The following is a 96333-nucleotide window of genomic DNA, read 5'->3' on the forward strand; positions in this document are numbered from 1 at the left end:
TCACTCGCTTTCAATTGGTTTTCGTCGACTTGATTGTAGCACAGGGCAGTATGCCCTTTTTAGTTTGTTTTACAAAAAAGGCGTCGATGGATTTTATCCATCAACACCAAATATCATAGAGCCGAAATAATGAACTGCTATCTTCGGGTAGCGGTTTTTTTGTACAATTTTTTATTTAAGTTTTGAAAAAAAGCAAAAAGGATTACCAAAAATGTAGCGATGTTAGGCAATATTAGAAACGTAACGGTGTGTTGGGTGAAGAGTCTGCGCCGCTTCGTGGCGATAATCAGTCGTTATTAATTAAGCAGAAGCAATTGAATTGAGTGTGGTTCCCTTTAAGCGTCCCATGCGGACTCAAGCTAAGTAGCTGGGTCCGTATTTTTGTGTCCAGATTTAAAAAAAGTTAACTGCTATAATGGTGAGCCATGATTGTCTTTTACCGCAGAACTTGCGATAATAGAAAGGAGTAAGGGGGAACCAATATGGGGCGAAAATTATGGGGACGGATTCAGAAACATTTGCCATTAATTAAAGCAATTTTTATCTTTTCAATTTTAATCTTTGTGATTCAGACGGTTGGTCGGATTGCCCACGAGGTGAACGGCCAACAGCTGCAATCGGAGTTGGCAACATTGGATACCGGCACGATCTTGCTGTTGATCGCTGGTGGTTTCTTGGCGGTGACACCGATGTTGATCTATGATTTCACGATTGTCGAATTTTTGCCAGGAAAATTTTCTTGGGGGTATATTGTTCGCAGTGGGTGGACCACCAATACATTTACTAATCTGGCTGGAATGGGGGGCTTGTTGGGTGCTAGTCTGCGGGCCAATTTTTACGCGCGGTCGGCAACTAAAAAGCAAGTGGTTTATGCGATCTCTAAGATTGCCTTGTTCCTGTTAGCGGGGCTATCATTGGCCTGTTGGGTGGCGTTAATCTTACTGTTTGGTTTTGACATTGGTCAGCCTTACCGGGGCTATTGGATTTGGTTATTAGGTGGCGGTCTGTATTTTCCGGGCATCTTTCTTTTTACACGCATTAGCGATAGTGAGTTTTTTGCGGATTTGACATTGAAGCGAGAATTAAAGCTGATTCTAGGGTCTAGTCTGGAGTGGGCCAGCTGTGCGGGCTTCTTCCTAGTCATTGGCTGGGCGTTGGGATTACCGATTTCCTTAGCGGCCGTTTTTCCGATGTTTGTGGTGGCGTCAGTCGCTGGGGTTGTCTCGATGATTCCTGGTGGACTGGGATCATTCGATGTTTTTATGATTATTGGTCTAGGATTTTTAGGGGTGAGTCGCGCCGATGCGACTGGCTGGTTACTCTTGTATCGGTTATTCTATTACTTATTGCCATTTTTAGTGGGGGTCGGTTTCTTCATTCATGATACCGGCCGCCGATTAAATCGGTTCTTAGATGGTCTCCCAGTGGCGGCCTTGCGTCGTGGTGCCCACTGGCTCGTGACAACCTTTATGTATTTTTCCGGGGTGATGATGTTATTATTTGCCACAATTCCGGATGTTGTCTTGGCCAATCGGTTTTATCTGCGATTTGTGCCGTACATGTTTTATTTTTTGAGTCAGGTGACTAATATTGTGATGGCCTTCTTACTAATTGGGCTAGCGCGAGGGGTCGGTGCTCACGTCAAACGCGCTTTCTGGCCGACACTGGTGGTCCTCGTTGTGGCGATTGGGATGACCTTATGGCGGGAGAACTTCCCAGTAGGACTAGCTCTTTTACTTGGCTTAGTTTTGATTTGCTTATTAGTTGCGCGACCGGAACTGTATCGAACTAGTTTTCATTATTCGTGGGGTGGGTTACTCATTGATGGCAGCATTTACGTGGGCACCTTTTTGATGTACACGCTGCTGGGTCTATCGACCTTGCAAGGTCCGCACCATCGGCCCTGGTTCCCCAGTGCCTGGCTGTTACCATCAACGCAGGTTTGGCTGAATGGTTTGGGTGGCTTGTTAGTGGCATTATTGATCATGGTAGGCGTTTACCGGTACTTAGCGTGGACGCAGCCACAGTGGTTACATCTAAAGTATGATGCGCCGCGGATGCGAGCAATTATTGCGCGCTTTGGTGGTAATGAGGTCAGTCACTTGGCCTTCCTACGGGACAAACAGGCCTATTTCTATCAAGAAGATGGCGCGGATCAGCTGTTTTTACTGTTCCGCCAAAAAGCTGATAAGCTACTGGTCATGGGTGAGCCAATCGGTAATCAAGCAAAACTAGAGCCAGCGTTACAGGCGTTTATGAGAGACGCTAATCTGGCTGGGCTACGGCCAGTCTTCTATGAAATTAGTGAAACATTAACGTTGCGATTGCATGAAATGGGTTTTGATTTCATTAAGATCGGGGAGGAAGGCCACGTTGCATTATCGACGTTTAGTTTAGCGGGTAAAGCTCATCGAGGCGAACGGGCCCTGATGAATAAGTTTGACCGGGAAGGCTATCAATTTGAATTATTGCAGCCACCGTTACGAGCGCATCAGGTTAATGAGCTCCGGCGAATTTCAGACGCCTGGTTACGGGGCGAAACGGAAAAGGGTTTTTCGATGGGGTTCTTCGATGCCGCTTATTTAGATGAAGCACCGGTAGCGGTAATGCGTAACAAGGCAGGCGACATAGTGGCCTTTGCCAACTTAATGCCTACGGGCGATCAACGGATGACCTCGATTGATTTAATGCGCGCTAGTCCGCAGGCACCGTCTGGCATCATGGATGGTCTGTTTATCTACCTATTCGATTACAGCCGGCAACAAGGCTATGAAAACTTCAATTTGGGAATGGCTCCCTTAGCCAATGTTGGGGTCTCGTCATTTAGCTTCATTGAGGAACGAGCGGCGCATTTAATTTATGAATATGGCTCTAATTTCTATAGTTTTCAGGGACTGCGAGCCTATAAAGCCAAATATGTGACAGATTGGCAACCGAAGTATTTAGCTTATCGGCGCCGCCAGTCGTTGATTTTTAGTATGCTACAGCTGATGCTTGTCATCAACCGACCAGGATCAACGGTAGCGGTTGGGCCTAAGTGGTTAAATGGCTGGTTTGCTAATGCGACTCGGTGGTCAAGTCGAGAAAATGAGTAAAGCGACTACAAAAGGATTCCCGTTCAGAGGTGCTGAACAGGAATTCTTTTGCGTAGCTTAATTCTTAATTCGTATATTTGTAAGGCAGTTGATGTTTAAAAGTGGCAAACCCGTTAAAGATACCGTCAATGGTTGTTGCGTTGATGAATAGATTCATATTTTCTTGTGGGGCAAAGCCAGCGTCGCAAGATTTTTGCATCATGGCAACTAGGTCATCAAAGTAGTGGTCAATATTGAATAAGGCAATTGGCTTTTGATGAACATTGATTTGACTCCACGAGAGCATGGTGGTGAATTCTTCAAATGTTCCAAAGCCACCCGGTAAGACGATGAAGGCATCGGATTGGCGAAGCATTTCATCCTTACGTTCATCCATTGTGGCCGTCTCGATAAACGTCGTGACATCGTCTTTAGCCAAGCCCAGTTCGCGTAAGAAGGTGGGAATAATACCGATGACCTGACCACCAGCGGCCATCGTTGATGTAGCAATCGCGCCCATCAGGCCCTCTTTACCACCACCATAAACGACGGGATGGTCATGATGAGCTAGATAAGTGCCTAAGGCATTGGTTTGTTCTAAAAATTGTGGGTCGTAACCGTGATTAGATCCACAGAAAACACAGACATTTTTAATGGTTGGCATACTGGATTCCTCCAAAATTTGATTAAGTTTAGTATACCGCAAAAAGGCATTGCTAGACTTGTCAATGGCGAGCAAGCAGACTCATTTTGCCCCCATTAGTTTGCTAAACTTAACTAGTGATACGCCTCAGTGGTTCTTTTAGACGGGTGGGCTTATGCTGAATTCGTAATCGTTAGAAATGACTTTTAAGGAGGACATGATGATGACTATGAAGAAGATTGTTGTCGCTGGCGGGGGAACTCTCGGGAGCCAAATTGCTTATCAAACGGCTTTCAGTGGCTTTGATGTGACGCTATATGATATTAACGATGGGGCAATTAGCGCTGCTAAGAGCCGAATGGCTACCTGGGATCAAGCATATGCGCATGAGGTACACGCTACGCCTGAACAGATTCAGGCGACTAATGCGCGGCTAACTTATGAAACAGACTTGGGTGTGGCCGTAACAGATGCTGATTTGGTAATTGAGGCTATTCCAGAAGTCGTTGATATTAAAAATAAATTTTATAGCCAGTTGGCGAAAGTTGCACCGACCAAAACTATTTTTGCAACAAATACATCAACTTTGTTACCAAGTCAGTTTGCAGCGATTACCCAACGTCCAGAGAAATTCTTAGCCCTACACTTTGCTAACCACATTTGGGCCAATAATACAGCTGAGATTATGGGGCACCCAACAACGGATCCGGTGGTTTATGACACAGTCGTAGATTTTGCGCATGCGATTGGCATGATTACAATTGAACTGCATAAGGAACAATCCGGATACGTGCTGAACAGTCTATTGATTCCGTGGGTTGATGCGGCATTGATTCTGTGGGTTAAAGGGATTGCCGATGTGGAAACCATTGATAAGACTTGGATGTTAGCCGGTGGTTCACCAATTGGGCCTTTCGGTATTTTGGATGAAGTTGGCTTACGCACGGCCTATAACATTATGTTAGCGGCTAGCCAGCAACCAGGAAAGGAAGACTTGGTTACAGTCGTACAAAAACTTAAGGTCGATATGTTGGACCAAAATAAATTGGGGCAAGAAAGTGGCCAAGGTTTCTATCATTATCCGGACCCGGCTTTCCGCCAGCCAGAATTTTTAACGAATAGCGTGACCTCAGTATAACGAGAGCACAGAGATACTACACGCACCGGTTAACGTGAAATAAGCGAATTTGTAATTAAAGATAAAATCCCCCGCCAATACAGCCATAATGGGTGTATCAGCGGGGGATTTTGTTAGCTTATTTACTTGGATCTTGCGGATCAGCTGGTTCACCAATCGTATAGTCATCACTGCTCATGGCTTCAACGTTACCCAGTAGGTAGCCATTCCCGACTTGAGAGAAGAAGTCGTGGTTGGCTGTGGATGTGGAGATCCCATTCATTACGACGGGATCGACATCTTCTGCGGTATCTGGGAAGAGGGGATCTTGGCCCAAGTTCATGAGGGCCTTATTCGCATTGTAGCGGATAAAGGTCAGAACCTTTTCCGTCCAGCCAATTTGATCGTAAAGTGTATGGGTGTATTTCTCTTCATTATCGTAAAGCTGATAAAGAAAATCATACATCCAGTCTTTCATTTGTTGTTGCTCAGCATCTGTTAATTCTTTCATTCCCAACTGGAATTTATAACCGATGTAGGTGCCATGGACGGATTCGTCCCGGAGAATTAACTTGATGATTTCAGCCACGTTGTTCAGTTTGTTGTGGCCAAGATAGTACAGAGGTGTGAAAAAGCCTGAGTAAAACAAGAAGGTTTCCAAGAAGACGCTGGAGATTTTTTTCTTTAGCGGGTGTTCGTCATCGTGATAAAGATCATAGATCCGCTTGGTTTTGTTTTGTAAAAATTCCTCAGAGTCACTCCATTGGAAGATCTCGTCGATTTCATCCGGCGTGTTGAGGGTGGAAAAGATCGTTGAATAACTTTTAGCATGAACGGATTCCATGAATTGAATGTTATTCAACACGGCAGTTTCATGAGGGGTCCGAATATCCCGTCGTAAGGCTGCCATACCGTCTTGGGACTGCAAGGTATCCAATAACGTGAGACCACCAAAGACATGGCCAACGACCCATTGGTGATCCGTATCTAGTGTGCGCCAATCATCTAAGTCGTTAGACACCGGAATTCGTGTATCTAGCCAAAACTGTTCTGTTAATTTTTCCCAAGTTGCTTTATCAATCTCGTCAGAAACTGCGTTCCAGTTAATGGCGTTATAATTTTCAATTCGTGCCATGGATGACCACTCCTTTTTAATCGTCTAATGGTGCTTAGATAACGCAGCTCTCACATTGGTTAGCGCCGACTTCACCGTTATTATCGGTAAAGGTCCGCACGTAGTAGAGTGACTTAATGCCCTTGCGAAAAGCATAGTTGCGCAGAATGCTAAGGTCACGGGTTGTCATCTTATCAGTCCGACCATCTTTCCATTCGTAGAGACCGACTGGAATGGTTGAACGCATGAACAGCGTCAAACTCATGCCTTGATCCACGTGCTTTTGCGCGGCCGCGTAAACATCAATTACTCGTCGCATATCGGTATCATAGGCTGATTTGTAATAAGGCATCGTGTCGTTGCTGAGATAAGGGGCTGGATAATAGATTTTACCAATCTTCTTTTCCTGGCGTTCTTCGATCCGATTGATGATCGGGTGTAAGCTAGCCGTGGTGTCATTGATGTAAGAGATAGACCCATTCGGGGCAACGGCCATCCGGTTCTGATGGTACAGACCATCTTGCATAACGGCTGTCTTCAGTTCGGCCCAATCCTCTGGTGCGGGTAACCAAACGTTGGCAAATAATTCTTGAACCTTGGCTGACGTTGGCCGCCAATCAGTTTCTGTGTAGCGGTCAAAGTAACGACCATCAGCGTAGGCACTCTTGTCAAAGTTATGGAAGGTTTCGTGTCGTTCTTTAGCAATTTCGTTAGACGCTTTTAACGTCCAGTAGTTCAATAACATGAAGTAGACACTGGTAAAGGCGATACTGTCTTTAGATCCATACATCATGTGATTTTTAGCAAAGTAACTGTGTAAGCCCATAGCACCTAACCCGATGGTATGACCTAACTGATTACCCTTTTGAATAGAAGGGACGACATCGATATCTGAATGATCGGTGACATAGGTTAAGGCCCGTACCATGGTTTCCACGGAGTGACCGAAGTCAGGAGAAGACATCAAGTTAACGATATTGGTTGAGCCCAAGTTGCAGGAAATATCGGTCCCTAGCTTGACGTATTCTTGTTTATTGTTGACGGTTGACGGCGTTTGAACCTGCATGATTTCGGAACAGAGATTGCTCATAACGATCCGACCATCAATTGGGTTTTCTCGGTTAGCCGTATCAATGTTAACAATGTACGGGTAGCCAGACTCTTGTTGTAGCTTACCAATGTCGGTCTCAAGGTCACGTGCTTTCATCTTCTTTTTATGGATATCGGGATTGGCAACCAGATTGTCATATTCGGCCGTGATGTCTACGTATGAGAAGGGCTTCCCGTAAATGCGTTCAACGTCGTATGGGCTAAATAAGTACATATCAGCATCAGCCGCACAGAGTTCGTAGAATTTATCGGGAACGGTGATACCGAGGGATAACGTTTTTAAGCGGATTTTTTCATCAGCGTTTTCTTTCTTCGCACTCAAAAAGGCCACAATATCTGGATGGAAGACGCTTAAGTAGACGACACCAGCCCCTTGCCGTTGACCTAATTGATTGGAGTAAGAGAAGCTGTCTTCTAGTAACTTCATTACCGGAACCACACCGGAGGCGGCGCCTTCAATGTGTTTGATGGGGTCGCCGGCACCACGTAAGTTGGACAGGCTAATCCCAACACCACCACCGATTCTGGATAGTTGTAGAGCGGAGTTGATGGTCCGCCCAATGGTGTTCATATCATCGGTTGACTGAATCAAAAAACAAGAGACCAACTCACCCCGGCGAGACCGACCGGCATTTAAGAAGCTGGGTGTTGCTGGTTGATAACGTTGATGGATGATTTCATCAGCTAAATCATGGGCTAACCGTTGATCACCGCCACCAAAATCTAAGGCGTTCATTGCTACGCGGTCAATGAAATTTTCTAGATAAAATTCATTATCGTCCGTCTTTAGGGCGTACTGGGCGTAAAATTTGTAAGCAGCCATGAAGGACTTAAAGTGGAAATCCTGGGCCTTGAGGTAATCATATAAGTCTTCAATAAAGCTGAAAGGATAAGCCGTTACGACGGCTTCTTCGATGTAGTTTTCGGCAATGAGAAAGTCAAAACGTTCCTTGAGGGAAGCAAAAGTTTTCGTATTGGGGATCACGTTTTCCTTCAAGAAGGCTTGGAGCGCTTCTTGATCCTTGTTTAGCGGAATCTGACCATCTACCGGGATGTTGATTTCATTATTCAGGTCATAGTAAGTGACATCGGGTAAGTGCTTTAAACTCATACAATCAACTCTTCCTTCTCTTAAAAATAGCGGTAAAAATCAAATAAAAATGACGCCACCGTGAACAAACACGACGTCGCCAAGACGGGTTTGTGCCGAGCTAATGTGTTAGCCCGCGATTTGCGTTAACTGGTCTGGGCGAAACCCATAAAAAGCTGGTACACCAGGTGCTTCGACCACTGGGACCGCTTGGAACCCTTTGTCTTTCAAATAAGAAACGTATTCGGGATGTTGATTAATATTCCGTTCTTCAAACTCCACATTGTGTTCGCTAAGGAAACGCTTTGTCATCTTACATTGCATACAATTGTTCTTTGAGTAAATTGTTACTTTCATGGTGAGCCACATCCTCTAAAAATTCATTTATTAATGAGTTCAGTGTACACCAGATATCAAAAAATTCAATCAAAAAAGACACCATATTTGGTAGTTGAAACATACAATAACTACCAAATATGGTGTCTGAACGACTAATCTTTTTTTATTGGCCTCTGCGCACTAACTACGGTAAAATAAAGAGTAAAAGGTGGCGGAGAAATTTGACTAATCACTATTATACACAAAATCCAGATGTTTTACACGAAGAACAGCATTGGCCGTTTACCCTCTTAGGTAACGAATTGTTGTTTACCACCGACAACGGGGTGTTTTCTAAAAATCGGGTGGATTATGGGTCACGGGTTTTATTAGAGGCGTTTAACGCGGCCAAAACACCAGCAGGGTCGTGGTTGGACTTGGGGACCGGGTATGGTCCAATTGGCTTGGCGTTAGCAAAGCGATGGCCAGATCGGCAGGTTACAATGGTGGATGTTAATGAATTGGCATTAGAGCTGGCCCGAAAAAACGCAACTGCGAATCAGATTGAAAACGTTGAAATTAAGACCTCAGATATTTATGACCAAGTCACACAACGTTATGCGGCTATCTTAACGAACCCACCGGTCCGGGCGGGTAAGCAAGTGGTAACGGCTATGCTAACCGGGGCTGCCGATCATCTGCTACCCGGTGGGACTTTGACGGTGGTCTTGCAGAAGAAGCAGGGGGCGCCATCGGCGGAAAAGACCATGCAATCTACTTTTGGCAATTGTACCATTATCAAAAAAGACAAGGGTTACTACATCTTGGAAAGTACGAAGGACGCGTTAGTTTAGAAAGAAGGATACCTGAGTGCGGGAACAAACTTATACGGTGCAGCAGCGTCACTACATGGAAGAAGCACTCTTTGAAGCTGAGCAGGCCGCAGTGATTGGAGAAGTGCCAATTGGGGCGGTTATTGTCCATAACGGTCAAATCATTGGGCGCGGTCATAATCTGCGCGAGCACGGGCATGATGCAACATTGCATGCCGAGATTCGGGCAATTGAAGAAGCATGTGCGACGTTGCAAAGCTGGCGTTTGAACGATTGTCAGCTATACGTTACGATTGAGCCGTGTTTGATGTGTAGTGGGGCCATCATTAATGCGCGAATACCCGAAGTGTTTTATGGCGCTCGTGATCCTAAGGCCGGCGCCGTTGATAGTCTGTATGCTACGCTGACAGACTCACGATTGAATCATACCGTGGCGGTTCATGAGGGACTGTTAGCTAAAGATGCTGGTGAGCGAATGGTGGCGTTCTTTAAAGCAGCCCGTCGCCGACAAAAGGCGGCTAAGAAGGCGAGAAAAGCCGCTCAAGTTAGCGCCCCTGATAAGCTGCTAGACAGCACTAAGAAATCATGATATAGTAGTACTTGCCGTTAAGGCCTTGGAGCAAGGGTGGGCTTACGAATCGTGTCAGGTCCGGAAGGAAGCAGCACTAAGTTTGTTTCGCTTTGTGCTTCAAGTTTATGAGCTAATTCCAACTCCTAGTCATTGACTGGGAGTTTTTTCATGTCTAAAATTATCGGATTAATTTCTACTAAATTCTGATGACTGAGTCGTGACAGCGACCGACTAAAAAGGCTATAATTGAACAGTAATTTTTAATCAGTAATTAATGAGAAGGGGACGACTGGCATGGCTTATCAAGCACTTTACCGGGTGTGGCGCCCGCAACAGTTTAAAGATATGATCGGGCAAGAAGTGGTCACACGTACGCTAAAAAATGCCATTACCACTAAACAAATTAGTCATGCCTACCTGTTTGCCGGCCCTCGAGGAACGGGGAAAACGTCGGCAGCGAAGATTTTTGCTAAGGCGATTAACTGTCATCATCAAACGGATGGTGAGCCGTGTAATGAATGTGACACCTGTCAGGCGATTACCAATGGCACCCTGAATGATGTGATTGAAATCGATGCGGCTTCCAATAATGGGGTCGAAGAAATTCGTGATATTCGCGATAAGGTTAAATACGCGCCAACCGTTGCGGATTATAAAGTCTATATCATCGATGAAGTGCATATGTTGTCAACTGGGGCCTTCAATGCGTTACTGAAAACATTAGAGGAACCACCGGCTAACGTGATTTTTATTTTAGCCACGACGGAACCGCATAAGATTCCCGCAACCATTATTTCGCGAACCCAACGCTTTGATTTTAAACGGATTGCGGCCAGCGATAGTTATAGTCGAATGACTTACATCTTGGATCAAAAGGGTGTGACGTATGACGAACAGGCGCTTAAGGTCATTGCTAAGGCGGCCGAAGGGGGCATGCGGGATGCATTGAGCATTTTGGATCAAGCCCTGTCGTTTGGTGATAATGAGATCACTTTGGATAATGCCTTGCTGGTGACGGGAAGTGTGACCCATGAATTGCTGGCGACTTACATGCAACAGGTCGTAGCGGGTGACACGAAAGCGGCCTTGGCGACTTTACAATCGGTCTTAGAGGCGGGCAAGGATGCAGAGCGCTTCAGCGAGGACGTGATTGGTTACGCGCGTGACCTGTTGCTGTATCAACAAGCGCCCCAGATGGTGGAAGAAGCCGAGATGGGGAGTGTCAGTGAAGACTTCCAGACATTGGCCCAGCAAACACCGGCTTCGGCGATGTATGCCATGATTAATGAATTGAATGCGATTCAACAACAGATGCGCTACACGACCCATCCGGATGTGTATTTGGAAATCTTGACTATCAAGTTGGCCGAAATTGGTCGACAAAAGACTGCGTCAACGACAGCACCAACCGGAACAGCTACGGCAACAGAGCAGCCAGCCGCTAACGCTAGCGAACTGGCCAACTTGCAACGTGAAGTTGAACAATTACGGACGACGGTTAAGCATCTGGAACAGACACCGGCAACGCCTAAGGCTACAGCAAAACCGCGGACAACCAAGCAGGTACCGGTTAAAGAGGTCAACTTAGCGAAGATTTATCCAGTTTTGGGGGCGGCTACCCGGGATAAGTTGAATCAATTGCAAGAGGTTTGGCCGGATATTCTAAATAGTCTATCAACCTCGCAACGGGCAGTGATGAAGGTCTCTCAACCGGTTGCGGCGGCGGATTCAGGTGTCATTGTGGCGTTTGATTATTCTTTCTTGTACCAACGAGCGACGTCAGATCAAGAACTGACAGACGCACTAGAAAATGGGATGGATCGGATGATTGGGACCGCTTTGCCTGTGGTGTTTGTTCCGAAAGAAGAATGGCCGACAATTCGGAAGAATTATTTGACGGCGCATAAGGATGAGTTGCAAAATACGAATCATGAACCGGCTGAAAGTCAGGCACCACAACCGAATCCGGTTGTGGCAAAAGCAGAAGAATTGTTTGGTAGCGTCGTTGACGTGAAAGCAGATTAATAAATGAAAGGATGATTAATGATGCGGAACATGGGAAATATGGGAAATATGATGAAACAAATGCGGCAAATGCAAAAGAAAATGGAAGAGGATCAAGCCAATTTAAATGCGCAGTCCTTTACCGGCGTATCACCAGATAGCATGGTACAAGCGACCTTTACGGGTGAACGGAAGATGACGGATTTAACGATCAAGCCAGAAGCGATTGATCCCGATGATCCTGATATGCTGGCCGATTTGGTCTTAGCGGCCGTTAATGATGCATTAGGGCAAGTTGACGATGCGACAAAACAATCATTAGGGAAGTACACACAAGGGATGAATATTCCAGGAATGTAAGCAAGAAAGGACGTTTGCGGCATGCAGTATCCAGAACCCATTGCCCAGTTGATTGATGGGTACATGAAATTGCCAGGAATTGGACAGAAGTCGGCGACACGCTTGGCTTTCTTTACGATTGATATGGCTGAAGATGATGTGACGGCTTTTTCTAAGGCGTTGATTGCCGCCAAACGGGATCTTCATTTTTGCTCAATCTGTGGCAACATCACGGAGGATGATCCGTGTTCAATTTGTGCAGATAAGACGCGCGACCAAACCCATGTACTGGTGGTTGAACAGCCTAAAGACATCATGGTGATGGAAAAGATGAAAGAATATCATGGCTTATACCATGTGCTACATGGGGTCATGTCGCCAATTGAAGGCAAGGGCCCTGAGGATTTGAATATTGCGAGCCTAATTAATCGACTCCAACAAAACCCTAATATTAAAGAAGTCATTATTGCGACGAACGCGACACCAGAAGGGGAAGCAACGGCAATGTACTTGTCTCGGCTGATTAAGCCGGCGGGGATTAAAGTGACGCGCTTAGCCCATGGCTTGTCAGTCGGCAGCGATATTGAATACGCCGATGAAATGACCTTATTTAAGGCCGTTGAAGGGCGGACAGAGATGTAGGTCAGGAGGCTAGGCAAATGTTTGGTAGAAAAAAACGACAGTTACCCCGTTTAAAGGCAGCATATGATGACCAGCTGTTGACGGCTATTGATCGCGCTAAAGATCGTTGGGACCACGCGAAGCAAACAGAAGAAGCCATTGCGGACGCGGATAATCAGGTAACCGCTAATACAGCCTTGACCCGGCAAACGTATCTCTTTTTATATCGAGAAGCCCGTCGGCGTCAGGTTAAAGGACGGCATATTTCGGCGGCTGTTTTTCGAGATTAATTGGTATTGAGACTTGAGAGGATTATTCTCAAGCCTTTTTTGCGTGTCAGTAACTGATGGTGCTAGTTAGGTTCCAGTAAGTAAATTTCGGTTAGGTTATCCTCAGCGGATTCTCTGAGAAATCCGGCAATGCAAATAGACATCATTTCTGAATTCAAGTACAATATACCTATCAATAAAAAATGGGGTCGAGTCGATTGTCAGGAACATTTATTAGTTTTGAAGGTCCAGATGGTGCTGGTAAAACCAGTGCATTACAAGCTATTACCACGCAAATCAAACCGGTATTAGGCGATCAACTGGTGATTACCAGAGAACCGGGTGGCAATCCGATTTCTGAAAGTATCCGGGCCATTATTTTGGATCGGGCCAATACGGCAATGGATTATCGAACAGAGGCGCTATTGTATGCGGCAGCTCGGCGGCAGCATTTGGCACAGACCATTTTACCGGCCTTGGCTGCGGATAAGTTGGTGCTGTGTGATCGGTATGTCGACAGCTCAGTCGCCTATCAAGGTGCTGGTCGACAAATCGGTGAGGACGCTGTTGCTCAAATGAATACTTTTGCAACAGATGGACTGCTGCCCGCCTTGACGGTGTATTTTGATGTTCCTGCTGAAATTGGGTTACGCCGGATTCAAGCTCACCGTGATCCCCAAAAGGTCGATCGCTTAGATGTTGAACAGGCGGCCTTCCATGACCGTGTGCGGGCTGCCTATTTACGGTTACAGGCCGCGCATCCCGACCGTATCAAGCTAATTGATGCCACACAGAAGCGTGAAGCGGTTGTGACCACGGCATTAACCTTAATTAAGCAGGCGGCACAAAATTATTTTGACTAAGTAGCGGTATGAGGGAGGAAACGAGTATGAAGTTATTAATTGCCATCGTCCAAGATAAGGACGCAAATCGCTTAAGTAATGAATTTATCGATCATGATATTCGGGCAACTCGGTTGTCAACGACGGGTGGGTTCTTAAAGTCGGGAAATACAACCTACATGATTGGATTGGAAGATGAACGGGTCGATGAAGTCTTAGAAATGATCAAGACAGCTAGTCACACGCGGCAACAGTTCATGACACCACCAGTTAATTTGGATGCGCAATTGGATAGCACATCGGCTTATCCCGTTGAAGTTCAGGTTGGTGGTGCAACGGTCTTTGTACTACCAGTCGATCAGTTTCACCAATTCTAGGAGGCTACGATGACTGAAGAATCTGTGGTAGCGGTGGCCCAACGATTGCAGCCACAGTTAGTCACCCATCTCATGACTTTGATTAAAACCAAACGTTTGGCGCACGCCTACCTATTTAATGGTGCTGATGGAACCGGACGCCAGCAGGTCGCACAGACGGTGGCGATGCGGTTATTCTGCCAAAATGTAACGGATAATCTGCCCTGTGGTCAGTGTTCGGAGTGTCGACGGATTTTAGCCGGTGATCATCCCGATGTGGTTAGTGTTGTTCCCGATGGGCAACGAATTAAGGTGGATCAAGTTCGCTATTTAAAAGCGGAGTTTACGAAAAGTGCGGTTGAGGGTAATCAAAAGATCTTTATCGTGGATCAAGTTGAACGGATGACGACGGGGGCTGCCAATAGTCTGCTCAAATTTATTGAGGAACCCGTTGGGAATACCGTGGCGTTACTGCTAACGGCTAATAAAAATTTGATTTTGCCAACGATTCTGTCGCGAACACAGATCGTTGATTTTTTGCGAGTAGCGCCGCAAGCGTTGTTAACGGCCTTAGCTGATGCAGGGATAACCCCTAGTCAACGTTACTTATTGACGACCCTGACTGAAAGTGTCACAGCGGCGCAAGACTTAGTGGTCGATGATTGGCTAAAGGATGCGCAGCAAGCGGTTGGTCAGTGGTTTAGCGCATGTTGTACGGGTGATGAACGGGCCTTTGTGCGGGTCCAAACGGAATTGGTGCCGCTAGCACTTAACCGCGATCGTCAAGGTGTGTTGTTAGATATGGTGGTTCAAGCTTGGCACGACGCACTTCGGCAGCAAAATGCAACGCTTGAGGCGGCGTCATTGGCGTTTCCTAAGGTGGCACAGGCCAGTCAACAGGTCGCCCAACGGCTTTCAATTGATCAATTGGTCCGCGTGATGACATTAACCTTAGCAACACGGGGCCAATTGGCCGGTAATTTGAATTTTCAAGCAATTTTAGAAGCCTTGACGCTGGAAATACTGACGATCACGGCACGTTAGGTTAGATATGAAGGGGTGGCAATGTTGGATAAACAGGAAATTTATGATCAATTTAAAAATCTGGAAGGCCAGCTACACGCCATGCTCGCCCAGTTCGCTGACCTCCAGGGTGAAATGACGCAGGCACTGGAGCAAAATGCCGAATTAGAAATTGAAAATCAGCATCTCCGAGAACTTGTGCGAGAACTTCAACGAACGTTGCCGGAGGACCCGGAAACGCCGCAGGGATTGTCTAAATCGCGGCAGATCTTAGAAAAACTGTATGAGGAAGGCTTTCACGTCTGCCGTGAGTTTTACGGAACTCGGCGTAAACAAGACGAAGAGTGCGCCTTTTGTTTAGAGGTTATTTATCGCGATCAATAGGAGGCGTCAACGTGGAACAGCAACGCAGTTTTCAAACTGAAACGGGGGGACACTTGTATCTGGTCCCCACGCCAATTGGTAATTTAGATGACATGACTTTTCGAGCGGTCAAAACGTTAACGGCGGTCGATTTAATCGCGGCAGAGGATACGCGTAACACGCAGAAATTATTAAATCATTTTGAAATTACCACTAAGCAAATCAGTTTTCATGAACATAATACACAAGAACGAATTCCGCAATTGATTGCGAAGTTAAAACAAGGCATGCAGATTGCTCAGGTGAGTGATGCGGGCATGCCGTCGATTTCAGATCCCGGCCATGAATTGGTTAATGCTTGTATTGACGCTCATATTCCAGTGGTGCCATTACCCGGAGCAAATGCTGGGTTAACAGCGTTAATCGCATCAGGATTAGCACCACAACCCTTTTACTTTTATGGTTTCTTAGATCGTAAGCCTAAGGATCAAAAAGCGGAGATCGCCGGCCTTGCCCAACGACCGGAAACGTTGATTTTTTATGAAGCGCCCCATCGCTTGAAAAAGACGCTTCAAAATTTGGCGGCTGGCTTTGGCGATGAGCGACCAGCCGTGCTTTGTCGGGAACTGACGAAGCGCTACGAAGAGTTTTTACGCGGCTCATTAGCTGAATTAGCAAACTGGGCGGCTACGGATACCGTTCGTGGTGAGTTTGTCGTATTGGTTGGTGGCAATCCGGCCCCAACGACGGCGGCCACGACGGCGGTTGATTTAAGCGAACCAATCGATGTACAAGTTGATCGATTAATTGCGGCGGGTGAGAAGCCCAATGATGCGATTAAAGAAGTCGCCAAATTACGTGGCGCGAAGAAACAAGAAATTTATCGACAATATCATCATTTAGACGAGGAGTGACCTAGGTGGCCGCAAATGAATTTTCCGAAACACACCGGGTCGTTTACTATGAAGCAGACGATACCGGCCAATTAACCTTAGCGATGCTAATCAATTTATTTGTGTTGGTATCAGAAGACCAAAATGATGCTTTAGGATTGAGTACGGCCTTTGTTCAAAGTCATGGTGTTGGTTGGGTCGTTACCCAATACCACCTCCACATTGATGAATTGCCACGAACGGGTGCCCAAGTAACGATTAAGACGCGGGCAACGGCCTATAACCGTTACTTTGCGTACCGGGAATACTGGTTATTAGATGACGCTGGTCAAGTGTTGGCCTATGGCGAAGGTATCTGGGTGACAATGAGTTATGCAACACGCAAGATTACCACCATCCCCGCCGAAGTCATGGCACCTTACCACAGTGAAGAGCAAACGCGTCTACCACGGTTGCCACGACCTGATCACTTTGACGAGGCCGTGAATCAAACGCTCAAACCTTATACCGTTCGTTACTTTGATATTGATGGTAACGGGCACGTGAATAATGCCCATTACTTTGACTGGATGTTAGATGTTTTGCCAGCAACTTTTTTGCGGGCGCATCATCCGACTGATGTAAAGATCCGATTTGAAAATGAGGTTCAGTATGGGCATCAAGTTACCAGCGAATTGTCTCAAGCAGCGGCCTTAACAACGCAGCATATGATCAAAGTGGGCGACCTTACAGCGGTTAAAGCGACGATTCAATGGGATAACCGCTAACTTTTGGTTAATTTCAGGCAGGGTTACTGTGGTTCTTAGCAGTTTGTGGTAGTATAGTAAACTGATAAAAGCAGTGAATGGACGTAATTGCCGCGGAAGTATCACTAGCGGTGGGCAATTGGGGACAGCTCGAGTGCCCCATTTTGGTAAAGCACAGTGAAGGGGAACACAAGATATTATGAAGATTTTAGCAATTGATACGTCGAATCGACCGCTGAGCGTTGCGGTATTGGACGATACGACCGTTCTTGCGGCTATTACGGTGACGGTTCATCAGAAACATGCAGAATATCTGTTGCCGGAAATTGAACGACTTTTAGCCATGGCGGCTCTAAAACCAGGTGATTTAGATCGGGTGGTAGTGGCTGCTGGTCCGGGGTCGTACACCGGCATTCGGATTGCGGTGACAACCGCCAAGACTTTGGCAGCAACTTTGGATCTAGACTTAGTGGCCGTATCCAGCTTAGCGACGTTAGCTGCTAATGTGCCGGTTGAGGGTGCGTTGGTGGCTCCCATTTTTGACGCGCGGAATCAAAACGTCTTTGCCGGGTTATACCGGATTAAAGCGGGCATGCCGGTACCAGTGATTGCCGATGCGCACGTCAATATCACAACATTTTTGACGGCAGTGACGGAGTATGCGGAACCCGTTTGGTTTTTGGGCGATGCGGCTCACTTTGACGACCTGATTAATACCACCGTCTCTGCGGCGACACCAGTCGTGAGTCCGTGGATGAATTTGCCACAAGCTGCCACGATCGGTCTGTTGGGCCAGCAGCTCAGTCCGGTGACTGACGTTGATCGGTTCGTGCCAAACTATTTACGTTTAACGCAAGCAGAAGCCGAATGGCGAGCTAAGAACCCTAATGAGGATACTGAATCGTATGTTGAAAAAATTTAAAGTCTGGTATAAAAATGTATTTGGGAGTCGTCGTGAACTCGTCCGTGAAGAAGCCATGGATGTGAAAAATCATCGGGTCGAAATACGCGATACCACGTATTTTGTTGCCAAGGCGTTGTTTACAGATATCCCAGAAATGATTGATATTGAACGCGCTGTTTATGCTGGGAAGGCGCCCTGGGATGCCACGGCGTTTGCCAACGAATTGCGGCGGGAAAAAGACCGATTGTATTTGGTTATTCGCAAGAATGATCGGTTATTAGCCTTCATTGGCAGCACGTTTGATGAACGGACGCGAGACGCGCATATTACGAATATTGCTGTCTTGCCTGATTATCAAAGTCGGGGACTGGGTCGCTTTTTAATGGGGATTATGATTAAAAAGGCTCGGCACTTAAATTACAAGACCGTTAGCTTGGAAGTTCGGGTATCCAATAAAAATGCGCAAAAATTTTATCGTGATTTGGACTTCGAACAAACCGGTATTAAACGGGGGTATTACTTCGGTGACCACGAAGATGCCGCCGATATGGTTTTGTATTTAAAAGATAACGAAGCTGATGCAACGGTAGCAACCGAAAAGGACGAGTAGGCACTTGGCCACTCGTCTTTTTGCGAGAAAATAAATGGGAGTGAGTCCAACGGAAAAGCGAAATTTGATTTTAGCATTCGAATCAAGTTGTGATGAAACAAGTGTGGCAGTGATTGAAGACGGTCATCGGATTTTATCCAATATTGTGGCTACGCAGATCAAGAGCCATCAGCGTTTTGGTGGTGTCGTGCCAGAAGTTGCCAGTCGTCACCATATTGAAGAAATTACCTTGTGCATTGAAGACGCGCTTGCCGAAGCTCAGGTTGGTTATGATGATCTGACTGCAGTGGCCGTTACTTATGGACCAGGATTGGTAGGGGCGTTATTGATTGGTGTAACAGCGGCTAAGACCGTTGCGTTTGCCCACAATCTACCGTTGATTCCGGTGAATCACATGGCGGGTCACATTTATGCTGCCCGCTACGTTGAACCAATTGAATTTCCAGCTATGGCGTTGTTGGTATCTGGCGGGCATACGGAATTGGTTTACATGCCGGCAGAAAATCAATTTGAAATTATTGGTGAAACGCGCGACGATGCCGCCGGGGAGGCTTATGATAAAGTGGGTCGAGTGATGGGCGTTAATTATCCGGCTGGTAAGACGGTGGATGACTGGGCGCACCAAGGCCACGATACCTTTAAATTTCCCCGAGCAATGGAAAAAGACGATAACTTCGATTTCAGTTTCAGCGGATTGAAGAGTGCTTTTATTAACACCACCCATCATGCCGACCAGATTGGCGAAACGCTTAATAAGCAAGACTTGGCGGCTAGTTTCCAGCAGGCTGTGGTCGACGTGTTAGCCGAGAAAACCCAACGGGCATTGGCCGATTATCCAGTTAAACAATTGATTCTGGCTGGTGGCGTTGCTGCCAACCGTGGGTTACGGGAACGACTAGCAGCTGATCTAGCCAGCAACCCCACAACGCATTTGGTCAAGGCACCCTTGAAGTTGTGTGGAGATAATGCAGCGATGATCGGTGCGTTTGCCTACGTAGCCTATCAACATGGCGTTTTGGCGGATACGAGCTTGAACGCCGATCCTAGCTTGGAGTTTGATTGGGTAGCTGATCCAGTTAAATAGTTGATGGTCATTTGATTGATTGAAAATAAATCGCGATAAATATAAAAGAGTGAGCCGGCCTAGCCAGTTCACTCTTTTTGTTAATCATAAATCGTGTCCCGCCGATAAACGAGAATACCGGCCAAAGTTAAGAGAATCGAAAACCCAATGGCGAGCCACAAAACCAGTGACCAACTGAGCTGGCCTAACCACCCGAATAAGACGGGACCCGCTGCAGCTAGGAGGTAGCCAGCAGACTGAGCCATACCGGAGAGGTCTGCTGTTTCAAAGCCATTAGTCGTTTGTTGCGTGAAGAAGATTACGGCGAGATTGAAAGCGGCGCCGGAGCCAAAGCCCAACAGTAAGCATAATAGCACGGCAACACTAAAGGAGAAATGGGGAAGCAAGATGCCTGCCGTTCCCCCAATGAAGCCAACGCCGACTGTCCCAATCATAGCGGCAGTTCCGCGATGAGAGTTTGACAGGGTGGGGACTAAGTAGGCGAGTGGCAAGCCGGCTAGTTGCATCACCGTGACCAAGTTTCCTGCCGCAATGGTTGAAAATCCCCGGGTACTAAGAATGGTGGGTAACCAAGTGAGCAAAGAGTAATAGACCAAAGCCTGTAACCCAAAGAAGGCGGTGACAATCCAGGCGCGAGGGGTGCGCCAAACGCTGGGATGGGTATCGGGGGTATGATGTGCCGTTATCACGGGTGCTGGGTGATTGAATTTTAGATTGGGTAACCAGACGACTAAGTTCACAAGACCGATTGCGGATAACACGGCAATGGTTAATGAAAGTGGCCAGTGTGCAGCCAGGACCCCGGAAAGTCCGGTGCCCAACGATCCAATCAATAACATCGATAGCGTGTATTCACTGGTTGCTACGTTAATTTTAGTGGGGAAATTATCCTTAATGACGGCTGGAATGAGGACGTTACCGCCATCAACACCGATCCCGACCAGAAAGGTTCCCAGTAATAGACTGGCTACGGTGGGGATGACCCGTAAGTAACTGCCCACCGCCAGTAAGATCAGCATGACATAAATGGTCCATTCATTACCAAAGCGGCGCCCCCAGCGCGCAATCAATGGTGACATGACAGCGAACGTTAGGAGGGGAATGGTGGTGATAAGCCCAGCTAATGAACTGGGCAGACCAATCGTTTGCTGGAGACTGTGCATGAGCCCAGGCATCATGGTGATGGGGAGCCGCATATTGGTCGCCACTAACATCATCCCTAAGGTGAGGTAGCGACTGTGTTCGTGTGGTGTGTTCATGATATCAACTTCACTTTCTCTCTTATTTCGATGATTATCGAACAATGAAGGCAAAAACTACAGGGTTGCAAGGAACCCTGGTAAGACGCGATCGAACGTTGATTGACGTAACGATAGATACTTGGTCTGTGCGACCTGACGGGTATTGGTTAAACCGACTAACCGCAATGCTTTGAAATGATAAGACACGGTTGACTTGCTAATATTCAACTGACCCCCAATCTCACTGCAAGTCAATTCACGTTGGGCCTGATAGAGCACCCGAATGATCCGTAAGCGGTTTGGTTCAGCCAATGCTTTAAAGATGGCGGCTCGTTCATCGTCAGTGACCAATGAGGCTGTTTCGATATTCATAGAACTAAGTATACCTATTTTAGTGAGATTCGCAAGATGAGCCAGCAAAGAAACGCAATTTAAAAAAGCCACCCCAGGGGAGTGGCTAGAGAGACTAAGTGATAGACATTAGTCAGCAAAATTTTCTAACGCGAGACTCTTTTCAGTCCAGTCGTCTTCAGTTTGAGCGAGCGTGGTGGTAACAGTCGTGAGTTGGGCCTGTAAATCAGCCAATTTAGCGACGTCGTTAAAGTTCTCGGGAGCGCTCATGGCAGTTTCGATTTGTGACTTTTCAGTTTCTAATTGCGCGAGTTGTTCTTCTAAGGCGTCAACTTGACGTGAGAGTTTGCGTTTGGCTTTTTGCTGTTCTTTTTGTTGTTGATAATCAACCTGCGTTTTCTTAGGGGCAATTGTTGTTGGGTGGGCGGCTTCCGCCTCAGCCGCTTCCTTCTCGGCATACGCTGTTTGCTCCGCCTTTTTAGAAACGTAGTAGTCATAGTTGCCCAGATAACGGGTCGTTCCCTTTGGACCGAGTTCAACGACTTGCGTGGCGACTTGATTGATGAAATAACGGTCATGGGAAACAAATAGAATCGTGCCATCAAATTCGTTCAGAGCGTTTTCTAAGACTTCGCGGCTGTCGATGTCCAAGTGGTTAGTCGGTTCGTCGAGCATTAGGAAATTATCGTGACGAAGTGCTAACTTGGTCAATAGCAGGCGTGCCCGTTCGCCCCCACTGAGACTATGAACGCTTTTATCAACATCACTACCGGTAAAGAGAAAGCTACCCAAAATTGAACGAATATCGCCTTCGCGGGTCGTGGGATGATCATCCCAAAGTTCGTGGAGCACCGTTTTTTTCTCGTGCAGGGTGGCTTGGTCCTGGTCATAGTAACCAGTGTCCACACCAGTCCCAAAGATAATCTGTCCTTGAATGGCGGGGAGACGTCCCAAAATGGTTTTGAGAAGCGTTGATTTTCCAATGCCGTTAGGCCCCACAATGGCGACCGCTTGGTGCTTTTTGATGTCTAAGTTAACGGGGGCACAGAGGATCTGTTGGTCGTAGCCCACTGCACCGTTCACAACATCTAAGACGACGTTACCACTCTGACGGTGTGGCTGAAATTGGAAACGGGCGACCTTTTCGTCACCCTCGGGCTTGTCAATTCGGTCCATCTTTTCCAATTGTTTCCGTCGCGCTTGAGCCCGCTTAGTCGTGGACGCTCGGACAATGTTTTTGTTAACAAAGTCCTCGAGTTTAGAAATTTCGGTCTGTTGTTTATCGTACTCTTTCCATTCCTGGCGTAAGCGCTCAGCTTTAGCAGTGATGTAATGGGAATAGTTGCCGGGGTAGTGAACCAAGCCACCATGGGCCATATCGTAGACGTCGTTGACAACGTGATCGAGAAAGTACCGGTCATGGGAGACAACCAAAATGGCACCTGAGTAGCCCTGAAGGTAACTTTCTAACCAAGTCAAGGTTTCTACGTCCAGGTGGTTGGTCGGTTCATCTAAAATGAGCAAGTCGGGTCGTTCAAGCAAGAGTTTGGCTAGGGCTAATTGGGTACGCTGCCCACCGGAGAGTTCATTAATGGGTTTGTCATAGTAAGCTTCACCAAACTCAAATCCATATAAAACGCCGCGAATCTCAGCTTGATAGCCGTAACCATTATGGTCACTGAAGTCCTGTTGTAATTGATCATAGGCCGCGCTGATTTGTTGGAACTGTTCCGTATCGGCGATCACCGTCGGATCACTCATTTGCTGTTCAAGGTCGTGAATGCGATTTTCCATGGCGCGAACTTCAGCGAAGACACTAAGCATCTCATTCCAAACAGTCTCACTGGAAGCCAGACCGGCATTTTGGGCTTGATAACCAATCGTCAATCCACGCTTAGTGGTAATTTGGCCTTCATCAGGCGTTGTTTCACCAGCAATCATTTTAAGCAGCGTTGATTTGCCGGCACCGTTACGGCCAACTAAGGCCACGCGCCCGTGTTCGGGGACATCTAAACTAACATTTTCAAAGAGGACACTGGCGCCAAAGCGGCGAGTGACCTGCTGTACTTGTAAGAGAATCACAGTGACTAAACCTCCTTTTTCCGTTTAAAAGTCATGGGTCTATTTTAGCATATTCTTAGAGCAGACCGAAATTCTGAAATAATTGTGAAAAATATTTGCAAATTCTTTCACAAAGCGGGCGGCTATGCTATAATTTATAAGAAAGCAATTTTCACAATCAGTAAACAATTTTAGAGAAAGCGTTGTTGCCAATTGGTGATGACGACTAGGGTTGATTAGGAGGTCTCGTTTTTTGACAGAACAAAAAATTCCTCGCGCCACAGCGAAACGGTTACCCATTTATTACCGTTATCTCAATATCCTGTTGGACGCGGATAAAACACGGGTTTCATCGACAGAGCTATCTGAAGCCGTTAAGGTGGATTCAGCGACTATTCGGCGTGATTTTTCGTATTTCGGTGCCTTAGGCAAACGGGGATATGGCTATGACGTTGAGAGTTTGATTAAGTTCTTTAAGAAAATCTTGAATCAGGATCGGCTAACTAATGTGGCCCTAATTGGGGTTGGGAATCTGGGACATGCCCTATTAAACTTTAATTTTCATCAGGATGGCAATGTGCGAATCAGTGCGGCCTTTGATGTTAATGAGACCATTGCCAACACCATTCAAAGTGGCGTCCCTATCTATCCGATGACGGATTTACGGACACAATTGGAAGAACAACAGATTCAAGTGGCTATTTTAACCGTTCCTTCCGATGTCGCCCAGTCTGTTACGGATGACGCCGTTGCCGGTGGCGTCAAAGGAATCTTGAACTTTACACCGCTACGAATCACGGTACCAAAAGATGTCCGCGTACAAAACGTTGATTTGACTAATGAGTTGCAAACACTCATTTACTTCTTGGAACATTATAATAGCAAAGAATAATTGGAAGTCGTAATCGATTGTGATTGCGACTTTTTGGTTGTCATGAAAAAGATGGGCGAATTACTTTGTCAAATTCCTTGATTTTTACTGGGAAAAACCATATATTAGATATTGTTGATTAGCACTTATGTTAGTCAAGTGCTAACAGTGCTAAAAAGTAAGTTTATTGGAGGGATTTAAGTGTTAAAACCATTAGGAGACCGCGTCATTTTAGATCAACCACAAGAAGAAGAAACCACGGTTGGCGGCATTGTTTTAGCAAGTAATGCGCAAGAAAAGCCATCAACGGCAAACGTCGTTGCTGTGAGCGATGGTCGTGTGTTAGACAATGGCGACAAGGTAGCCCCAACTGTTAAGGTTGGCGACAAGGTATTGTTCGATAAGTATGCTGGTACTGAAGTAAAGTATGACGGCCAGACTTACCTTGTTTTACACGAAAAGGATTTAGTTGCCGTTATCGACTAAGCCTTTCCCACTGATCTAAGAGACAATTAAAAATAATATGAGGTGAATTTGAATTATGGCTAAAGAATTGAAGTTCTCTGAAGACGCACGCAGCAAGATGCTTGCTGGTGTTGATAAATTAGCGAACACCGTTAAGACCACCTTAGGACCTAAGGGGCGTAACGTGGTTCTCGAACAAAGTTATGGCAACCCAACCATCACTAACGATGGGGTAACAATTGCTAAAGCAATTGAATTAGAAGATCACTTTGAAAATATGGGCGCAAAGCTCGTTTCCGAAGTTGCTTCCAAGACCAACGATATTGCTGGTGATGGGACCACTACGGCGACTGTATTGACGCAAGCTATCGTTAACGAAGGCATGAAGAACGTTACCGCTGGGGCTAACCCAGTCGGAATCCGTCGTGGGATTGAAAAGGCGACTGGTGCCGCTGTTGATGCTTTGCACAAGATGTCTCATGACGTTAAGACTAAAGATGACATCGCCCAGATTGCTTCCATTTCTTCTGCAAGTAAAGAAACTGGTAAGTTAATTGCGGACGCCATGGAAAAGGTTGGTAACGATGGTGTTATCACCATTGAAGAATCCCGTGGGGTTGATACGAGCTTAGACGTTGTTGAAGGGATGCAATTCGACCGTGGTTACATGTCACAATACATGGTCACGGATAATGATAAGATGGAAGCAAACCTTGACAACCCATACATCTTAATCACAGACAAGAAGATTGCCAACATCCAAGACATCTTGCCATTGTTGCAATCAGTTGTTGAACAAAGCCGTTCACTCTTAATCATCGCTGATGATATCACGGGTGAAGCTTTGCCAACCTTGGTCTTGAACAAGATGCGTGGAACGTTCAACGTTGTCGCAGTCAAGGCACCTGGCTTTGGTGATCGTCGTAAGGCACAATTGCAAGATATCGCCGTTTTGACTGGTGGGACTGTGATTACCGATGACTTAGGCTTGAACCTGAAGGACACGACGATTGATCAATTGGGTCAAGCCCAAAAGGTTAACGTGACTAAGGATGACACCACGGTGGTTGAAGGCGCTGGTTCTAAGGACCAAATCGCTGCTCGCGTGGCTGAAATCAAGGGCCAAATTGAAGACACCACGTCTGACTTTGACCGTGATAAGCTGAAGGAACGTTTAGCTAAGTTATCTGGTGGTGTTGCTGTGGTTCGGGTCGGTGCAGCTACTGAAACCGAATTGAAGGAACGCAAGTACCGGATTGAAGATGCCCTGAACGCGACTCGAGCTGCCGTTGAAGAAGGCTTCGTTGCTGGTGGTGGTACCGCATTGATCAATGTTATCGGTGACGTTGCTAAGCTTGAAGCTGAAGGCGACGAAAAGACCGGGATCAACATCGTTTTACGTGCTTTGGAAGAACCTGTTCGTCAAATCGCACAAAACGCCGGTGTTGAAGGCTCTGTTGTGGTTGAACACCTGAAGGGTGAAAAGCCAGGTGTTGGTTACAACGCTGCTGACAACAAGTACGAAGACATGGTTGCTGCGGGAATTACCGACCCAACTAAGGTAACCCGTTCTGCTCTGCAAAACGCTGCTTCTGTATCTGCTTTGTTGTTGACGACGGAAGCCGTTGTGGCTGAAAAGCCAGAAGACAATCCAGCACCAGCTGCACCAGCAGCTAATCCAGGTATGGGCGGCATGATGTAAGCGTCGACCATCAATGGATAAATTTTAAGCATTAAAGTGAAGGAAGAATCCACCAAAATTTGGTAGGATTCTTCTTTTTTTGTCATTAGCGATAAAAATCTAGAAAATAGCCAGTCGTTAAAACACAGTCAGACCGGTGCTTAACTCAGTCATGCCGTCAATAATAGGGGCGCAATAAATTAAAGTGAAAATCAACCCTTTATTTCTCAGGCCGTTTGCTGGATAATAGAAAAGTTCGCAAACACATTCGGGTGTTGCGAACTGCTTGAATTGTGGTAATGTGGAGCTAGTTGTAGTAGACTTACCACACATTCAAATGTGATGTAAATGTGCACTTATTGGCGGGTTACGGCCCGCTTTCATTTTTATTGGAGATAAGGAGTAAATAGTCATGTGGCGTTATTTAAAGCGGGTTTTAATTGGAAAACCCCTCAAGACCATGGACGAAGGCGGTCAGGCGCTAACGAAGTTTAAGGCGTTGGCCCTATTGTCGTCTGATGCGTTATCATCCGTGGCTTATGGTACTGAGCAAATCACAACCGTCCTCATCACGTTGTCGGCGGCAGCCCTTTATTATCAATTGTGGGTCGCTGCTTTGGTGTTGGTGCTGTTATTTGCGATCACGCTTTCTTACCAGCAAATCATTCACGCCTATCCTTCTGGGGGTGGCGCTTATGTGGTGGCTAGCACGAATTGGGGGCAATCAGCCGGACTAGTCGCTGGTGGGTCGCTGTTGGTTGATTATATGCTGACAGTGGCGGTATCAACGACTTCGGGGACTGAAGCGATTACGTCAGCGATTCCGGCCCTGTATCCGTATTCGGTGCTAGTATCGGTGCTGATTGTGATTGGGATTATGTTGCTGAACCTACGGGGGATGCGCGAATCGGCATCATTTCTAACCCTTCCGGTTTACCTATTTATCTTCATGATTATTGTGATGATTGGGGTCGGATTCTATAACATTGTTAGTGGTCATATTACCTACCATGCGGCCGCATCAGTGGGTCAACCGGTACAAGGGATGACACTGTTGCTGTTCCTTCGGGCCTTTTCTTCTGGGTCATCATCCTTAACTGGGGTGGAAGCGATTAGTAATGCCGTTCCTAACTTTAAGGAGCCTAAACGACACAATGCGGCGGCAACCTTAGCAATTATGGCCGGCATCTTGGCAATCTTCTTTGCTGGGATTACGTTCTTAAGTTATTACATGGGGATTCGTCCTCAAAGTAATCAAACGGTACTCTCCCAGATTGGGATTGGCGTTTTTGGTCACGGTGTCTTGTATTATCTGTTGCAATTATCAACGGCCCTGATTTTGGCGGTTGCCGCTAATACAGGGTTCTCAGCATTTCCAATCCTAGCGTATAATTTGGCCAAAGATAAGTTCTTGCCACACGCCTACCTAGACCGTGGCGATCGGTTAGGGTACTCTAACGGGATTATTTCATTGGCCGTTGGGGCAATTGTCCTAATCTTCATCTTCCATGGTCAAACGACACTACTGATTCCCTTATATGCATTAGGGGTTTTCGTGCCATTTGTGCTATCGCAGTCAGGGATGATTATTCACTGGTTTAGAGAGCGCGAGGGCTTCTGGTTAGGCAAAGCATTTATTAACTTAATCGGTGCTGGGATTTCACTGGGACTAGTCGTGTTATTACTCCTCTTACACTTTGGCAACGTGTGGCCATACGTCATCATCATGCCACTGGTTTTATTGCTGTTTTATCGAATCAACGGTCATTACCATAATGTCGCCAAACAATTGCGGGTGGCAGCGAAGGAAAAAGCAGATATTCATGAGTACGATGGGGCAACCGTCATTGTCTTGGTTAGCAACATCACTCGGGTGACAACTGGGGCCATTAATTATGCCCGCTCAATTGGTGATTATGTCATTGCCATGCATGTGTCCTTTGATGAGAACCCAGAGAAGGAACATAAGACGGCGCAAGAGTTTAAAGAAGAGTTTCCAGATATTCGTTTCGTGGATATTCACTCGTCGTACCGGTCAATTGCAACGCCAACCCTGCGTTTCTGTGATGTGATTGCGAAACGGGCTGCTGAGCGTAACTTTACAACGACTGTGTTGGTACCGCAATTTGTACCGCGGCATCCTTGGCAGAACGTTTTGCATAACCAAACGGCATTACGTTTACGGGCGATTTTAAACTCACGGGAAAACATCATTGTTTCAACTTATAATTATCACTTAAAAGAGTAGTTCAGTTACTCAGCAAAATAAAATGGGATCACCAGGCGTTAATGGCTGGTGGTCCCATTTTTTAATGCCGGAAAACATGCAGCGAAGAGACGGCCTAATTGGCTCAGCGTAAGTCCTTAACCGATTCTGGCATAAGCTATCAATTATCAGCTTAACCGGCTAATTAGGGGACGTCAGGCTGCTGAGAAGTGAGCTTTAAGTGTAAAGAAAAACACCGGCCTCAATTAGGTCGGTGTTTAGATTGAAATTAGTTTTAGTACAAGCCCATCATTGATGCAAATGGTGGTACCACGATGTCAACGACAATCGAGATGATAACCACAGCGATGGAAGCCATTGAACCTTGGATGGAACCAAGTTGTAAGGCCTTAGCAGAACCAACCGTGTGACCGGCAGTTCCTAAACCAAGTCCGGCACCGATAGGATCGCTGTTAACCCGGAATAACTTAACGAGCCAGTCACCCAAGGCGTAGATGATAACGGCGTTCAAGATGCAGACCATTGCAGTGATCGCCGTGTTCCCGCCGATTGCACCGGCAATTGGCATTGCGATCGCAGTCGTAGCAGCTTGTGGCAACATTGATGCAATTCCCATGTTGTCCAAACCAAACAACTTCGATACACCGTAAATGACGAACAGTGAAATAACCAATCCAACAATTAAGGAAAGAATAATTTCTAGCCAGAACTTCTTGACCACATCATTCCGCCGATACAAAGGAATGGCGAAGGCAATCGTTGCTGGGTTCAGGAACCAGAAGATAATGTTCCCACCAGGCAGGTAGGCTGACTTGTAGAACGTTGCAGTATCCGTCCCGAAGGCGTGAGCCATTAAGTAAAGCACGAAGATCCCTAAGACCATCCCAACAAATAGGGGTTGGAATAAGAAGAAACCCTTACCGATTTTGAATAACCATTGGCCAATTAAGTAGACCATTAATGATAGAAAAATACCAAATAAAGCATTACCGGCAGAAGCACCAGCGGCGTTAGTCCCTAAGGCGTCACCGAGCCATTTGCCCCAAACTGCCATGTGGGCGGTTGCTGTTAAAGTAATCATAAATTTTCATCCTTTTCTAGTGAAAGTAGGTAGAAGCGAACGGTTTATTCCTCGACGTTAACGTCACGATGGAAAACGTTCTTCCGAAGCCAGATAAAGCCAGCAGTCGTGTAAGCGACAACCACCAAAAGGACAATCGTAGAAATCAAGGCAACAATGACGATTTGAACCCCTTCAGCCTTCAAGATATCCAAGTTAGCAGCTAATTGGATACCAGATGGTACGAATAGAAAGGCAATCAAACTGATCATGAAGTCCCCAAATTTTTCGACGTTCCGTAACTTCACGATATGAGTGGCTAATAAGATGTAGAGAATAACTAAACCAATCACAGGAGTTGGTACGGGGAACGTTGCTGGGAACAGTGGGGAAATTAGGCTGGAAACAAACAGGATGGCAGCGAAGATCCCCATTTGAATTAAGATGGGTGAAGCTTGTTCTTCTTCAGCCGTTTCTGTCTTTGGTGTTTTATCATTAGCAGCCAATAGAAAAATCTCCTTTCGAAATACAAACCAATAGTGACGATCAACGAGGAAAGGTTTCACAAGGAAATAGGATAAATAGCATAGGTACAAATAAAATGTGAAACCTTTCTCAATAACACAATCTTATTATATGGCTTTTAGGCGATTTGCACAAGAGAAATCTGCGGATTAAGGGCATTTGACTGTACACTTGTGCACGAAATAGCCTGTATAGGCGTTAAGGAAACGCTTACACAAACTTTTGCAAATGAAGTATACTTCACAAGCGAAATGCGTAAACCCTTGTGAATTATTTAAAGTACCACTATCTGGTTAAATTTTTAAGTAGAACTCGCAAATGGCGGTTGTGTTTAAATTCTGAGATTTGTATAATTAGCAAAAGGAATGAAAAGAAAGAGGACACCTTATGAAATTTGAGATTATTGTTAGCTTGTTTGCTACCATGATTATCTCCGCGGTCCTAACCCCGTTTGTGCGCCGCTTTGCGTTTCAAATTGGTGCGGTGGATAAACCTAATCAGCGACGGGTCAACAAAGTACCGATGCCAACGTTAGGTGGCCTAGCCATCTTCATTGCGTTTACATTTTCAACGATGTTTTTGTTACGCGATCAGATGCCCACACAGCAACTGTGGGGGTTGTTTGGCGGTGAATGTATAATTGTGGCTGAAGGCATGATTGATGATGTCTTTGAACTGTCGCCAAAGCAAAAAATTTTGGGACAATTATTAGCCGCCTTAGAAGTCTATTTTGTTGCCGGCGTCAAGATGCGTTATTTAACGTTACCGTTCATCGGTGTTTGGCATTTTGGCTGGCTGGCGTTACCCATTACGTTGCTTTGGATCGTGGCGATTGTGAACGCGATTAACCTCATTGATGGACTGGACGGTTTAGCGACCGGGGTTTCCATCATTGCGTTGACAACCACTGGTATTACTGGATTATTTTTCTTGAACGTTGCCAATACATGGGTTGCCATTATGATCTTTGCTTTAGTGGCGGCAATGTTGGGCTTCTTACCTTATAACTTTTTCCCGGCACGCATTTATTTGGGTGATACGGGGGCACAGTTTATCGGTTTCATGATTGCCTGTTTTTCGTTGTATGGGCTCAAGAACGTCACCTTTATTTCCGTGGTGATCCCAGTGATTATTTTGGGTGTGCCAATTACTGACACAGTTTATGCGATGATCCGGCGAATTTTGAATCGCCAGCCGATCTCACACGCAGACAAGCACCATTTGCATCACCGGCTCATGCAACTAGGGCTTACCCATCGACAAACGGTTTTGGTGATTTATGGGATTGCCTTAATTTTCTCGTTTATTTCGTTGCTATATCCGTTGTCGACCATCTGGGGGTCAGTCTTACTGACCATTGCGATTTTAGTTGGCCTAGAGCTTTTTGTGGAGGCAATCGGATTGGTTGGGTCTAATCGACAACCGTTGTTGCATTGGATTAACCGCGTAGTACAGAAGTTAACCTCTAAAAATTCAGATTAAGCCAAAGAGGCGTCTCAGAAGTTACTTCTGGGGCGCCTCTTTATATCTGGATGTTAGTCTACATGGCGACTAGCATTAACCTCAACCGGAACTTCATGGTAATCAATGTCGCCGAGTCGACTCGTTAATCGGTCACTTAATAAATTCTGAATGGCGCCTTGAGTGGCACTGACGGCTGCCAAGTCGACGGCGATGGTCACGGTTACCGCAGCTGCATAATCGGTTCCTAAGACAGTAATGTTTTGCTCAGTGAGGTAGGGGCTCAGTCGATCATAATTCGCGTAGTCCACGGTTAAAATAAGGGCTTGCTGCCGGACCCGCTTAACCACACCGGTTGCTTCAATACCGGTTGAGGTGGCATTACTATAGGCCCGAATTAAACCACCGGCACCGAGCTTAATGCCACCAAAATAGCGGGTGACCACGGCAATCGTATTATGCAGGTGATTACGCTGCAGAACCGTTAAAATGGGAACACCAGCTGTTCCTGACGGTTCACCATTATCACTTTCCCGTTGAACATCATCGTGATCGCCTAGTAGGTAGGCCCAACAGTGGTGGGTTGCTTTAGGTTCCCGGGCGATGATTTGAGCGATGAATGCCTTTGCTTCTTCTTCGGTTGAAACCCGTCCTAGGTCAGCAATAAAGCGTGATTTTTTAATTTCTAACTCGTGCGTACCATTCGTCCGAATGGTTAGATAATCTGTTTCCATAATCAAAAACATCCTTAAAAATTATTGACGGGGCGCTGCGGAGTTAACCATAACGACTTAAAGGAGGCCCCGAAATGATAGAAGATGACGTGTTGTTTGGCCGGCAAGTGCCCTTGGAAGGGCCACCACAATTGCCGAACGTTGTTGCGCAACCGGCAATTAAAAGGGTGGGACAACGACAACAGTGTCAGCGGTGCTGGCAGTGGTTACGACCACAGGATCAATTACCTAATGGCACATGGTATTGCCGTCAATGCTTACAAATGGGCCGGTTGACGTCACAACATAAATTATACACTATTTCAGAGCCCAACCGGTTTTCAATGTTAGCAAAATCACCACTAACTTGGTCGGGGCAATTAAGTGCGCAACAACGGACCGCCGCCCAAGACGTGATGACCCAGATGCGAGCACAGCACAATCATTTATTATGGGCAGTGACTGGGGCAGGAAAGACGGAAATTGTTTATCCGGCGTTAGCATGGGCCTTGCAACGGGGATGGCGGGTGGCATGGGCATCGCCGCGGGTCGATGTCTGTTTGGAATTAGCACCACGGTTACGTCAGGCCTTCCAAGCAATCACACAGACCGTTCTTTATGGTGATCAATTAGAGCCGTACCGCTATTGTCAGCTAACTATCTGCACGACGCATCAGCTATTACGGTTTAAGGCTGCGTTTGACTGGGTGATTGTTGATGAAGTGGATGCGTTTCCTTTAGCGATGAGCCCGCTATTACAAGAAGCCATTCAGCACGCGCAAAAGGCTTCGGGGAGTCATTTATACTTAACAGCGACACCCGATGAACGCTTACAACGGCAAGTCGCGCGCCACCAATTGACAGTGACTTATGTACCTTTGCGGTATCACGGCCATTTGCTGCCCCAAATTCAGGTGCAAGTGACCTGGCAATGGCGTAGAAGACTGCAACGACGTGGCTTACCAGCAGTGGTTTTACGCCAGATTCAGCACTTCTTGACCGAACGACGGCCTTTTTTGATATTTGTGCCACATGTGGCAGATCTGGTGCTGGTCGAGCGGGCGTTAAAGTTGGCCGGAATTTCTGGTGGAGCTACCGTCCATGCTAGTGATCCTGAACGCCAGACCAAGGTGCAGGCAATGCGTGACCAACAGCTAACTTTTTTAGTGACTACCACTATTTTGGAACGGGGCGTGACTTTTCCCGGGATCGCGGTCCTGATTTTGGGCGGCGACGATCCAATCTTTTCCACTGCAGCGCTAGTGCAAATCGCCGGTCGTGTCGGGCGGAGCAGTCAGGACCCAACTGGTAGCGTTATTTGTTATTGTCAAACGCATACGCAAACTATCCGCGCGGCGCGGGGAATGATTGCGCGCCTCAACTGGCAAGGTAGACGTCAGGGAGGGCAGCCATGACGGTCTGTGTTTGGTGTCAGCGTCCCTTGAAGACGTCCCTGACGTTGGCTCAGTTTTGGCGCTGGGGCCCGGTAACCCCACCCGACATCTGTGTTCCTTGTCAGGGGCGGTTATCGCCAATTAGTGGTCAGCATTGTCCCCAGTGTGGGCGCCAACAGACGACTTGTCAGTTGTGTCAGGATTGCCAACGCTGGGATCAGCCGTTGGTCAATCGGGCACTATACTGTTATGATGCTGAGATGAAAGCCTACATGCAGCAGTATAAATTTCAAGGCGACTATGCACTGCAACGGGTGCTACAACGGGCGTTAGCGACGGCGTTAACCCAATTAACCTATGACATATTGGTACCTATTCCGATTGCTCAATCGACTTGGCAGTCGCGGGGATTCAATCAGGTGACGGGCTGGTTGACCGGTCAAGCCTACTACCAGGTCCTACAAGTGATTGACCAAGATAAAGCGACGCCACAGTCGGCCAAAAATCGAGCGCAACGCTTATTAACTCCCCAGCCCTTCACCTTAGCGCCACAGGCGAAAGACCTGTGTCACGGCCAGCGGGTTTTGTTGTTGGATGATGTGTATACCACAGGAAGAACGTTGCGGCATGCCGCAACGCAAATTAATTTGACCGGGGCGAAAGCGGTTACTAGCTTGACCTTAGCCCGTTAGAGCGGAAAAAATAATTAGATTAATTGTGTCTGGTCACGCTTTCTATTATAATAATAGTAAGCAAAGCATATTAGAAGAGTGGTCCTTCTAATGCTAAGCAAGCCGAGAGATCTCGGTTGAAGGGAGAGAAGTTTTATGCTCACATTTAATATTCGTGGAGAAAACATCGAAGTTACTGACGCAATCCGGGATTACGTTGAAAAACGGATCAGCAAGTTGGAGAAATATTTCGACAACAATGTTGAGGCAATTGCGCACATCAACCTGAAGGTTTACCAAAATAAGACGGCGAAGGTTGAAGTAACAATCCCACTCCCATACTTGACATTACGGGCAGAGGAGACCTCTCCTGACTTATATGCAAGTGTTGATTTGGTTACGGACAAGTTGGAACGTCAAATTCGCAAGTACAAGACCAAAGTCAACCGTAAGTCACGGGAGAAGGGTTACAAGAATCTTGACTTCTCAACAGAAACTTCCGAAAGTGATAAGCCGGCTGAAGGTAGCGAATTAGAAGTTGTCCGGACTAAGCGGGTTTCATTGAAGCCAATGGATACTGAAGAAGCTGTTTTACAAATGGACATGTTGGGTCACGACTTCTTCATCTATGAAGATGCCGAGTCTGACGGAATTAGTATCGTTTACCGTCGTAATGATGGTCGGTATGGCTTAATTGAAGCTGACGACGCTGAATAAGTAAAATCAGTTTACGAAGCATCGCGTTTACGCGGTGCTTTTTTGTCGATTTATGGCGGAAGAAAGCGGTTTAACGGGGGCGGTCGTGGGGGAATTGTTTCATCTTGGCCCGGATAGTGGTAGAATGTAGGTTGATTTATTGTAAATAAATGGGTAACTTTAAATAGACTTATTTTAAAAGTACTGAAGGGAATTCTCACATGCCAAATATTTTGAAACGATGGGTCGAAAGTGATCGCCGAACTTTACGACGCCTCAGTAATTTAGCGGATAAAGTCGGCGCCTATGCGGACGACTACGCACAACTTTCAGATGATGATCTGAAAGCGAAAACGCCTGAGTTTAAGCAGCGTTACCAAGACGGCGAAACGTTGGACGACCTGCTTCCTGAAGCCTTTGCGGCTATTCGTGAAGGTGCTAAGCGGGTGCTTGGCTTGTATCCTTTCCATGTGCAAATCATGGGGGGCATCGTGCTGCACGAAGGTAACATTGCTGAAATGAAAACCGGTGAAGGAAAAACCTTGACGGCCACGATGCCCGTTTACCTGAACGCCTTAGCAGGCAAAGGGGTGCACGTAGTAACGGTTAACGAATACCTGTCTGCACGGGATGCTACTGAAATGGGTGAGCTCTATAATTGGATGGGGTTAACGGTTGGATTGAACTCAGCCGAAAAATCACCAGAAGAAAAGCGAGAAGCTTACCAAGCAGATATTACTTACTCCACCAACGGTGAAATTGGATTTGATTATCTGCGGGATAACATGGTGGTCTACAAAGAAGATATGGTGCAACGACCATTGAACTTTGCGATTGTCGATGAAGTGGACTCCATCTTGATTGATGAAGCGCGGACACCATTGATTATTTCTGGTCAATCCGAAGGGACAAGTGCGCTTTATCGGCGTGTTGACCGGTTTGCTAAGACGTTACATGAAAAAGATGACTTTAAGATCGATTTGGAATCTAAGACGGTGGCGTTGACGGATACCGGGATCGAAAAGGCTGAAAAGTACTTCAACTTGAAGAACTTGTACGATACGGACAACACGGCTTTGACCCACCATATGGACCAAGCGTTGCGGGCAAACTTTATCATGCTACGTGACAAGGATTACGTGGTTCAAGATGGTGAAGTCTTGATCGTTGACTCCTTTACGGGTCGGGTAATGGATGGTCGGCGTTATTCTGATGGCCTGCACCAAGCGATTGAGGCTAAGGAAGGCGTCGAGATTCAAGAAGAAACCAAGACGATGGCTAACATCACGTATCAGAACTTGTTCCGGATGTACAAGAAACTTTCTGGGATGACCGGGACGGCTAAGACCGAAGCGGAAGAATTCCGAGAAATTTATAACATGGAAGTTGTTTCCGTGCCAACGAACAAGCCAGTTGTCCGGGTCGATGAACCGGATTTGCTGTACCCAACGTTGGAATCGAAATTTAACGCCGTTGTTAAGGAAATCAAGGACCTACACGAAAAGGGTCAACCGATGTTAATCGGGACCGTGGCCGTGGAAACGTCTGAGTATTTGTCACAACGGTTGGATGAAGAAAACATTCCGCACGTGGTCTTGAACGCGAAGAACCATGCGAAGGAAGCCGACATCATCCAAAATGCCGGTCAACGTGGGGCTGTCACCATTGCCACCAACATGGCTGGTCGGGGAACTGATATTAAATTGGGACCGGGCGTCGTGGAAATCGGTGGACTGGCCGTCATTGGGACGGAACGTCATGAGTCACGGCGGATTGATAACCAGCTTCGAGGCCGTTCAGGTCGGCAAGGTGATCCTGGTATGACGCAATTCTACCTGTCCTTGGAAGATGATTTGATGCGGCGATTTGGTTCTGACCGGGTCAAGAGCTTCTTGGAACGGATGAACGTTGATGGCGAAGATGCTGTCATTCGGAGTCGGATGATCACTAAGCAAGTTGAATCAGCGCAAAAGCGGGTTGAAGGGAATAACTATGATTCCCGGAAGAACGTGTTGCAATATGATGATGTTATGCGCCAACAACGGGATGTTATGTATGGTGAACGTAACCAAGTCATCAATCAGGATAAGTCGCTGAAGTGGGTATTAATGCCAATGATTAAACGGACCGTTGATCGGGTCGTTAGTCTGCATACGCAAGGTGAACAAAGTGATTGGGATTTGGATACACTCTTAGACTTCGGTATTTCTGCAATGGTCTCACCAGATAAGATTAGTTTGGATGATCTGAAGAACAAATCAGCCGACGAAATTAAGGCCTTCTTTATGGAACTGGCAGAAGACGTGTACGCAGAAAAGCAAAAACAACTTTATGATCCAGCACAAATGCTTGAATTTGAAAAAGTGGTGTTACTGCGGGTGGTTGATTCGCACTGGACTGATCACATCGATGCGATGGATCAATTACGGCAATCAATTGGTCTGCGGGGTTATGGTCAGTTGAATCCATTGGTTGAATACCAACAGGATGGGTTCCGGATGTTTGAAGAAATGATTTCAGATATCGACTATGATGCAACGCGCTTGTTCATGAAGTCTGAAATTCGACAGAATATTACCCGTTAAACGGGCGACGAACGAGGCGGGAAGTTTTCCGACCTCGTTTTGTCTTTAAAATAACACAAAAAAGGAGCCCAACATGATGGAATTAAGTGATGCTAAACGTGAACTAACCGCCATGCAAGAACAACTAACCGGCTTTAGGGGGTCACTTTGACTTTGATGCTTTGAATGAAAGTATCAGCGTCAATGAAGGCCAAATGGCTCAACCAGATTTTTGGGATGATGCCCAGGCGGCTCAGCTTTTAATCGATGAGACCAACGAGATGAAGAAAAAAGTCGACGAGTTTCAGCGGTTGGTCACGCAGGTTGAAGATCTGATGGTAGCCCTAGAGCTATTACAAGAGGAACCGGATGCAGAGATGCAAGCGGAGTTTGAAACTGACTTTGCCACTGCCCAGGCGGCTTTACGGCAATACCGGTTGAACTTATTATTGAATCAAAAATATGACCACAACAATGCACTGTTGGAAATTCACCCGGGAGCTGGAGGCACGGAATCCCAAGATTGGGGTGACATGTTGCTACGAATGTATACTCGTTGGGCAGAACAACATGACTTTAAAGTGACCGTGCTGGACTATCAGCCGGGGGATGTTGCTGGGTTGAGTAGTGTGACCTTAGCAATTGCTGGTCGTAATGCGTATGGCTATTTACGTTCTGAGAAGGGGGTCCACCGACTCGTCCGAATCTCGCCGTTTGATTCGGCGGGACGACGGCACACGTCATTTGCGTCTGTTGATGTCTTACCAGAACTGGATGATTCAGTGGACATTGATATTAATCCTGCCGAATTGAAGGTCGATGTTTACCGGGCTTCTGGTGCTGGTGGTCAACATGTTAACAAGACCTCTTCAGCGGTGCGGATTACCCATATTCCAACGGGAATTGTGACACAGAGTCAAGCGCAACGGTCACAATTACAAAACCGCCAAACCGCCTTGGCTATGTTACGCGCTAAGCTGTATGAACGCGCGGAGGAAAAGAAGGCACAAGAAAAGGCGGCTTTAGAAGGTGACCAAATGGAAATCGGTTGGGGCTCACAGATTCGCTCCTACGTATTCCACCCTTATACCATGGTTAAAGATCACCGAACCAATTACGAAACGGGTAACGGACAAGCTGTGATGGATGGCGATCTGGACCCATTCATTGATGCTTTCTTGCAATGGCAACTGAGTCAAAAAAATCCAGACTAAAACCATCTTGCAATCGAACGGTTAGACGGGTAACGCGAATGTCGTGTTACCCGTTTTTATTTCATGCTATACTGGGGACAGCAATTTTTTCAGGAAAGGTGTCGATTTCATGCGGACTTTGATTGCATGTGGAAGCTTTTTATTGCAACCGCTGGTTTGGTTAGCTATTTTACGGGTTTGGCTGGCCAGTCGAGCACGAATCACAACAGAACGGCGAAATTTTGGAAGTGCAGTGTATAGCGATCATTACGAGTTACGGCATATGCTGACGCAGGGACTGCTTTTAGGCCTTGGCTTGTCAGTGATTAATTTATTAATTGGGTTCAGTCTACCAGTGATCTGGATCTTAGCATATGAGGGTTTAGCAATTCTGACGTTAATTTTATTACCAACAACGATTCTGCCATTGACCTTGATTGTCGGGGCCACCTTAATCACGCTTTTGGGGGGAACTTACATAACGCCAAAACCGGATCTGAGTGCATGGGGATTGCGATGGGCCAACGTACCCGTCCAAAATTACTTCTGGCTAGCCTTGGCTTTCTTTTTGTTGATGGGCCATTGGATCACTCATTATGGCGGGCGGTTCACCAGTCCCAAGATTTATGCGAAGCAACGGGGCAAACAAATCGCCGGTTATCCGTGGCGTGAACTACTAGTATTACCAATGGTGACGCTGGTTCCCGGCGATTGGATCACCAGTCACTGGGCATTTTGGCCGGTCTTTTCCTGGCAAGGTCACCAATTTGCCATTCTCGTGTTACCCTTAATCTTGGGACTAAGATTTACCGTCTTTCGTCAAGCGCCGCAGCAGGTCTATCACGCTTTAGGCCGCCGATTAATTTGGTTAGCTTTAGCGGCAATCATCGGGATCGGGTGGAGCTATTGGCGACCTCAGGATGCGGTTTGGGGCATAATAATTCTATTAGTTGGTTATGTGGCTGTGTTATGGCAAGCTAAACGCTATGATGCCCGTCAGCCCTTCTGGTATTCTCAAGTGGATGATGGGGTGCGCGTTTTAGCTATTCGGCCACGGACGCCAGCCGTAAAATTAGATTTAGAGCCAGGTGATATTATTTTGGAATGTAATCATCAATCGGTGGTGAGTGAAACAAGCTTTTATGAGGCATTACTAGCGAATCCAGCATATTGTCATTTACGAGTTCGCAACATGGCTGGTGAATTGAAGATGACCGAAACGGCTATTTATTCTGGCGCACCGCACGAAATTGGCATTGTCCTATTTAGAGATCAGGAGGGGTAAACTTATGAGTCGAGTTTTAGTCGTTGATGATGAACCCGCTATTGTGACGTTGTTACAATACAATTTGGAACAAGCAGATTATCAGGTCGTTACCGCTATCGACGGCGAGCAGGCCCTAAATCTCGCCTTACATGAAAAATTTGATGTAATCTTATTGGACCTGATGCTGCCCAAAATGGATGGGGTGGAAGTGACCAAACGATTGCGGCAAGAAAAAGTCAAGACGCCGATCATTATGATTACCGCTAAAACCAGCGAATTTGATACCGTCTTTGGTCTGGAGTTGGGGGCCGATGATTATATTACGAAGCCATTTAGTCCGCGGGAAGTGATTGCCCGGATGAAAGCCGTGATGCGTCGCTACCATGAAGAAGAGCCTACCGATACGGTTCCAAGTCAACAAGGACACCGATTACAGGTGGGGGATCTCACCATTGACCAAGATAAATTCCAGGTTAAACGGGGAAATCAAGCGATCGAACTAACCCCTAAGGAATTTGAATTGTTGTTGTTTTTTGCTAAGCGTCCCGGAAAAGTCTGGAGTCGTGAACAATTACTAGAAAGCGTTTGGGGCTTTGATTACAGTGGGCAAACGCGGATGGTGGACATTCACGTCTCTCATTTACGTGAAAAAATTGAGCAAGACTCGAAGCATCCAACGTTACTAAAGACCGTTCGTGGATTTGGCTACACCTTTGAGGTTCAGCCATGATTCGGCGACTTGGCGAAGCTTTTGTGATTAGCGGGGTGGTTAATTCTTTTTTGGTGTGGGCGGTTCAACCAGCTCATTTGGAACCAGCATTACTCATTGCGTGGTCACTCACGTTATTGGAGACCGTGGTGATTGGTTATGGTTGGCGTTGGGCGGAACGGCGAATCACGATTTTAACCAAAAAAGTTGAGGGAATTCGGCATGCAGAAACGCCAGCTCACGTTCTGTTATCACCGCGCGATCCCTTTTACCGGTTGGCGTTGCAGATTAATTATTTGCAAACGCATCAACGCAAGGTTCAGCGGCAAGTTGCCGGGCAGAATCAAGAATTTGCGACACTATTGGATTACTTACCGATTGGGGTGATGGTTATTGATCGGTATCGCAAAGTGGAACTGGCAAATCCGGCGATGGAACAGTTTTTACAACAGCCCATTTCACCGCGTCGACACCCATTCACACAAGACGTTCGCCAGTTTGAACTGGCCAGTTTGATTAATTCAGCGCTCAGTGAACGGCAAACCCAACATCAAACGCTCAAGTTACCGGGGTCACCCCACGAACGGACGGTTGATGCCCGAGCGATTTATACGGCGACTTCACAAGATTACTTTCAAGTGCTCGTATTGTTGTATGACGTGACGGAAGTGTACGCGGTTGAACAGATGCAGATGGATTTTATGTCGAATGCGTCCCACGAGTTAAAAACGCCGGTCACTGCAATCTCTGGGTTTGCTAAAACCCTGTTGGCTGGAGCTAAGGACGACCCTGAAAAGTCCGTGGAGTTTTTACAGATCATCGATCAGCAAAGCGAACGACTAGTGGAATTGATTAATGACGTTTTGACGATCTCACATATTGAATCGGGCAATAATGTGGAGATGACCACGGTACCGCTAGGGCACCTGGTAGCAAGTCAGGTGAATTTATTAACGCCACTAGCAACGGTTAATCACATCACTTTACACAATCAGGTTGCTAGTGAGTTACAGGTGACGACTGATCAACGTAAATTGGACCAGATTTTAAAGAATGTTTTGAGTAATGCCATTAAGTACAATCGACCACAGGGGCGGGTGACCGTCACCGCCACTGTGACAGCCCACGATTGGCAATTGATTGTGCAAGATACGGGGATTGGTATTGCCCCGCAAGATCAGCAGCGGGTCTTTGAACGATTCTATCGGGCCGATGTGTCACATTCCAACCAATTGGTTAGTGGAACCGGATTGGGCCTAGCAATTGTACGGGAGTTAGTCCAGTCGCTAAACGGCAAGATTGACCTTCAAAGTGAGTTAGGTACAGGAACGACAGTAACGATGACGTTTTCAAGACAATAATCGCTAAATGACGAGTCGGAGACAAAAGCCTCGGGCTCTTTTTGTGTTTCCAAATATTAGGTACTGAAACGGGCGCCAGCTAACCGCCTTTTGTCTCACTCTCGTTTTGGAGCGCAGACGATTAAATTGACCAATTCGGGTTATATTTACACAACCTTTACAATACGTCTACATGACATTTACATTGCTCCGCTATACTAGCTTTTGAAATGGTTGAGCCGCGACGCTCAACTGACTAGGAGGTCAACGGTATGTCGAAAAAACGCTGGGTGCAAGGACTCGTGCTGGTTATCTTAATGGCATTGGGAATTTATGCTTACCAGACGCGCGAGGTCAGTCATGCGGGTGAATCAATCACAGCAGTTGGTTCTACGGCACTACAACCGCTCGTAGAAGCAGCTGGCGAACAGTATACGGGTGAACATCTCGGGACGTTTATTAACGTGCAGGGTGGCGGTACTGGAACCGGACTTAGCCAGATTCAAGAAGGCGCGGTTCAGATTGGTAATTCCGACCTATTTGCTGGGGAACAAAAAGGGATTAACGCCCGGCAATTGGTGGATCATCGGGTTGCCGTTGTTGGAATTACGCCCATCGTGAATAAAAAAGTGGGCGTGAAAAACCTCTCAACTAATCAATTAATCAAAATTTTTACGGGTCAGATTACCAATTGGAAAGAAGTTGGAGGGGCGGATCAGAGCATCGTGTTGATCAACCGGGCGCAAGGAAGTGGCACTCGGGCCACTTTTGAACAATTTGGCTTGGCCAATCATCGTTCTAAGACAGCTCAGGAACAAGATTCTTCTGGAATGGTGCGCTCAATTGTGGCGACGACCCCCGGTGCAATCAGTTACGTTGCTTTTTCTTACGTCAATAAAACGGTGCAAGCCTTGTCGTTAAATCATGTTGCACCGACAGAGGTGAATGTGACGACAAATGATTGGCGAATCTGGTCTTATGAACATCTCTACACCAAAGGCCATCCAACCGGTTTGACGAAAGCTTTTATCACTTACGTTCAGTCGCCGGCTATTCAAAATACGTTGGTGCGGCAATTAGGTTACTTGTCACCGGATCAAATGTTGGTGGAACGGGATGCTAATGGACATATTACTAAGACAGGAGGGGCCTAGATGGATAACAAGCAATTAGAGCAACAGTTAAAGCGGCGTTCGAAAGCCGCTAAATTGGAAATCTGGGGGCGAACCATCAGTCTGACGGCCTTGTTACTGATTGTTGCCGTGGTGGTCGCCATTATTGGATTTGTGGCTTCAAAGGGAATTGCGACGTTTACCAGTAATCACGTCAATCTTTGGGATTTTCTGTCTGGCAAAAATTGGAATCCAGGTATCACGGACGCGCATGGTAAACCAGAAGTGGGCGCACTGCCCATGATTGTTGGCTCCTTTCTGATTACGATTCTGTCAGCCATTGTCGCAACACCATTTGCGATCGGTACGGCAGTCTTTATGAATGAAATTTCGCCTAATCGTGGCGCCAAGATCTTGCAGCCAGTAACAGAGCTATTGGTGGGAATTCCATCAGTTGTTTATGGGTTTATTGGCCTGTCCGTGGTTGTTCCGGCGACGCGAGCCATCTTTGGTGGTAGTGGCTTTGGGATTTTATCGGGAACTTGTGTGTTGTTTGTGATGATCTTGCCGACAGTGACATCCATGAGTGCGGATGCCTTAAAGGCCGTCCCCCGTTACTACCGAGAAGCATCACTGGCATTGGGAGCGACGCAGTGGCAAACGATTTATAAAGTTGTCCTGCGAGCTGCTACGCCAGGACTCATGACTGCCGTAGTATTCGGTATGGCGCGAGCATTCGGTGAAGCACTAGCCGTTCAAATGGTGATTGGGAATGCGGCGTTAATGCCAAGTAGTTTAGTGTCCCCCTCGGCAACCTTAACGTCTGTGTTAACAACAGGTATTGGTAATACGGTGATGGGGTCACTACAAAATAACGCCTTGTGGTCACTAGCATTAGTGCTGTTATTAATGTCACTCGTCTTTAACCTGATTATTCGCTTAATTGGTCGAAAGGGGCGCTTGCAATAATGAATTCCAAAACACAAAATAAAGTCGCCATTGGCGGACTTTACGGCATTGCGGGCCTAGTGGTTCTCATCTTATTGGCGCTGCTAGGTTATATCTTAATCAGTGGGTTGCCACAGTTAAACTGGCACTTTTTAACGGCACCCGCTAAGGCCTTTCTCAAGGGCGGTGGTGTAGGCGTTCAGCTATTCAATTCGTTTTATTTACTGATTTTGGCCATGCTGATCTCGTTTCCTATTGCTCTTGGTGCCGCGATTTACCTCTATGAGTATGCTAAGGATAATTGGGTGACCACCACGATTCGAACGGCCATTGAAATTTTGAGTTCATTACCGTCTGTTGTGGTTGGCCTGTTTGGCTTTCTCTTCTTCGTTGTAAAGTTACGCTTGGGATTTTCTATTCTTTCAGGCGCGTTTGCCTTAACTTTCTTCAATTTACCGTTATTGACGCGGAGTATTGAAGATTCGCTACGGACGATTAGTGACGTTCAGCGTGAGGGGGGACTAGCCTTGGGATTGTCACGATGGGAGACCGTTACCCGTGTGATTTTACCAGCTGCTGTTCCCAGCATCTTAACCGGTGTTATTCTGAGTGCGGGCCGGGTATTTGGGGAAGCGGCTGCGTTGATTTACACGGCCGGACAAAGTGCCCCAGCTTTGAATTTCGCTGATTGGAATCCCTTCAACATTTCCAGTCCCTTGAATCCGATGCGACCAGCCGAAACTTTAGCCGTACACATTTGGAAAATTAATTCTGAAGGGATTATGCCAGACGCTAAAGCCATTTCGTCTGGATCATCGGCCGTGTTGGTTCTGGCTATATTATTGTTTAACTTTGCCGCCCGTTACCTGGGCAAGCGTTTATACAAACGACTAACGTCGGCCTAAGGAGGACACGCCATGTTTATTAATAATGATGTTACCAAGGCGGCCGAAATGGAAGAACGGCACGTGATTAAGATGACCGATCCAAAACATCCAGTCATTTTGTCAACAGAAGACCTACATGTGTTTTATGGAAAAAAGGAAGCACTATTTGAGGGCGACCTTGAGTTTGCTAGTAATCAAATCACGGCGCTGATTGGACCGTCGGGTTCGGGAAAATCAACCTTTTTACGCTCGTTGAATCGAATGAATGATCGGATTGCGACGGTAACCGGTCGGATTATGTATCGTGGCGTGGACATCAATCAGCCGGCCGTTGACGTGTACGAGATGCGCCGGCGAGTAGGCATGGTTTTCCAACGGCCCAATCCATTCGCCAAGTCAATTTACGACAACATTGCTTTTGCTTTGCAGTTACGGGGGGTAACGAATAAGCAACAGCTAGATGAGATTGTGGAAACGTCACTTAAACAAGCGGCTCTGTGGGAACAAGTCAAAGATGATTTGAATAAGAGTGCCTTGGCGTTGTCTGGGGGGCAAGCGCAGCGGTTGTGTATTGCGCGTGCCATTGCCGTTAAGCCAGATATCTTGTTACTAGACGAACCGGCCAGTGCCTTAGATCCAGTGTCAACGAGCCAATTAGAAGATACGTTGTTGGAATTAAAGCAGCATTATACCATCATTATTGTGACGCACAATATGCAACAAGCTGGGCGAATTAGTGAATATACGGCCTTTTTTAACCAAGGGCGTGTGCTGGAATATGATACAACCAGCCATATCTTTACCAATCCATCGGTACAGGTAACGAGTGATTATGTTTCGGGGAACTTTGGCTAAGAGGAGGAACAAATAATGAGTAAGGAAATTTTAACGACCAAGGATCTACACTTATACTACGGTGACAAGGAAGCCTTGAAGGGCATCAATTTGAACTTCAATGAGAAGGGCATCACCGCCTTAATTGGTCCCTCAGGGTGTGGGAAGTCAACCTACTTGCGGACGTTAAATCGGATGAATGATTTAATTCCTAACGTCACGATTACGGGAACCATCAAGTTCAAAGGAGCCGATCTGTATTCACCCAATGCCGACACGGTTCAGATTCGTAAAGAGATTGGCATGGTATTTCAACAACCCAATCCCTTCCCATTTTCCATTTACGATAACGTGATTTACGGGTTACGTATCGCTGGAGAAAAAGATAAAGAAAAATTAGATGCGGTCGTTGAAAAATCCTTGCGTCAAGCAGCGGTGTGGGATGAGGTGAAAGATCACCTGCATGAAAGTGCACTAGCGCTATCAGGTGGACAGCAACAACGGGTCTGCATTGCCCGCGTTTTAGCGGTTTCGCCTGAGATTATCTTACTTGATGAACCAACTAGTGCGCTAGATCCAGTGTCAAGTAGTCAAATCGAAGCAACCCTCTTGAATTTACGCCACGATTATACGATTATTACAGTAACTCACAACTTACAACAGGCATCACGGATTGCGGATCGGACGGCATTCTTTATGAATGGTGAGTTAATCGAAGTGGATCAAACTAAGAACATCTTTATGAACCCAGCAAATAAGCAAACGGAAGACTACATTAGTGGTCGCTTTGGATAAGGAGGCAGTTTATGCGTAGACTATTTGATGACGAGTTGGCAGATTTAGATGCGGACTTTACTGAAATGGGGATGTTGGTCAGCGAAGTGATCGAGCAGGCGGTAGAATCGTTTACCAATCGAGATGCTGTAGCGGCCCAAAAAATAATTGACCAGGACCACCAAATTAATGAACGAGAAATTGCGTTGGAAAAAAAGACGTTTGAAATGATCGCGTTATACCAACCGGTGACCACTGACCTGCGAGAAATTGTGACGATTCTAAAAGCAGTGTCGGAGCTAGAACGAGCGGGGGATCATGCGCGTAACATCGCGCATGCCACCATTAAATTTGGTGATAAGCAAAAAATTCCAGTGATCGAGCAATTGATCGGGCAGATGGGACACTTGACGACCCAAATGGTTAAAGATGTTTTGAGTGCTTACGTTAACAAAGATGAGCACGAAGCCCGCGAATTAGCGGCAGTTGACCGGCAGCTAGATGACTTGAATCACCAAGTACGAGCCGATAGCTATCAGCAAATGCGGTTGGATGCAGCATTTGAAACGGGAGCTTCAATTTACTTGAATGTGGCGCAGGATTTAAGCCGGATTGGTGATTATGTGACTAATGTCTGTGAATGGATTATTTACCTCAAGTCAGGCCAAATCATTGAGTTAAATTCAGCTAGTCAATCTGATACGACTGATTAAGCACCCTAAACGTTAACCAAAACTGAAGATTTACGACAACGGTCACTGAAGACTTGCTTTCAGTGGCCGCTTTCGCTATTCTGAGCCTATCAGGGAAGTTATTAAAAAAATCCCTTTAAATGATTGGCTTTTAACACAGTTAATCAGATATGATAGACTTAATCTAATAACTGATAAAAAGGAGTGTCCGCCTATGGCAGAAAAAAAGCGTCTAGTCCGTTCTCGTACGAATCGTTTGATTGGTGGGGTATTGGGCGGAATTGCAGAGTATTTTGATTGGAATGCTAATTTATTACGGGTGATTTATGTGTTAATTTCACTTGCCATTCCTACTCATGGCTTGTTGGGGTTGATGGTGTATGTCGTGGTCATGAGCTTCATGCCACTGGATGATTCCCGGCCAGCTGGTCCTGGTTTTAAGGATCTCTTTCGTGGTAGCTCTGAGCCGCAACGGCCAGACCGTAAAGTTATCCATGATGTCACGGAACAAGATGTTAAGGATTCACATAAGGGGGAAAATTAAATGCGGTTTTGGCCCCGGATTTTTGTTAATGCCTTAATTTTCCTTGCGTTAGCTGGTTTCTTCCAAAGCTCGCTTGCTGGGTCGTTTCAAAATTCATTTTATGTCTCCAGTGTCTGGGTGGCATTGATTGCGAGCTTAGTCTTAGCCCTGTTAAATGCGGTGGTGAAGCCCATTCTGTTCGTTTTGTCGCTGCCGATTACCATCCTCACATTGGGATTATTTAGTGTCGTGATCAACGCGGCCATGCTGGAATTGACGTCGTGGTTTGTCGGGAGTAGCTTTGCTTTTGCCTCGTTTGGCACGACGTTGATTATTGCGATTGTAATGTCGTTATGTAATGCGATTATCAGTGATCATTTTGCCCAGCATTAAGTTGTGAATAACGATTTAATTTGGTAGGAGTCACTACCGGAAAGTGCTAAAATTAAAGTAGTTTACGATGTAGTAAGGAGGAGCGCCCATGACCGAAAGTGTCACAGTGGCCGAACTCGTCAAAGCGAACCGCTTGGATGTATATACGGGTAAAGACAATTTAGATCGAAAAATTACGACTAGTGATATTTCACGACCTGGATTGGAATTAACCGGTTATTTTAATTACTACCCGGCGAAACGGGTTCAACTATTAGGAATTACCGAAACATCCTTTGCTAAAGGGATGAGTCATAAAGAACTGTTAAATGTTATGCGTAAAATGTGTCAGCCAGAAACACCTGCGTTTGTTATTTCCACCCAATTAGATCCACCAGAGGAATTAACGCAGTCTGCCGAAGAGGCCGGAATCCCAATTTTGGGTACCAAGCTGACAACGTCGCGGGTTTTGAGTAATATGACCAACTTCTTAGAAGGCAAACTCGCCGAACGTCAATCTGTTCACGGGGTCTTGGTGGATATCTATGGCGTTGGGGTCATGATTACCGGAGATTCTGGTGTTGGTAAAAGTGAAACTGCTTTGGAACTGGTTAAACGTGGTCATCGACTGATTGCGGATGATCGAGTAGAGGTTTATCAACAAGATGAACAAACCTTAGTTGGTGCTGCACCAGCCATTCTTAGTCACCTATTAGAAATTCGGGGGATTGGGATTATTGATGTGATGAATCTCTTTGGTGCTGGCGCTGTCCGAAGCGAAACGGATATCGACCTGATTGTCCACCTAGAGTTGTGGCAAGATGATAATCATTTTGATCGCTTAGGCAATAATAGTGAAACCCAACGCTTCTTTGACGTCGTGGTACCTAAGATTAGTATCCCCGTTAAGACAGGGCGAAACCTAGCAATCATCATTGAAGCGGCGGCGATGAATTTCCGCGCACGTTCAATGGGTTACGATGCAACCAAAGTGTTTGATGACAATCTAAAGCGCTTAATTAAACAAAATGCGAATAAATCATAAGGGAGATGGGCGTTATCTTTTCACCAATTGTGGCGGCGCTTAACCCCATCGCCATTCATTTAGGACCAATTGCGGTTCACTGGTACGGCGTCATTATCGCGACGGGGGTCATCATTGCGGTGACACTAGCGGTGCGTGAGGGTCGTCGTCGAGGCATTAATCCGGATGATATTTATGACATGATTTTATGGGCTCTGCCGGCAGCCCTAATTGCCGCCCGGCTATATTATGTGATTTTTAATTGGAGTTATTACGCGCAGCATGCCAGTGAGATAATTGCAATCTGGGATGGAGGAATTGCCATCTATGGGTCCTTAATTGGGGCTGGAATTGTGGTGGTTCTCTTCTGTCGTTCACGGTTCATTCCCACGTGGCTGATGCTTGATGTGGCCGCACCGACGGTCATTTTAGGTCAAGCTATTGGTCGTTGGGGTAATTTCATGAATCAAGAGGCGTTTGGTCGCGTGACGAGTTTAGCCTTTTTACAAGGGCTTCATCTACCTCACTGGATTATTAGTCAAATGTTGATTAACGGTGCCTACCGTCAACCAACGTTTTTGTATGAATCCACGTGGAGTTTGATGGGATTCGTCGTGTTAATGAGTTTGCGGCACTATCCTGGTTTATTCAAGCAGGGTGAAGTATTCTTGGCTTACGTCATGTGGTATTCGTTTGGCCGCTTTTTCATTGAAGGCATGCGCACAGATAGCTTGTGGTTATTCCACCTGTTGCGGATTTCGCAAGCGTTGTCTGTCGTATTATTTGTCGGTGCATTAGTGATTTGGATTTACCGTCGGCGCGCAACAACGCCACCAATTGATTATCTAGCGGGCAATCCATTTCGCGAAAAAACCAATCTTTCTAAATAAGGAGAATCCATTACTATGTCAGAGAAAATTGCAGTACTCGGTGCCGGTTCGTGGGGCTCGATTTTAGCGAGCGTCTTGGATGAAAACGGACATGATGTTCGGCTATGGTCATACAACCCCAAACAGGTTGAAGAATTGAATACGCAACATACCAATACCCACTACATCAAGGACTTTACGTTTTCTCCTTCGCTAGTGGCTTACTCCGATTTAGCGAGTGCCTTAACGGATGTAGATGCGATCTTATTCGTTGTCCCAACGAAAGCCATTCGTTCGGTGGCGGGTCAAGTGGCAACTATTTTGCAAGATCAGCACTTACAACCACAATTAATTCATGCTAGCAAGGGGATTGAACAACAGACCTATAAGCGGCTCTCTCAAGTTTTGGAAGAAGAAATTCCAGCTGAGAATCGCCAGGCGGTTACGGTCTTGTCTGGTCCTAGTCACGCGGAAGATGTGGCCCGTAAAGATATTACGTTGGTTACTGCTGCCAGTGCTAGCCCAGAGGCTGCCAAATATGTGCAAAAGTTGTTCATGACATCCTACTTCCGGGTTTACACTAATCCAGATATTATTGGGGTTGAAATTGGTGCAGCTTTGAAGAATATTATTGCGTTGGGTGCTGGTGCACTACACGGCTTGGGCTATGGCGATAATGCTAAAGCAGCCTTGATGACGCGTGGCCTAGCTGAAATTTCACGACTAGGGACATCGTTTGGCGCTGATCCTATGACCTTCATTGGACTATCCGGTGTTGGTGATATTATCGTGACGGCGACAAGCTCAAATTCACGTAATTGGCGCGCTGGTGATGAACTGGGACGTGGTGAAGCTTTAGATGATGTTATTAACCATATGGGGATGGTTATTGAAGGCTTAGCAACCACCAAGGCGGCATACGAGCTTTCCCGTGAACGTGGTGTCTCAATGCCGATCACGGAAGCCATCTATCAAGTCATCTATGAAGGAAAGGACATTCGCACCGCAATTTCTGATTTAATGCAACGCGAAGGTCGATCTGAATTTTAGGAATGCTCTGGGGATACTGAGGAAGGAACGTTTAATTATGAAAAAAGTTAGAAAAGCCGTCATTCCAGCAGCTGGATTAGGAACCCGTTTTTTACCAGCCACGAAGGCTTTAGCTAAAGAAATGTTACCGATTGTTGATAAGCCAACTATCCAATTTATCGTGGAGGAAGCGCGCAAATCGGGAATTGAAGATATTGTGATTGTCGATGGGAAATCTAAGCGATCCATCGAAGACCATTTTGACTCCAATCCAGAATTGGAAGCTAATCTAGAAGCTAAGCACAAAGATGAAATGCTACGACAAGTTAAGGAAACGACTGGCATGAATCTATACTTTATCCGACAACCGTACCCACGTGGGTTGGGGGATGCAGTATTGACGGCGAAGGCCTTTATTGGTGATGAACCATTTATCGTGATGTTAGGCGATGATATGACAGATAGCAAGGTGCCCTTAACCAAGCAATTGATTGATCGCTATGATCAAACGGGGGCTTCAACCTTGGCTGTGATGCGAGTTCCACATAAGGATACGGCGAAGTATGGAGTCATTAATCCGTCTGAAGAAACGGCGCCAGGTTTGTATAACGTTACCAACTTTGTGGAAAAGCCAGAACCAGATGAAGCACCTAGTGATCTAGCCATTATTGGTCGTTACCTCTTTACGCCAGAAATCTTTGAAGCGTTGGAAAGCACCCCAGTGGGCTTAGGCAATGAATTACAACTGACAGACGCCATTGATAACCTCAATAAAACACAACGCGTGTTTGCCCACGAATATACAGGCAAACGGTTTGATGTCGGCAATAAGTTCGGCTGGATTCAGACCAATATTGCGTATGGTCTTCAACATCCAGAAACAAAAACACAGTTACGCGAGTACATTAAGACCTTAGGCGCTCAGCTTGCCAAGGAAGATGAACAAACACCCAAGTCAAAATAGGTGACAAACTTACTTTTTACTAGTAAAGTGTCAGTATTATCACAGCACAAGAGTGGAAGGGAGCGTTAACCTTGAAAAGTTACGATGTTATTGTCATTGGTGCCGGACCAGGCGGCATGACGGGGGCGTTATACGCTTCACGGGCTAATTTATCGGTATTAATGCTAGATCGTGGGATTTATGGCGGTCAAATGAACAATACGGCAGCGATTGAAAACTATCCTGGATTCAAGTCAGTCTTAGGGCCGGATTTGGCTAAGGATATGTATGAAGGTTCGACCCAATTTGGTGCCGAGTACGCGTATGGTAGCGTGACGGCGATTGAGGATCATGGTGATCATAAGATCGTTAAAACCGATGATGGTGATTACGAGACTAAGGCCGTTATTGTGGCAACTGGTTCCGAATACAAGAAGCTAGGCGTGCCTGGGGAAGATAAATTTGGTGGCCGCGGTGTTTCTTACTGTGCGGTCTGCGACGGCGCGTTCTTTAAGAACCGTGAAGTGGTCGTCATTGGTGGCGGTGACTCGGCTGTTGAAGAAGGCTTATATTTAGCGGGTCTTGCTTCAAAGGTTACGATCATCCATCGGCGTGATCAATTGCGGGCACAAAAGATCTTACAGGATCGGGCTTTTGCAAATGACAAGATCGAATTTGTTTGGAATACGAATGTCACTGAAATCTTGGGTGACGATATGAAGGTTACCGGTGTTGCCACTAAAAATAATCAAACCGGTGAAACGGGTGAGATTGCGGCTAGTGGGGTCTTCATTTACGTGGGAACCTTACCAATGACCGACGCCTTTACTGATTTGGGCATTACCGACGATGCTGGTTGGATTAAAACCAATGATCATATGGCAACGGCGGTTCCCGGGATCTTTGCTATCGGTGACGTGCGACAAAAAGATTTGCGGCAGATCACCACGGCGGTTGGCGATGGCGGTATTGCCGGTCAAGCAGTCTTTAGCTACTTGGAAGATCTAAAGTCACAAGCAGCTTCAGCACAATAATGGTAAACTTAGCGGAGACAACCTTAACCGGTGTTTCCGCTTTTTTTGCGGTCGTGGAGACACAAATAATAATCAAAAGGGAGTGGCGGGTTTATGGGAATGAATCAGTTCTTACAGAGTTTAAGTGATCTAGAAACGATTGATCGAGCACCGGGATATTTCAAGTTTGAGCAACATTCAGTTGCAGCACATTCGTTTAAAGTGGCCGAAGTAGCCCAATTCTTGGCCGACGTTGAAGAACAGGCTGGGCATACGGTTAATTGGCGATTAGTCTATGAAAAGGCCTTGAATCATGATTACACGGAACGCTTTATCGGCGATATTAAGACGCCAGTGAAGTACGCAACTCCGGAACTCCGAAAAATGTTGGCTGATGTTGAGGATTCGCTGACAGCTAACTTCATTCAAAATGAAATTCCGTCCCAGTTTCAGGCGGCTTATACGCGGCGGTTGGGGGAAGGCAAAGACGAAACTTTGGAAGGACAGATCTTATCCGTTGCTGATAAAGTGGATTTGCTTTATGAATCGTTTGGCGAAATTCAAAAGGGTAATCCGGAACCCGTTTTTACAGAAATCTATCGGGAAAGTTTGACCACGATTTTGAAGTTTAAACAGTTAGCCTGTGTCCAATATTTCTTAGCGGAAGTCTTACCAGAAATGCTGGCCGCTGATTTCAGTGACCGGCAGAAGCTGGCACAACTGACTAACCAACTTTTGGAGGAGCCATCTAAATGAAATTAGAAGAAGTGTGGAATCAACATCTGACTACAGGAACGGTGCGGCCATTAACTCATGACGATGATGAGTTGATTTATCAGTTTCAGGCTAGTCATCCAGCGTATTTTGCGCACTTTCAAGATCATCCGGTGACACGGCAAGAGGCCATTCAAGATGTAACGGATGTGCCGTTGAACGCAACAGTTGATCAAAAGGCCTATTTGGGGATTTTTAAAGATCAGCAACTGATTGTTTTAGTTGATTTAATTATTGATTACCCGCTACCAAGTTTGGTGTGGGTTGGGATGTGGTTACCGGCAAAGGGCGTGTCATCCGTAGAATTAGCTAGCTATTATCAGAGCTTAGTAACCACGTTAAAAACAGCCGGTGCGGTACAATTACAACTAAGTAATTTCATGGGTGATCGGCAAATGAAACAATTCTGGGAAGATCAGGGATTAGTAGCGGTACAAACGACAACGGTGACTAAGGGAAGCCGGGCCGCTAATGTAACGATCTATCAGGATAAGTTTCGGTAACGGACCGGCAAACTGGCGAAAGTATGTTCGGTATGGTAGAATATTTGAGCACGATGGGAAACGAGCCGTTTCCCATCTTTTCTGATGAATAAAAATGGGTAAGGAGGTTACCAGTCATGATCGATCGACAAACAGATCGGGCCTTTGATTTGGTCTCAAAATATCAACCTACCGGCGATCAACCGGAGGCAATTAATCAATTAACACACGGCATTGAGGCCGGTGAGAAGGCTCAGATTTTGCTGGGCGCCACTGGGACCGGGAAGACGTTCACGATTTCCAATGTCATTAAAAACGTGAATAAACCGACACTGGTGTTGTCACATAACAAAACGTTGGCCGGCCAATTATATGGAGAATTCAAGCAATTTTTCCCTAATAATGCGGTGGAATATTTTGTGAGTTATTACGATTATTATCAACCGGAGGCCTATGTGCCTTCTAGTGACACTTACATTGAAAAGGATTCGTCCATCAATGATGAGATTGATAAGTTACGGCATTCGGCAACGAGTTCACTGTTAGAACGGAATGATGTGATCGTGGTGGCCTCCGTTTCCTCTATTTTTGGTTTAGGGGACCCTACCGAATATAAGAATCATGTGGTTTCATTACGGGTCGGTCAGGAGATTGAACGTGACGCTTTGTTGCGTAAGCTCGTTAATATTCAATTTGAACGCAATGATTATGATTTCCAACGGGGTCGCTTCCGGGTTCACGGTGATGTTGTGGAAATTTTCCCAGCGTCGCGAGATGAGCGGGCGCTGCGAGTCGAGTTTTTTGGTGATGAGATTGATCGTATTCGGGAAGTCGATGCGCTGACTGGGGAAATTGTAGGTGACCGAGAACACGTGGCCATCTTCCCAGCAACCCACTTTATGACGAACGATGATATCATGGCCCAAGCAACGGCCGGGATTGAAGGCGAGCTAAAAGAGCGATTAGCTGAATTGGAAAATGACGGTAAATTACTGGAAGCACAGCGACTCAAACAGCGGACGACCTATGATCTTGAAATGATGCGCGAGATGGGTTACACCAGTGGAATTGAAAATTATTCGCGCTGGATGGATGGTCGGCAAGCAGGCGAACCGCCGTATACCTTATTAGACTTTTTCCCCAAGGATTTTCTCCTAGTGGTCGATGAATCACACGTTACTATGCCGCAAGTGCGGGGGATGTACAACGGGGACCGGGCACGGAAGCAACAATTAGTGGATTACGGATTTCGGTTGCCCAGTGCGTTAGACAATCGGCCGCTTAAGCTAAACGAAGTCGAACAGCATATCAATCAGGTTATTTACATGTCAGCGACTCCCGGACCGTACGAAGCCGAGCAAACGGATCACGTGGTGCAACAGATTATTCGGCCGACTGGCTTGTTAGATCCGACGATTGATGTTCGACCGATTATGGGTCAGATGGATGATCTAGTCGGCGAGATTAATCAGCGGATTGAGAAGAATGAGCGCACGTTTGTCACGACCTTAACGAAAAAAATGGCCGAAGATTTGACGGATTATCTCAAGGATCTGGGTATCAAAGTGGCTTATTTACATTCGGACATTAAGACACTCGAACGGACCGAGATCATGCGGGATTTACGGCTGGGTAAATATGATGTGCTAGTCGGGATTAATCTTTTGCGTGAAGGGATTGATATTCCCGAAGTCTCACTAGTTGCCATCTTAGATGCTGACAAGGAAGGCTTTTTGCGTAATGAACGGTCGTTGATTCAAACGATTGGTCGAGCGGCCCGAAACTCACACGGATCGGTGATTATGTATGCTGATTCAGTTACGGATTCCATGCAAGCTGCGATGGATGAGACGGCTCGACGGCGACAGATTCAAATCGCTTATAACAAAGAACATGGGATTACGCCAACGACCATCATCAAGCCAATTCGGGACCTCATTGCCGTTTCAAAGAAGAACGACAATGCGGGTGAAAAGGATGATTTCGTAGCGAGTGACTTTGAAGATATGACCAAGGAAGATCAAGAAAAGTTGATTGCTCGGCTTGAAGATGAGATGCGTGCAGCGGCTAAGAAATTGGACTTTGAACAGGCGGCCTCATTGCGCGATACCATTATGGATATGAAGACTGAGATTGGTGATTAGTGAGTAAGGAGACGACAATTTGTTAAACGATAAGATCGTGATTCACGGGGCCCGCGCCCATAACTTAAAAGATATCGACGTGACGATTCCTAAGAACAAGCTAGTGGTGATTAGTGGCTTATCCGGTTCTGGCAAAAGTTCGTTGGCATTTGATACCCTATATGCGGAAGGACAACGGCGCTATGTCGAAAGTCTGTCCTCCTATGCACGTCAATTCTTGGGTCAGATGGATAAACCAGACGTGGATTCTATCGATGGATTGAGTCCAGCAATCTCGATTGACCAAAAAACCACGTCTAAGAACCCGCGCTCAACCGTGGGAACGGTGACTGAAATTAATGATTATTTGCGTTTACTTTGGGCCCGGGTCGGGACACCCATCTGTCCTAATGATGGCACTGAGATTACCAGTCAAAGTGTTGAGCAGATGGTGGACCAAGTCTTGGCGCTACCAGAGCGAACCAAACTGCAAGTATTATCACCAATCGTGCGTGCTAAAAAGGGACAACATAAAAAGATTTTTGAGAAGATTCAACGAGAAGGTTTTGTGCGGGTTCGCGTCGATGGGGAAACCATGGATTTGGACTCAGTGCCAGAGCTTAATAAGAACCAAAGTCACGATATCGCTATTGTGATTGATCGGGTTGTCGTCAAGTCAGGGATTCGCTCACGGCTATTTGATTCATTTGAGGCGGCATTGCGGCTAAGTGGTGGTTATGCGATTGCCGATTTAATTGATGGCGAACCAATGATCTTTTCGGAACACTACGCTTGTCCCGTCTGTGGTTTTACCGTGGGTGAGTTAGAACCCCGATTATTTTCATTTAACGCACCATTTGGCGCCTGTCCCGACTGTGACGGACTGGGGGTTAAGTTGGAAGTTGACTTAGACCTAGTGGTGCCTGATAAGACGAAGACCTTGCGTGAAGGGGCATTAGAGCCGTGGAATCCAATTAGCTCACAATATTACCCAGCACTGTTAGAGCAGGCTTGTACGGCGTTTAATGTTGACATGGATACGCCATTTGAAGAACTTTCCAAGAACGATCAAGCTTTGGTCTTGTATGGCTCACAAGGTAAGGAATTTCATTTTCATTATGAAAATGATTTCGGTGGTGTTCGGGATGTGGATGTAGCTTTTGAAGGGGTTATTCCGAACATTGATCGGCGTTATCACGAAACCAATAGTGATTTTACCCGCGATGTGATGCGTAAGTATATGACAGAACTGACCTGTCAAACCTGCCATGGTTATCGGTTGAATCGTCAAGCATTGAGTGTCAAGATTAATCACCAACACATTGGTGAAGTCTCCAACTTGCCAGTTGATAAGGAGTTGGGCTTCTTTAAGGAACTGAACTTTGGTGAACAAGACCAAGTGATTGCCCAACCGATTTTAAAAGAAATTAAGGATCGCTTGACCTTCCTGCGTAACGTTGGGCTGGACTACCTGACATTGAGTCGGTCAGCCCGAACCTTGTCTGGAGGTGAAGCCCAGCGAATTCGCTTGGCTACTCAAATCGGGTCGAATCTTTCTGGTGTGCTGTATATTTTAGATGAACCGTCTATCGGTCTTCATCAGCGCGATAACGATCGGTTAATTGCTTCTCTAAAACAGATGCGTGATCTCGGCAATACGTTGATTGTGGTGGAGCATGATGAGGACACCATGCGCGCTGCCGATTATATTGTGGATATTGGCCCGGGGGCTGGTGAGAATGGTGGTCACGTCATGGCTGCCGGAACACCGAAGCAAGTCATGCGGTCACGTAAGTCACTGACTGGGCAGTATTTGTCGGGTAAGCAGTATATTCCAGTCCCGTTAGAACGACGTACGGGTAATGGCAAAAGCATTCGGGTCACTGGGGCTGCTGAAAATAACCTCAAAGACATCACGGTTGATTTTCCATTGGGCGAGTTTGTTGTGGTGACGGGGGTTTCTGGTTCTGGGAAATCAACGCTGGTTAATACGATTCTGAAGCGGGCACTAGCGCAAAAGCTTAACAATAACTCGGAAAAGCCCGGAAAGTTCAAGAGTATCGCCGGGGTAAAGAATATTGAACGACTGGTCGATATTGACCAGAGTCCAATTGGGCGGACACCACGGAGTAATCCAGCCACCTATACCGGTGTTTTTGATGATGTCCGGACACTCTTTGCTCAAACTAACGATGCCAAGTTGCGGGGTTATCAAAAGGGACGTTTCAGCTTTAACACTAAGGGCGGCCGGTGTGAGGCCTGTCATGGTGATGGTATTTTAAAGATTGAAATGAACTTTTTACCAGATGTTTATGTCCCCTGTGAGGTTTGTCATGGAACCCGGTACAATTCTGAAACGTTGGAAGTTGAATACAAAGGGAAGAACATCGCTGATGTCTTGGATATGACTGTCAGTGAGGCGCTTCAATTCTTTGAAGCAATCCCTAAGATTACGCGTAAGTTGCAAACCATCCAAGACGTTGGCTTAGGTTATGTAAAATTAGGTCAGCCAGCGACAACATTATCTGGTGGCGAAGCCCAACGGATGAAATTAGCGTCGGAATTGCACAAGCAACAAAACGGGAAAAACTTCTATATCCTAGATGAACCAACCACCGGGTTACATGCGGATGATATTAAACGTCTGCTGGTGGTCTTGCATCGACTCGTTGATAAAGGTAATACGGTACTAGTCATTGAACACAATCTCGATGTCGTTAAAACCGCAGACCATCTGATTGATTTAGGCCCGGAGGGTGGCGAAGCTGGGGGTAATATTGTGGCAACAGGTACCCCAGAGGAATTAGCACAAGTCACAAATAGTTATACTGGTCAGTATTTGAAGCCAGTCTTAGAACGGGACCGGCAACGGACAGAAGCAGATCAGCAAGCATAGATTGTTAAAGATGGGGCCGTGGCGAGAGTCATGGCCTTTTTTAGGTCTACTTGGTCGGGCTAGTAGTCCTGCCCCCCTTGTGAGAACTGGAAAAAACCAGTACAATAGTTGAAAACCGGTCGTCATGTGACCGGTGTTGTGAGGAGATGCAGACGATGTTTAATATGAATCGGTCCCGTTGGGGCTTTGACTGGGGAGAATTTATCCTCGGTATCTTATTTATTGTGGCTGCCGGTGGCCTCTTACGATCCCCTAAGATTGGATTGACAAGTTTAGCCATTATCTTTGCTGTGATGGCTTTGTTGAGTGGTTTGACCACGATCGCCGGATATAAAAAATTGCGAGATGTAACGGGGTTCCGGGCTAACTTCGCGTTAGTCTTAGGTATTCTGGATATTTTAATTGCAGTCGTTTTCTTCTTTGATATGAATAGCGCAATCGTAACGTTAGGCTACTTGTTTGCGCTGTGGTTTATCTTTGATTCTATTGAACGACTATTGGTTGCCAGTCATTTACGAGATTTCGGTGGCGGATTCTTCTGGTTATCAGTGATTCTAGATGTCATCAGCCTGATCTTAGGGATTATGTTGTTTATCCATCCCGTGATTGCGGCGCTATCTTTAAACTGGTTGATTGCCATGTTCTTTATTGTCTTTGGAATTAATGCGATCTGGATTGCGATTGCCCGGAGTCGCTCCTAAATTAAACCGCTATGGTGTGTGCTTGTTAGCGCATCATAGCGTTTTTTTGTGGAAAAATTCAGTAGATTTAAGGGAATTGTTAGGAAAAGACACGCCCGGTGTGCTATACTGCATAAAGATTGTTTTCAAAAAGGAGCGGAAGTGCCATGACTGAGGATATTCGCCTGGTGATCATCACTGGGATGAGTGGGGCGGGGAAAACCGTTGCCATGCAAAGCTTCGAAGATTTAGGTTACTTTTGTATCGATAACATGCCGCCTTCGCTATTACCGAAGTTTTGGGATTTAGTCCGTGAATCCGGTAAATTAAGTAAAATTGCTTTGGTGATCGATTTGCGGTCACGGGCATTTTATGATGAGATCGTGCGGATGTTAAATGACGTGGCGGTTCACGGAACCATGAATGCGCAGGTCTTGTTCCTAGATGCTTCCGATGCTGAATTGGTTTCGCGCTACAAAGAAACACGACGTTCCCATCCATTGGCACGGAATGGCCGGGTCCTTGAAGGTATTTCGCGTGAACGAGAACTCTTAGCGCCAATTCGCCAAGCTGCTCAGTTGGTGATTGATACTACGAAGTTAAGCCCACGAAAGCTCCGCGAAGAAATTTTCCATAATTACGAAACAGAAACAACCCAAGCCTTTCATATTGAATTGATGTCATTTGGCTTTAAATATGGATTACCTATTGATGCCGATATTGTCATGGACGTGCGGTTCTTACCTAACCCGTATTATTTACCGGAGCTGCGGAATCAAACGGGAATGGATCAACCGGTCTATGACTATGTTATGAATCAACCACAAACGGAAGAGTTCTATCAACGTTTCTTGGGTCTGCTGACGACGATTGTTCCTGGATACAAGCAAGAGGGAAAATCCAGCTTAACCATTGCAATTGGATGTACGGGTGGTCAACACCGATCAGTTGCGTTAACGCAACGATTGGGGCAAGCCCTTGGTAACACTTACCCGGTGCACGTGACCCATCGGGATATTGAAAAGAGAAAGGAGTCCGCTAATCGCTCATGAGAGAACTGACTAGCCGCCGACCTAAGATTGTGGTCATTGGCGGAGGGACCGGATTGCCAGTCATTTTACGCAATTTACGGGACCAGAATGTGGACATCACGGCTGTCGTGACGGTGGCCGATGATGGCGGATCATCAGGCATCATTCGGCATTACGTAAACGTGGTGCCGCCTGGTGATATTCGTAACGTCATGGTGGCGTTAGCGGAAATTCCTGATATTTATAAAGAATTGTTCCAATATCGGTTTGAAACCACAGATGATTTTTTTGCCGGTCACGCGATTGGGAATCTGATTATCGCAGCCCTTTCAGAAATGAAAGGGGGCATCTTTGATGCAGTTCAAGAATTGTCACAACTTATGCGAGTTAATGGGCATATTTATCCTGCCGCCAACGAACCATTGGAGTTACACGCGCAATTTGCCGATGGCAGTACGTTAAGTGGTGAATCGGAAATTACAGCGGCTCATAAGCTGATTAAACGTGTGTGGGTTGAAACCAGTAATCACCACCAGCAACCGCAGGCCGTTCAGCCGGTCATTGATGCGATCATGAATGCGGACCAAATTGTTTTGGGCCCCGGAAGTCTATTCACCAGTATTTTGCCCAATCTAATGATTGATAGTGTCGGTCAGGCGGTCAAAGATAGTGCTGCTGAGGTTGTCTATATTTGTAATATCATGACCCAAAAAGGGGAAACCGAAAGTTTCTCCGATGCTGACCATGTTCGGGTGCTTAACCACCATTTGGATGCGAACTTTATTGATACGGTGTTGGTTAACACGCGTAAAGTGCCAGATCAGTACATTGACTATCAGCGGTGGGATGAAATGTCCCAACCGGTACGGCATGATTTTCAAGGGTTACGTGATCAGGGATGTCGGGTCATTTCAACCGATTTCTTGCAATTACGTGATAATGGGGCCTTTCACAACGGGCAAGAGGTCGTGCGTGAACTCTTGAACCTGATTGGTCAGCCGCGTTATCGAATGAAGGGGAGGCCTTAACGGTGTCGTATGCCAGTGAAGTAAAAAAGGAATTGACCACGTTGGAGGTCCACCGAGAAAATGCTAAAGCAGAACTCGTTGCACTGATTCGAATGAACGGTGCTTTGGGACTTGCTAATCGGCATTTTGTCTTGAACGTGCAGACAGAAAATCCAGCGATTGCCCGCCGAATGTATCAATTGCTCAAACAGTTTTATGATTTGGAAAGTGAGCTACTGGTTCGGCGAAAGATGAAGCTCAAGAAAAATAATCTCTACATCGTTCGGGTCAAAACGGGCGTTACAGAGGTTCTTTCCGATCTTGGGATTTTTGACGGGATGCAGCTGCTGGAATCGGTTCCTAACGAAATTTTGGATGATGATATGCGGGTGCGGTCCTACTTACGCGGCGCGTTTTTAGCCGGTGGTTCTGTGAACAATCCAGAAACCAGCCGGTATCATTTGGAGATTTATTCTTTGTATGAAGAACACAATCAAGTGATTGCTGACATGATGAATCGCTATGAGCTAAATGCGCGGACCATCGTTCGTCGTAGTGGATATATTACCTACCTCAAAGGGGCCGAAAAGATTGCGGACTTTCTTTCGCTAATTGGCGCGACGACGGCCATGCTACGATTCGAGGATGTCCGGATTATGCGGGACATGCGCAACTCGGTCAACCGGTTAGTTAATTGTGAAAATGCCAATCTAGACAAGGTAGCTAATGCGTCAACCCGTCAGATTGATAATATCGAGTTTATTGATGCTACTGTCGGGTTAGGCCAGTTACCAACTAAGCTGCGAGAAGTGGCAGAGGCCCGATTAGAACATAAAGAAGTAAGCTTGAAAGAGTTGGGGGATCTGGTTCCTGGTGGTCCCATCTCAAAATCGGGAATTAATCACCGGTTACGTAAAATTAATGATTACGCTAAGCAACTACGTGAAGAGGCTACGGCCTAGTTAAAAGACCAGTCAATCGTTTTAAACGATTGACTGGTCTTTTTGTCGTAATTGGCATTAGTATGTGGCCCCCAAAAACGCAAAAAAAGCGCCGTCGAATGACGACACTTTTGGGGTTAATCACTACTTCTTTTGTTCACTACTGTTGGTCATGATGTGGTCAATTAATCCATAATCAACCGCTTCTTGAGCACTCAAGTAGTTGTCTCGTTCAGTATCTTGATTGAGGCGTTCAATCGGTTGACCGGAATTCTCTGCTAAAATCTTGTTGATCAATTCACGGGTCTTCAAGATTTCACGAGCAGCAATTTCGATTTCCGTTTGTTGTCCTTGGGCACCACCAGATGGTTGGTGAATCATCACTTGGGCGTGAGGCAAAGCAAAACGCTTGCCCTTAGTCCCAGATGAAGCCAAGACACTTGCCATGGAAGCTGCCATCCCTAACGTGATCGTTTGCACGTCAGATTGGATGAAGTTCATGGTATCATAGATGGCCAAGCCGGAAGAAACGACACCACCAGGTGAGTTGATGTAGAGTGAAATGTCCTTGGTTGAGTCTTGGGCATCCAAGAAGAGTAACTGCGCGATGATGGCGTTGGCCATGTCATCTTCAATTGGACCAGATAACATGATAATCCGGTCTTTTAATAGTCGTGAATAAATATCATAGGCCCGTTCGCCACGGGATGATTGTTCAATAACTGTTGGTACTAAATTCATGACAAGGTAGCCTCCCTTTTACATTTGAATGGCTAGCGATAGCTAACATGATGTTAGTGTACCGCTAAGGTCAGAGTAGGTCAAACAAAAACACTTCGTTTAATTCTGACAGCCAATTGACTAGAATTATCATAACAGAGTTTGTCCAAAGGTCACGTATTCTGTCAGTCCCTGACCACTTACGGGGGAAAACGAACCAGTTACGGTAAAATCATTTTCTTTGTTGAAGCAATATGGTTAACTTAAACGTAGCAATAGGGGGTGAAGATTTGAAGATTCGATTGGAAGTTGATGATCAGGCCAATGAGCCAGAGATTACAATTCGGGCCAATAGTCCACAGGTTGCTAATGCATTGGCAACGGCATTTCAAAATGCTACGCCACAATATCAGCAGATAGCCTTACGTCAACGCGGGCAGAATTACCAAATTGCGCTACAGGATATTTTGTTTTTTGAGGCTACCGATCATCAAGTCATGGCTCATACAGCGGACCAGGTTTTTAATACGCGCCAGCGCCTATACGAGCTAGCAGATGAATTACCAGCCAACTTTCAACGAGTCTCCAAATCGGCAATCCTGAACCGACAACAGATTTTTTCGTTAACTAAATCAGTTACCGGTAATTTGGTTCGGTTTAAGCACTCGCACAAGCAGTTGTACGTGTCACGACGTTATTATCAAGCATTGAAATTAGCATTGGAACGAAAGGGGTAACAATTATGCGACGAAATTGGTTTTGGGGTATTTTCTTAGTCCTGGCGGCCGGTATTTTGGTCGTCAGTCAATTGGGATTATTTAGCCTGCATATTGGCTTTTGGACGATCGTCATTGCGATGTTTTTAGTGGCGGGTTTTGTGGCTAGCTTAATTCACTTAGCGGTACCGGGGATGGTGTTTTCTCTAGCATTTCTGGCGATTATTTTTGCTCGGCCCTTAGGTATTGCTGCCTTGGCGCCGTGGACGATTTTGGGAGCGGCTTTGCTGTTAACGATCGGGCTGTCGTTAATCATTAAGCCGCGTTGGTATCACGCGTATGTTAACCGCCAGGAATGGCATCATCATTGGGCGGAAAATCATGATGATGTTGAAAGTATCAGTGATCAAGATGCCGTGGTGGACGTTAACATGAGCAGTAGCATTCGCTACATTCAGTCCCCGGATTTTCGTCAGGCAGTGATTAAGGTATCTATGGGCAATGCCAAAGTGTATTTTGATGAGGTGCAGCTCAACCCGGCTGGTGCGTCAATTGTGTTAGAGACGTCGTTTAGCGGTGCCGAATTATACATTCCCCGAACGTGGAACGTGAAGACGAATGTTGATGTTAATTTTGGTACGGTGGAGGAAAAGGGGATTCAAGAAGCCCAGAACGAGGCGCCTGCTGTTTCAATTACCGGCAAGGTGAGTTTTGGTGGGGTGACGATTATCTACATTTAATGGGAAATTGAAAAATATTTACCCAGCCACTTGAATTTATATTCAGCATCGGGTATAGTAATTAAGTGCTCAAAAGCACCGATGTTGTTTTGCGCCTGTAGTGTAATGGATCGCACGTAAGATTCCGGTTCTTGAGATGGGGGTTCGATTCCCTCCAGGCGCATCAGTGGTCGTGACGTTGTTGACGTTGCGGCTTTTTTTGTTGCCAAAAAACTGCGATGAAATCATCGCAGTTACTTGGTTGTCTGTGGCTTAAGTCGCTCCCATTGTCGCCGTAATGGCATTGCAATTAATGGGGCTACAAGGACATCCAAGATTAATTCAGGAATACCGTTAGTGAAAAGTGAAATCATCAAAACATACCCCAATGTTTGGTTACCCGTGGCGCCGAAAGCTGTGGCAACAGCAGGCGTTTGATAAAATAAAAAGACCAACCCTAAAACTAACACTGTATTGGTTAGTGCGGCACAACCAGCCGCGACTTGCATAGCTTGGCGCATGGACCACTGTCGATGACGTCCCCAAAGATAAAGACTACCAGCCACAAGTCCCATCAGCAAACGGGGTAAAATGGAAATCAGTGGATTAGTGAAGATTAACGGTGCCACGGGGCTAGAAGGCCAAGTAAAGGCCCGAACAAAGGTGATAAGTCCCCAGAAGCCACCGATGAGCAACCCGTCGCGTGGACCTAAAGCACTCCCAGCGACAATAACAGTGAGACCGATTAGTGTCATACTAAAGGGGCCAAAAGGAATATATCCAAGAAACGGGACCAGATTTTGCAAAAGTACAATCGCCATTAATAGTGCATCAACCACGAGGCGAAATGTTTTGTGTCGCGTCATAAATGAAACCTCCACCAAAACTTAATGTCGTCATTATAGCATGATTAGCCACGTAAAAAAGCAGAATTTGGCTTGTATTTTTATCCAAAATCAGTTATAGTAGTTGAGGTGTTGTTGTAATGCGCCCGTAGTGTAATGGATCGCACGTAAGATTCCGGTTCTTGAAATGGGGGTTCGATTCCCTCCGGGCGCATCGGTAAGTCGAGAGGATGATCTCGGCTTTTTTTTGTGCAAATTTTCGGCATTTAATCATGTAAAGGCTTCCATTAATTCTCCAGGTTAATCACTTGCTAAAGGGCGGGGTGGGGCTTATACTAGTAGTCGTTAAAGGTTGGCGGAAGTTGGCCTTAAATTTTTGGTCAGGGTGGGCGATAATTAGCCACCGCTGGTCGGACGTCGTCCCACTAGGAGGTTACCGACATGCATGAGGATTGGCAATGGGTAGAGGCCATCATGCCTCAAATGGTTACAAAGCTAACCAGCCGTTTCCGTATCCTACAGGGCGTTGCGAACCTTCAACCGGTTGGTCGCCGGACGCTAGCCACTAATCTGGCCTGTTCGGAGCGAACCGTGCGAACAACAACCGATGCCTTAGCTAGCTTGGGCTACATTCAAATGTCGGTCAAAGGCATGCAAGTTACGGCGGCTGGGCAACGCGTTTTGCAGGGCTTAGCACCGGTAATGAATGACTTGGCTGGTCGGCAACAACGGGAACAGACACTGGCGCAACAGTTAGATATTGCCCATTGTACGATTGTGCCGGGTGATAGTACAGCCGCTAATGGGTCATTGAACGCCATGGCCCAAGCAGCTAACCGAGTCTTGACCGACGAAATGCCAACGGGACACAGTACAGTTGCCGTAATGGGCGGTCATACGTTGGCAGCGGTGGCCCAGGCGCTCACACCGGCCTTGTCGATTAATCGTCAATTGTTGTTTGTCCCTGCCCGTGGTGGTGTTGGGGAGTCTCCGGCGATTCAAGCTAACACGGTTGCCGCAGAGATGGCCCAGCAGACCAATAGTGATTTTCGGCAATTGTATGTTCCAGAACAGTTAACGACAGCAACCTATAAGCCCTTATTTGCAGAACCAGCCATTCATGAGGTGTTGCAATTAATTGGGCAGAGTAACGTCGTGATTCACGGAATTGGTCAGGCGTTTGCCATGGCCAAACGGCGCAAGATGGCGCCCCACGTGATTGCTGATCTGGCTGCGGCCCATGCGGTCGGAGAAGCCTTTGGCTATTTTTATGATGCTGAGGGCCACGTGGTGAGCAAATTTCCCCGAATTGGATTGGAAATTGGCGATTTAGCCGCTAAACAATTAGTGATTGCGGTGGCTGGTGGTGCCGAAAAGGGCACAGCCATTGCTGCATACATGCGTTTGGCGCCAGCACAGACTTGGTTAATTACTGATGAAGGTGCTGCTGACTTTGTTTTAAAAAAGTGATACACTTAACATGTACTGCTTTTTAAAAAAATATTCTTTGTTTGCTTCCTGAAGGAGGAAATCACAGTATGACTGTAAAGATTGGTATTAATGGTTTCGGCCGTATCGGCCGTTTAGCTTTCAAGCGGATTCACGAACTCAAGTCAAATGACATCGAAGTTGTTGCCATCAATGATTTGACGACGCCCTCAATGTTAGCTTACTTGTTAAAGTATGACTCAACTCATGGTCGTTTCCCTGGCGAAGTTTCTGCTACGGATACGGGTATCGTAGTTGACGGCAAGGAATACCCAGTTTACGCTGAACCAAAGGCTCAAGATATTCCTTGGGTTAAGAACGACGGCGTTGACTTCGTCCTTGAATGTACCGGTTTCTACACTTCTGAAGAAAAGGCTCACGCCCACATCGATGCTGGTGTTAAGCGGGTATTAGTATCTGCTCCAGCCGGTGCCGTTACGACGGTTGTTCCTGGCGTTAACTTGGACGTTTTGAGCAAGGATGACATCATCGTTTCTGCTGGTTCTTGCACGACCAACTGTTTAGCCCCAATGGCTTACTTCTTGAATGAAGAATTCGGGATTAAGGCCGGGACTATGACGACGATCCATGCCTTCACTGCTACGCAACAAATCTTAGATGGCCCTCGTGGCAAGAAGATGCGTAACAACCGGACTGCCAGTGTTAACACGATTCCTCACTCAACTGGTGCCGCTAAGGCTATCGGTTTGGTTATCCCTGACTTGAAGGGTAAGTTACAAGGCCATGCACAACGGGTATCTGTTGTTGATGGTTCTTTGACTGAATTAGTTGCCGTTCTGGACAAGAAGGTTACTGCTGACGAAATCAACGATGCAATGAAGAAGCACACTGAAGGTAACGAAGCCTTTGGTTACAATGCTGACGAAATCGTATCAACTGATATCATCGACGACGACCATGGTTCTGTCTTTGACCCAACCCAAACGGAAGTTACGACTGCCGGTGACACGCAACTTGTTAAGACAGTTGCTTGGTACGACAACGAATGGGGCTTCACTTGTAACATGGTTCGGACGTTATTGCACTTTGCAACGCTCTAATCTACAAGCTGATTCAACATTTTAAAATAAGACTCACGAACGTGGCGGAGGGAGGTAATTTCTCCGCCACGTTTTTGTTAGTCGATTAAAAAATGCATAAGTCCTTTGAATTTCTGGGATAAGTGCTGTATATTGTGAAAGTAATCTTTTAAATGATATTTTCAAGGAGGATTCCAAATTGGCTAAATTAACAGTTTCCGATTTAGACTTAAAGGGCAAAAAAGTCCTGATGCGGGTCGACTTTAACGTCCCAATCAAAGACGGCGTTATTGGTAACGATAACCGGATCGTCGCAGCTTTACCAACCATCAAGTATGTGATTGAACATGGTGGTAAGGCCATTCTCTTATCCCACTTAGGCCGGATCAAGAAGGAAGAAGACAAGCCTGGTTTGTCCATGCGTCCAGTCGCAGAACGCTTGTCAAACTTGTTAAACAAGCCAGTCACTTTCGTTCCAACCACGGAAGGTAAGCAACTTGAAGACGCAATTGATGGCTTAAATGACGGTGATGTTTTGGTTATGGAAAACACGCGTTATGAAGATGTCAAGGATGGCGAAAACGTTAAGCGTGAATCTGGTAACGACCCTGAACTGGGCAAGTACTGGGCTTCATTGGGTGATGTCTTCGTTAATGATGCATTTGGAACGGCGCACCGTTCACATGCTTCTAACGTCGGTATCGCTTCTAACATGAGCCAAACGGCTGCTGGTTTCTTAATGGAAAAGGAAATCACCTTTATCGGTGGTGCTGTTGATAACCCAGAACACCCATTTGTTGCCATCCTAGGTGGTGCCAAGGTGTCTGATAAGATCGGTGTTATCGATAACTTGTTGGCTAAAGCTGATAAGATTCTTATCGGTGGTGGGATGACCTACACCTTCTACGCTGCCAAGGGGATGAAGATTGGAAATTCATTGGTTGAAACGGACAAGATTGACTTAGCTAAGGAAATCTTGGACAAGGCCGGCGACAAGTTGGTCTTACCAGTTGATTCCGTGGTTGCTGAGAAGTTTGACAACGACGCACCACATAAGACAGTCGAAGGCGACGTGCCAGATGGCTACATGGCTTTGGATATCGGCCCTAAGTCAGTTGCTGAATTCAAGGATGTCTTGAAGGATGCGAAGACGGTTGTTTGGAACGGCCCAATGGGTGTCTTTGAAATGAGCAACTATGCCGAAGGAACTTTGGAAATTGGGAAGTTCTTGGGTACGTTGACGAATGCTAAGACCATTGTTGGTGGTGGTGACTCCACTGCTGCTGTTCAACAACTTGGTGTTGCTGACAAGCTTTCCCACATTTCTACTGGTGGTGGCGCTTCTCTGGAATACCTTGAAGGTAAGACGTTACCAGGAATTGCTGCAATTTCTGACAAATAAATTAATGAAGAGCTGTGGTGGGTGTCACCATGGCTTTTTGTTGTGATTGCTACTACCAATAAAGGGTCTTCGCTGGCTAATCTGGCGGGAATTCGGTAAGATGGGGAGCGTAATCAATTTATTATTTAGAAGGGGTGGATGAGGTTGCGAATACCACTCATTGCTGGTAATTGGAAAATGAATAAGTCGGTCACTGAGGCACGTCAATTCATCGATGCCGTACAGGGTCAATTACCGCAGGCAGATGTTATTGAAACGGCCGTGGCGGCGCCAGCGTTGTTTTTACAAACGATGCTGGATGCCAATGCTGAAGGGACACTGCGAGTTGCTGCAGAAACCTGTTACTACGAAGATGAAGGGGCTTATACGGGAGAAACCAGCCCACGGGCACTTCATGAAATGGGGATTCCCTACACGATCGTGGGTCATTCGGAACGTCGCCGGTACTTTAATGAGACCGATGATGTGATTAATCGTAAGGTGCAAGCGGTCTTTCGTAACGGCATGACACCTATTCTGTGTTGTGATGAAACGATGGGTCGGCGAACTGCTGGTGAAAAGATCCATTGGGTCGTTAATCAAGTTTCAGCAGCCTTAAAAGGGGTTAGTGCCGAAGATGCCGCTAAGATCGTCGTTGCTTACGAACCTAGCTGGGCGATTGGTAGTGGCACCTCAGCATCATCTGATCAGGCCGAAGAGGGTTGTTATTTGATTCGGCAGACACTAGCTGACATCTACTCGGATGATTTGGCCAACGGTGTGCGGGTATTGTATGGTGGTAGTGTGAAGCCAGATAATATTGCCGGTTTGATGGCTAAATCAAATGTGGATGGTGTGTTAGCGGGTGGTTCCAGTTTGGATGAAACCTCATTTATTCAGCTGGCTAACTACCAAAATTTGTAATTCGGTCAAAATGTGATTGAAAGTTCAAAGTTAAACTTATAGAATGAAACATGGGATTGTCGTTTTGTTCCCGTGAAGCCAAACACTCATAAGGAGAGAATACAAAAATGTCTATTATTTCTGATATTTACGCACGCGAAGTCTTAGATTCTCGTGGTAACCCAACTGTTGAAGTTGAACTATACACTGAAGCCGGTGCAATGGGCCGAGGGATTGTTCCTTCTGGTGCTTCAACTGGTGAACATGAAGCCGTAGAACTTCGTGATGGCGACAAGAGTCGTTTCATGGGTAAGGGTGTTACTAAGGCTGTTGATAACGTCAACAACATCATCGCCAAGGAAATCATTGGTTACGATGTGACTGATCAACGGGCCATCGATCAAGCTATGATCGACTTAGACGGTACACCAAACAAGGGTAAGTTAGGTGCTAACGCCATTTTAGGTGTTTCATTGGCTGCTGCCCGTGCTGCTGCTGACGAATTAGGCCAACCTTTGTACAACTACTTAGGCGGGTTCAATGGTCATGTTTTACCAACACCAATGATGAACGTTATCAATGGTGGGAAGCACGCCAACAACAAGGTTGACTTCCAAGAATTCATGATTATGCCTGTTGGTGCTAAGTCTGTTACGGAAGCTATCCGGATGGGCTCAGAAACGTTCCACAATTTGAAGAACTTGTTGAACGAAAAGGGTTACTCTACTGCCGTTGGTGACGAAGGTGGTTTTGCCCCTGACTTGAAGAACAACGAAGAACCATTTGAAATCTTGGTTGAAGCAATCAAGAACGCTGGCTACGTACCCGGTAAGGATGTTGCCATTGCCTTTGACTGTGCTTCATCAGAATTCTACAATGCTGACACGAAGAAGTACGAATTAGTTGGTGACGGTAAAGAATACACGGCCGAAGAATTCGTTAGCTTGCTTGAAAGCATCGTTGACAAGTACCCAGTTGTTTCTATCGAAGATCCTTTGGATGAAAACGAATGGGAAGACTGGCAAATGGCTACTGAACGTCTTGGCAAGAAGGTTCAATTGGTTGGTGACGACTTGTTCGTTACGAACACGGACTACTTGGCTAAGGGGATCAAGATGGGCGTTGGTAACTCTATCTTAATCAAGCTGAACCAAATCGGAACTTTGACTGAAACGGTTGAAGCTGTTGAAATGGCTAAGCAAGCTGGTTACACGGCTGTCATCTCTCACCGTTCTGGTGAAACTGAAGACACCACGATTGCTGACTTGGTTGTTGCTTTGAACGCTGGTCAAATCAAGACTGGTTCTATGAGCCGTGGCGAACGGATCGCTAAGTACAACCAATTAATGCGGATCGAAGACCAATTAGGTAAGACTTCCGAATACAAGGGGATTCACTCCTTCTACAACTTGGATGAAGATGCGCGGATGGCCATCGTCAACAAGTAAGCCAAAGTGAAAATGAAGAAGCAGACTCAGTGATGGGTTTGCTTCTTTTTTTGTTGTTTGGCATGCCTAGTCTTAATTTCTACGGAGTTATTGCTAACGAGGGAGGAATTGATGATGAAATGGCACCGAATAGTGCGTCACCTAGCCGTGATCTTAACGGGAATGGTTTGGGGAAGTCAGAGCCTGAGCGCTCAGGCTGCTGAACCGTACGAGTTGGAGATCATGTATAAAGTTGAAGCGCGTGATGAATTGGGCGTTAAAGCTTCACGTGTCTTTGCGACGGTTAAGCAGCAAGTGATTCCGGGGGAACCATTTCCCGGGCACCCCCAGTTATCACAGTTAAAACCGCTATATATACCACCTGCGGCCGATCGTCCAGGTAGTAGCGCTAGAATAATTCGCTATGTAGCGATGGCATACAACGTGGCCAAAGTTCATTTGCGCTTCGTTGATGAACAAAAGACCGTTGTCAGTCAGCGTGAATCAAAGGCACCGTTGCAAATTGGTGGACTCGTCTATATCACAGCACCAACCGGGTACCAACTGGCGGCCTCGCAAGTCGCTGAACGATTTGCGTTACTGCCGGAAGACACGTGGACCATTGGGGTTCAGAAAGTGACGGGCGCCGAAACGCCATCTGGTGGGGATAAACCTACTCCACCAAAGCCGGCACCTGAACCGGCACCTGAACCAGTTACGCCAGATATTCCCAAGCCACAACCAACACCTGAACCGCCAACGCCAGATATTCCCAAACCGCAACCAAGTCCCTTGCCGATGCCACAGCCGACCCCGACACCAATGCCGCAGCCCATTTTAGATCAGACGACTGTTGGAGCGACAGGAGATAAGCCAACTAAACAGCCAACGCCAGTTCGTCCCTCGGCTTCGGTTGGTCATCAAGCTCCGCGTGATTGGTGGCAGTCCATTCCGACGACTCAAGCAGCAAAACAAGTCCTACGCTCACCGTCTATGACCAAACCTAAAGAATTTAGGGACAATCATCGCCGGGTACGGAATACACAGACGTCGCGATTACGGACAGTCAGAGCGTCCGTGCCAAGTTCTGATACTGCAACAGCTAAGGCGACAACACTCCATGCAACTCGTCGGCTGCCCCAGACCAACGAACGGGCAAGTGCCGCAAGTTGGTGGGGATTCGCCGGTATTGGGGGATGTTTAGGATACGTTGTCTATCGGCGAATTCGTTTTTATTCTTAGAAATATGTGTGCTAAACTGGTAAATAGACATTTATTTACTAGTGGGGGTGCAAGCGACTCATGAAACATCAGCAACGAACACAGCATGATCTAACCCGATTAAATGCCATTGTTTTGGGGTGTTTAGTCGGGTTATTTGCCGGAATTGTCGTTAGTACGTTCCGATTGATTATTGAACATCTTTTAAGCTTGGTTCAGGCAGTCTATGGCTGGTTGGGTCAGCATCCGTGGGGACTAGTTCCCTGGGCGATTCTATTGGTGTTAATGGCACTTATGATTGGTCATTGGGTCAAACAAACACCGATGATTAAAGGTTCTGGAATTCCCCAAATTGAAGGGCAATTGGCTGGTGAATTTGACTATACTTGGTGGCCAGTCCTCTGGAAGAAATTTGTTAGTGGTATTTTAGGCATTGGGTCCGGGCTATTCTTGGGACGCGAAGGGCCATCAATTCAATTGGGTGGTACCGTGGCTCAGGGGTTGGCAGACCGGCTAGGTTTTAGTGGCAGTCGGCGTCGTTTGATGATAGCCAGCGGGGCTTCCGCGGGACTTTCCGCGGCTTTTAACGCACCAATCGCGGCAACTTTGTTTATTTTGGAAGAAGTTTATCACAACTTTTCAACGTTAGTATGGCTCACATCACTGACAAGTGCCGTTGTTGCCAACTTCGTGTCTAACGAAATTTTTGGATTGACGCCGGTGTTACATATTGTTTATCGGCAGGCCCTACCGCTGAAGTATTATGGCCTGTTGCTCCTATTGGGGATCGGTTTAGGCGGGCTAGGCTATGGTTACCAGTGGGTAACGCTCCGTGTTGGCCAGTGGTATGGCCGATTAACTTGGCTGCCACGCCAGTTTGACGGAATCATCCCCTTTTTATTGGTTATTCCAGTGGGACTTTGGTGGCCGATTACTTTAGGTGGCGGTAATCAATTGATTGTCCAGTTTGCCCAGCAAACACCGTTATTGGTACCATTAATTGGTTATTTTATTCTCCGGTTTGTCTTTTCGACGATTAGCTATGGCTCGGGGCTACCGGGCGGTATTTTTCTGCCCATTTTAACCTTAGGCGCATTGTTGGGCGCTATTGGCGCGCGGTGCTTTGTTGCTGTTGGTTGGTTACCGACTATGTATGTGGCTAATTTTATGATTTATGCGATGGCTGGTTATTTTGCCGGTATTTCCAAGGCGCCATTTACAGCAATTTTATTAATCACTGAAATGGTGGGCACGCTTCAACATTTAATGCCACTGGCAGTGGTGGCAATTGTGGCTTACATTACGGTTGATGTTTTGGGCGGGGCACCAATTTATGAAGCCATGCTGCAACAAATGGTGGTTCCCGCAAAGGCCCAGTCAGATGGGCCAACTGATCAATTGGAGTTTCCCGTTAATGAGGGGGCCGGGCTTGCTGGACGGCAGGTCCGGGACTTAGCTTGGCCACCGGATACCTTACTGGTAGGCATCCGTCGTGGCGAACGACAGGTGATTCCGAACGGTGACACGATCTTAAGAGCAGGAGATACCCTGTTGATTTTTACCTATCAGCATAATCGGGCATTTGTCCGACAACAACTCACCCACTTAAACGATTCTTCTACCCAGCCGAGCGATTAACGAAGCCGGGGGCTGGTAAAACGTGGCTGATTATGATAAATTAGATGGAGTATAGTTAGACCTATTAGACCTATTCGATAGGTAGGAGGCAAATTCGTGTATAACTTTTTAATGACCTGTATTTTAATTGTCGCAGTGCTGATCATTATCGCAGTAATGATGCAGCCCGCCAAGACCAACGACGCGTTATCCGCTTTATCTGGTGGTGCGGATGACTTATTTGCAAAGCAGAAACCCCGAGGGTTTGAAGCTTTTATGCAAAAAGTCACAGTTGTTTTGGGAATCCTGTTTTTTGGATTGGCAATGGCTTTAGTTTATTTATCATCACACTAGAGTAAAATGTGGGCCTCCTGTTTGTTTGTTACAGGGGGCTTTTTTACAGAGTAACTTTAAAATAGCGGAAAGTGGTGGTTTTACATGATTCGAAAACCAACCCCGCTCTTCTTTGAGCAGGGACCTCAAGCAGTGATTCTACTGCACGCTTACTCCGGTAGTTCCAACGACATGCGGTTATTGGCTCGGCGACTTCAGAGCGAGAATTATACCGTCTTAGCGCCCATCTTTTCGGGCCACGCAACCGGTGATCCCGCGGATATTTTACGGCAGGGTTCACCACAGCAATGGTGGCAAGACACGCAAACAGCGATTGCCAATTTGCGGCAGCGAGGTTACCAACAGATTGCCATCTTTGGGTTGTCTTTGGGCGGCCTCTTTGCGACGCGGGCTTTGATGGCTGACCCAGAGTTGCAAGGTGGTGGCACGATTGCGTCGCCCGTTATCTTTCGGGGGCAGACTAACGTGCCAGCAACATTTATGCAAATGGCCCAGGCGGATTATCAGTCACAAGGGTTGTCAGTCGATGAACAGACTAAGCGCTTGGCCTGGCTGAAGGAACAGCTGCCAGCACAATTGACAGCAATTCAGGCATTTGCAGATACCACGGCGACCCACTTGGAGCGTGTCAAACAACCGGTCTTTATTGCCCAGGGTGACGCGGATCAGATGATTGACCCCCGTTCTGGGCAATGGCTAGCAGATGCTTATCCATCTGAACAAATTGATTTTCATGAGTATGCCGGTGCCGGCCACGTGCTGACGGTTAATGCGGCACACCATGTATTGGAAACAGACATTTTGGCGTTTTTACAAACAATCTTTAAAAATAACGAGGAATAGATAGTGCAAGATAATACTTTAAAAACAGATTTAACAGCTTTCTTCCGATCACATTCGGACCAAAGTTATACAGTTGAAGGCATTTCAGATGCGCTCCATTATCACGGTTCAGCTGCATTTAAGCTCATCGTGCAGGAATTGGCGCAATTAGAACGTGACGGGCTTGTTCAAGTTACCGATCACGGTCATTTCCAATTAGATCCCAGCCAACGAACCTTGACGGGAATCTTTCATGGCAATGATAAGGGGTTCGGGTTTGTGGCTTATGATGAAAATAAGATCGAGCCGGACGCTTACATTGCACCTGACAATACCTTGCGGGCTTTGAATGGCGATACAGTCAAAATCGAAATCATTCGACCAGGCGATCCCCGAAGCGGTAAGGGACCCGAAGGTAAAGTGACCGAAATCGTGGAGCATCACTACGAACAAGTTGTCGGTGAGTTTATGCAAACCGACGACGATGCGGGTTACTTGGGGCAAGTTCGTTTGACGGACAAGAAGGTCATGAAGTATAAGTTCTATGTGACCAACGTGGGCTTAAACCCAACCCCGGGCGAAGTTGTTACGGCTGAAATTACGGAATATCCGAGTGCAGAGCATCCCGACGCTATGGTGGGAATTGCCAAGCAAGTGATCGGTAGTGTTGATGACCCCGGAATTGATATTTTACAAGTGGTCTACCAACACAACATTCCCTCTGAATTTCCAGAAGAAGTGATGCAGGCCGCTGACGAAATTCCCGATCACGTCTTGCCTGAGGAAACCAAAGGCCGTGAAGACATCACTGACCAAGATTTGGTTACCATTGATGGTGAGTCGTCCAAAGACTTGGATGATGCCGTAACGGTATGGAAGTTGCCTAATGGTAACTATCATTTAGGCGTTCACATTGCTGACGTGTCCCACTACGTCAAAGAAGATTCTATCTTAGACAAGGAGGCTTACAAGCGGGGGACGAGTGTCTACTTGACCGATCGGGTTATTCCAATGTTGCCGCGGCGTTTGTCTAATGGGATTTGTTCTCTTAACGAGGGTGAACTCCGCTTATGTATGAGCTGTGACATGGAAATCGATCAGTCCGGGAATGTTGTGAAGCACCGGATTCATCCGTCAGTTATGCGTTCAAAAGCACGAATGACGTATACGGCGGTTAACCAGGTCTTAGAAGCCCACGATCAATTGACCATGGACCGTTACAAGGAACTGGTGCCGATGTTTGAAGACATGGGTGACTTACACCGGATTTTGGTCAAGCATCGTAAGCAACGCGGGGCCATTGACTTTGATGACCGTGAAGCTGAAATCATTGTGGATGCACAAGGCCACGCTATTGATGTGCAGTTGCGGACTCGTGGAATTGCTGAACGCATGATTGAATCCTTCATGTTGGCAGCTAACGAAACGGTGGCGGAACATTATTTCCGGGCGAAGGTACCGTTCTTGTACCGGGTCCACGAAACGCCAGATGGTGATCGGGTCAAGAGTTTCTTCGAATTCTTAACGGCCTTTGGGATCAATGTTAAGGGTGATCCTAATCACCTACGGCCAAAGATGTTGCAAGGGGTCTTAAAGCAAGTAGCCGGTAAGCCTGAAGAAACCATGGTGTCGGTTATGATGCTGCGGAGCTTGAAGCAGGCGCGGTATGCGGATCAATCCTTGGGACACTTTGGGTTGGGCGCGGAATTCTACACCCACTTTACTTCACCAATCCGCCGGTATCCTGATACGATGGTTCATCGGATGATTCACTATTATGAAGATCACGGTATTAACGATGCCAGCAAGCAAAAGTTTGCCCCAATTTTGGAAGAAATTGGTGTTCATACATCTGAGGCTGAACGGCGCGCAATTGATGCAGAACGTGATACGAATGACATGAAGATGGCTGAATACATGGCCGATCATGTGGGCGAAGAGTTCGATGCGGTTGTTAGTTCGGTCATGAAGTTCGGGATGTTCGTTGAATTACCTAATACGATTGAAGGCTTGATTCATATTAGCCGGATGCAAGATGATTACTACGAATATGTTGAAAAGTATATGGCACTGGTTGGTCGGAATACGCGGCGAACTTACCGAATTGGCCAGGAAATTCGGGTCAAGGTCATTCACGTTGATAAAGAACAAAGTGAAATTGACTTTGAACTGTTAAATCCAGAGGCCGCACCGGTCAGCGACTTACTGCCGCATCGTGAGCATCGCTCACGTGGTGGCAATTATCACGGGCGGAGTAACAACAACCGCAATGGTAATCAGCATGGTGGCAACCATAGTAACGGGAACCACCGGAACAATAACCAACGGTCAACGAATTCGCACAATGGTGGCAACCATCGAAATAACAATAACCATGGTGGTCAACAACGGAACAATTCGCAAGGTGGCCGGCACTAAGCGAGGTGACACAACTTGGCAAAAAAGAAGTCCAAGAAAACACCAGATAATGTTTTAGCGCAGAACCGTAAGGCCCGTCATGATTACACCGTGTTAGAAACGGTCGAGGCTGGTATTGCTTTGACTGGAACGGAAATCAAGTCGGTGCGCGAACGACGGGTTAACTTGCAAGATGGTTTTGCCCAAATTCGCAATAATGAAGCTTGGCTCATGAATGTTCACATTAGTGAGTATGTTCAAGGAAACCGATTTAACCATGATCCATTGCGTAACCGTAAGCTCTTGTTGCATAAAAAAGAGATTCGGCGGTTAGGACAGGCGACCATGGATAAAGGGGTAACGTTGGTACCATTGCGGATGTACCTTAAGCATGGTTTTGCCAAGGTCCTTATCGGGGTAGCCCAAGGTAAACGCGAATTTGATAAGCGAGAAACCATTAAACGCCGTGAACAAGATCGGCAAATTGCACGGGTGATGAAGCATTATTAATACTGAGAGGAGACAACAGAACGTGGTTCGTTTGGTTGTCTCCTTTTTTCATCGGGAGGTTAATAGGGATGGTGGCAAAAATTCAGGTTAGCGACTTGCATAAGTCGTTTGGTCAAAACGAAATTCTAAAAGGACTCACATTAGATGTTCAGGAACAAGAAGTTCTCTGTTTAATAGGACCATCTGGGTCGGGAAAGAGCACATTTTTACGGTGCTTAAATGGATTGGAATCAGTTACGAGTGGGACGGTGATGGTGAACGGTCAACGGGTTGGTGACCCGCACGTTAACCTGAATCATATCCGTGAAAACATTGGCATGGTTTTCCAGCATTTTAATTTATTTCCACATCTATCGGTTTTACAAAACGTGACGCTGGGCCCCGTACAACTTAATGGGTTGAGCCGGGCTGATGCTGATGCACGAGCAAAAAAGTTGTTGGCGCAAGTGGGCCTCGCTGATAAAGCCGCAGCTATGCCCCATGCACTGTCTGGCGGTCAGCAACAGCGGGTGGCCATTGCCCGCGCTCTAGCAATGGAACCAGAAATTATGTTATTTGACGAACCGACCTCGGCATTAGATCCAGAAATGGTCGGTGATGTTTTGGCCGTGATGCAGCAATTGGCTGAGTCCGGTATGACGATGGTCGTGGTTACTCACGAAATGGGATTTGCAAAAAATGTGGCGGACCGGGTCGCTTTTATGGATGATGGCATCATTCAGGAGTTGGGCACACCGACTGCGGTATTTGAGCATCCGCAGAATCCGCGAACAAAGGTTTTTTTGAATAAAATCTTGAATGTGTAGCCAGCGCATGCCGGTGGCGGCTTCAAGGAAACTAAAAAATAATCGCTATTTTCAGAAAGCCACGAATTCTGAAGATAGCGATTGTTTTTATTAATATCATAATTAGTCAGCTAGTTTTTTTACAGGTTGTCGCGCTATGCTTGGTGCTACTTCACCCGGAGACAGGGTTCGTGGTGCCCAAGCTTTCAGCGGATTCGGTAGCCGTTGTTGATGCTTGGCCCAACGATCCAAAATCGTCGCAAGACAGATAACTAAGGCCTCATGGTCTGGATGGTCAACCGTTAAGGCGACAGTGTTACCGGAGGCGGAGACCCGATCAATGGATGCGATGAGGTCGCGACCATGATAAATTTTAAAGTGCCCATGGTTAAGGTTCCCCATGATAATCCAGTTTAATCCTCGGACAAACAGGACTTCGCGAATGACACCAAACGTTTTGCTGACGCGGCCAACGAGTTGGCGGTGATAAAGGAGGCGAAACTTGGGGAGCAGGCCAAGGGTTTCTTGTTTGACCTCAGCTTCCAAACTCCCGGCAATGGTGTAAACCGAGACAACGTCAGCCCGCAGTCCCCATTTACCAACCAGTAAATAGCGTGACTGGTTATGTTGGTCACGAACAACGGATGTCGCCTTAGCCGATAGTGCAGCTTGATTGAGATAAAGTACACGCATGGGGATCCTCCTTATCCAGTAAATGAACAACTCACTGTGTTCATTCTAACATGTTTCATCGGTCGGCGATGAATAATATCATTTGCGCGGCGGGTATGCTAAAATAAAACCGAGGTGTTGGGAATGAAACCGTTTATTCATAATGATTGGTGGCCGGTATTAGAACCCGAATTTGAGAAGCCCTATTATCAAGAATTACGGCGCTTCTTGGTGGAGGAGTATCAACATTACCGGATTGATCCAGACATGTATCACATTTTTACCGCGTTCGAGTGGACGCCATTTAGCCAGGTAAAAGTGGTTATTTTGGGTCAAGACCCGTACCACAATCCGGGTCAGGCGCATGGGTGCAGTTTCTCGGTTTTACCGGGAACCGAAATACCACCGTCACTGGTGAATATTTATAAAGAGTTACAAGATGATTTAGGCGTCCAACCGGTGCAACACGGCTATTTGAAACATTGGGCTGACCAAGGCGTCTTGCTCTTGAACTCGGTGCTGACCGTGCGGGATGGGATTAAAACCGCTAACACGCATCGGGGTCATGGTTGGGAACAACTGACGGATTCAGCAATTGAAAAGCTATCAGCCCGGCCGGAACCCGTGATTTTTATTTTGTGGGGGAGTGCAGCGCGGTCAAAAATTAAATTGATCGATACCCAGACAAATATTGTGTTACAGTCACCACATCCTAGTCCCTTATCAGCTTATCGTGGTTTCTTTGGGTCCAAACCGTTTTCTAAAACCAACATCGCACTAACATCATTAGGGGAAACACCCATTGACTGGCAGTTGCCGCAGCAGGTGACCATCAGTGATGAGTCAACCTCAGACACACATTAACTGGGTAACCATAAGAGAATTGATTCGTGGGATATTTTATTTGGAGGTCGTCATTTATGGAACTTTTTGATAGTCTCAAGCAAAAAATTAATGGTCAAAATAAAACCATCGTCTTTCCCGAGGGGGAGGATGAACGCGTCTTAGGTGCCGCTAGTCGATTGGTCGCTGATGGGTTGGTCAAAGCAATTGTCTTGGGCAAACAAAGTCAGATTGAGACCACGGCAACGAACCATGCAATTGATCTGAGCCAGTTAACGATTCTGGACCCAGCCCAGATGCCAAGCGATCAACATCAGGCGATGTTAGATGCGTTGGTTGAACGTCGTAAGGGTAAGAATACACCGGAACAAGCTGCCGAAATGTTAAAATATCCGAACTACGTAGGAACTATGATGGTTTATATGGGGCAGGCTGACGGTATGGTTTCTGGTGCGGTGCACGCAACTGGTGATACAGTGCGCCCAGCCCTACAAATTATTAAAACTAAAGCTGGCGTTCACCGTATTAGTGGGGCCTTTATCATGCAAAAGGGTGACGAACGCTACGTATTTGCCGACTGTGCGATTAATATTGAATTGGATGCAGCTGGAATGGCTGAAGTGGCCATTGAAAGTGCGCACACGGCTAAGGTCTTTGATATTGATCCCAAAGTTGCCATGCTGAGCTTCTCCACTAAAGGATCAGCCAAAGGTGATATGGTGACGAAGGTTCAAGAGGCAACGGCTTTGGCCCATGAATCGGCGCCAGACCTACCATTAGATGGTGAATTACAATTTGATGCGGCCTTTGTTCCCAGTGTCGGGACGCAAAAGGCGCCTGATTCTAAGGTTGCTGGGCATGCCAATGTCTTCGTCTTTCCTGAATTACAATCTGGAAATATTGGCTACAAGATTGCGCAACGGTTTGGCGGCTTCGAAGCCATCGGACCAATTCTGCAAGGCTTGAACAAGCCAGTTTCCGACTTATCTCGTGGGTGTAATGAAGAAGATGTGTACAAGGTAGCCATCATTACGGCGGCACAATCACTATAACGGATAAAAGAGGTGCCCGGATTGCGATTTATTAGCGGTCCGGGTATTATTTATGGGTAATCAGATAGTTAAGAAGAAAAGGACGTGACAGGCGTGTTTGAAATAACGGTAACAAGTCCGGAAGAAACGATGGCACTCGGACAACAATTAGCAGCTGGGTTACATGCCCAAGATGTTATTTTGTTAGATGGCGATTTAGGTGCTGGTAAAACGACATTCACTAAGGGACTGGCAGTCGGGCTTGGCATCAAACGGCACGTCAAAAGTCCGACCTTTACCATTATTCGAGAATATCAGGGTGGTCGGTTACCGTTGTACCATATGGACGTCTACCGGTTAGAAAATGGTGGTGGAGATGAATTGGGGCTAGATGAATACTTTAATGGCGATGGTGTTAATGTTATTGAGTGGTCAAAATTCATTGCGGACGAACTACCGGCCGCTTATTTACGAATCGTTTTCAAACGGGATGATGAAGCGGGAGAGTCTCAACGAACCTTACGCTTTGAGCCAGTCAGTGCGCATTTTGAAAAATTAGTTGCACAATTGGCGGTGGCTCATGAGTGAAGAAGTCAGCATTCGGCTACCAGAAGCAACGGAAGCCCAGGCGCTTTTAACCCTGATGGATCAGCTCCAACAGGAGAGTCATACGTTTAGTTTAGTAGATGCTGATGAACCACTCAGCGCTGCTCAAGAAGCAGATCAGCTGGTTCAGATCCAGCAGAGTACCCGCCACTTATTGCTGGTTGCCAGCGTGGGACCGCATTTGATCGGTGTGTGTTCGGTTGCGCCAACGCCACAGGGAAATGTGGGGGAATTAGGCGTGGCAGTTGCTAAGGCCTACTGGCATGTAGGGATTGGTACCGCATTGGTTGATGAGGCCTTGTATTGGTTGGAAACGGCGAGTGACTTGCAAGCGATTGGTTTAGAAGTCCAAACACGTAATGTACCCGCCGTTAAGCTTTATCAAAAATTGGGCTTTGAGCGGACGGCTAATCCGGCCACAACGGTCATTGATGCCAGTGGGCAATCAGTAACCGCTATTGAAATGGTGTATCAACGACATTCAGCAAATTAAGGTGACGACAAAGATGATGATCTATCAAGCAGCTTCACAGCGGTATGAGCGGATGGTTTACCGTTCTTTGGGAACAAGTGGCGTTAAATTATCGGCCATTGGATTAGGATTGTGGAATAACTTCGGCAGTGTCGATGCTAATGATCGGCAGGCCGCAATCATTCACCAAGCGTTTGATTTGGGAATTACCTATTTTGATTTGGCGAATAACTACGGTCCGGAACCTGGTAGCGCGGAAACCAATTTTGGTCGGATTCTGGCCCGGGATCTGCACGCTTATCGCGATGAGTTATTTATTGCCAGTAAGGCAGGCTACGTGATGTGGCCTGGGCCTTATGGTAATTGGGGGTCACGTAAGAGTCTGATTGCCAGCGCTGACCAGAGCTTACGGCGTACGGGCTTGGACTACTTTGATGTCTTTTATACTCATCGACCGGACCCGCAAACCGATCCGGAAGAAACCGCTTTGGCGTTGGATCAATTGGTCCGTTCCGGTAAAACATTGTATGTGGGATTATCCAATTATAATGGGGAACAAACGCGGCAAATGGCCCAGATTTTTCGGGAGTTACGAACCCCCTATATTATCAATCAACCCCGTTATAATTTATTAAATCGGCAGATTGAAACGGACTTACTCCCAGAGTTAGCCAACCAGCACCAAGCTGCGGTGAGTTTCAGTTCACTGTGCCAGGGACTATTGACAGATAAATACTTACATGGTGTGCCAGCAGACTCGCGGGCCAATAAGGCAACGATTCCGTTCTTACATCCGGTACAAGTTGACCAGACCTTGCAGACGATTCAGGCGCTCAATCAGGTGGCTCAACGCCGTCATCAGAGTTTGGCGCAGATGGCATTGGCCTGGAACTTACGGCAACCAACGATGGCGAGCGTCCTAATTGGGGCTAGTCGTCCAGAACAGGTTGTCGCTAATGTTCAGGCCTTAGATCATTTGGACTTTACGCCCGCTGAATTAACGGAAATTGATACAATCTTGGATCGACAAGCACCGATTGACTGGTCCGCAAAATAATGTGATCAAAAAACTAGTATCGCCAAAAATAAATTGGCAGATACTAGTTTTTTAATATATAGCAGGTCGCACCAGCTTTGGCTAAGCGGTGACTGAAACAAAGAATTTCAGTGGTTGTGTCCCAAAATGCTGGGCTTCATAAAGCAGAATATTCGCACATGCCAGGCTATCATCTAGCGCATTGTGGTGATGATGTAAGTCAATGTCAAGTTCGTCACAGACTGTGTCTAGCTTATGGTTTGGAAATTCTGGGAAAAATTTGCGACTCGTTTTAACGGTGTCTAATGTCAGGTACCGGGCGGGTGGCAGGTTATAGTGTTCCAAGCTACTGCGTAAAACGCCATTGTCAAATGGGGCATTGTGCGCAATCACTAGGCGATCCCGCTGAAAGAATGGGGCAACGTGCTGCCAAACTTCTGGGAAGGTAGGGGCGTTGGCAACGTCTCGTTCATGAATCCCGTGGATTTGAACATTCCGCCAAAAGAAGTCGGTATCCGGCTTAATTAATGAGTAAAACTCGTCGACGACTTGGTCATTACGGACAATAGTGAGGGCAAGCGAGCAGGCACTGTAGCGTTTGCCACTTGCCGTTTCAAAGTCCATTGCAACAAAATTCACGGTCATCTTTCCTTTCGATTATCAATTAAACAGTGAGATCAGTCACGTCCAACTCCACTGGACAATGATCAGAACCCATAATTTGGTCTAGAATTTTAGCGTCTTGCAGATGATTTTGCAAGCGCTGACTGGTGATAAAGTAATCAATTCGCCAACCAGCATTGTTATCGCGAGCATGGAATCGGTAGCTCCACCAAGAATAACGTTCGGTCACATCGGGGTTAAAGTAACGAAATGTATCCGTATAGCCGGCCGCTAGTAGCGCGGTCATTTTCGCTCGTTCCTCATCGGTAAAACCGGCGTTATGATGATTGGTTTTGGGGTTCTTCAAATCGATTTCGGTATGGGCAACATTGAGGTCACCACAAAAAATCACTGGTTTTTGGGCATCTAGCTTTTGAATGAAGGTCAAGAAGGCGTGTTCCCAACCTAGACGAAAGTCAAGCCGTTTAAGGCCGCTCCCCGAGTTGGGGGTGTAACAGGTTAGGACATAAAAGTCGGGATACTCTAACGTAATCGCTCGTCCCTCGTGGTCAAATTCAGGCGCATCGATGCCATAGATGACATTCAGGGGTTGATGTTTGGTAAAGAGTGCCGTTCCGGAGTATCCTTTGCGTTCGGCATAATTCCAATACTGATAATAGCCTGGCAGATCGAGTTCAATTTGTCCGGCCTGTAACTTAGTTTCTTGAATGCCGAAGAAATCAGCATTAAGCTCCTGAAAGGTCTCGACAAACCCTTTTTTGACAATTGCCCGTAAGCCATTTACGTTCCAAGAAATAAATTTCATGTGGCACCTCCAACTACTTGTTAGTATACCAGAAAAGTTAGATTTTACTGTAATTGAAGCGTTGATTACCGAACAGGGGGTGTTTCATGGTAAAATAGGACTATTAATGTTCAAAAAGTTTGATCGGTAATTAACCAAACGGTACTTAAATCTTTGCGGAACGAGGGAAAATTCATGATGATGGCAGATATAGCGACGGCATTTCCAGCAATTAAGATTTTGCGTGATGAGCCTTTAGCGCATTACACCCACACGAAGACTGGGGGTCCCGCCGACTACTTGGCCTTTCCAACAAATGTCCAGGAGACCAAGTCACTGTTAGCATATGCCAATCAGATTAGCTTACCCGTCACAGTGGTTGGAAACGCTAGTAATCTGATTGTGCGAGATGGTGGTATTCGTGGTTTAGTGATGATTCTGACACAGATGGCGGCCATTACAACAGCCGGTAATACGGTCACCGCTGAGGCGGGGGCGGCATTGATTACGACGACGCAGGTGGCCCAAGCACATGCATTAAGTGGCTTGGAATTTGCCGCCGGCATCCCTGGTAGTGTTGGGGGGGCAATCTTTATGAACGCTGGGGCTTATGGTGGTGAGATTAGCACCGTGGCAGTTGCCGCTGAGGTTTTGACGCCAGAAGGCGAGATTCGGACCTTAAATCAAGCAGAACTTGATTTTGGCTATCGGCATAGTTCGATTCAGGATTATCATGATATCGTCTTGACAGCAACGTTTGCGCTGACTCCTGGGGATGGTGCCGCAATTCAAGCCCAAATGGATGACTTGAATGCACGGCGGGCCGCTAAACAGCCGCTAGAACTACCATCCTGTGGGAGCGTCTTTAAGCGTCCAGTTGGACATTATACGGGTCAGTTGATTCAAGAAGCTGGGTTGCAAGGTTTGAAATGGGGTGGCGCCCAAGTCTCGACCAAACATGCTGGGTTTATTGTGAACATTGACCATGCAACTGCAACGGATTATCTGGAACTAATTCACCATATCCAAGCCGTTATTTTAGAAAAAGATGGAGTGACCTTAGAAACTGAGGTCCGCATTATTGGTGAAGAACCAACGACTCAAAAATAAAAAGGAGTGACCTTATGTGCCTATAGTTGAAGCAGTGATTCTGTTAATTGTGTTAGTGTTACTTTCCAATATTATCAGTCACTACCTCACGTTTATTCCGGTTAGTTTAATTCAGATTGCACTTGGCCTAGTGGTCGCATTAGTGTGGCAATTCGAAGTGCCGCTGGAAACGGATTGGTTTTTGCTGCTATTCATTGCGCCATTACTGTATAACGATGGCCGGCGCTTTCCAAGACAAGAATTGTGGCGGTTGCGGGGGCCAATCTTCGCTAATGCCATTTGGCTGGTATTTCTAACGACAATTCTTGGTGGGTTTCTCATCTATGAATTGATTCCGAAGATGCCATTTACCGTGGCGTTAGCGTTGGCGGCTATTTTGTCGCCAACTGATCCGGTGGCGGTGCAGTCAATTTCTAAGCAAGCTAAGTTACCAGCGAGTCTGATGCATTTGGTCAGCGGTGAGAGCTTAATCAATGATGCCAGTGGCCTGATTGCGTTTAAATATGCGATTGCGGCGACGGTTACGGGAACTTTCTCGGCGGGAACGGCCGTGGGGGATTTCTTCTATATCAGTATTGTCGGGTTCTTATCCGGGTTAATTTTTATGACGGCTATTCAGTTATTAATGGATGTCTTGCGGCGCCAAGGCATCGATGATGTGATTTTCAATACGGTGCTCCAAATTGCGACGCCGTTTGTGATTTATCTAGTGACCGAAGAGATTACGCATGCTTCTGGCGTGATTGCCGTGGTTACGGCGGGTGTGTTATTTCATGCTCGGGAGAACCGGATCGTTGATGATTCGCCGGAGTTAAAGTTAGTTACGGAAAAAGTCTGGGACATTATTATCTATTCTTTGAATGGGATTGTCTTTGTGATCTTAGGAATTGAGCTGCCAGTCGCAACCTCTGAAGTGATCAAGGGCGGCCAGTTCAATACGTGGGAAGCCTTGTTCTTTGCGTTTATGGCGTGGATTATTTTGGTCGCCATTCGAACGGCTTGGACGTATGGTTACGTGTTATTTGAACGGTTAAATCACAAAGCACCCAAGGATCGTCCAGGGTTTCGGATGTCTCTTCTGTCGGGGCTTTCTGGCGTTAGAGGTGCCGTGACCATGGCCGGGGTACTATCGGTGCCAGCAACCATTGCTTCTGGTGCGAGTTTCCCCACCCGTTCTTTGATGCTGTTTGTGGCATCGGGGGTCATTATCATTAGTTTGGTGGCTGCCACGGTGACGTTGCCATTAATTTCGACGTCTAAGCAACCGTTACAAACACGGGCGAGTGCTAGTGACGAAGGTGCCAATGAGATTGATTTAGATGCTGATGGCGATGAGATTCCCGCCGATCAAGTCCGACAGATTAGTGAGGACGAAGCGCGGGCATACATCATGCGGTTAGCCATCTCGAAGATTGAAGAGATGCGCCGACCGGACAATCAGCGGGCAGCCTATGATTTGATTTTGGATTATCAATTTATTATCCGTCGGTTGGAAATGAACTATCGCGCGGATACTGCTATGCAAAAGGTTTTAGCCGATGAGATTAAATTAAGACAAGTGGCCTTGGCTGGTGAACGGGCCTCACTTAAAGAACTCCGACAGGCCGAAAAAATTACGCAAACTAGTTATGTCGGGGCCTTGCGTCGAATTGAAAACCTAGAAAGTCGGTTGACTCAGGTAGCAGGAAATACGATGCCCAGTGTTATGCGCTATTGGCGAGTCTTTTTCAAGCATATGTTCCGTAACGCGGCTTACTGGCTGCACTCAGAGGATACGGAGCGGTTACATGCAGAGAGCCACTTGATTGAACGAGAAACGTCTAAGGCCGCCATCAAGGCGTTATCGCAATATTTGGCGAGTTCAGACGTTGATGAGACCCAGTTCGATAACCAAGCGGTCTACCATTTATTGGTTCAATACCGAAATCGCATTGAACGAGCTAAGGCAGAAACGGCGCCCGGTCATGAGGAACAGTATCAGCATCAGATTAATAAGATGCGGGTCAGAGCCTTGGGAGCAGAGCGTTCCGGTATTCAGACCTTGTTGGAAGCCGGAAACATTACTTGGAATATGGCGTCACATTTGCGGCAATACGTGAATTACTCAGAAAACGTGCTCGTGATGTCTTTGAATAGTGAAGATGGCTAAATAAAAACTCGGTGGTCCCTGATGGGGGTCACCGAGTTTTTGGATGGTGTTAGTCATTCAGCCAATTTAGAAGGATTATTCGCCATAATAATATGCAAAACCCAATAGCAGAATAGTTGGATAAAGGTCATTAGACCAACGAAAATCCATAAATTACTGGTCCACATATTTAGTAGTGGTCGAATAAATTGTTCAGGATTCAAGAAGAGATAGATGGTATGAATACGTAAGAACCGGCCAATGTAGACACCAACGGAGGTTAAGAATGTTAAGGTTAAGACAACGAGCAACCGTACGCCACGGTTATCATGAGCTATTCGGGCGGTTAACACGTGACTGACATAGTTCAAACTCCAGAAACCCAAGAAGGCGCAACTAACGGCACTGGTCAGCATATAGGTGAAATAGATCCATAAGTGTGGTGTTACTCGGAGTAAGCCACTAACCGCGTATGGTTGCAGAAGCGAAAGGTGAAAGAGGTCAGTCAGTAAATAAGGCGCGTTTGGATAAAAGAGCAACCAGATCAAGACCAACGGCCAAAAAAGCCAGCCACTACGCGGACGTTGTTTACCGATATGGAAGCTCAGTTCAATTGGAATGTATCCCAAAAAGGTATTAAGGACAAGAAATCCAAAGGGATCTTTTGCCCGGAAAAAGAGAAAAATTAACCAGACAATGAAAAAGCCCCGAATTTCCCAGCGGGCACGCCGACTCATAAGCAATCACCAGACCTTTCACAACTAACTACCTCTATTTTACAGCGCCGGCGCTGTAAGCGGACAGAATATGACTTCTATGTTAACAGATTATCCAAGTAATAATGACCCTCTAATATAGACTTTAAGAAATCCATAAGCATTTTAGTCGGTTAAAACGGGACTTTACGCTGGATTATGTGAATCAGGGCGAAATGTTTGCGGGGCCGTGCTATAATAAAATTTGAATTCAATTTGGAGGGAAAGTTATGAACCTGGATTGGGGAAATCTCCTGACTTTGGGGCATTTGGTGAACCTACTCGACATTTTAGTTGTCTGGTTCGTGATTTATGAACTCATTGTCATGTTACGGGGAACGAAAGCGATTCAACTCTTTCGAGGCGTCATCTTAATTCTAATTGTCCGGTTTATTAGCGCTTATTTAGGCTTGAACACCGTTTCATGGTTAGTGGATCAGGTGATTAACTGGTCAGTTATTGCGATCATCATTGTTTTCCAACCGGAAATTCGGCGCGGCTTGGAGCATCTGGGTCGAGGCTCACTATTTGTGCGGGTCCGACATGAAAATGAAGCTGCTAATAAAGTGATCGATGGTTTAGACAAAGCCATTCAGTATATGTCCAAACGGCGAATTGGGGCGTTGATGACAATTCAGCGAGATACGGGGCTGGAAGACTATATTGAAACCGGGATTGATTTGGATGCGGAACTAACCGGCGAATTATTGATTAATATCTTTATTCCCAACACCCCGCTACATGATGGGGCTGTGATCATTCGCGATAATCGCGTGGCGGTCGCTGCAGCCTATTTACCACTATCCGAAAGTAATCTTATTCCTAAAGAACTGGGGACGCGTCATCGTGCCGCCGTTGGAATTTCGGAAGTTACAGATGCATTGACCATCGTAATCTCTGAGGAAACGGGTGAAGTGTCCATCACCAAGAACAACGAGCTTTTACGGGGATTAACCCAGACCGACTACCTGAAGTTCTTGCGAAATGAACTCATGAATCAAGAGGCACCAGCCACCACGAACAATATTTTTGTTAAGGCGTTAGATTGGGTGGATCAACGGTTTAGAGGGGGGCGGCGCTAATGAAAAACGAGCGTTATACAACGTGGCTCTACCGTATTCTGGCGCTGATCTTAGCGATTCTACTGTTTTCGTACGTTAATAGTACGAAGTCGTCTAGCAACAATCAGTCGAGTTCGACCGGCAGTACCACATCTTTGACGGCCACCAAAACGATGACGGTATCGGTTCCTTTACAGCTTAATGTCAACAGTAATAAGTATTTTGTTACGGGATATCCGCAAAAGGTGAAGGTGACCTTAAAGGGACCGTTGGCATTGGTTACAACAACTGCTAACACCCAGAATTTTAAAGTTTATGCAGCCTTAAGCGATCTGGGCGTAGGCAAGCATAAAGTCACCTTACACCAAGAGGGACTTAATCATGAAATTGAGTCAACGATTAAGCCGGAGAAAATTACCGTAGATATCGAACCACGGCGCACAGTCTCTTTCCCGGTTAAGGTTCGTTATAATAGCCAAAATATTGCGGCTGGTTACTCAGCTGGGAAGGCAACTTCCGATACGACAACGGTCAAAGCAACGGGCGCCGCTAATGAAATATCACGGGTTAAGCAGGTCGTTGCCCAATTGACGGTTCCCGCTAACACCAAGAAAACAATTAGTAGTCAGGCGGTTATTGAGGCCATTGATCGCAGTGGTAAAACTGTGAATGTCATTTTGACGCCATCAACCACGACCGTGAATTTACCCATTACCTCGGATGGTCAAAGTAAAAAGGTTGGCGTGAACTTGAACGCGAAGAATGGCTCGTCCGGAATGACATATAAACTAAGCAGTGACACCACCAAGGTCACCGCTTACGGCAGTGCGACACAGCTAAAGAAGCTTAGTAAGGTTGATGTGGACGTAGATGTCAGTGACGTCAAGAGTCAAGCAACTAAGACGGTCACATTGGACACGAGTGATAATAACGTAACGGCGTTTGATCCGACCTCGATTAAAGTGATGGTCAAGGCGACGACAAAGTAAGCAAACAATTTGAGAAATGAGGAATTTTGTGATGAAGTATTTTGGAACTGATGGAGTCCGTGGCGTAGCTAATCAGGAACTAACACCTGAGTTGGCATTTAAAGTTGGTCGATTTGGCGGGTATGTCTTGACGCAACACGCTGATAGTCAAAATGCCCATCCCCAAGTTTTGGTAGCTCGCGATACCCGGATTTCTGGCGAATTGTTAGAGAATGCCTTGGTCGCTGGTCTATTATCAGTAGGGATCGAAGTATTGCGCTTAGGTGTGATTACGACGCCTGCTGTGGCTTATCTAGTGCGGACGCAAGGTGCCGCAGCCGGTGTCATGATTACGGCTTCGCATAACCCAGTTGAATACAACGGAATTAAGTACTTTGGTAATGATGGTTACAAGTTGTCCGATGAGATGGAAGAGGAAATTGAAGCACTCTTGGATGCGCCAACGGATGACTTACCGCGACCAACGACTGATGGTTTAGGCACCGTTGAGGATTACTCAGAAGGTAGTCAGAAATACATTCAGTTCTTGGAACAAACGATTGCCGATGACTTGGATGGTTTGCACATCGCCGTTGACTCTGCCAATGGATCAACCAGTGGATTAGTGTCTCGCTTATATGCCGATCTTAATTTAGATTTTGATACGATTGCAACGACGCCGAATGGGTTAAACATCAATGATCAAGTGGGCTCAACGCATCCTGAACAATTGCAAAAGTTTGTGGTTGATCAGGGCGCAGCGATTGGGTTGGCTTTTGATGGTGATGGTGACCGGTGTATCGCGGTTGACGAAGAAGGCCATTTGGTTGATGGTGATAAGATCATGTACATTTGTGGAAAGTACATGGCAGAACATGGCCGTCTGAAAAAAGACACGATTGTGACGACGGTGATGAGTAACCTCGGTATGTATAAGGCGATGGAAGCTCATGATTTACAATCGGTGAAGACCAAAGTTGGTGACCGTTATGTTGTTGAAGAAATGCGGAAGTCAGGCTATAACTTGGGCGGCGAACAGTCTGGTCACATTGTCTTTTTAGACTTTAATACGACCGGTGATGGGTTACTGACTAGTCTACAATTACTGCATATCTTAAAAGTTACCGGTAAGAAGTTATCAGAGCTGGCCGCAGACGTGAAGACTTATCCGCAAAAGCTGGTGAACGTCAAGGTGTCAGATAAGCAAGCGGCCTTGACGAATCCGCAGGTACAGGCAATGATTGCGACTGTGGAAAAGGAAATGAATGGTGACGGCCGCGTGTTAGTTCGGCCTTCAGGAACTGAACCCTTGTTACGGGTGATGGCAGAGGCGCCAACGGAAGAAACTGTGGCCGCCTATGTTGGTCGAATTGCGGATGTGGTTCGGGCTGAAGTGGGTGTCGAATAAAGTAAAGATGTTTGTGTGGCGGGGATGGTTCCCGCCATTTTTTGTGTCCAAATTTAGGATAGCTATGGTAAACTGATGGCAGAGATGTTTCAGAAAAGTGTCGGTGATTGCCATCCGTTAGAAATGATAGACCGGTTTTATTTTTTATAATTGACAACCCTAACAGAACGCTGTAAAGTATAGTCATTCAGAGATGATTTTCAAAACATTTCAGTCTATACCAATTTTAGAGAAAACTGATACATTTCGCTAATCAAACTAACCGACCCGACCGGATAACCGGAAGTGGTGTCGAGCAAAGGAAGATAAACTTATGTGTGGAATTGTTGGAGTGACGGGTAACGATAACGCCGTTAAAATTTTAGTTAATGGGCTACAAAAGTTGGAATATCGCGGCTATGATTCAGCCGGAATCTATGTTAATGACCAAAAAGGCCAGGATTATTTGGTAAAGTCCAAGGGCCGGATTTCCGAATTAAGTGCTAAGATTACGCCAGAAGTTCACGGATCAACTGGGATTGGTCATACGCGTTGGGCAACGCATGGGGTGGTTAGCGTGGATAATGCGCACCCACATTTCTCCAACGACGACCGCTTTTACTTGGTTCACAATGGTGTAATTGATAACTTCCAAGAACTTAAGGCGCAATATTTAAGTGATGTACCTTTCCGGAGCCAAACGGATACAGAAGTTGTCGTACAGTTGATTGATAAGTTTGCGGTAGAAGATCACTTAGATGCTAAGCAGGCTTTCTTGAAGACACTAGGCCTGCTGAAGGGTTCCTCGTATGCCTTCTTAATGATGGATCGGGAACAACCAGACACATTATTTGTGGCTAAGAACAAGAGCCCCTTATTAATTGGTGTCGGCGATGGCTTCAACGTTGTCTGCTCAGATGCCTTGGCCATGTTACGGGAAACCCACGATTTCTTGGAATTAATGGATGGTGAAGTTGTAACGATCACGCCAGATAAAGTGGCAATCGAAGACGCTGATGGTCAGACTGTTGAGCGGAAACCTTTCCACGTTGACATGAACGCTGATGAAGCAGACAAGGGCACTTATCCATTCTACATGTTAAAAGAAGTTGATGAACAACCTAATGTGATGCGTAAATTAGCCCAAACGTATCTGTCAGAACACGGCGAACCTAATATTGACAAGCAATTGCTACAAGCAATGGAAGCCGCTGATCGATTGTATATCATTGGCGCTGGGACGAGTTATCACGCTGGGCTGATTGGTAAGCGCCTCTTTGAAAACTTGGCTCACATTCCAACGGAAGTTCACGTGTCATCAGAATTTGCGTATGAACAACCGATGTTATCTGAGAAGCCATTCTTTATTTTCCTGACCCAATCTGGAGAAACAGCTGACAGTCGTGAAGTTTTGGTTAACGTGAACGATGCGGGTTACCCAAGCTTGACAATCACCAATGTGCAAAACTCCACGTTATCACGTGAAGCCACTTACACCTTGTTGTTACATGCCGGTCCAGAAATTGCGGTGGCTTCAACTAAGGCGTACACGGCCCAAATTGCTTTGGAAGCTATCTTGGCCAAGGCTTTAGGTGAATTAACTGGCCAGATCATTGCGCAGAATTTCAATATTCGGCAACAGTTGGGACTCGTCGCAACTGGGATGCAAGCTATTGTGGATGAAAAGGATAAGCTGGAAGAGATGTCTTCCAAGTACTTGTTAAAGACTAACCGGGCGTTTTACATTGGCCGGGGAATCGACCACGCCGTTTCCTTAGAAGCAGCTTTGAAGCTGAAAGAGATTTCTTACATTCAGTGTGAAGGCTTCGCGTCTGGTGAATTAAAGCATGGTACGATTGCATTAATTGAGGCTGGAACACCAGTTATTGGGTTTATTACGCAGGCGAAGACGGCTGGTTTAACCCGGAGTAACTTACAAGAAACGATGGCCCGTGGTGCACAAACCTTGACGATTGTCCGGGAAAGTTTAGCCGTAGATGGTGATGACTTAGTCTTACCGGATGTCGATGAGATGTTAATGCCACTCTTAAGTGTCGTACCAGCACAATTGTTGGCTTACTACACGAGTTTAAATAAGGGCTTAGATGTTGATAAGCCACGGAACTTGGCTAAGAGTGTGACAGTTGAATAACTAGATAAGTTGAAAAGGTCGAGACAATTGTCTCGGCCTTTTTTGTGTTTATGGGAACCTGTAACGACAGGGACTTCTGCTTGCGTAAACGGGGTTTTCGCTGTATAGTACTTACAGTTAATTAATGAAAACGGTGGTGAAAAAAATGAAGTATACAAAACGGGTGGATACCCATAAGAACCAGAAACAACGTGATGCAACTTTTGAGAAGTTCCGGAAACAACAAAATGAATTAAGTGCGAACCGGCGAGGTATTCGTCGGAAATAGGGCTCTTTGTCAACGGGTGTTGATGGAGGATTTATGTGGAACTTCGTTCACTTGCGAACGGGGTTCCTTTTCTTTACTCTGATTTTAAATTCAATCTGAATACGAAAAACAAAGTTTTTCCAA

93 protein-coding genes, 2 tRNA genes and 1 other RNA gene are annotated in these 96333 nt (G+C 46.4%); 80 read left to right on the forward strand and 16 right to left on the reverse strand.

Translation table 11 applies throughout. The annotated features are described in order from the left end of the window. Nucleotides 1-482: 482 nt before the first annotated feature. Nucleotides 483-3095, forward strand: coding sequence for a bifunctional lysylphosphatidylglycerol flippase/synthetase MprF (gene mprF / locus ACP4IT_RS08215; RefSeq protein WP_024855143.1), 2613 nt, complete (start codon nucleotides 483-485; stop codon nucleotides 3093-3095). Nucleotides 3096-3159: 64 nt separating this feature from the next. Here the strand turns inward: mprF and ACP4IT_RS08220 are convergent, their stop codons facing one another. Continuing rightward, nucleotides 3160-3738, reverse strand: a complete 579-nt coding sequence (locus tag ACP4IT_RS08220; RefSeq protein ID WP_024855142.1) for a TIGR00730 family Rossman fold protein — start codon at nucleotides 3736-3738, stop codon at nucleotides 3160-3162. 202 nt (nucleotides 3739-3940) lie between these two features. Here ACP4IT_RS08220 and ACP4IT_RS08225 point away from each other — a divergent pair, with 202 nt between their 5' ends. Beyond that, the gene (locus ACP4IT_RS08225; RefSeq protein WP_011667364.1) at nucleotides 3941-4855 is read left to right on the forward strand and encodes a 3-hydroxyacyl-CoA dehydrogenase; all 915 of its coding nucleotides are present in this window, start codon (nucleotides 3941-3943) and stop codon (nucleotides 4853-4855) included. A gap of 118 nt (nucleotides 4856-4973) precedes the next feature. On the opposite strand, the gene nrdF is transcribed toward ACP4IT_RS08225, so the two are convergent. The 3 genes from nrdF to nrdH form a co-directional block, all read right to left on the reverse strand. After that, on the reverse strand, nucleotides 4974-5969 hold the full coding sequence (gene nrdF, locus ACP4IT_RS08230) for a class 1b ribonucleoside-diphosphate reductase subunit beta (protein ID WP_011667365.1): 996 nt from the start codon (nucleotides 5967-5969) through the stop codon (nucleotides 4974-4976). Between the two features lie 34 nt (nucleotides 5970-6003). After that, nucleotides 6004-8169 carry a class 1b ribonucleoside-diphosphate reductase subunit alpha gene (gene nrdE / locus ACP4IT_RS08235; RefSeq protein ID WP_011667366.1) on the reverse strand — a complete coding sequence of 722 codons (2166 nt, stop codon included), beginning with the start codon at nucleotides 8167-8169 and terminating at the stop codon, nucleotides 6004-6006. A gap of 108 nt (nucleotides 8170-8277) precedes the next feature. Then, a complete protein-coding gene (nrdH, locus tag ACP4IT_RS08240; RefSeq protein WP_011667367.1) occupies nucleotides 8278-8505 on the reverse strand; it encodes a glutaredoxin-like protein NrdH in 228 nt (75 codons plus the stop codon). A gap of 203 nt (nucleotides 8506-8708) precedes the next feature. Between nrdH and ACP4IT_RS08245 the strand changes: the two genes are divergently transcribed. The 16 genes from ACP4IT_RS08245 to tsaD all read left to right on the forward strand — a co-directional run bounded on the left by ACP4IT_RS08245 (nucleotide 8709) and on the right by tsaD (nucleotide 19924). Then, nucleotides 8709-9320 (forward strand): class I SAM-dependent methyltransferase, encoded by a 612-nt coding sequence (locus ACP4IT_RS08245; protein WP_011667368.1) that lies wholly within the window; start codon nucleotides 8709-8711, stop codon nucleotides 9318-9320. Between the two features lie 16 nt (nucleotides 9321-9336). Beyond that, nucleotides 9337-9888, forward strand: coding sequence for a tRNA adenosine(34) deaminase TadA (gene tadA / locus ACP4IT_RS08250; RefSeq protein ID WP_087612702.1), 552 nt, complete (start codon nucleotides 9337-9339; stop codon nucleotides 9886-9888). Nucleotides 9889-9910: 22 nt separating this feature from the next. Then, an RNA gene (gene ffs, locus ACP4IT_RS08255) (signal recognition particle sRNA small type) lies at nucleotides 9911-9997 on the forward strand. Nucleotides 9998-10164: 167 nt separating this feature from the next. Continuing rightward, on the forward strand, nucleotides 10165-11895 hold the full coding sequence (gene dnaX / locus ACP4IT_RS08260) for a DNA polymerase III subunit gamma/tau (RefSeq protein ID WP_015473407.1): 1731 nt from the start codon (nucleotides 10165-10167) through the stop codon (nucleotides 11893-11895). 18 nt (nucleotides 11896-11913) lie between these two features. Then, on the forward strand, nucleotides 11914-12234 hold the full coding sequence (locus ACP4IT_RS08265; RefSeq protein ID WP_015473408.1) for a YbaB/EbfC family nucleoid-associated protein: 321 nt from the start codon (nucleotides 11914-11916) through the stop codon (nucleotides 12232-12234). Between the two features lie 21 nt (nucleotides 12235-12255). Further along, entirely contained in the window at nucleotides 12256-12855 is a 600-nt protein-coding gene (recR, locus tag ACP4IT_RS08270) for a recombination mediator RecR (protein WP_015473409.1), read from the forward strand. A gap of 17 nt (nucleotides 12856-12872) precedes the next feature. Then, the gene (locus tag ACP4IT_RS08275; protein WP_011667373.1) at nucleotides 12873-13124 is read left to right on the forward strand and encodes a YaaL family protein; all 252 of its coding nucleotides are present in this window, start codon (nucleotides 12873-12875) and stop codon (nucleotides 13122-13124) included. Between the two features lie 197 nt (nucleotides 13125-13321). Then, nucleotides 13322-13966, forward strand: a complete 645-nt coding sequence (tmk, locus tag ACP4IT_RS08280) for a dTMP kinase (RefSeq protein WP_024855140.1) — start codon at nucleotides 13322-13324, stop codon at nucleotides 13964-13966. 26 nt (nucleotides 13967-13992) lie between these two features. Then, a complete protein-coding gene (locus ACP4IT_RS08285) occupies nucleotides 13993-14322 on the forward strand; it encodes a cyclic-di-AMP receptor (protein ID WP_011667375.1) in 330 nt (109 codons plus the stop codon). A gap of 9 nt (nucleotides 14323-14331) precedes the next feature. Further along, complete coding sequence (gene holB / locus ACP4IT_RS08290; protein ID WP_011667376.1) at nucleotides 14332-15345, forward strand: DNA polymerase III subunit delta'; 1014 nt, start codon at nucleotides 14332-14334, stop codon at nucleotides 15343-15345. 24 nt (nucleotides 15346-15369) lie between these two features. Continuing rightward, nucleotides 15370-15708, forward strand: a complete 339-nt coding sequence (locus tag ACP4IT_RS08295) for a DNA replication initiation control protein YabA (protein ID WP_024525629.1) — start codon at nucleotides 15370-15372, stop codon at nucleotides 15706-15708. 11 nt (nucleotides 15709-15719) lie between these two features. Continuing rightward, entirely contained in the window at nucleotides 15720-16601 is an 882-nt protein-coding gene (gene rsmI / locus ACP4IT_RS08300) for a 16S rRNA (cytidine(1402)-2'-O)-methyltransferase (RefSeq protein ID WP_024855139.1), read from the forward strand. Nucleotides 16602-16606: 5 nt separating this feature from the next. Further along, on the forward strand, nucleotides 16607-17347 hold the full coding sequence (locus tag ACP4IT_RS08305) for an acyl-[acyl-carrier-protein] thioesterase (protein ID WP_011667379.1): 741 nt from the start codon (nucleotides 16607-16609) through the stop codon (nucleotides 17345-17347). Nucleotides 17348-17525: 178 nt separating this feature from the next. Beyond that, nucleotides 17526-18248, forward strand: a complete 723-nt coding sequence (tsaB, locus tag ACP4IT_RS08310; RefSeq protein WP_011667380.1) for a tRNA (adenosine(37)-N6)-threonylcarbamoyltransferase complex dimerization subunit type 1 TsaB — start codon at nucleotides 17526-17528, stop codon at nucleotides 18246-18248. After that, nucleotides 18232-18840, forward strand: coding sequence for a ribosomal protein S18-alanine N-acetyltransferase (gene rimI / locus ACP4IT_RS08315; RefSeq protein WP_426855507.1), 609 nt, complete (start codon nucleotides 18232-18234; stop codon nucleotides 18838-18840). Before tsaB ends, rimI begins: the two co-directional genes overlap by 17 nt. Before the next feature lie 34 nt (nucleotides 18841-18874). Then, nucleotides 18875-19924 (forward strand): tRNA (adenosine(37)-N6)-threonylcarbamoyltransferase complex transferase subunit TsaD, encoded by a 1050-nt coding sequence (tsaD, locus tag ACP4IT_RS08320; RefSeq protein WP_015473415.1) that lies wholly within the window; start codon nucleotides 18875-18877, stop codon nucleotides 19922-19924. 80 nt (nucleotides 19925-20004) lie between these two features. On the opposite strand, the gene ACP4IT_RS08325 is transcribed toward tsaD, so the two are convergent. From ACP4IT_RS08325 to ACP4IT_RS08335, 3 genes are all read right to left on the reverse strand, one after another. Continuing rightward, nucleotides 20005-21183, reverse strand: coding sequence for a CynX/NimT family MFS transporter (locus tag ACP4IT_RS08325; protein ID WP_011667383.1), 1179 nt, complete (start codon nucleotides 21181-21183; stop codon nucleotides 20005-20007). 57 nt (nucleotides 21184-21240) lie between these two features. Beyond that, a complete protein-coding gene (locus ACP4IT_RS08330; RefSeq protein WP_011667384.1) occupies nucleotides 21241-21537 on the reverse strand; it encodes an ArsR/SmtB family transcription factor in 297 nt (98 codons plus the stop codon). Nucleotides 21538-21645: 108 nt separating this feature from the next. After that, nucleotides 21646-23598, reverse strand: coding sequence for an ABC-F family ATP-binding cassette domain-containing protein (locus ACP4IT_RS08335; RefSeq protein WP_011667385.1), 1953 nt, complete (start codon nucleotides 23596-23598; stop codon nucleotides 21646-21648). 232 nt (nucleotides 23599-23830) lie between these two features. On the opposite strand from ACP4IT_RS08335, the gene ACP4IT_RS08340 reads away from it, so the two are divergent. The 4 genes from ACP4IT_RS08340 to ACP4IT_RS08355 all read left to right on the forward strand — a co-directional run bounded on the left by ACP4IT_RS08340 (nucleotide 23831) and on the right by ACP4IT_RS08355 (nucleotide 28842). After that, complete coding sequence (locus ACP4IT_RS08340) at nucleotides 23831-24469, forward strand: redox-sensing transcriptional repressor Rex (RefSeq protein ID WP_011667386.1); 639 nt, start codon at nucleotides 23831-23833, stop codon at nucleotides 24467-24469. A gap of 180 nt (nucleotides 24470-24649) precedes the next feature. Further along, complete coding sequence (gene groES / locus ACP4IT_RS08345; RefSeq protein WP_011667387.1) at nucleotides 24650-24934, forward strand: co-chaperone GroES; 285 nt, start codon at nucleotides 24650-24652, stop codon at nucleotides 24932-24934. A gap of 55 nt (nucleotides 24935-24989) precedes the next feature. Continuing rightward, on the forward strand, nucleotides 24990-26615 hold the full coding sequence (groL, locus tag ACP4IT_RS08350) for a chaperonin GroEL (RefSeq protein WP_011667388.1): 1626 nt from the start codon (nucleotides 24990-24992) through the stop codon (nucleotides 26613-26615). 391 nt (nucleotides 26616-27006) lie between these two features. After that, nucleotides 27007-28842 (forward strand): APC family permease, encoded by a 1836-nt coding sequence (locus ACP4IT_RS08355; RefSeq protein ID WP_015473419.1) that lies wholly within the window; start codon nucleotides 27007-27009, stop codon nucleotides 28840-28842. Nucleotides 28843-29095: 253 nt separating this feature from the next. Here ACP4IT_RS08355 and lrgB read toward each other — a convergent pair whose 3' ends face one another. Further along, nucleotides 29096-29902, reverse strand: coding sequence for an antiholin-like protein LrgB (lrgB, locus tag ACP4IT_RS08360; protein ID WP_011667390.1), 807 nt, complete (start codon nucleotides 29900-29902; stop codon nucleotides 29096-29098). Nucleotides 29903-29946: 44 nt separating this feature from the next. Further along, nucleotides 29947-30387 carry a CidA/LrgA family protein gene (locus ACP4IT_RS08365; RefSeq protein WP_011667391.1) on the reverse strand — a complete coding sequence of 147 codons (441 nt, stop codon included), beginning with the start codon at nucleotides 30385-30387 and terminating at the stop codon, nucleotides 29947-29949. Between the two features lie 406 nt (nucleotides 30388-30793). Here ACP4IT_RS08365 and ACP4IT_RS08370 point away from each other — a divergent pair, with 406 nt between their 5' ends. Next, entirely contained in the window at nucleotides 30794-31888 is a 1095-nt protein-coding gene (locus ACP4IT_RS08370) for a glycosyltransferase family 4 protein (RefSeq protein WP_011667399.1), read from the forward strand. Between the two features lie 53 nt (nucleotides 31889-31941). Here the strand turns inward: ACP4IT_RS08370 and ACP4IT_RS08375 are convergent, their stop codons facing one another. Further along, nucleotides 31942-32601, reverse strand: coding sequence for a YigZ family protein (locus tag ACP4IT_RS08375; RefSeq protein ID WP_024855138.1), 660 nt, complete (start codon nucleotides 32599-32601; stop codon nucleotides 31942-31944). 74 nt (nucleotides 32602-32675) lie between these two features. Here ACP4IT_RS08375 and ACP4IT_RS08380 point away from each other — a divergent pair, with 74 nt between their 5' ends. The 29 genes from ACP4IT_RS08380 to whiA all read left to right on the forward strand — a co-directional run bounded on the left by ACP4IT_RS08380 (nucleotide 32676) and on the right by whiA (nucleotide 63389). Next, nucleotides 32676-33995: a helicase-related protein gene (locus ACP4IT_RS08380; RefSeq protein WP_011667401.1), complete on the forward strand. Its 1320-nt coding sequence runs from the start codon at nucleotides 32676-32678 to the stop codon at nucleotides 33993-33995. Next, nucleotides 33992-34666, forward strand: coding sequence for a ComF family protein (locus tag ACP4IT_RS08385; RefSeq protein ID WP_024855137.1), 675 nt, complete (start codon nucleotides 33992-33994; stop codon nucleotides 34664-34666). The genes ACP4IT_RS08380 and ACP4IT_RS08385 overlap by 4 nt, the downstream gene beginning before the upstream one ends. A gap of 135 nt (nucleotides 34667-34801) precedes the next feature. Further along, on the forward strand, nucleotides 34802-35362 hold the full coding sequence (gene hpf / locus ACP4IT_RS08390; RefSeq protein ID WP_011667403.1) for a ribosome hibernation-promoting factor, HPF/YfiA family: 561 nt from the start codon (nucleotides 34802-34804) through the stop codon (nucleotides 35360-35362). Nucleotides 35363-35562: 200 nt separating this feature from the next. Next, entirely contained in the window at nucleotides 35563-37926 is a 2364-nt protein-coding gene (secA, locus tag ACP4IT_RS08395) for a preprotein translocase subunit SecA (protein ID WP_011667404.1), read from the forward strand. Between the two features lie 76 nt (nucleotides 37927-38002). Continuing rightward, nucleotides 38003-39119 (forward strand): peptide chain release factor 2 gene (prfB, locus tag ACP4IT_RS08400; protein ID WP_107696456.1). Its coding sequence is split into 2 segments (ribosomal slippage): nucleotides 38003-38074 and nucleotides 38076-39119, totalling 1116 coding nucleotides; the frame shifts between segments, so codons are not numbered across the junction. Nucleotides 39120-39228: 109 nt separating this feature from the next. Further along, on the forward strand, nucleotides 39229-40383 hold the full coding sequence (locus ACP4IT_RS08405) for a PDZ domain-containing protein (protein WP_011667407.1): 1155 nt from the start codon (nucleotides 39229-39231) through the stop codon (nucleotides 40381-40383). Nucleotides 40384-40387: 4 nt separating this feature from the next. Further along, nucleotides 40388-41095, forward strand: a complete 708-nt coding sequence (locus ACP4IT_RS08410; protein ID WP_156646656.1) for a response regulator transcription factor — start codon at nucleotides 40388-40390, stop codon at nucleotides 41093-41095. Beyond that, nucleotides 41092-42435: a sensor histidine kinase gene (locus tag ACP4IT_RS08415; RefSeq protein WP_011667409.1), complete on the forward strand. Its 1344-nt coding sequence runs from the start codon at nucleotides 41092-41094 to the stop codon at nucleotides 42433-42435. Before ACP4IT_RS08410 ends, ACP4IT_RS08415 begins: the two co-directional genes overlap by 4 nt. 251 nt (nucleotides 42436-42686) lie before the next feature. Continuing rightward, nucleotides 42687-43568, forward strand: coding sequence for a phosphate ABC transporter substrate-binding protein (locus ACP4IT_RS08420; RefSeq protein WP_011667410.1), 882 nt, complete (start codon nucleotides 42687-42689; stop codon nucleotides 43566-43568). Then, nucleotides 43569-44495: a phosphate ABC transporter permease subunit PstC gene (gene pstC, locus ACP4IT_RS08425; protein WP_011667411.1), complete on the forward strand. Its 927-nt coding sequence runs from the start codon at nucleotides 43569-43571 to the stop codon at nucleotides 44493-44495. It begins immediately after the preceding gene. Continuing rightward, nucleotides 44495-45379 carry a phosphate ABC transporter permease PstA gene (gene pstA / locus ACP4IT_RS08430; protein WP_011667412.1) on the forward strand — a complete coding sequence of 295 codons (885 nt, stop codon included), beginning with the start codon at nucleotides 44495-44497 and terminating at the stop codon, nucleotides 45377-45379. The genes pstC and pstA overlap by 1 nt, the downstream gene beginning before the upstream one ends. Nucleotides 45380-45427: 48 nt before the next feature. Continuing rightward, nucleotides 45428-46216: a phosphate ABC transporter ATP-binding protein PstB gene (gene pstB / locus ACP4IT_RS08435; protein WP_086231933.1), complete on the forward strand. Its 789-nt coding sequence runs from the start codon at nucleotides 45428-45430 to the stop codon at nucleotides 46214-46216. A 15-nt stretch (nucleotides 46217-46231) separates the two neighbouring features. Further along, nucleotides 46232-46990 (forward strand): phosphate ABC transporter ATP-binding protein PstB, encoded by a 759-nt coding sequence (gene pstB, locus ACP4IT_RS08440; RefSeq protein WP_011667414.1) that lies wholly within the window; start codon nucleotides 46232-46234, stop codon nucleotides 46988-46990. A gap of 11 nt (nucleotides 46991-47001) precedes the next feature. Next, nucleotides 47002-47682, forward strand: a complete 681-nt coding sequence (gene phoU, locus ACP4IT_RS08445) for a phosphate signaling complex protein PhoU (RefSeq protein ID WP_011667415.1) — start codon at nucleotides 47002-47004, stop codon at nucleotides 47680-47682. Nucleotides 47683-47875: 193 nt separating this feature from the next. After that, nucleotides 47876-48205: a PspC domain-containing protein gene (locus ACP4IT_RS08450; protein WP_011667416.1), complete on the forward strand. Its 330-nt coding sequence runs from the start codon at nucleotides 47876-47878 to the stop codon at nucleotides 48203-48205. Continuing rightward, entirely contained in the window at nucleotides 48206-48577 is a 372-nt protein-coding gene (locus tag ACP4IT_RS08455; RefSeq protein WP_015473430.1) for a phage holin family protein, read from the forward strand. 88 nt (nucleotides 48578-48665) lie between these two features. Further along, nucleotides 48666-49601, forward strand: coding sequence for an HPr(Ser) kinase/phosphatase (gene hprK / locus ACP4IT_RS08460; protein WP_011667418.1), 936 nt, complete (start codon nucleotides 48666-48668; stop codon nucleotides 49599-49601). Between the two features lie 5 nt (nucleotides 49602-49606). Next, nucleotides 49607-50470, forward strand: a complete 864-nt coding sequence (lgt, locus tag ACP4IT_RS08465) for a prolipoprotein diacylglyceryl transferase (RefSeq protein ID WP_011667419.1) — start codon at nucleotides 49607-49609, stop codon at nucleotides 50468-50470. A 15-nt stretch (nucleotides 50471-50485) separates the two neighbouring features. After that, on the forward strand, nucleotides 50486-51499 hold the full coding sequence (locus ACP4IT_RS08470; protein WP_011667420.1) for an NAD(P)H-dependent glycerol-3-phosphate dehydrogenase: 1014 nt from the start codon (nucleotides 50486-50488) through the stop codon (nucleotides 51497-51499). A gap of 37 nt (nucleotides 51500-51536) precedes the next feature. After that, nucleotides 51537-52442: a UTP--glucose-1-phosphate uridylyltransferase GalU gene (gene galU / locus ACP4IT_RS08475; protein WP_011667421.1), complete on the forward strand. Its 906-nt coding sequence runs from the start codon at nucleotides 51537-51539 to the stop codon at nucleotides 52440-52442. A gap of 71 nt (nucleotides 52443-52513) precedes the next feature. Further along, a complete protein-coding gene (trxB, locus tag ACP4IT_RS08480; RefSeq protein ID WP_011667422.1) occupies nucleotides 52514-53455 on the forward strand; it encodes a thioredoxin-disulfide reductase in 942 nt (313 codons plus the stop codon). Between the two features lie 93 nt (nucleotides 53456-53548). Beyond that, the gene (locus ACP4IT_RS08485) at nucleotides 53549-54190 is read left to right on the forward strand and encodes a YfbR-like 5'-deoxynucleotidase (RefSeq protein ID WP_011667423.1); all 642 of its coding nucleotides are present in this window, start codon (nucleotides 53549-53551) and stop codon (nucleotides 54188-54190) included. Continuing rightward, nucleotides 54187-54711, forward strand: coding sequence for an acetyltransferase (locus ACP4IT_RS08490; protein ID WP_156646660.1), 525 nt, complete (start codon nucleotides 54187-54189; stop codon nucleotides 54709-54711). The genes ACP4IT_RS08485 and ACP4IT_RS08490 overlap by 4 nt, the downstream gene beginning before the upstream one ends. Nucleotides 54712-54827: 116 nt before the next feature. Then, entirely contained in the window at nucleotides 54828-56834 is a 2007-nt protein-coding gene (gene uvrB / locus ACP4IT_RS08495) for an excinuclease ABC subunit UvrB (RefSeq protein WP_011667425.1), read from the forward strand. 19 nt (nucleotides 56835-56853) lie between these two features. Further along, on the forward strand, nucleotides 56854-59709 hold the full coding sequence (gene uvrA, locus ACP4IT_RS08500; protein WP_011667426.1) for an excinuclease ABC subunit UvrA: 2856 nt from the start codon (nucleotides 56854-56856) through the stop codon (nucleotides 59707-59709). A gap of 155 nt (nucleotides 59710-59864) precedes the next feature. Then, a complete protein-coding gene (locus tag ACP4IT_RS08505; protein WP_011667427.1) occupies nucleotides 59865-60410 on the forward strand; it encodes an HdeD family acid-resistance protein in 546 nt (181 codons plus the stop codon). A 146-nt stretch (nucleotides 60411-60556) separates the two neighbouring features. Then, nucleotides 60557-61441: an RNase adapter RapZ gene (gene rapZ, locus ACP4IT_RS08510; protein ID WP_011667428.1), complete on the forward strand. Its 885-nt coding sequence runs from the start codon at nucleotides 60557-60559 to the stop codon at nucleotides 61439-61441. Then, nucleotides 61438-62448, forward strand: a complete 1011-nt coding sequence (locus ACP4IT_RS08515; RefSeq protein ID WP_015473435.1) for a gluconeogenesis factor YvcK family protein — start codon at nucleotides 61438-61440, stop codon at nucleotides 62446-62448. The genes rapZ and ACP4IT_RS08515 overlap by 4 nt, the downstream gene beginning before the upstream one ends. A 2-nt stretch (nucleotides 62449-62450) precedes the next feature. Continuing rightward, the gene (whiA, locus tag ACP4IT_RS08520) at nucleotides 62451-63389 is read left to right on the forward strand and encodes a DNA-binding protein WhiA (RefSeq protein ID WP_011667430.1); all 939 of its coding nucleotides are present in this window, start codon (nucleotides 62451-62453) and stop codon (nucleotides 63387-63389) included. A gap of 123 nt (nucleotides 63390-63512) precedes the next feature. Here the strand turns inward: whiA and clpP are convergent, their stop codons facing one another. Continuing rightward, entirely contained in the window at nucleotides 63513-64109 is a 597-nt protein-coding gene (gene clpP, locus ACP4IT_RS08525; protein WP_011667431.1) for an ATP-dependent Clp endopeptidase proteolytic subunit ClpP, read from the reverse strand. 269 nt (nucleotides 64110-64378) lie between these two features. Between clpP and ACP4IT_RS08530 the strand changes: the two genes are divergently transcribed. From ACP4IT_RS08530 to ACP4IT_RS08540, 3 genes are all read left to right on the forward strand, one after another. Continuing rightward, entirely contained in the window at nucleotides 64379-64825 is a 447-nt protein-coding gene (locus tag ACP4IT_RS08530; RefSeq protein ID WP_011667432.1) for a LytTR family DNA-binding domain-containing protein, read from the forward strand. 5 nt (nucleotides 64826-64830) lie between these two features. Continuing rightward, nucleotides 64831-65544, forward strand: coding sequence for a LiaF transmembrane domain-containing protein (locus ACP4IT_RS08535; RefSeq protein WP_011667433.1), 714 nt, complete (start codon nucleotides 64831-64833; stop codon nucleotides 65542-65544). 91 nt (nucleotides 65545-65635) lie between these two features. Further along, nucleotides 65636-65707, forward strand: a tRNA-Arg gene (locus ACP4IT_RS08540). A gap of 70 nt (nucleotides 65708-65777) precedes the next feature. On the opposite strand, the gene ACP4IT_RS08545 is transcribed toward ACP4IT_RS08540, so the two are convergent. Continuing rightward, nucleotides 65778-66389 (reverse strand): ECF transporter S component, encoded by a 612-nt coding sequence (locus ACP4IT_RS08545; protein WP_011667434.1) that lies wholly within the window; start codon nucleotides 66387-66389, stop codon nucleotides 65778-65780. Nucleotides 66390-66510: 121 nt separating this feature from the next. Here ACP4IT_RS08545 and ACP4IT_RS08550 point away from each other — a divergent pair. The 13 genes from ACP4IT_RS08550 to ACP4IT_RS08610 all read left to right on the forward strand — a co-directional run bounded on the left by ACP4IT_RS08550 (nucleotide 66511) and on the right by ACP4IT_RS08610 (nucleotide 80334). After that, nucleotides 66511-66582 (forward strand) — tRNA-Arg (locus ACP4IT_RS08550). Between the two features lie 227 nt (nucleotides 66583-66809). After that, nucleotides 66810-67838: a sugar-binding transcriptional regulator gene (locus tag ACP4IT_RS08555; RefSeq protein ID WP_011667435.1), complete on the forward strand. Its 1029-nt coding sequence runs from the start codon at nucleotides 66810-66812 to the stop codon at nucleotides 67836-67838. Between the two features lie 68 nt (nucleotides 67839-67906). Continuing rightward, nucleotides 67907-68917 carry a type I glyceraldehyde-3-phosphate dehydrogenase gene (gap, locus tag ACP4IT_RS08560; RefSeq protein WP_011667436.1) on the forward strand — a complete coding sequence of 337 codons (1011 nt, stop codon included), beginning with the start codon at nucleotides 67907-67909 and terminating at the stop codon, nucleotides 68915-68917. Between the two features lie 178 nt (nucleotides 68918-69095). Continuing rightward, the gene (locus tag ACP4IT_RS08565) at nucleotides 69096-70298 is read left to right on the forward strand and encodes a phosphoglycerate kinase (RefSeq protein WP_011667437.1); all 1203 of its coding nucleotides are present in this window, start codon (nucleotides 69096-69098) and stop codon (nucleotides 70296-70298) included. Nucleotides 70299-70442: 144 nt separating this feature from the next. Next, nucleotides 70443-71201, forward strand: a complete 759-nt coding sequence (gene tpiA, locus ACP4IT_RS08570; protein ID WP_011667438.1) for a triose-phosphate isomerase — start codon at nucleotides 70443-70445, stop codon at nucleotides 71199-71201. Nucleotides 71202-71308: 107 nt separating this feature from the next. Continuing rightward, on the forward strand, nucleotides 71309-72628 hold the full coding sequence (gene eno / locus ACP4IT_RS08575; protein ID WP_011667439.1) for a phosphopyruvate hydratase: 1320 nt from the start codon (nucleotides 71309-71311) through the stop codon (nucleotides 72626-72628). A 114-nt stretch (nucleotides 72629-72742) separates the two neighbouring features. After that, complete coding sequence (locus ACP4IT_RS08580; RefSeq protein WP_011667440.1) at nucleotides 72743-73849, forward strand: LPXTG cell wall anchor domain-containing protein; 1107 nt, start codon at nucleotides 72743-72745, stop codon at nucleotides 73847-73849. A 60-nt stretch (nucleotides 73850-73909) separates the two neighbouring features. Then, nucleotides 73910-75466, forward strand: coding sequence for a ClC family H(+)/Cl(-) exchange transporter (locus tag ACP4IT_RS08585; protein WP_011667441.1), 1557 nt, complete (start codon nucleotides 73910-73912; stop codon nucleotides 75464-75466). A gap of 96 nt (nucleotides 75467-75562) precedes the next feature. Beyond that, nucleotides 75563-75799, forward strand: a complete 237-nt coding sequence (secG, locus tag ACP4IT_RS08590; RefSeq protein WP_011667442.1) for a preprotein translocase subunit SecG — start codon at nucleotides 75563-75565, stop codon at nucleotides 75797-75799. An 84-nt stretch (nucleotides 75800-75883) separates the two neighbouring features. After that, on the forward strand, nucleotides 75884-76642 hold the full coding sequence (locus ACP4IT_RS08595) for an alpha/beta hydrolase (protein WP_011667443.1): 759 nt from the start codon (nucleotides 75884-75886) through the stop codon (nucleotides 76640-76642). Nucleotides 76643-76645: 3 nt separating this feature from the next. Beyond that, a complete protein-coding gene (gene rnr, locus ACP4IT_RS08600; protein ID WP_011667444.1) occupies nucleotides 76646-79039 on the forward strand; it encodes a ribonuclease R in 2394 nt (797 codons plus the stop codon). A 15-nt stretch (nucleotides 79040-79054) separates the two neighbouring features. Then, complete coding sequence (smpB, locus tag ACP4IT_RS08605; protein ID WP_011667445.1) at nucleotides 79055-79528, forward strand: SsrA-binding protein SmpB; 474 nt, start codon at nucleotides 79055-79057, stop codon at nucleotides 79526-79528. Nucleotides 79529-79596: 68 nt separating this feature from the next. Continuing rightward, nucleotides 79597-80334 carry an amino acid ABC transporter ATP-binding protein gene (locus ACP4IT_RS08610; protein WP_011667446.1) on the forward strand — a complete coding sequence of 246 codons (738 nt, stop codon included), beginning with the start codon at nucleotides 79597-79599 and terminating at the stop codon, nucleotides 80332-80334. Nucleotides 80335-80436: 102 nt separating this feature from the next. Here ACP4IT_RS08610 and ACP4IT_RS08615 read toward each other — a convergent pair whose 3' ends face one another. Further along, complete coding sequence (locus tag ACP4IT_RS08615) at nucleotides 80437-81006, reverse strand: LURP-one-related/scramblase family protein (RefSeq protein WP_011667447.1); 570 nt, start codon at nucleotides 81004-81006, stop codon at nucleotides 80437-80439. Nucleotides 81007-81129: 123 nt separating this feature from the next. Here ACP4IT_RS08615 and ACP4IT_RS08620 point away from each other — a divergent pair, with 123 nt between their 5' ends. The 5 genes from ACP4IT_RS08620 to ACP4IT_RS08640 all read left to right on the forward strand — a co-directional run bounded on the left by ACP4IT_RS08620 (nucleotide 81130) and on the right by ACP4IT_RS08640 (nucleotide 84994). Beyond that, a complete protein-coding gene (locus tag ACP4IT_RS08620; RefSeq protein WP_011667448.1) occupies nucleotides 81130-81849 on the forward strand; it encodes a uracil-DNA glycosylase in 720 nt (239 codons plus the stop codon). Between the two features lie 56 nt (nucleotides 81850-81905). After that, entirely contained in the window at nucleotides 81906-82880 is a 975-nt protein-coding gene (gene pta, locus ACP4IT_RS08625; protein ID WP_011667449.1) for a phosphate acetyltransferase, read from the forward strand. Nucleotides 82881-83009: 129 nt separating this feature from the next. Next, complete coding sequence (gene tsaE / locus ACP4IT_RS08630) at nucleotides 83010-83447, forward strand: tRNA (adenosine(37)-N6)-threonylcarbamoyltransferase complex ATPase subunit type 1 TsaE (protein WP_042254259.1); 438 nt, start codon at nucleotides 83010-83012, stop codon at nucleotides 83445-83447. Next, on the forward strand, nucleotides 83440-83958 hold the full coding sequence (locus tag ACP4IT_RS08635) for a GNAT family N-acetyltransferase (RefSeq protein WP_156646662.1): 519 nt from the start codon (nucleotides 83440-83442) through the stop codon (nucleotides 83956-83958). The genes tsaE and ACP4IT_RS08635 overlap by 8 nt, the downstream gene beginning before the upstream one ends. A 19-nt stretch (nucleotides 83959-83977) precedes the next feature. After that, the gene (locus ACP4IT_RS08640; protein ID WP_024855128.1) at nucleotides 83978-84994 is read left to right on the forward strand and encodes an aldo/keto reductase; all 1017 of its coding nucleotides are present in this window, start codon (nucleotides 83978-83980) and stop codon (nucleotides 84992-84994) included. Between the two features lie 81 nt (nucleotides 84995-85075). Here the strand turns inward: ACP4IT_RS08640 and ACP4IT_RS08645 are convergent, their stop codons facing one another. Together ACP4IT_RS08645 and ACP4IT_RS08650 are read right to left on the reverse strand one after the other, a co-directional pair. After that, a complete protein-coding gene (locus ACP4IT_RS08645; protein WP_226769710.1) occupies nucleotides 85076-85612 on the reverse strand; it encodes a 3'-5' exonuclease in 537 nt (178 codons plus the stop codon). 25 nt (nucleotides 85613-85637) lie between these two features. After that, nucleotides 85638-86402, reverse strand: a complete 765-nt coding sequence (locus ACP4IT_RS08650; RefSeq protein ID WP_011667454.1) for an exodeoxyribonuclease III — start codon at nucleotides 86400-86402, stop codon at nucleotides 85638-85640. A 174-nt stretch (nucleotides 86403-86576) separates the two neighbouring features. Here ACP4IT_RS08650 and murB point away from each other — a divergent pair, with 174 nt between their 5' ends. Both murB and ACP4IT_RS08660 read left to right on the forward strand, forming a co-directional pair. Continuing rightward, nucleotides 86577-87491, forward strand: coding sequence for a UDP-N-acetylmuramate dehydrogenase (murB, locus tag ACP4IT_RS08655; protein WP_011667456.1), 915 nt, complete (start codon nucleotides 86577-86579; stop codon nucleotides 87489-87491). Between the two features lie 16 nt (nucleotides 87492-87507). Beyond that, complete coding sequence (locus ACP4IT_RS08660; RefSeq protein WP_011667457.1) at nucleotides 87508-89640, forward strand: cation:proton antiporter; 2133 nt, start codon at nucleotides 87508-87510, stop codon at nucleotides 89638-89640. Nucleotides 89641-89693: 53 nt separating this feature from the next. Here ACP4IT_RS08660 and ACP4IT_RS08665 read toward each other — a convergent pair whose 3' ends face one another. Then, nucleotides 89694-90356 carry a DUF1361 domain-containing protein gene (locus tag ACP4IT_RS08665; RefSeq protein ID WP_011667458.1) on the reverse strand — a complete coding sequence of 221 codons (663 nt, stop codon included), beginning with the start codon at nucleotides 90354-90356 and terminating at the stop codon, nucleotides 89694-89696. A 248-nt stretch (nucleotides 90357-90604) separates the two neighbouring features. Between ACP4IT_RS08665 and cdaA the strand changes: the two genes are divergently transcribed. From cdaA to ACP4IT_RS08690, 5 genes are all read left to right on the forward strand, one after another. Next, nucleotides 90605-91456 (forward strand): diadenylate cyclase CdaA, encoded by an 852-nt coding sequence (gene cdaA, locus ACP4IT_RS08670; protein ID WP_011667459.1) that lies wholly within the window; start codon nucleotides 90605-90607, stop codon nucleotides 91454-91456. Then, a complete protein-coding gene (locus tag ACP4IT_RS08675; protein WP_011667460.1) occupies nucleotides 91456-92424 on the forward strand; it encodes a CdaR family protein in 969 nt (322 codons plus the stop codon). The genes cdaA and ACP4IT_RS08675 overlap by 1 nt, the downstream gene beginning before the upstream one ends. A gap of 31 nt (nucleotides 92425-92455) precedes the next feature. Continuing rightward, nucleotides 92456-93811 (forward strand): phosphoglucosamine mutase, encoded by a 1356-nt coding sequence (glmM, locus tag ACP4IT_RS08680; protein ID WP_011667461.1) that lies wholly within the window; start codon nucleotides 92456-92458, stop codon nucleotides 93809-93811. 313 nt (nucleotides 93812-94124) lie between these two features. Then, nucleotides 94125-95942 (forward strand): glutamine--fructose-6-phosphate transaminase (isomerizing), encoded by a 1818-nt coding sequence (glmS, locus tag ACP4IT_RS08685; protein WP_011667462.1) that lies wholly within the window; start codon nucleotides 94125-94127, stop codon nucleotides 95940-95942. A gap of 145 nt (nucleotides 95943-96087) precedes the next feature. Continuing rightward, entirely contained in the window at nucleotides 96088-96210 is a 123-nt protein-coding gene (locus tag ACP4IT_RS08690) for a hypothetical protein (RefSeq protein ID WP_011667463.1), read from the forward strand. Nucleotides 96211-96333: the final 123 nt, after the last annotated feature.

Source organism: Levilactobacillus sp. LN180102 (genome assembly GCF_050106635.1).
Taxonomy (GTDB): Bacteria; Bacillota; Bacilli; order Lactobacillales; family Lactobacillaceae; genus Levilactobacillus; species Levilactobacillus brevis.

Coding starts and splice junctions, on each gene's coding strand:
- ACP4IT_RS08375 (WP_024855138.1), bottom strand. CDS start 32,601: ATGGAAACAGATTATCTAACCATTCGGACGAATGGTACGCACGAGTTA.
- lgt (WP_011667419.1), top strand. CDS start 49,607: ATGGGCGTTATCTTTTCACCAATTGTGGCGGCGCTTAACCCCATCGCC.
- ACP4IT_RS08505 (WP_011667427.1), top strand. CDS start 59,865: ATGTTTAATATGAATCGGTCCCGTTGGGGCTTTGACTGGGGAGAATTT.
- ACP4IT_RS08615 (WP_011667447.1), bottom strand. CDS start 81,006: ATGCGTGTACTTTATCTCAATCAAGCTGCACTATCGGCTAAGGCGACA.
- gap (WP_011667436.1), top strand. CDS start 67,907: ATGACTGTAAAGATTGGTATTAATGGTTTCGGCCGTATCGGCCGTTTA.
- ACP4IT_RS08690 (WP_011667463.1), top strand. CDS start 96,088: ATGAAGTATACAAAACGGGTGGATACCCATAAGAACCAGAAACAACGT.
- glmM (WP_011667461.1), top strand. CDS start 92,456: ATGAAGTATTTTGGAACTGATGGAGTCCGTGGCGTAGCTAATCAGGAA.
- pstB (WP_086231933.1), top strand. CDS start 45,428: ATGGAAGAACGGCACGTGATTAAGATGACCGATCCAAAACATCCAGTC.
- ACP4IT_RS08450 (WP_011667416.1), top strand. CDS start 47,876: ATGGCAGAAAAAAAGCGTCTAGTCCGTTCTCGTACGAATCGTTTGATT.
- ACP4IT_RS08490 (WP_156646660.1), top strand. CDS start 54,187: ATGAAATTAGAAGAAGTGTGGAATCAACATCTGACTACAGGAACGGTG.
- galU (WP_011667421.1), top strand. CDS start 51,537: ATGAAAAAAGTTAGAAAAGCCGTCATTCCAGCAGCTGGATTAGGAACC.
- nrdF (WP_011667365.1), bottom strand. CDS start 5,969: ATGGCACGAATTGAAAATTATAACGCCATTAACTGGAACGCAGTTTCT.
- rapZ (WP_011667428.1), top strand. CDS start 60,557: ATGACTGAGGATATTCGCCTGGTGATCATCACTGGGATGAGTGGGGCG.
- ACP4IT_RS08585 (WP_011667441.1), top strand. CDS start 73,910: ATGAAACATCAGCAACGAACACAGCATGATCTAACCCGATTAAATGCC.
- pta (WP_011667449.1), top strand. CDS start 81,906: ATGGAACTTTTTGATAGTCTCAAGCAAAAAATTAATGGTCAAAATAAA.
- pstC (WP_011667411.1), top strand. CDS start 43,569: ATGGATAACAAGCAATTAGAGCAACAGTTAAAGCGGCGTTCGAAAGCC.
- ACP4IT_RS08650 (WP_011667454.1), bottom strand. CDS start 86,402: ATGAAATTTATTTCTTGGAACGTAAATGGCTTACGGGCAATTGTCAAA.
- ACP4IT_RS08455 (WP_015473430.1), top strand. CDS start 48,206: ATGCGGTTTTGGCCCCGGATTTTTGTTAATGCCTTAATTTTCCTTGCG.
- phoU (WP_011667415.1), top strand. CDS start 47,002: ATGCGTAGACTATTTGATGACGAGTTGGCAGATTTAGATGCGGACTTT.
- tsaD (WP_015473415.1), top strand. CDS start 18,875: ATGGGAGTGAGTCCAACGGAAAAGCGAAATTTGATTTTAGCATTCGAA.
- ACP4IT_RS08545 (WP_011667434.1), bottom strand. CDS start 66,389: ATGACGCGACACAAAACATTTCGCCTCGTGGTTGATGCACTATTAATG.
- nrdH (WP_011667367.1), bottom strand. CDS start 8,505: ATGAAAGTAACAATTTACTCAAAGAACAATTGTATGCAATGTAAGATG.
- pstA (WP_011667412.1), top strand. CDS start 44,495: ATGAATTCCAAAACACAAAATAAAGTCGCCATTGGCGGACTTTACGGC.
- ACP4IT_RS08225 (WP_011667364.1), top strand. CDS start 3,941: ATGACTATGAAGAAGATTGTTGTCGCTGGCGGGGGAACTCTCGGGAGC.
- recR (WP_015473409.1), top strand. CDS start 12,256: ATGCAGTATCCAGAACCCATTGCCCAGTTGATTGATGGGTACATGAAA.
- ACP4IT_RS08595 (WP_011667443.1), top strand. CDS start 75,884: ATGATTCGAAAACCAACCCCGCTCTTCTTTGAGCAGGGACCTCAAGCA.
- ACP4IT_RS08535 (WP_011667433.1), top strand. CDS start 64,831: ATGCGACGAAATTGGTTTTGGGGTATTTTCTTAGTCCTGGCGGCCGGT.
- groL (WP_011667388.1), top strand. CDS start 24,990: ATGGCTAAAGAATTGAAGTTCTCTGAAGACGCACGCAGCAAGATGCTT.
- uvrB (WP_011667425.1), top strand. CDS start 54,828: ATGATCGATCGACAAACAGATCGGGCCTTTGATTTGGTCTCAAAATAT.
- ACP4IT_RS08405 (WP_011667407.1), top strand. CDS start 39,229: ATGCGGACTTTGATTGCATGTGGAAGCTTTTTATTGCAACCGCTGGTT.
- ACP4IT_RS08355 (WP_015473419.1), top strand. CDS start 27,007: ATGTGGCGTTATTTAAAGCGGGTTTTAATTGGAAAACCCCTCAAGACC.
- tsaB (WP_011667380.1), top strand. CDS start 17,526: ATGAAGATTTTAGCAATTGATACGTCGAATCGACCGCTGAGCGTTGCG.
- ACP4IT_RS08420 (WP_011667410.1), top strand. CDS start 42,687: ATGTCGAAAAAACGCTGGGTGCAAGGACTCGTGCTGGTTATCTTAATG.
- holB (WP_011667376.1), top strand. CDS start 14,332: ATGACTGAAGAATCTGTGGTAGCGGTGGCCCAACGATTGCAGCCACAG.
- ACP4IT_RS08515 (WP_015473435.1), top strand. CDS start 61,438: ATGAGAGAACTGACTAGCCGCCGACCTAAGATTGTGGTCATTGGCGGA.
- mprF (WP_024855143.1), top strand. CDS start 483: ATGGGGCGAAAATTATGGGGACGGATTCAGAAACATTTGCCATTAATT.
- ACP4IT_RS08485 (WP_011667423.1), top strand. CDS start 53,549: ATGGGAATGAATCAGTTCTTACAGAGTTTAAGTGATCTAGAAACGATT.
- ACP4IT_RS08265 (WP_015473408.1), top strand. CDS start 11,914: ATGATGCGGAACATGGGAAATATGGGAAATATGATGAAACAAATGCGG.
- eno (WP_011667439.1), top strand. CDS start 71,309: ATGTCTATTATTTCTGATATTTACGCACGCGAAGTCTTAGATTCTCGT.
- ACP4IT_RS08415 (WP_011667409.1), top strand. CDS start 41,092: ATGATTCGGCGACTTGGCGAAGCTTTTGTGATTAGCGGGGTGGTTAAT.
- ACP4IT_RS08380 (WP_011667401.1), top strand. CDS start 32,676: ATGATAGAAGATGACGTGTTGTTTGGCCGGCAAGTGCCCTTGGAAGGG.
- ACP4IT_RS08580 (WP_011667440.1), top strand. CDS start 72,743: ATGAAATGGCACCGAATAGTGCGTCACCTAGCCGTGATCTTAACGGGA.
- ACP4IT_RS08675 (WP_011667460.1), top strand. CDS start 91,456: ATGAAAAACGAGCGTTATACAACGTGGCTCTACCGTATTCTGGCGCTG.
- clpP (WP_011667431.1), bottom strand. CDS start 64,109: ATGAATTTAGTACCAACAGTTATTGAACAATCATCCCGTGGCGAACGG.
- hpf (WP_011667403.1), top strand. CDS start 34,802: ATGCTCACATTTAATATTCGTGGAGAAAACATCGAAGTTACTGACGCA.
- ACP4IT_RS08370 (WP_011667399.1), top strand. CDS start 30,794: ATGAAATTTGAGATTATTGTTAGCTTGTTTGCTACCATGATTATCTCC.
- pstB (WP_011667414.1), top strand. CDS start 46,232: ATGAGTAAGGAAATTTTAACGACCAAGGATCTACACTTATACTACGGT.
- ACP4IT_RS08635 (WP_156646662.1), top strand. CDS start 83,440: ATGAGTGAAGAAGTCAGCATTCGGCTACCAGAAGCAACGGAAGCCCAG.
- ACP4IT_RS08410 (WP_156646656.1), top strand. CDS start 40,388: ATGAGTCGAGTTTTAGTCGTTGATGATGAACCCGCTATTGTGACGTTG.
- glmS (WP_011667462.1), top strand. CDS start 94,125: ATGTGTGGAATTGTTGGAGTGACGGGTAACGATAACGCCGTTAAAATT.
- dnaX (WP_015473407.1), top strand. CDS start 10,165: ATGGCTTATCAAGCACTTTACCGGGTGTGGCGCCCGCAACAGTTTAAA.
- rimI (WP_426855507.1), top strand. CDS start 18,232: ATGTTGAAAAAATTTAAAGTCTGGTATAAAAATGTATTTGGGAGTCGT.
- ACP4IT_RS08220 (WP_024855142.1), bottom strand. CDS start 3,738: ATGCCAACCATTAAAAATGTCTGTGTTTTCTGTGGATCTAATCACGGT.
- hprK (WP_011667418.1), top strand. CDS start 48,666: ATGACCGAAAGTGTCACAGTGGCCGAACTCGTCAAAGCGAACCGCTTG.
- ACP4IT_RS08610 (WP_011667446.1), top strand. CDS start 79,597: ATGGTGGCAAAAATTCAGGTTAGCGACTTGCATAAGTCGTTTGGTCAA.
- ACP4IT_RS08385 (WP_024855137.1), top strand. CDS start 33,992: ATGACGGTCTGTGTTTGGTGTCAGCGTCCCTTGAAGACGTCCCTGACG.
- murB (WP_011667456.1), top strand. CDS start 86,577: ATGATGATGGCAGATATAGCGACGGCATTTCCAGCAATTAAGATTTTG.
- ACP4IT_RS08275 (WP_011667373.1), top strand. CDS start 12,873: ATGTTTGGTAGAAAAAAACGACAGTTACCCCGTTTAAAGGCAGCATAT.
- ACP4IT_RS08285 (WP_011667375.1), top strand. CDS start 13,993: ATGAAGTTATTAATTGCCATCGTCCAAGATAAGGACGCAAATCGCTTA.
- ACP4IT_RS08555 (WP_011667435.1), top strand. CDS start 66,810: ATGCATGAGGATTGGCAATGGGTAGAGGCCATCATGCCTCAAATGGTT.
- tsaE (WP_042254259.1), top strand. CDS start 83,010: ATGGCACTCGGACAACAATTAGCAGCTGGGTTACATGCCCAAGATGTT.
- secA (WP_011667404.1), top strand. CDS start 35,563: ATGCCAAATATTTTGAAACGATGGGTCGAAAGTGATCGCCGAACTTTA.
- nrdE (WP_011667366.1), bottom strand. CDS start 8,169: ATGAGTTTAAAGCACTTACCCGATGTCACTTACTATGACCTGAATAAT.
- ACP4IT_RS08620 (WP_011667448.1), top strand. CDS start 81,130: ATGAAACCGTTTATTCATAATGATTGGTGGCCGGTATTAGAACCCGAA.
- ACP4IT_RS08665 (WP_011667458.1), bottom strand. CDS start 90,356: ATGAGTCGGCGTGCCCGCTGGGAAATTCGGGGCTTTTTCATTGTCTGG.
- cdaA (WP_011667459.1), top strand. CDS start 90,605: ATGAACCTGGATTGGGGAAATCTCCTGACTTTGGGGCATTTGGTGAAC.
- ACP4IT_RS08325 (WP_011667383.1), bottom strand. CDS start 21,183: ATGAACACACCACACGAACACAGTCGCTACCTCACCTTAGGGATGATG.
- ACP4IT_RS08330 (WP_011667384.1), bottom strand. CDS start 21,537: ATGAATATCGAAACAGCCTCATTGGTCACTGACGATGAACGAGCCGCC.
- lrgB (WP_011667390.1), bottom strand. CDS start 29,902: ATGATTACTTTAACAGCAACCGCCCACATGGCAGTTTGGGGCAAATGG.
- ACP4IT_RS08470 (WP_011667420.1), top strand. CDS start 50,486: ATGTCAGAGAAAATTGCAGTACTCGGTGCCGGTTCGTGGGGCTCGATT.